Origin of the sequence: Sphingomicrobium clamense, from assembly GCF_019264355.1 — a bacterium.
Lineage (GTDB): Bacteria > Pseudomonadota > Alphaproteobacteria > Sphingomonadales > Sphingomonadaceae > Sphingomicrobium > Sphingomicrobium clamense.
Map to the genome: position 1 here is coordinate 2,109,792 of NZ_JAHVAH010000001.1, position 90,198 is coordinate 2,199,989.

The following is a 90,198-nucleotide window of genomic DNA, read 5'->3' on the forward strand; positions in this document are numbered from 1 at the left end:
GATTTCGAGTTGCAGCTCGACGACGACAATAATCCGAACGGCGAGCCTCTGACGTGGGATGTCCTCGAACCGGAGGTGCGCACGGCAGTCGACCTTCTGCGAGTGAAGGAAATCAACGGTACTGCCGGCGACATCCTCGATTACGAGCAGGAGAGAGCCGAGGGCCTCACTGTCATTGCCGTGGGCGGAGACAAGTTGAGCCGCGGGCTCACGTTGGAAGGTCTTACGACAAGCTACTTCCTTCGAGCCTCGCGAATGTATGACACGCTGATGCAGATGGGCCGGTGGTTCGGCTATCGAAAGGGATACGAAGACGTCTGCAGATTGTACATGACCGCAGACCTGCGGGAGTGGTTCGAAAACATTACCGTTGCGGCAGACGAGCTTCGCGAGGAGTTCGATCACATGGCGGCTGTAGGAGGCACTCCCAGAAACTACGGTCTCCGCGTGCGTTCGCACCCGGCGCTGATGGTGACCTCTCGGGTCAAGATGCGCTCCGGGACACCCATGAAACTGAGCTTTGCCGGGACGATGTCGGAGACGGTTGTCTTCAGCAGCAGGCCCGAGGTCATCGAAGCCAATCTGCAGGCTGCCGAACGACTTGTCGAAGCGCTGGGAGACGCCGAGACCGATCCGGTCAGGGAACGACCGGAGGGGCGCACACAGACATGGCGCAACGGTCATTACTGGAGCGGTGTCGATGCGCGACATATCAAGGCGTTCCTTGCCAGCTATGCCACTCACCCGGATTCAGTGAAGGCCAACAGCCACTATCTCCGGCAGTTCATCGAGAAACAGAACGAGAAGGGGGATCTCGTCAGCTGGAATGTCGCACTCTTGTCAGGGAAAGGAGGCGAGAAGACCATTGGCGGATGTCGCATCAACATGGTGGAGCGCAATCCACTCGTACGAAACTTGAAAATACCCGCCCAGATCAAGGCCGAAAAGTACGTCATTGGCAGGGTCGTTTCCCCCCGTGACGAGGCAATAGATCTGGGCAAGGACGAATATACGACGGCAGTTGAAAGAACGCAGGAGGCATGGCGAAAGGACCCGGGTACGGGACGCAAGAGTCTGACCCTCCCTGACGAGCCCAGCGGACCGGCAATACGAGATGTCAGACCCCAGTCGACGGGTCTCCTCATTCTCTATCCGCTGTCGCCCGACAACGCCGTGATCGAGAAGAAGGAAAACCCAGTGATGGCGATGGCGCTGAGCTTCCCCACCTCTGAAAACGCGATCGAAATCGATTACGTCGTCAACAACGTCTTCGCGATGTCCGACGAGGATCTATGACCCCGGAAGAACTGGAAGAAATCTGGATAGCCCTCGAACATGAGGGCAGAACAGAAGCGGGCTGGCACGTTCGCAAGCTTCGACTCAATTCGACGCATCAGCTCATGGCCGGTAGGCGAGCCCCTTCCGGAACGGTGGGGGTGCTGTACGAAGTAGCTTCGTCAGCAGTGCCAGGAGGGACGGCGTGGCCGGACGGAAAGGGCTTCAACACATCCATTGAGACGATCTCGCCCGGACGCGGTGGCAAAATTCGCATCGCGCTGGAACTGACAAATCCGCAATATCGCGATCTGTTTGGTGCCCTCTGTCTCGACATCGTCAGTGTGATTACGGAGGCGAGCGACGTCTCTACAGGCGTTAGCGCTTTCGTCAGGCGCCTTCAGGCGTGGCAACGCTTCATGCAGCTTCATTCGTCGGGTGGGCTGTCACAGGAACAACTGCGAGGGATTTTCTCTGAGATATCATTTCTCGAGACCACGCTCCTTCCTGCCCTGGGACCGGGAGCTGCCGTGGAATGCTGGCAAGGCAGAGGTGGCCTGCAAGACTTTCTAAGGGAAAATGTCGCCTGTGAGGTCAAGAGCAGCACATCCGCCCATGATCCGACGGTGATGATCTCGCGCCTGGACCAACTGGATGAGCGACCTTTCGACCACCTGTTCCTCGCTTTCGTCCCACTCCGAAACGACCAGCGCAATGGGATCAGCCTGCCTGACCTCGTAAACCGAGTACGGGAGAAACTGGCCAGTGATGTCACCGCGCGATCTCGGCTAGACGAGCAGCTGACCGCGTCAGGCTACCACGATGCTCAGGCGACCCGATATGAGACGCCAAAGTTCATTTGCGGCGATACCAAACTATATCGTGTCGCGGACGATTTCCCGCGGCTTAGCGAAGCAATCGTTGCGCCAGGAATCACATCAGCAAAGTACGGGCTGAGGTTGTCGGCCTGCGAGGAATACGAAATCAGCAACGACGAGTTTTTGGGCCTTTTTACGGGGTGCGGTGAAAATGGAAATGCGTGAGATTCAGCAGTTTCGGGGCAGGCTGCTAGCGGACATAAACCAGGAACAGTCCGAGGCTGGGATACCTGAGTTTTCGGAGAATGTTTTTACGGAACTGGCAACGGAGTGGCTCTCCGAGACGGGCCTGACAGAGAATCCGGAAGTCTGTCATTTCGAGCGCAGCATTGGAAACCGCATTGCGAGGGTGAACGGTTTCGCCGTCAGTGACGACGAAGCGACGCTCGACCTTTTCACGACTTGCTTCAACGGTCAGGGGGACACGGCCAGTTTTGCTCCCGAGGACTTCAGGAAGGCTGCGAGACAAGCGCTTGCCTTTTTCAGGTCCGTCTCCGCAGAGATGGTCGCATCGCTCGAACCGTCCAGCGCCGAATACGGAATGGCTCGCCGAATTGCGGATCTTGCAGCTGGCCTTCATCGAGTTCGCATTTTTGTTCTTTCCGATGGCGTTTGCTCGCTGAAAGCCATCGATGAAGAGGAAACGGATCGACCCAAAGTTCTGTATGAACTGATCGATATCGAGAGGATGCACCGATTGGTGCAGTCCGGTCTGCCGCGGGACGAAATTTTCGTGGATTTTCGGGAATTCGATGGCGACGGCCTGCGCTGTCTGCATGCGCCGGAGATCAGCGAAGATTATGATGCATATCTCGCTCTCGTCCCCGGCGAAATTCTTTTCCATTTATACGACCGGTATGGACCACGGCTTCTCGAAAAGAATGTGCGGTCGTTTCTTTCCGCGCGCGGGAAGGTCAATCGAGGCATTCGTGACACCTTGAGGAAGGAGCCCGATCGATTCCTTGCTTACAATAACGGGATCGTCGCCACCGTTGACGAAATCGAAATCGTACACAATCGGGAGGCAGGATCACGACATGTCGTGTCCGTGCGCGGTCTGCAGATCGTTAACGGGGGGCAAACAACCGCCTCGCTTCACCGTGCGCGCCGTGACGACAAGGTCGATCTGTCTTCCGTTTACGTCCCAGCGAAGATTTCACTCATCGACCCCGGCAAGATTGACGAGGTTGTCCCCAAAATCTCGCTCTATGCAAACTCGCAAAACAACATTCAGATGGCAGACTTCTCAGCCAACGACCCATACCACGTGGAACTATCCAAACTATCTTCCAATGTTTGGTGTCCCGGGGAGCAGGGTCGATGGTTCTACGAACGGACGCGGGGCGAATACGAAGTTGAAAAGTCGAGAACTGCGCGTACCCCGGCACAGGTTCGAAAGTTCAACGAGAGAACGCCTCGAAGCCGGAAATTCGACAAGGTCGAGCTGGCCAAATTCATTCTGTCGTGGGAGCAGCGGCCCGACAAAGTCAGCCTCGGCGGACAGAAGTGCTTTTCCTGGTTCATGCAGGATCTGAAGGACACGCACTCGAAAAACTGGTTGCCCGACGAGGAATATTTCAAGCGGACCATCGCCAAGGCGCTCTTGTACAAGGAGGCGATGAGCGTCGTGCGCAAGGAGAAGTTCCCTGCGTATCGAGCTCAGGTCGTCACCTACGTCGTTGCCTATCTGTCTCATCGAACAGGGCGCCAGGTAGACCTCGACATGATCTGGCAAAAACAGAAACTTTCGGAAGACCTGGTCGAGCTTCTTCGCGATCTCGCTTACGTGGTCCGTGACACAATCGTGGAAAGTGCGGGTGATCGGAACGTCACCGAATGGTGCAAGAAAGCGGAATGCTGGACAGCGGTGAGAGCGTGTGGCTTCAAGCTTCCCGACCAGCTCCCTGGCGAAGTTCGGGGGACCCAAGCGGGTGGAGGAGGAAAGACGCCATCCAGCAATCTTTCTCCTGCCGACCTGAATGCGATGGAACGCTGCCAAGCCGTTTCCGCTCAAGACTGGATCGAGATCAGTCGGTGGGGCAATTCTACCGGGAAGCTCAAGGACTGGCAGTCTGGGATTGCTGCAACCCTTGGCGGATATGCAGCGCGCGACTGGACAAAGCCTCCATCAGTCAAACAGGCGCATCGGGGCGTGGAAATCATTCGTCTTGCCGAGGACGAAGGTGGCCCCCTTTCGGGGGAATGAACGAGTTCAGGCGCTAAGCGGCTCGGTTTTCGGGTTTCGCTCACCTGCCCCTACGGCACGCTGAGCGTTTTCGTTTCGGCGCAATACGGCATGGACGACTGCCGCAATCTGCCGCGCCAGATACGGTGGTACTGCGTTGCCTACCTGAACATATTGCTGCGTCCGATTGCCCAGGAAAAGATAGTCGTCCGGGAAGGTCTGAATCCTGGCCGCTTCCCTGACTGTCAGGCTACGGCACTGGGTTGGGTCGGGATGAATGAAGTAGTGGCCGTCCTTGGATATGTGACTTGTGATTGTTGTGGCGGCCTCGCCCGCCAGCTGGACTCGAAACCGATCTGCAAATTTGCCTGACGACCAACTTCGGTGGTCGGGTGCGAGCATGTCCGGGAAATCCGACGCCTTGGGACTGCGTCCCACCTGCTCACCGAATACCGACACGAAGAGATAGCGAGCCAGATCGCTATCCATGTGTCCTCGGGTCTCGTGGTGCGCCAATGCTTCGAGTTCGCTGCATTCGAGCCAGTTTCGAAGAGGGTCGTTCGATACGCCGTAGTCTGCGGGCAAGGACTTGGAGCTACGCTGTAATTGGTCGACGCCGTCTTTGGCGATCGCCGAAAATCTTTCGTGCAGTCGTTCGCTTTCACTGCCGAAGTCGTGCTCTGCGAGCGATAGAGCAGCCCCTCTGATGATATGGGCCCACGCGGCAGGTCCGTCATCGCGCTGCGGGCTGATCCCGCTGCGCAGCTTCGGCATGTCGGCAACCACGCTTTCGACAGTCGACGTCGTGGTCACCGTACGCTCGATCTCGACCCCCTCCGCACGGGCCGCAAGGTCCGAACGAATGCCAACGATGATCACTCGGTGGCGACGCTGGGGCACACCGAAATCCTCGGCCCGGACGATAAAGTCGGACGCCTGCGAGACGGTGCGTAATGCGATACCTTTTCCGTCCGAAACGAGGGCACGTAGTTCGTATGCGTGTTCGTCCCCTCCCCCAAGTGATGAAAGGTCGTCCATCAACATCTCGAAGACGCGCTCGCTTTTTACGATCGAGGACAGCATGCCCTTCACATTTTCCATCACGAATACCGCCGGCCGGAGCCGGTCGAGTACCCGGATATATTCCCGGAAGAGGAAGTGCCGATCGTCGTTCTCCGGTCGATAGCCTTTCGTCCCCCGGGATCTTGCCCGCCCGACGAGCGAGTAGGCCTGACAGGGCGGTCCACCGATCAGAATGGTGTCGTCATAGTTGCCGCGGATCAGTTCAATGGTATTTTCGATCGCGTCAGTCGCAGGCTCCGTTCCCAGTTCCAGCCTTCGCGCTTCGCGCTCGGCCAGCTTCCAAGCTGCCCCGTCAATCTGCGACCAGTCGGGCTCGCTAGATCGCCCTGCGTGGAATTCGACATATTCCCTTGGAAGATGGCCGTTGCGCTTCCGGTAGTCGCGAAGAAAGGCACGAAGTCTGAGCGTTTCATGCGCTGACTTTTCCTTCTCCACGCTCAACTCGATCGAGAAAGGGTACCGCCCGCATTCTTCAAGCGATGCGAACCCCTCACCCAGCCCGCCTGGCCCTGCGAAAAGATCGATTATGCCGTATGTCGCAGCCAAGATTGCCGTCCCGCGTTGGTCTTTGGGATTTCACCCATACCAGGTCACGCGAGCTAATCCAGGAGCAAATGGCCGACATTGTCGACAAGGAAAAGCGCTCGCTCATGATGGCGGGCATCGGTGGCAAGGATACGAAGCCCGAGATCAAGCTCCGCAAGGGACTTTGGGCGCTGGGCTTCCGCTATCGCAAGAATGTGAAGACCCTTCCGGGTACTCCTGATCTCGTGCTGAGGAAGTACAACGCGGCGATATTCGTTCACGGCTGTTTCTGGCACCGCCATGCTGGTTGTCGCCTCACTACTACGCCGGCCACGCGAACGGATTTCTGGCGAGAGAAATTCGATCAAAATGTGGAAAGAGACAATCGGGTACGGGCGAGGCTGCATGCTGATGGCTGGCGAAATGGCGTCGTCTGGGAATGCGCTCTCAAGAAAGCTTCGGATGCCGAAACAACAATTGCCAAGGTTGCCACGTGGCTGAACAGCGAGGACCAATCTTTCGAAATCGGCCTCTAATCATGCTCATCGCTTCGCTCAATAGCGCCGGGAATGCTTCCGCAGGTTGTTGAGAGATCTCTCCCTGCTCCGCTTGTCTTCCGGACTTAGTTCGCGCTTAAGAGCCTCTTGTTCGACCAAATCGATAAATGAAAGGCGGTCCTTGTTTTCTTCGTAATGCTCGCGAACTGCCTGATCATACTTTTCGGAGAGGCAGATGCCCCGCGAGGGCCTTCTGGGCGATCCGCAAGTTCACCGCCTCAATGATGCTCACGGCGATATCGCCGTCGGTAGTCCGGATCCGCGTTTCTCTTTCGCAAACGTCGATGATGTCTCGTCGCAGCTGCAAAGGCATCAGCGCGCGCACCTTTTTAGATGGCCTTCCTCCCGGGTTTCCCGACTTGCCTTTTGGGAATCGATGCTCCTTCGGCGGCTTGCAATAACCGACCTCGTAATCCGACTTCTTGGTCATGCCGCGTCTCCCCAGCCGGAGTGGCCAGCGGCGAAACGGCGTTCGGCAACCTGCTCATGGCTGTCATCCGTGCCGCCAAGAACCGCGTTCTTTCCTGTCAGAGTCTGCCAGCGTCTGATGATGACATCGCAATAGACAGGGTCGATCTCGACCAGGCGAGCCACCCTGCCCGTCTTCTCCGCGGCCACGAGCGTTGTGCCCGAGCCACCGAACGTATCGAGCACGAGCTGACCACGATGACTGACATCCCGGATCGCGTCGGCCACCAACGCGACCGGCTTGACTGTCGGATGCGAAGCCAGCTCGTCCATTCGTCCCGCCCTGAAGGTGTTCACACCGGCGTAGGACCAGACGTTCGTGCGGTAGCGCCCCTTGTCGCCCAGACCGAAGTTATTGGTGTGGGGCGCCTTGCCGACCTTCCATGCGAGAACCATTTCGTGCTGCGAGCGATAGAAGGTCCCCATCCCTCCGTTCGTCTTTGACCAGACACAGATGTTCTTGAGCTCGGTGAAAGCCGCATGCCCGGCACCAAGCGCTTCGCGGAGATGCCGCCAGTCCATGCAGGTGAAGATGATCGCACCATCCGAGCAGGCGGAAGCAAGGTTCTCGAAGCTGACGCGCAGGAATTCCTCGAATTGTGATGAGGTCATCTCGCCACTGGCTTCGGCAAACTCGCGATGCTTCTGCTTGCCCATCCCGCAAACATGGCCGGTAATCGGAACGTTGTAGGGTGGATCAGTGAAGACCATCGCCGCCCGATCTCCGCCCATCAGCCGGCCGATGACTTCGGGATCCTTGGCATCCCCGCACACGAGCATGTGACGGCCGAGCTTCCATGTATCGCCGAGGCGGGAAACGACATCCTTGTCTGCCGGAAGCTCGGGACAGTCGTCGCTTGCATCCACGGTTTCGGTCGAGGCCGCGTCCGCTTCGCAAAGAATTGCGTCGATCTCGGGTAGATCGAATCCCGTCAGGTCCATTTCGAAATCGAGCTCCTGAAGCTCTCCGAGCTCGAGCGCGAGGATTTCCATGTCCCAGCCAGCCTTCAGCGCGAGTTTGTTGTCGGCAAGCATGTAGGCCCGGCGGTCAGCCTCGGACATGCCGTGGAGATAGAGGCAAGGGACATCGCCAATGCACAGAAGGCGGGCTGCCTCCACCCGACCATGGCCGGCAACGATCACGTCGTCATCGCCGAGCAGGACCGGATTGGTGAACCCGAACCTCTCTATCGATCTGGCGATCTGGGAAATTTGCGACTTCGAATGTGTCCGCGCATTGCGCCTTGCAGGTTTGATAGTCGAAACCGACCGCATCTGCACTTCGAGATTACTCTGTAACATCCAAACAAAACCTTTCCGCCTCCTCGCTGGAGGTCGTCACTAGTTTTGCCCGGTTGAGGTCTGTATTTCACCAATAAACAAAAGAGTCAATAAAAAAATCTCGGATCTTGAGAAAGCTAAAGTAGTAGTTGGGATATATCGCCAGAGTATTAGTTGCATTTCGACTTTATACTTTAGCCAGTCTTGACATCATCGAAGACGCCACCCGCAAGCCGCTCTTCAAGTTTATCGCCCACACACTCAGCCAGCCAACCGGATGGTGGGCGGGTCAGGGAAGGGCCGAAACTCCGGCCAATCGCGCTCCCAACCTACCCAATGGACCGCACGATCCTAGAGTATTCCCACGCCTTTCTTAGCAAACGCCTTTGAGTTGCCGGAGTCGTGAAACTGCGATAGCCAAGAGTGGCGGAAGGGGAGAGTAAGTTATGCTTAGCGTTTTGATTGCATCGCTGGCGTGGGGTCAATTAGACATTGATGCGAAACGCCTTTTGAAAGATGCGCGCGAATTGGAGAGCTTGTGTGGCACCATGGGTTACGAAACTGAGGGCCTCACCGATGAAAGGGCCTTCAACGTCATCAAAGCCGAACTGATGTTGCATCCGGTGAGGAGTGAAAAGGGCTTTAGAAAAATTCTCACGACAAATTCGCCCTACGAAGTGAAGCGATTGATGGAGAAATTGGCGACACTCAGAGAGGCTACGAGACTCAACCCCGACCTCGAAGAAGAAAACGAGGACAAGGCGGCGCGGCTTCTGCTCGATGGCGCCATGAAAGCGTACGACATATGTGGCGAAGCCTCAAATGACCCGCTTTTAGGAAAGTACTTTGTTGTAGATACGGGAAAGGTGAAATCGCGCGATTCGGAAGAGGCGCGATTGTGGAGGGAGTTTCGGTCGGCCACGGCCAATTGGACATATGATGATTAATTACTCATATGCTCAAGTAAGTGACGCTAATTGATGCCAAAAAGCTTGTTGAGAATTTAGCGCCTATAACGTCAGGTATATTTTCGATGCTATGGTGGCATGGTTAGACCGTTCGAAGACAAAAAAGACCTCGTCAGGCTCCGACCGTCGGGAACTTCCAGAATATCATGGACCAAGTCTGTTCGACGGCCGTCGCCATCTCGCGCCGGTAGTTTAATGGTCTTGTCAGGAGAAGCCGCTTAGTAGCATGCGTCCGGGTTACTATTGCAAAAAGCGTCGATCCGGGCCGCGCCTTCCTCGATCATCTCGCGGTCCGACTTTGAAGGACGACGATTGCGGATTTCGCTTTCGATCATCGCTGTCTCGCAGGCGTCACTCGGCCTACCAGGCGCGCCGTAACACTGTGAGAGGAATTTCTCCTCCGCGCTTAGTTCTACCTCCGGAGTGAGCGCATACAGAGTGCCTGCTATAAGCAACAGGACGGCTACGGCACCGCTGAAATACCACTGTATCTTCAATACACTTTTGTTCGGGTTCATAAACGCGACCTACTCTTTTGGGCAGTGGACGCAATTTGGCAGCGACGCGACAATGACTAAAGGGAAAACTGAATGGTCGAGCTTGAACCAAGTGAACGGGAATCCCTGCTGACCTTCATCGGGTACGGTAATCCAGCCGCTCGCCTGCGCTTCGTTGGTGCGGAGGAAGGGCTTGGCGGGGCCATGTCACCCGGGGAGCAAGCCGCCAACCTGCGTGCACGGTGCCAGTGGCCAGAGATTTACGACATGAGGGAGGCCCATCTCACCTTGGTAGAAAGGGGTGAGCCGATCGACATCTCGCGGCCAAGGCCCGGGTCGACAGGCGTGTGGCGCTTCATGTCGCGCATTGCCTTGGCTGCGGAGGGTAGCGACGGGTTCAACGATGATGACTTGGTGACCCATTATGTTCGCAACAAGCTGGGCCGCCGAGAGGGGTCAACCTTGCTGACCGAGCTCAGCCCCGTTCCCGCGAAAAAGTCCAGTCGGCCTACTGCCATCAAGTCGATCTCAGAAGAAGAATGGAGTGACTTGATGGAACGGCGACGCCAGCGCCAGCTCTCGATTTTGCGCGCGCAAGAGGCCGTCACGATCTGTTTCGGGCTCGGGAAGCGCGAGCAGTTTGCGCGGCAGCTGGAGATTGACTGGCACGGTATATCAGACCGGGTATTTTCTAGCCGGGACGGAATGACATTCTTGCTGCCGTTCTTTGGCAACGGCCAGCTGTCCAAAGCTGACCTGAAGTCGTTTGTTTGCAGTCAACCGTTTCGTGCCGCCGCAAAAAAGGCTGGCTTGAACTAACCCTAATTGCACTGCCCGGAACTAGCCCCTGTCAAAGTCGTGAGGTCTGATTGCCGAACTGGGGTCGAATAGAATCTTGCATAAAGAATGCATTCCTGTTTCCGAGCTCGAAGTTCCCTGTTCCAACCTTGGAAATTCCCTGTCTTTTGGGAACGCTGATGATCCCCGAATGAGCGGCATGCCCGAAAACCCCGTCTTTTCTCGACATGCCACGCAGCGATATCGCGACCGCGTTCCAAGAAAACAGCGATTATCAGGGAACTGGACCCGGAGACCGGTTAGCCCTGCACTCGCTGGGTCACCATTTAAAAAGCCGGTCCTTCGGGGCCGGCTTTTTTATTGGTGACCGGCGTTAAGAAATCAGTCCGAGGGACTGATTTTAGCCGCGGGGACCGAATCAGATCGTGGTTGTCGGCGCTACTTCGGCTCGACGATCAGATACTGCACCGTGGTCTCGCCTACATTCACCACCTCGTGCCAGGGCGTGCCGTTGCTCGCATAGCTGCTACCGGTCGCCAGTTCGACCTCGCGCGTGCCGCGGTCGTCGGTGATGCGCATCGTACCGCCCGACAGCGCATAGCCGAAATGTCTGGGATGCGTGTGCTTCTCGTGTCCCACACCGGGCGGAAAGGTGCAGCGCAGCACGCGCTGCGCCTCGTCCTCGTGGATCGCCTCGCACACTTTCTCGCCTTGCCAGCCCGCCTCGAGCGGTCCCGGAAGGTCCGCGACGACCGGGTGCACCAGCGCCCACAGGAAAAGCATCAGTGGGCGGCCAGGATCGCGATCGGGCAGGCGCGCAGCATGACGCTCGTCAACCCGCCGAACAGGCGCTCGACGATGCGGTTGTGGCTGTAGGCGCCCATGACGAGCAGTCCGGCCCCCATCTTGTCCGCATGATCGATCAGCGCGGTCGACACCTTGCCGTCAATCTCTGCGATGCGGCTGTAATTGGCGTGGATGTCGTTGCGCGAGAGATATTCGAGCACGCGGGTGACGGGGTAAAGACCGGGCTCGACTTCCTCGCCGCCCTCGGTGACGCGCACCACTTCGACTTCGCTCGCCAGCTTGAGCATGCCGATCCCCGCGCGGACCGCATTGGCTGCCTCGAAGCTGCCGTCCCAGGCAATGATCGCCTTGCCCTTGGGGTCGAACCGTTCCTGCCGGTCACCGCGCACGAAGATCGGCGTGCGCGAGCTGTGCAGCAGGTCGCCGAGCAGCCGTTCGGGCTTGAGATGACCTTTGTTGCTGGAGTGGCCCACGCGCCCGGTGACGATCAGGTCGGCAAGCGCGGCGCCCGAGGTCAGGCTGCCCGCCACAGAGCCGGTCAGGCGAACATAATCCCAGCTGACATCCTCGTTCGACAGTTCGTGGCGCACACGCTCTTCGAGCGCATCCTCGGCAGCGCGAAGATTCTTGAGGCCCTGTCCGTCGACATCGATACCGCCAAAGCTCTCGAAAACCGCCACGGCCCGTTCGGGCGTCACGTGCAGCACATCGAGATGCGCATCCGCAGCGCGCGCGATCGCCAGCGCATTTTCGACGCGAACATCGACGCGTTCGTCGTCCTGGACGTGGAGGAGGATGGTTTTCACTTGCGACTACCCTTTCAAACGCTCGGCATGCCAGCGGACATGGTCGGCCATGAAGCTGGAGATGAAATAATAGCTGTGGTCGTAGCCTGACTGCCGCCGGAGCGTAAGGGGCTGTCCCGCCTTGGCGCACGCGGCCTCGAGCGAAGCAGGCTTGAGTTGCTCGTCATAGAAGGGGTCGTCGGTGCCGATATCGACCAGCATCTCGGGACAGGTTGCTCCGTCCTCGAGCAAGGCGACGGTGTCATGCTTGCGCCAAGTCTTCTCGTCGCTCCCCAGATAGGTGCCCAGCGCCTTGCGGCCCCACGGCACCTCGCTCGGGTTGGCGATCGGCGCGAAGGCCGAAACCGAACGGAAGCGGTCGGGCTGGCGCAGCGCGAGCGTCAGCGCACCGTGACCGCCCATCGAATGGCCGGAGATGCCTTGCGCATGCAGGTCGATCGGGAAATGCGCCGAGACGAGCTGGCACAATTCGTCGGAGACGTAGCTCCACATATTGTAGTGCGGTGTCCAGGGCGCTTGCGTCGCATCGACATAGAAGCCCGCGCCTTGTCCGAGGTCGTAGCCGTCATCGTCCGCGACGTCGTCGCCGCGCGGGCTGCTGTCGGGTGCGACGAAGATGACGCCATGCTCCGCGCAGGCGGCGCGGTACTCGCCTTTTTCGGTGACGTTGGCGTGGGTGCAGGTCAGACCCGAGAGATACCAGAGCACGGGCAGGAGCTGGCCTTCGCCATGCTCGGGGACGAAGACCGAAAAGGTCATCGGCGTGCCCGTCGCGCGGCTGTCGTGGCGATACACACCCTGCGTCCCGCCATGCGCCTTCCAGCAATCGACCCGTTCGATGGCCATGGCTACTCCTTGGGCACCCGATAGAGGCCGCACAGCTTGTTGCCCGCGGGGTCGCGAAGATAAGCGAGGTAGAGCTTTCCGAACGGGTTTTCACGGATGCCCGGCGGGTCCTCGATCGCGGTGCCGCCCGCGCCGACGCCTGCCTCGTGCCAGGCATCGACCATTTCGGGACTGTCGCAGGCGAAGCCGATGGTCATGCCGTTGCCGCAGCTTGCGGGCTCGCCATTGATCGGTTTGGTGATCATCAGCACGCTTCCCTTGTGAAGCCAGCTGCCGCGGCCCTTGGGATCGGTAATGCCGGGCTTGCCGCCGATCGCCTGCATGATCGCATCGTAGAAGAATTTCGATTTTTCGAGGTCGTCCGCGCCGACCATTACGTGACTGAACATAAAGTCTCCTAGTAAACCACGACCGAACGGATCGACTTGCCCTCGTGCATGAGGTCGAAGCCCTTGTTGATTTCGTCGAGCGAGAGGATGTGAGTGATCATGGGATCGATCTGGATCTTGCCGTCGAGATACCATTTCACGATTTCGGGCACATCGGTGCGGCCCTTGGCGCCGCCGAACGCGGTGCCCTTCCACACGCGCCCCGTGACCAGCTGGAACGGCCGCGTCGCAATCTCCGCGCCCGCCGGCGCGACGCCGATGATGACGCTCTCGCCCCAGCCCTTGTGACAGCATTCGAGCGCCTGGCGCATGACGTCGACATTGCCCGTCGCATCGAAGCTGTAGTCGGCGCCACCGTCGGTCAGCTTGTAGAGGTGGTGCAGCACGTCATCGACCTCGCCCGGATTGACGAAATCGGTCATGCCGAACTTGCGGCCCCATTCTTCCTTGTCATTGTTGATGTCGACGCCGACAATCTGCTTGGCGCCCGCCATCTTCGCGCCCTGGATGACGTTGAGGCCGATCCCGCCAAGACCGAATACGACGACCCGCGCGCCTTTTTCGACCTTGGCCGTGTTGAGCACCGCGCCGATCCCCGTCGTGACGCCGCAGCCGACATAGCAAGCCTTGTCGAACGGCGCCTTGGGATCGATCTTTGCCACCGCGATCTCCGGCAACACCGTGAAGTTCGAAAAGGTCGAGCAGCCCATATAATGGTAGATCGTCTCGCCCTTGTACGAGAAGCGGCTGGTCCCGTCGGGCATGACCCCCTTGCCCTGCGTCGCGCGCAGGCGCTCGCACAAATTCGTCTTGCCGCTGGTGCACATCTTACAGGTCCCGCATTCGGGGATGTAGAGCGGGATGACATGATCGTCGGGCTTCACCAGGCTCACGCCAGGCCCGACCTCACGCACGATCCCCGCGCCCTCATGGCCGAGGATGCTCGGGAAGATGCCTTCGCTGTCGAACCCGTCGAGCGTGTAGGCGTCGGTGTGGCAGATACCGGTCGCCATGATCTCGACCAGCACCTCGCCTTCCTTCGGCCCCTCGAGGTCGACCTCGACGATTTCAAGCAGCTGTTTTTCGCCGAACGCAACGGCGGCGCGGGTCTTCATGGGTCGGGTCTCCTACATCAAATGTCCGACGACGTTGGTGACGTTATGCGCGATCAGCGGGATCAGGATACTTCCCGTACGCACGCGGATATACATGAGCAATGCGCCAAGGATGGCGACATAGGCGAAGATGACCGGATCGAAGCTCAGCGCGCCGCCGCTCACGAAGAAACTATGCCCGACGGTAAAGAGCAAGGTGGCGAGGATCGCCGCCCAGCCGAACCGGGCCGGGTCGGCTTTTCGACGCTTGGGCACCACCGCCATCGTCAGCAAAAACAGGAGCAGCCCGCGGAAAAAGAGTTCCTCGTCGAGCCCCGGCAGGGTGGCCTGATAGGCCAGCGCCTCGGCGCTATCCTTGGGCCCGTCCGCGGCAAGCAACTGCAGCACGACCATCAGCGCGACCATCGCGCCGGTCGCGATCAGCGACGGGATCAGCGACCCTTCGCGCCGTATGAGCGTGAGGCCCGCATCGGCCCATTTCGCCCCGGCCACCTTGACCGCCACGGCCAGCATAACGAGCGATGCGACAATCGCCGCCAGCTTGCCGCCCCAATTGAAATCGCGCCCTTCGTTGAGTGCGGCAAACGCTTCGAGCGTCGGCGCCTTCATCACCACGATCGTGTAGACCGTGTAGGCAAGGATCGCGCCGACCAGCCAGCCGACGCGGACGTCGACCCGCCGCGCCGCCGCGATGGCAATCAAGACGACGAGAACGGGTGCCCACCAAAGGCCCTGCATGATCAAGACATCGGTCATGTCGTTCCCCTTTGTCCGCGCACGATCAGGCTGTGACTGGCTTGTCCGACTTTTGCGTGGCGAGGCTCACCAGCCAGATCGCCAGCCATGCCGCGATAAAGCCGGGCACGATCTCGTAGATTACGCCGATGTCGAGCGCGATCCAGCCGATCACGACCGCCGCGCCGGTCACCAGCCCCGCGACGGCGCCCGCGCCGGTCATGCGCTGCCACGTGAGTGACAGGATAATCAGCGGCCCGAACGCCGCGCCGAAGCCTGCCCAGGCATTGGCGACGAGGCCCAGCACCTGGCTGTCCGGATCGGAGGCGATCGCGATCGCTGCCAGCGCCACCAGTGCGACGCACAGCCGCCCGACATTGACGCTCTCGCGCTCGCTCGCTTCCTTGCGGAAGAAGAGCTTGTAAAAGTCTTCGGTCAGCGACGAACTCGCGACCAGCAGCTGCGACGAAATGGTCGACATGATCGCCGCCAGCAGCGCCGCTAGCAGGAAGCCGGTGATAAGCGGGTGGAAGAGCAGATTGGCGAGCACGATGAAGATCGTCTCGGGGTCCTCGACCACGATACCGTTGCGCTCGGCAAAGGCGCGGCCGGCAATGCCGATCCCGATCGAGCCGAGCAGCGCCACGCCCATCCAGGTCATGCCGATATTGCGCGCCGTCTTCACCTTGGCGACCGTGTCGACCGCCATGAAGCGCACGATGATGTGCGGCTGCCCGAAATAGCCGAGCCCCCACGCCATCAGGCTGATGAAGCCGATCAATGTCAGCCCGTTGGTCATGTCGAGAAAGCCTTCGACCGGTACGTCGGCAAGCGATCCGCCGCCCTCGCCGCCCGGGCCGAACATGACGACCAGTGGCATGACGACGAGCGCCGTCACCATGATCAGACCCTGCACGAAGTCCGTCAGGCTGACCGCGAGGAAGCCGCCGACCATCGTGTAGGCCAAAACCACCAGCGCGGTTATCCAGATGCCGGTCATATAGTCGCTCATGCCGAGCCCAGGCAGCAGGCCCGAGAATGCCGTCTCGAACAGCTTGCCGCCCCCGACCAATCCGGCGGCCGTATAGACCGCGAAGAAAATGACGATGATCAGCGCGCTGACGACACGCAGCGCCGTGGCTTTGCCCGGAAAGCGGTTGGCGAGATACTCGGGAATGGTCAGCGCGTTACCGAGTCTTTCGGTCTGTTCGCGCAGCCGCGGCGCCACCACGATCCAGTTGACCAGCGCGCCGAGGAAAAGCCCGGTCCCGATCCACGCCTCGACCAGACCCGCGGCATAGAGCGCGCCGGGCAGCCCCAAGAGCAGCCAGCCCGACATGTCAGAAGCGCCCGCGCTGAGTGCTGCTACGCTCGGCGGCAGATTGCGGCCCGCGAGCAGGTAGCCCTCGCTCGTGTCGGTCGATCGCCTCCAGGCCCAAAGGCCGATGCCGATCATCAGGATGAAGTAAAGGGCGAGCGAGATGAGAATGCCTGTTTCCATGCGCGCGCACGCTATGGATCAACGGAGCCCGCGTAAACCGATAGTTGCCGCAACTGTGTTACTATTGCGATACAGTGGCGACATGCTATGGTCGCAATCATGAAGATCACACGCAGAATGATGGTCGGAGGCACCGTCGGTGCCGCGGCTGCAGCCTATGGCGGGCTCGTCGCCTGGCAGAACCGCAATATCCCCAGCACCAACAAGGGGATGGCGCTCGTCGCCGATCCCGACGAGATCCTCGACCTGCCCGAGGGCTTTTCCTACCGCGTGGTCGCGCGCACCGGCTCGACCATGTCCGACGGCCTGCTCCGCCCCGGCCGCCCCGACGGGATGGCCTGTTTTGCCTTCTCGGGTCGCGACAATGCGGTGATCCTGACGTCGAACCACGAGATTCCGACCTGGGACGGGATCAGCGCATTCGGCAAAGACGATGCGCTGCGCTCAAAGTTCACTGGCAAATATTACGATACCCGCCCCGACACCGGCATGCCCTATCATGGCGGTGTCACCATCACCCACTACAACCTCGACACGGGCGAAGTGGAACGCGATTTTCTCGCGCTGGCGGGCACCAAGATCAATTGCGCGGGCGGCGCGACGCCTTGGGGCAGCTGGCTGAGCTGCGAAGAGACGACCGATGTCGGCAACGCACCGCACGGATTCGTGTTCGAGGTGCCTGCGCTAATCGACGGCCCGGTCGAGCCCGTGCCGCTGAAAGCCATGGGCCGCTTCCGCCACGAGGCGTGCGCCGTCGATCCGGCGAGCGGCATCGTCTACATGACCGAAGATGGCGGCGAGGACTGCTTCTATCGCTTTATCCCCAACGTGCCGGGCAGGCTGGCAGAAGGCGGCACCCTCCAGGCGCTCATGATCGAGGGCAAGCCTAGCGTCGACACCAGCAACAATGACGAGCCGACCCTCATTGAGGGCAAGGAATATGCGGCCGGCTGGATCACGCTCGACGATGTCGAGGCGCCCGACGCCGACCTCGCCCAGCGCGCGATTGCGGCAGGCGCGGCGATGTTCAAGCGCGGCGAAGGCATGGCCTACGGACACAAGCCCGGCGGCGCGCAGGGCGAAATCTTCTTCAATTGCACGTCGGGCGGGAAAGCGGGCGTCGGGCAGGTGTTCCGCTACACGCCGGGCGCGAGCAACGACGAAGGCACGCTCACCCTCTTCTTCGAAAGCCCGGGCGCAGGGACGATGGAATATTGCGACAATCTCGCCGTCGCGCCGTGGGGCGACCTGATCGTCTGCGAAGACGGCATTGGCGACCAGTATCTGCGCGGCATCACCCCCGACGGCCGCATCTACGACCTCGCCCGCAACGCCCACGAAGACAGCAGCGAATTTTGCGGCGCCTGCTTCAGCCCCGACGGCAAGACCATGTTCGTCAACATCCAGGAACCGGGCATCACGCTGGCGATCACCGGACCGTGGGAGACGTTGCGGGTCGCCTAGCCACGACGCTTGCGCCTCGCCCTCGCTTCCGCCATCGTTCCGGCCATGGAAAAGGGACAGATGCTGGACGGACGTCACGCCGTCATCACCGGTGGGGGGAGCGGCATCGGCGCCGCCTGTGCCCGCCACCTCCACGCCGCCGGCTGCAAGGTCAGCCTGTTGGGTCGCCGGATCGAACCGCTCGAGGCGGTCGCCGCCGACACGGACGGCCAGGCGATCAGCTGCGACATTACCGACCGCGACGCGATCGAGGCGGCCTATGCCAAGGCGCGCGAGGCGAACGGGCCGATCGACTATCTGATCGTCAATGCAGGGATCGCCGACTCTAGCCCGTTCCACAAGATGAAGCGCGAGGACTGGCATCGCATCATGTCGGTCAACCTCACCGGCGCGTTCGACTGCGCGCAGGCCGCGATCGGCGACCTGTTGTCGGGCGAGGATCGCCGCCTCATCTTCATCGCTTCGGTCGCTTCGCTGCGCGGCATTCCCTACGCGGCGCATTACGGCGCGTCGAAGCACGGCCTGCTCGGCCTCAGCCGCTCGTTGGCGCGCGAATATGCGCAGGCGTCGTTGACCGTGAACGCCATCTGCCCCGGCTATGTCGACACGCCGATGACCGACCAGTCGGTCGCGAGAATCCAGGAAAAAACCGGGCGGAGCGAGGATGAAGGCCGCGCCGCGATCGAGCAGATGAACGCCCACGGCCGCCTCGTCTCGCCCGACGGGATCGCGACGCAGGTGATGACCCTGTGCCTGCCGATCAGCCGCGACATCAACGGCGCGGCGCTGACCATCGACGGCGGCACGGACGCGTGAGCCTCCACCCGCCCCACTTCAAGCCCGACCATTTTCGCTGGGCCTACGACGGGGATACGGGCGTGGCGACCATCACGCTCGACCGGCCGGAGAAGAAGAACCCGCTGACCTTCGACAGCTATGCGGAGCTGCGCGACACTTTCCGCGACCTCGTCGTCACGCCGGACGTCCGCGCCATTGTCATCACTGGGTCGGGCGGCAATTTCTGTTCGGGCGGCGATGTGTTCGAGATTATCGAGCCGCTGACCAAGATGGCGATGCCCGAACTGCTCGCCTTTACCCGCATGACCGGCGATCTCGTCCGGGCCATGCGCGCCTGTCCGCAGCCGATCGTGGCGGCGGTCGAAGGTGTCGCTGCGGGCGCGGGCGCGATCCTCGCCATGGCGAGCGACCTGCGCGTCGCAGCGCCCGATGCCAAGACCGCCTTCCTCTTCACCCGCGTCGGGTTGGCAGGCGCGGACATGGGCGCTTGCGCCGTTTTGCCACGTTTGATCGGCCACGGACGCGCCGCCGACCTGCTCTACACTGGGCGCTCGATGGGCGCCGAGGAAGGGCGCGACTGGGGCTTCTACCAGCGCCTTTCCGACGATCCGCTCGCCGAAGCGACCGAGCTCGCCACCGACATCGCTACCGGGCCGGCCTTCGCGCACGCCATGACCAAGCGGCAGCTCGACATGGAGTTCGCCGTTCCCATCGACACCGCGCTCGAGATGGAGGCACAGGCGCAGGCGATCTGCATGCAGACCAACGACTTCACCCGCGCCTTCGAGGCCTTCGCCAACAAGCGCAAGCCGGAGTTCAAGGGTGACTGACTGGACCGACTGGCCCTTCTTCGATGATGAGCATCGCGCGCTCGAGGGCGAAGTGCGCGACTGGGCGCAGAAGAATCTCAGCCACGCGCATGGCAGCGACGTCGACGCCGAATGCCGCACCATTGTCGTGATGCTCGGCCGCGCGGGTTTTCTCGAACATACCGTCGCGCATAATGGCGACCTGCCCGACGTCCGCCGTCTCGCGATCATCCGCGCCGCGCTCGCCTACCAGGCGGGCCTGGCGGACTTCAGCTTTGCGATGCAGGGCCTCGGTTCGGGCGCGATCAGCCTGTTCGGAGGCGACGAGATCAAGAAGATCTGGCTGCCCCGCGTCGGCAAGGGCGAGGCCATCGCCGCCTTCGCGCTGACCGAACCCGACACGGGCAGCGATGTCGCCGCCATCTCCACGACCGGAACCCGCGACACTGACGGCTATGTCATCAACGGCGCGAAAAGCTTCATTTCCAACGGCACGATCGCAGACGTCGTCACCCTCTTCGCCCGCACGGGTTCGCCCGAGGACGGCGCGCGCGGCCTTTCGGCCTTCGTCCTTCCCGTTTCCACCCCCGGCCTGACCGTCAGCCGCCGCATCAACACAATCGCCCCGCATCCGCTCGCCGAGCTCAGCCTCGAGAACGTCCGGGTCTCGGACGGCTGCCGGCTCGGTGAGGAAGGCGACGGCTTCAAGATCGCGATGCAGACTTTGAACCTCTTCCGGGTAACCGTCGGAGCAGCCGCGCTGGGTTTCGCCCGCCGCGCGCTCGACGAGGCCCTTGCCTTCTCACGCGAGCGCAATCTCGGCGGCGCGCCGCTCGCCGATCATCCCGTCACGCAGGCACGGCTTGCCGACATGGCGACTTCGCTCGATGCCAGTGCGCTCCTCATCGCCCGGGCCGCCTACGAGCAGGATATGCGGCCCGGCGAGGATCATCGCCGAGAGGCCGCGATGGCCAAGCTCCACGCCACCGAGGAAGCGCAGTCGATCATCGATGCAGCCGTCCAGCTCCACGGCGGTCGCGGCGTGGAAGTCGGCTCGAAGGTCGAGGAACTTTACCGCGAAATTCGTGCCCTACGCATTTACGAGGGCGCGAGCGAAGTGCAGCGCCAGGTGATCGGCAAGACGCTGGTCAAGGAGGGGCGATGAGCCGCGAGATTCTCCAGCCGCCCGGATGGCCGCGACCCAAGGGTTACGCCAACGGCATCGCCGCGACGGGTCGCCTGGTCTTTACGGCGGGTGTCGTCGGCTGGAACGAGCGCGAGGAGTTCGAGGCCGGAACGCTCACCGGCCAGTTCGAGCAGGTGCTTCATAACATTGTCGCCATTCTCGCCGAGGCCGACGCGAAGCCCGAGCACCTTGCCCGCATGACCGCCTACGTCACCGATCGCGACGAGTATCTGCGTGAGGCGCGCGACATTGGCGCGGCTTGGAAGCGGGTGCTGGGTCCCGTCTATCCGACGATGGCGCTGGTAGAGGTCAGCAGGCTGGTCGAGGACAAGGCGAAGATCGAGATCGAGGCGACCGCGGTCGTACCTGAGTAGGAGGGGGCTCCATGACCCGCGACGATTTTGTCGAACGACACCTGCCGCCGGAAAGCGAGCAGCCCGAATTCCTGTTTACCCTGCCCGAGCTGCAATATCCCGAACGCCTGAATGCTGCCGAAGAGCTACTCAGGGGCGGCGCGGCTGATGCCGTTGCGGTCGTCAACGACATGGGCAGCTGGACTTACGCAGAGATCGACAATTTCTCCGGACGCATCGCCCGCTACCTGGTCGAGACATGCTGCATCGTGCCCGGCGAGCGCGTGCTGCTGCGCGGCCCCAATTGCTACACGCTGTTCGCTTGCTGGCTCGGTGTGCTCAAGGCGGGCGGGATCGTGGTGGCCACGATGCCCATCCTGCGCGCCGGCGAGATCGCGACCATCATCGACAAGGCCGAGATTGCGCATGCGTTGGTCGACAGCCGCTTCATCGGCGACTTCCGCGATGCCGAGGAGCAGACGCGTCACCTCTGTAGCGTCACCACCTATGACGGCGACCACGGGCAGGGAAATCTCGAAAACCGCACCGCCGACCTCGAACCTGCGCGGCCCGCCGACACGGGCCGCGACGATCCCGCGCTAATTGCCTTCACCAGCGGCACCACCGGCATTCCCAAGGGCTGCGTCCACTATCATCGCGACATCCTCGCCCCGTGCGACACGTTTGCGAAGCATCTGCTCGCTCCCGCACCCGGCCAGGTCTGGGCGACCAGCGCGCCGCTTGCCTTCACTTTCGGGTTGGGCATGACGCTGATGTTCCCCTTCCGCTTCGGCGCGACTGCCGCGACCTTCGAGAAGCCCGGCCCCGACCCACTGATGGACGCGATCACCGCCCATGGCGTGACGCACGTCGCGACTGCACCCACCGCATACAAGGCGCTGCTCTCGCACCCCAAGCTCGACGAGGCATTGAAGACGCTCGATACCTGCGTGAGCGCGGGCGAGCATCTGCCTGAGGCGACGTGGCACGCTTGGCACGAGCGTACCGGTCTCGCGCTTGTCGACGGGATCGGCTCGACCGAGCTCATGCACATTTTCATCTCGGCAAGCGGGGACGACATCAAGGCGGGCAGCACCGGCAAGGCAGTGCCGGGCTACGAGGCCACCGTGCTCGACGAGAACGACCGGCCGATGGAGAAAGGCGAAGGCCGCCTCGCCATCAAGGGTCCGACCGGCTGCCGCTATCTCTCCGACCCGCGCCAGGCCGACTATGTCGTCGACGGTTGGAACGTCACCGGCGACACCTACGTCAAGGATGTCGAGGGCTATTTCTGGTACCGCGCCCGGTCCGACGACATGATCATCTCGAGCGGCTACAATATCGGCGCGCCCGAAGTCGAAAATGCGCTCCTGGCGCACGACGCCGTCGCCGAATGCGCGGTCATCGGCGTGCCGTGCGAGGAGCGCGGGCAGAAGGTAAAGGCCTTCATTGTCCCCGCCCCGGGCCACGAACCTTCGGACTCACTGATCGATGAACTCAAAGGTTTCGTGAAAGAAAAGATTGCGCCCTACAAATATCCGCGGGAGATCGAATTTCGCGAAAGTCTGCCGAAAACCGCGACCGGAAAATTGCGCCGCATTGAACTGCGCTCCGGATCCGGATCCGGTCCGTCAGCAGTCTAACCAAGCGCCCGCAGGTCGGAAAAGGCGACCAGGCGGTCATTGTGCGCCGGTGTTGGCGCGGCCTTTCCGAAGGGCCCGATCGTCTCCCTATAATAGGCTTCGAATTGCCCATAATGGGGCCCGGCCTCCGCCGCGAGGGCCTGACGTGAGAGAATGGTAATGCGGCCGCGACCGCAGGTGATCGCTCCCTTCGCGCGGAGCTTTGCGAGGGCATTGGTCACTGTCGGTCGATAAGCATTGCAGAGCTGGGCCAACAGCTCGTGCGTGATTTGCAATTCATCGCCTACGGTCCGGTCGTGACACATTAGCAGCCAACGCGCGACCTGCCCGACAATGTCGGCCTCGCGGGCAGCGACGACGGTCGAATAAACCTGCATCATGGAGGCGTACATCCAATGATTCAGGATCGACCGGCATTCCTCGCAATCGCCTATAACCCCACGAAAGTCGTCGATCGCGATACGACGCGCCCGCACCTTATCGACCTGTGCCATCGCGGCGCCGGAGCAGGCGGAGACGCCGAGCAGGCCGGCAAACGGAAAGATGCTCTCGGGGCCGCCAATCCCCATGTCGACGAGATTGCCGCTCGGGCTACGGATCGCATGCGAGACCACGCCCTCTTCGATCGCGAAGACGAAATTTCCCTTGAGATCGTCGGCCGGCAGATACTCTCCCATGGAGAAAACAATTTCACTTCCGACATTCTCTAGCGCGCGTCGGGCGCGCTCGGGCATACTTGCCAGCAACCTGTTCATCACAACGCCACCTCACTGGAACAGCAGAACGACTCGGCCCGATTAATTTCCCATAGAACTTAATGTAAAGCAACATACACATGAGACAGTTGAGTATTCTGGAATACAATCCGAAGTCAATCGCCATACATGTTGGAGTCCAGTGTAATACAGACAAAGGTTAGCTACCGTACATATTTGAATTTATTTGTCTTTTTCACGTTTGATAAGTTGCGCTTCACCGTTTCGGTGGAATAGCTCCCTCACTATCATAGTATAGGAGAGTGCAATGACCCAGGTGAGCAACGAAGCATCCTTTCGTGTGAAGTCTACTGGACCTGTAAAGGCGTCATCCTTCTCTCATCGGCCGCGATCGTCGGGATCAACTTGATGACGGTGTCGCAAGCCCATGCGCAGGCCTTGCCGCCCGCCGACGACAGAACCATCGTATCGGTCTGCAGCCGCGTGTCGCTGCCACCCTCGACGATTACCGGGGTTCTCGATGATGTCGTCATCGGAATCTATGACCCCATCGAGACGACCGTGAACGATACGTTGGCCGAGTTGACGCTGTTTGACGCCGTCCTTGGTGCGGCGCTTCCGACACCGCTTAACGTCGACGTGACCGGGTTGCTGACGACCGCTGCATCGGGCAGCGACATCACCTTGGAGGTGCTCGCCAATGATGGCACGCTCGTTGGGCCCAGCGACCAGTGCGACGCCGAAGCGACCAGCTTCGTCCTTGCCGACGACGCCGGACTTTCGCTGGGCGGAAATCGCATCACGGGACTTGGCGAAAGCGGCCGCGAGGCGCTGGCCGGAGAGATCGATTCGATCGCGCTCGGCAACGATGCGTCGACCGATGCCAGCGCCGTCGCCTCGATCGCAATCGGAACTGGCGCCACCGTCGGCGCGGGCGCCGATGGCTCGGTCGCGCTCGGCGAAGGGACCAGTGTCACCGCAGCCAACAGCGTCGCGCTCGGCGCCGACAGCGTCGCCAGTCGCGGCGCGGTCGCGGGCACGTCGGTCGGCGAAGTCTCGGTCGGGAGTCCGGGCAACGAGCGGCAGATCACCAATGTCGCTGACGGAACGCAGGCGACCGATGCCGTCAATCTCGGCCAGCTTCAGGCCGTTGCCGACATGGCGGTCCAGTATGACGATGCGACGATGACGACTGTGACGCTGGAAGGCGCCGGCCGCACAACGATCACCAATGTTGCCGATGGCGCGGTGACCGCCACGTCGAGCGACGCCGTCAACGGATCGCAGCTCTTCGCCACCAATCAGCAGGTCGGCGCCAATACGACGGCGATCACCAACCTGTCGGTCCAGGTCGCGAATGGGGGCACCGGACCGGTTCAGTATAGCGATCCGGGAACGCCGACGACGCCCAATGGCGGCACGCCGACCAACGACGTCACGCTGGTCGGTGCGGCTCCGGGGCCGGTCGCGGTCCACAATGTCGCTGCCGGTGACGTCAGCATGGGCTCGACCGATGCCGTCAACGGCGGGCAGCTTTACGACGTGCAGACGACTGCCGACCAGGCGCTCGCGCTCGGCCAGAATAGCGTTCAATATACTGACGCGACGCAGACGGCTGTCGATCTGGGCGACGGGACCACACCGGTCTCGGTGACCAATGTCGCCGACGGATCGATCACTGCAGGTTCCACCGATGCCATCAATGGCGGGCAGCTTTATGGCCTGTCCTTCACGACGGTAAATGCTGTTTCCTACGACGATGATGGCATGGGCAACCGGACCAACACGGTCACGCTCCAGGGCGGAGACCCGAATGCGCCGGTGACGATTACCGGGCTGGCCGATGGCGTTGCGGCCACCGATGCGGTCAACCGCCGCCAGCTCGACGCGGTCGCGGCGGGAGCAAACAGCTATACCGACATGGTGCTCAACGACTTGGCGTTCGATCTGGGCGAGGATATCCGCAATGCCTCGCGTGACGCGCGTGCCGGGACGGCCGGCGCGCTGGCCGCAGCGGCGCTTCCGCAATCGATGATCGAGGGTCGACCGATGCTGTCGGGTGGCTTCGGTTTCTATCGGGGCCGCGTCGGGTTCGCGATCGGCGGGTCCTACCGCGCCGCGAACGGGCGCTCGATCTACAAGCTCGGGGTCACCTATGACTCGAGCGAAAGCGTGGGCGCAAATGTCGGAGCCGGTTTCCAGTTCTGACGAACGATCACGCGGAAATGGGACGCCTTCTCACCGGGCGTCCCATTTCTTATTCGAATTCGACGATGACTTCGTCGACCTGGAGGCTAGCGCCTTCTTCGACGGGGATGGCCTTGACGGTTGCAGCCTTCTCGGCACGCAGGATATTCTCCATCTTCATCGCCTCGACCACGGCAAGCGGCTGGCCGGCCTCGACCTTGTCGCCCTCGCCAACCTGCAGCTTGGTCAGCAGCCCCGGCATAGGCGCCATCAGATATTTTGAGAGATCGGGCGCGACCTTCTCGGGCATATGCCCCATCAGGTCGGCGACTTCGCGACGTAGCATGCGTGCCTCGTGCACGCGTCCGCGCGTGGTCAGCTTGAACCCGCGGCCGTTGGTCTTGACCTGAACGATGCGACGCCGGTCGTCGCACTCGGCGACCAGCAGCGACTGGCCGGGAAAATAGTCGGCGACCACGTCGATCTCTTCATCGCCGATCCCGACGACAGTGCCGCCGTCATAGGGATCGACCGTGACATCGTGCCGCTCGCCATCGAGGTAGACGGCTTGCTCCATTGACGGGAATGCCGGTTCGCCCAACTGCCCATCGATCAGCGCCATGCGCGTTTCCTGCGTCATCGCCACCACGGCGGCCAGTGCGACAAGATCGGTCCGCAACACATCATCGGTCGGCGCACCCTCGAACCCTTCCGGATACTCCTCGGCGATAAAGCCGGTCGTGAGCTCGCCCGAACGGAAACGCTCGTGCTGAAGCAGTGCCGAGAGGAAGTCGACATTGTCCGACAGGCCTTCGATCTCGAACGCGTCGAGCGCCTCGACCGCCAGGTCGATCGCTTCCTCACGGCTGTCGCCATGGGTGATCAGCTTGGCGATCATCGGGTCGTAGAACATCGACACTTCGCCGCCCTCGGCGACGCCGTCATCGACCCGCACCACGCCATCCTCGTCGCGCTGCTCCAGCGGCGGGGAGTAGGTGGTCAGGCGCCCCGTCGAAGGCAGGAAACCGCGATAGGGATCCTCGGCATAGACGCGCGCTTCGATTGCCCAGCCGTCATGGGCAATGTCGTCCTGCTTGAATGGCAGCTTCTCGCCATAAGCGACGCGGATCATCTGCTCGACCAGGTCGACACCGGTGATTTCTTCGGTAACCGGGTGTTCGACCTGCAGGCGAGTATTCATCTCGAGGAAGTAGAAGCTGTCGCCGGTCTTGTCCTTGCCGGACACGATCAGCTCCACCGTCCCGGCCGAGTGATAGTCGACCGCGCGTGCCAGCGCGACGGCCTGTTCGCCCATCTTCTTGCGCATTTCGGGCGTGACGAAGGGCGAAGGCGCTTCCTCGATCACCTTCTGGTGGCGGCGCTGGATCGAGCATTCGCGCTCGCCCAGATAGACAATGTTGCCGTGCTTGTCGCCGAGCACCTGAATCTCGATGTGGCGCGGCTCTTCGATGAACTTCTCGATAAAGACACGGTCGTCACCGAACGAGTTGAGCCCCTCGCGCTTGGTCGCCTCGAAGCCTTCGCGCACGTCCTTCTCGCTATAGGCAAGCCGCATGCCCTTACCGCCGCCGCCGGCCGACGCCTTCATCATGACGGGGTAGCCGATATCGTTTGCGATTTTCACCGCCTCGTCCGTATCTGCGATCTCGCCGAGATAGCCGGGCACCACGTTGACGCCTGCTTCCTTGGCCAGCTTCTTGGATTCGATCTTGTCGCCCATCGCCGCGATCGCGGGCGCGGGCGGGCCGATGAAGGCGATACCGGCCTTGTCGAGCGCTTCGACGAAGGACGCGCGTTCGGACAGGAAGCCGTAACCCGGATGCACCGCCTCGGCGCCCGTTTCCTTGCACGCGGCGATGATCTTGTCGGCGACGAGGTAGCTCTCCGCCGCTGCCGCAGGCCCGATGTTGATCGCTTCGTCCGCCATCTGGACGTGCGGCGCCTTGGCATCGGCATCCGAATAGACCGCGACCGTCGCGATCCCCATTTTCTTCGCGCTGCGCATGACGCGGCAGGCGATTTCCCCGCGATTGGCGATCAGGATCTTCTTGAACATGCAAACTCCGCAAAAACATGGGGCGGCACAGGCCTCAAGCGCCTATGCCGCCCCATACGACTTTCATCAAGTCGCCGGACTATTCGTTCCGGTCGATATGGCCGAGGCCCCCCGTCCAGTCGGTCTGCGCGTCGGCATAGCGCTTGCGCATCTTGGCGAGTTCCTCCTCGCTTCCGACCAGCTTGACGAGTTCGGCGTCGATCTTCTCTGCCATGGGATTTTCAGCCCAGCTCATCATGTCGGGTCCGCCTGGCATATGGTTGATGACGATCATCTCCCAGCGCCCGGTGTTCATGTGGTAATATTTGGGCGGGACCATGCCGGCCGCCTTGTAGGCAGGGATGAGATAATTCTCCTGCCACTCCTCGACCCATTCCCGCTCGTCGGGGTTATAGTTGACATAGCTCACATAATACCAATCGAGCGGCGCTCGCTCGATCGTGGCATCCTGAGCCGAGACAGGAGACGCGCACGCAACAGCACTCATCGCCGCGAGCGCGGCGAAGCCAATGATTTTCATTGTTGTTCTCCCCTATTGAAGGACTCGGGAACTAGCAGAAAACTCCGGATAAGTGGAGTCTGGTTAACACAGGTTATTCCGTACGCTCCTCGCGAAGGTTTTCCGCAATCAAATGCTGCGAAAATGTCGGAAGAGCATCAAAATCATACCAGGGGATCAAACGAGCTTGGCAACTCTCAATCTCTAGAGAGCCATCATCGTAACGCTCTATGTCGAGCGCGGCGGTTCCGCCCTCTTCAAGATTGATGGCAAGTCGTGGACTGACGACCGGCTGCACCCCGTAATATGGGGCGCCCTGCCAACCTTCGCGCACGAGCGCGCTCCGGGCGGATCGACTCCTTTCCTTCGCGACAATGACAGGCCGGAGACTCTTTTCGATCCGCATGGTGATGCCGAGATCGACCATCCCGGCGCCGCCTGCACGTACATGAAGTGTCCATTTCCTATCTCCCATGCGAGAGATCTCGCAATTGGCAGGTCCTTCCGACACGTCCTCGCCGTCTCGGCTGACCCACAAGATATGCTGGCTCCCCCGAGCCACCGGTCGATAGTTTTTCGCAAGCGCTCGGAAAAATGGCCAGTTCGCCCGCATAGCCCAGTCGCCCCATGCGTTGTAACTGGGAGAAATGATCGTGACCGCGGAGACCTTGCGTTCCGCTACCACCGACACGTACTCGTCGCGAGCCTTGCTTCCGAGCGCATGGATGATCGACCCGTAGGGCGTCGGCGTGCGCTCATTTCCAGTGATGATATTCATCTGGGACGTGTAAGTGGACAGGAGCGATGGCCCACTACTGCGGTCGATATCAAGACGGCGCATAATTCGAGCGAACGCGTCCATCTCCTCGGCAATCTGCCGCTCGACATGAAATCCGAGGGCGTCCACGAATGGCTCATCGGCCCTGTTCTCGATCAGCTTTTGTGTCACTCGTGACTGGACCGCCACGACCGCACCCATCAGCGCGATCGTCCCGATCACCGATGCCGATAGGAGAACGTCTTTGTATCGCTTGAGGGCGCGGAAGATCTGCGGCCCAAAAACGATGAATGGCGATGCCCAAGCGACCATGACGATACTGTAGAAATACGATGGATAAACGTGGCCCCCGAGTTGGGGCAGGAGCGCCATTCCCAAGGAAGCTGTGGCCACAAAAAGATAAGACGATAAACGGGCAGGTGCGCCACGGCCTCGAAGACGTCGCACCACGGCGACTAGGATGCCGATGAGCAAAATGAGAAGTGACAGCCTCTGAAACGCGGTCATCGGCGAGATAAGGTGCCAGAGATCAGACGCGCTCAATAATCGATCTTCTCTGCCCCACTGACCGAAGTACCAGATCTGCTCGGAAGGCACCGAGACGAAATTATAACGGAGCCAGGCCAGGGGTTCACCGCGAGTGACAATTAGCAGACTAAGGGTCGCCGTCAGAAACGCCGTGCCTAATATCGAAAAGAGCGTGACCGCCATGCGGCGCCAATCTCGCAGATGGCAAAGTACGGCAGCGCCAAGCAGCGCCAGCAGGACTGGAATGCCGGAATCGTTCGACCACAGTAGGCCGAAGCCAGCGACCAAGCCCATCGCCGCTCCCGACTTTGATGCGCTCCCCAACAGGCTTTGACGCAACGCAGGAAGAACGACTGGAAGCATCAGAAGTGGTAGCGCCCACCGTAAAGGACGAAGCGAGACTCCTGGATCAATCAGCTGCTCCGCGCCAAAGAGATGAAGCAGGATCAGTGCCGCCGCGACCAAGGCCCATCGCAGGACAGCGCCCGGCCACCGTGCGAGCCGAGTAAGCCCCCAAATCGAGATGAGATGACCGGCAGCGATGACGGCTCCCGCTGCCACTGTGGAAGCCCAGACATTAGAGCCCAGCACCACAAAAAATGGGACCAGCACCAAGAGCGATGTCACGCCAAGATATGAGTGAAAATCGTGGCCCAGCTGGGCGCCACTCGAAAAATTCTGCAACGCAAACCACGTCTGCATCGCACCATCGAGCGAGGCCAATGGATGTGCGTAGCGCAGGACAAGCGAGTCGATGACGATCATGGCGACCGCAAAAACCAGCGTCGCGCCCATCATCGTCCGCGCGACCACCTGCGTAGGAATATCGATCCCGAAGAATCTCAAGTGAATTCGAGCACGCAATACGTGCTCACTCCGCCGCCTCGTCCTTGGGCGGCTTGTTGTGGCCGAGCAGGCGCAGTACCTCTTCCGCGGCATCGGCGAGGTTGGTGCCTGGACCGAAGATGGCCTGCACGCCCGCCTGGCGCAGATAGTCGTAATCCTGCGGCGGGATGACGCCGCCGGCAACGACCTTAATATCGCTGCGCCCCATCGACTTGAGATGACCGATCAGCTCGGGGATCAGCGTCTTGTGCCCTGCGGCGAGACTCGACGCGCCGACCACGTCGACGTCCTCCTCGACCGCCATTTCCGCCGCTTCGAGCGGGGTCTGGAAGAGCGGGCCGGCGACGATATCGAAGCCGAGATCGCCGAAGGCGGAGCTCACCAGATTGGCCCCGCGATCGTGTCCGTCCTGCCCCATCTTGGCGACGAACATCTTGGGCGCGCGGCCCATGCGGCTGGCGACGGACTTGGTGCCTTCGACGACCGACAACCATTCATCATCGTCGCGCTGGCCATAGATGCCCGAGACCGGTTGCGGCCGCGTATCGTAGCGTCCGAACGCTTTTTCCAGCGCGTAGCTGATCTCGCCCAGCGTCGCGCGCGCCCGCGCCGCGCGCACCGACAGGCGCAGGAGGTTCTCGTTGCCGCGCGCGCCCTCTTCGAGCGCGGCCAGCGCAGCCTGCACTTCGTCCTCGTCACGCTCGGCCTTGACCCGCTCGATCCGCTCGATCTGGCTGCGGCGTACCTTGGCATTGTCGATCTCGAGAATCTCGATTTCGGGCTCGTCCTTCAGCCGATAACGATTGACGCCGACGATGACCGTCTCGCCCGTGTCGACCTTGGCCGCGCGCTCGGCAGCGGCTTCCTCGATCCGCGCCTTGGGCAGCCCCTCGGCCACCGCCTTGGTCATGCCGCCATGCTCCTCGACCTCGCCGATCAGCTTGCGCGCGCGCTCGACCAGTTCGTTGGTGAGGTTCTCGATATAATAGCTTCCGCCCAGCGGGTCGGCGACCGCGGTGATCCCGCTTTCCTCGGCCAGGATCAGCTGCGTGTTGCGCGCGATCCGCGCCGAGAAATCGGTCGGCAACGCAATCGCCTCGTCGAAACTGTTGGTATGCAGGCTCTGCGCCCCGCCCAGCGTGGCGGCCATTGCCTCGATCGTGGTTCGGATCACGTTGTTGTATGGGTCCTGCTCGGTCAGCGACACGCCCGACGTCTGGCAATGCGTGCGCAATAGCTTGGACTTTTCCGACCTCGCGCCCAGATCCGTCATGATCTGCGCCCACAAGGTCCGCGCGGCGCGCAGCTTCGCGATCTCCATGAAGAAATTCATGCCGATGCCGAAGAAGAAGCTGAGGCGCGGCGCGAAACTGTCGAGGTCCATGCCCGCATCCATCGCGGTGCGCGCATATTCGAGCCCGTCGGCGAGCGTGTAGGCGAGCTCCTGCACCGCCGTCGCCCCCGCCTCGTGCATGTGATAGCCCGAAATGGAGATCGAGTTGAACCGCGGCATCTCTTCCGCCGTATAGCCGATGATGTCGCTGACAATCCGCATGCTCGGCGCGGGCGGATAAATATAGGTGTTGCGGACCGCGAACTCCTTGAGGATGTCGTTCTGGATCGTGCCCGAGAGCTGGGCGTGGTCGACCCCCTGCTCCTCGCCCGCGACGATATAGAAGGCCATCACCGGCAGCACCGCGCCGTTCATCGTCATCGACACGCTCATCTGGTCGAGCGGAATGCCGTCGAACAGCAGCTTCATGTCCTCGACCGTGTCGATCGCGACGCCCGCCTTGCCGACATCGCCCTCGACGCGCGGATGGTCGCTGTCATAGCCGCGATGGGTGGCGAGATCGAAGGCCACCGACAGGCCCTTCTGCCCCGCCTCGAGATTGCGCCGATAGAAAGCGTTCGATTCCTCGGCGGTCGAGAAGCCCGCATATTGCCGGATCGTCCAGGGACGCCCCGCATACATCGTCGCATAAGGGCCGCGCGTATAGGGCGGCAGGCCGGGATAGCCGGGGTCGATCCCCTCGGCATCCTCGGGCCCGTAGACGTTCTGCAGGGTAATCCCTTCGGGCGTCGTGACCTTCAGGTCCTTCCCCCGCGCTTCCTTCTCGGCCTTGGTTTCCCAGTCGCTGCGTGTCGGCTTGTCAGTCATGGCGGCGCTGTTAGCGCGGCAGCACCGCCATGCCAATCGTCAGTCGACCCGGGTGAAGCCGACTCCCGAATAGGTTACGCTCGTGACCCGCCCGTCTTCGGCGCGCTCGAACGCCATCGACTCGGGTTCGGGATCGGTCGCCAGCGTCGCGCAGAACAGGTCGACTTTCGCCGGCCTTGTCTCGATCGCCATCCCGTTGAGCCGCGCAGTGAGCGCGCCTTCGCCGATGCTCACCACCATGGTGCCGGCCGCCGGGTGCGTGTAGCGCCCGCTATAGGCCGACAAGGCTTCGACGCTCGGCTGCCAGGCCCAACCGCCCCAGCGCTCGTCGTCCCAGACGCCGTCATAATATTCCTGGCGACGCTCCTTCAGCGTCTGCACCCGCTCGGCATAGGCCTTCTTGAACGCGTCGATGGTCGGAAGCTCCGCCTCTCCATCGGCATAGACGGTCAAGAATGTTTCCATCATCTGCTCGGACAGGCCGCCCGTCATCGCGTCGCTGTTGAACATGATGGCAAAGCCGACGCCCTCCTCGGGCAGCACGAGCATCTGGCTCCGCATTCCGGTGTAGCCGCCGCCATGGCCGAGCACCGTCATCCCGAATGCCTCGCACCGTCGCCAGCCGAATGCGTAGCCCGTGCACGTCATCGGACCGCCGCTCATCTCGATCGGCACTTGCGACGCCTGCGCCTTGTCGATCACGTCCTGCGGAATCGCGCTGGCATCGCCGGCGTTGGCCAGCAGCCAGCGCGCCATGTCGTCGGCGGAGATGACCAGCCCCCCCGCCGCATGCATGATCGCATCGGTCTTGGGCGCGAACGTTTTCGGGCCGTCGATGCGCACTTCATGGCTGTGGCTGACCTCGGGAAAGTCGCTCGTGCGTGCGCTCGTATGGGTCATGCCGAGCGGATCGAAGACGACGTCGTCGATCCAGGCGCGCCACGACTTGCCGGTCTTCGCCTCGAGCGCGGCGGCGTAGAGAAGATAGCCGAGATTGTCGTAGCGAAACGCCTCGCCATTGGCCTCGCCCGCTGCGTTGACGATCGCCGGATAGTCCTTGATCGGGACGAGGTCGGTATAGGCGGTGCGGATGTTGAGCGCCGGCGCGCGAAACCCCAGCTGGTGCGTCAACGCATCGCGCATGGTCAGCGCATCGAAGTCGATCCCCTCGACCTTCATCTCCGGAAACAGCTCGCCGATCGTCGTGTCGAGCGGCATCACCCCCATCTCGTCCAGCCGGACCGCCATCAGCCCGACGAACGCCTTGGTCATCGAGGCGATGTAGAATGGCGTCTCGCCATCCGCTGCCACGCCACCCTCGGCACGCGTGCTCCCGATCACGTCGACGATCGGCGCCTCGCCCCGCTTGACCATGACCAGTGCCCGACCCGGATATTCACCCAGCGCGTCGACCGCATGCAGCCGTTCCTCGACCGCCTGCACCGCTCGCGCAAATCGTTCGTTCTGCTGGGCCGCTGCAGGCGTTGCTGCCGCTAACATCGCCATTGCTCCCATCATCATACGCATGCTCGTCCTCCATCATGTCGGAGCGGCCTAGCGGCCCCATCGCTTGATGGATTGAACGCAGGTAACGCTCAGGAAGACAGCAGCCGCCTGAGACGACCCGGCGCCATGCCCGAAAGGGTCTTCGCAGTGCGCGTCAGGTGCGCCTGGTCGGCAAAACCCGCCCCGGCCGCAGCGGCCACGGGTGTCTCGCCGTCCTCGATCAGCAAGCGCACCGCCCGCCCGGCCTTGCAGTGCAGGCGATAGCGACTGGGGCTGATCCCCAGATGCCGCTGGAAGGCTCGCGAGAGCTGCACGCGATGAATGCCATGCTGGCGCGCCACTTCCCCGACCTCGGCGAGCGGGTCGTCGGCAAAATGCTCGGCGACATGGCGTAGCCATAGCGGCGTGCGGCGCAGCGGCTCCCGCTCGACTCCCATCGCCCCGACAAGGTCGCTCACCGCCTCCTCCGCCGCGATGCAGCCATCGAACATCAACTGCATCGTGCGCCCGATCTCGGCCTCGCTGCGCGTGAACGGCATGAAGTCCAGTCCAGGATCGACATCGTTGCGGTAATTGATCGACAGGATCAGCGCGCCGTCGCGCCCGAAGCGACAGGCATGGCGCGCGCCCGCCGGCTTGTATCCATGGACGCAGCCCGTCGGCTCCCCGTCGCCGCCATCCGCCTGCTCCTCGAACCCGCCAGTAAGCATGAAGGTCAGCTGCGCGCGGCGATGCTCGTGTCGCGGGTGCTGGACGCCGGCGGCATAATAGACGAGCCCCGCCTCATAGGCGTCGGTCCGCTCAACGACGCGCCAGCGCGATCCGTCGGGGGCGGTGTGTAGCGGCTCCATTCCGACTGTATCACATGAATAATACGCCTTGCGCAAGAGCGACGCTTGCTCCGCTTTCGCTTTTCGCCCATCACTCGCGGCCATGGGCGGGGTGCGTACACGATTGGTAGTCTATCTCAGCGGGTTCGACCCGCGTGGGGCGCGCCACTATCACCAACTCTATCGGCGGGAAGCCGAAAAGCAGGCCGCGGTCACGGGTCAGCAGACCGACGTCGGCGCGCGCGAGCGCATCGGCGAGCATCTTGTCGGCTGGCAAATCCGCTCGGGCGAAACGACGACCGACTATCGCTATTTCGAATGGGACGACATCGTTCGCGACCATTGGCCGCGCCGCCCGCTCGCCATTGGCTGGACCACCTTGCGTTCCGGCTTCCAGATGCTTGGCGTCGGGGCATTCAAACGCACGTTTCAGTGGAGTTGGCCGGCAGGCGTGACCGCCATGCTGCCCTTCGCAGCGCTCATCCACCTCCTTGCCATCGCGCTCGCCATCATCGTCGCAGGCTATGCCATTGGCGGGACGACCGGTCTGCTGGCCGGAACAGCCCTGGCGGTCGCCTTGCTGTCCCTGGGGGCCTGGCTCGAGCGCAAGTTCAACATCGCCTGGATCAGCCGGGTCGTGAACTTCCACTTCGTCGACGGCGCCGGCAAGGCGCCCGATCTGGCGGAGCGATTGCACGACCTCGCCGATGACGTCGATCCGACCGGCTATGACGAAGTCCTGATCGTCGGACACAGCTATGGCACCTCGCTCGCCATCAGCTTTGTCGCGCGCTTGCTCGAGCGGCATCCGACGCAACGCCTTTCGCTCCTGACCTTGGGCCAGACGACACCATGGCTGACCTTTCACCCGAAGGCCGACGCCATGCGCGCGGACATCGCGGCCGTGGCGACCAGCGAGCGTGTCGACTGGATCGATGTCTCCGCGCCCCCCGACGGCGCCTGTTTCGCGCTGGTCGACCCCTATACCGTCGTCGGCGACCGCGATGCCGACCGCGCCAACCCAAAGCTGCTCAATGCCAAGTTCCACGAGAGCATGGCCGGTACCGCCTTCGCCAAATCGACCCGCGACTGGATGCAGCTCCACTTCCAATATCTCATGGCGACCGCGCACCGAGCCGAATACGACTATTTCGCGATCACCGCCGGCGACCGGGCCCTCGCCGACCGCTTCGCCCATCGCCCGTCGGTACGCGACTTTACCCGGCTACGCGCCAAGTCCATGAAAGCGGTTCGATGACCGCATTCGTCCCGCCCAAGCCGCCCACCAACCCGAAGAAGCTCAACCCGCTCGTGCGCTTTTTCAAAAGCTTCAACTGTTCGATCCGGCCGCTCTACGAGCGCAGCTACAAGATGAAGATGGGCGACGTCCGGCTGCCCGGGCGCACGATGTATTTCGTCAACCAGCCCGAACTGGTCAACGAGATCCTCCAGGCCGATGTCGACCGCTTCCCCAAGTCCGACCTCATGTCGACCATGCTCGAGCTCATCCTCGGCCAGTCGATCTTCAATTCCAACGGCGACCTCTGGCGACAGCAGCGTCGCATGATGGACCCCGCCTTCGACATCACGCGGATCAAGAGTATCTTCCCGCTGATGCGCGAGGCCGCCGACGCCATGGCGCAGCGTTTCGACGAGGGCGCTGCAGGACCCGACACCGCAATCGACCTCGAAATGACGCACGTCACAGCCGACGTCATCTTCCGCACCATCTACTCGCAGCCGTTCAGCCGCGAGGATGCCGAAGCGATCTTCGAGAATTTCGAGCATTTCCAGCAGCTCGCCTGGCTCCACGGGGTCTGGTCGCTCGCGGGCGTCCCGCACTGGCTGTCGGTCGGCAAATGGCGCGCGAAGAAATATGCCGCGCGCATCCGCGAGCTGCTCCACCGCCCCGTGCGGCAGCGCCTCGCCGCGATCCAGCAGGGCGAGGAGATCCCCGAGGGCGACCTCCTAACCAGCTTCATCCGTGCGCGCGACCCCGAGACCGGCAAGGTCTTCACCGAAGAGGAACTGGTCGACCAGATCGGAATCATGTTCCTCGCCGGCCACGAAACCAGCGCGTCGGCGCTCGCCTGGGCGCTCTATCTGATCGCCAACGTGCCCGAAGTGCAGGAGCGGATGCAGGCCGAGGCCGACGCCGTCTTCGCCGACGGCCCCATCGAATTCGCCAAGATGAAGCGGCTGGGTTTCACCCGCGACGTGTTCCGCGAGGCGCTGCGCCTCTATCCGCCCGTCACCTTCGTTCCGCGCGACGCTGCGCAGCCCGAGCATATGCGCAAAAAGGATATCCTTCCCGGCGCCATCCTGTTCGTGTCGCCCTGGTTGATGCACCGCCATGTCGATCACTGGGACGATCCCGACGTCTTCGATCCCGGCCGGTACAAGCGGAAGGAAACGAAGGAGAGCGAACGCAAGGCCTACCTTCCCTTCTCGAAGGGCCCGCGCGTCTGCCTCGGCGCGGCGTTCGCGCTCCAGGAAGCGGTCATCATCCTCGCGACGATCATGCGCGACTGGACGGTCAACCCGGTGGAAGGCCATGTGCCCAAACCCATTTCGCGCCTCACGCTGAGGAGCGAGAACGGGATCCGCTTGCAGATGGAGCGCCGGCGCTAGCGCCCGGTCAGCGCGTCTCTCAGGCCCAGGTCGAGCAACAGGTCGGAGCCGATCGCGAACATCGCCAGCGCGCCGACCATGTTGAGCGCGACCAGCGTCTTGAACTTTGCCTCGCCCGCCTCTTCGCGGGTCATCCTAGTCTTGTAGAGCGGGATGATCCCGTCGCGCATCGCCACCACGACGCGCTTGACCAGCAGCCCCGCCACGATCAGCGCGACGATCCCGGTGAACAGGTCTACGGCAGCATCGTTCATCAGTGCGCCTGCTTCGGACTTTCCATGATTTCGGTCAGCACGCCTTCCATGTCCTTGGGGTGGAGGAAGAAGATCGGCGTGCCATGCGCCCCCGTGCGCGTGGGCCCGAGAATGCGCTTGCCGATCCCCTCGAACCAGGCCCGCGCCTCTTCGATGTCGGGCACTTCGAAGCAGAGATGATGCTGCCCGCCGAGCGGGTTCTTCTCGAGAAACTTGTGAATCGGCGAATTGTCACCCAGCGGCTCGATCAGCTCGATCTGCGAATTGGGTGTGTCGACGAAGCAGACCTTGACCCCCTGCGCCGGCAGGTCGAACGGCTCCATCGTCACGCTTGCGCCCATCGTCGACTCATAATGTTTGATCGACGCCTCGATCGACGTCGTCGCGACCCCGACATGGTTGAGCCTACCCAGCTTCATTTTTTCGCTCCTATCACTTCAGCCATGGTGCACTCCTAGAGCGGAATATTGTCGTGCTTCTTCCACGGGTTTTCGAGGCTCTTGTTGCGCAGCTTGCGTAGCCCCTGCGCAACCCGCTTCCTCGTCGAGTGCGGCATGATCACGTCGTCGATGAAGCCCTTCGACGCCGCCACGAACGGGTTGGCGAAGCGCTCTTCATATTCGGCCGTCTTCTCTGCAATCTTGTCGGGATCGTCGCGATCCTTGCGGAAGATGATTTCGACCGCGCCCTTGGCGCCCATCACCGCGATTTCCGCGCTCGGCCAGGCATAGTTCAAATCGCCGCGCAGATGCTTCGACGCCATCACGTCATACGCCCCGCCATAAGCTTTGCGCGTGATCACCGTGATCTTGGGCACCGTCGCCTCGGCATAGGCGAACAGCAATTTGGCGCCATGCTTGATGATGCCGTGATGCTCCTGACCCACACCCGGCAGGAAGCCCGGCACGTCGACGAAGGTCAGGATCGGGATTTCGAATGCATCGCAGAAGCGCACGAACCGCGCGGCCTTCTTCGACGAATTGATGTCGAGCACGCCCGCCAGCACCATCGGCTGGTTTGCGACCACGCCCACCGTGCGCCCCTCGATGCGGCAGAAGCCGACGATGATGTTGGCGGCATGATTGGGCTGGATCTCGAAGAAACGACCCTCGTCGGCCGTTTTCCGAATGACTTCGTGCATGTCGTAGGGCTGGTTGGCACTCGCCGGGATGACGCTGTCGAGACTGTCTTCGATCCGGTCCCACGGATCCTCGGTCGGAACCTCGGGCACCTCGTCCTGATTGCTCGACGGCAGATAGGAGAAGAATTCGCGCGTCGCGAGCAGCGCGTCGATGTCATTCTCGAACGCCGCGTCGGCCACACCCGACTTGGTCGTGTGCGTCTTCGCCCCGCCCAGCTCTTCCTGCGTCACTTCCTCGTTGGTCACCGTCTTTACGACTTCAGGGCCGGTGACAAACATGTAGCTCGTATCCTCGACCATGAAGATAAAGTCGGTCATGGCGGGCGAGTAGACCGCCCCGCCCGCACACGGGCCCATAATGACCGACAGCTGCGGGACGACGCCCGAGGCGAGCACGTTGCGCTGGAATACCTCGGCATAACCCGCGAGGCTGGCGACGCCTTCTTGGATGCGCGCACCGCCCGAATCGTTGAGCCCGATGACCGGTGCGCCGACCTTCATCGCCGCGTCCATGATCTTGCAGATCTTTTCCGCATGCCGCTCCGACAGCGACCCGCCGAACACGGTGAAGTCCTGCGCGAAGACGTAGGTCAGCCGCCCGTTGATCGTCCCCGACCCGGTCACGACCCCGTCGCCCGGGATGTGATGCTCGTCCATGCCGAAATCGATCGCGTTATGTTCGACGAACATGTCGACTTCTTCGAAGCTGCCGGGATCGAGCAGCACTTCCAACCGCTCGCGCGCGGTCAGGCGCCCCTTGGCATGCTGCGCGTCGATCCGCTTCTGCCCGCCCCCCAGGCGCGCGCGCTCGCGGCGGTCTTCAAGTTCTTCGATGGTCGTACCCAAAACACCTCTCCTGTTGGCAGCGCGCGTGGCACAGGAAGGCGGGAGGCGTCAATTCTCCGCGAGCGGCGGGGTCGGGTTGGGTCGCTCCTGCGCTGCACCCGGATAACGCGCCTCGAACAGGGTCGTTGCCTCGGGATTGCCCACGTTTGTCACGTCCGCATCGCCGCACGCCTCGCGCAGTTTCTTGGCCGCGTCCCACTCTTCGTTGAACGGGTTGGGCGCGCCCCAGCTGAATTGCTCGCCGACCTTGCCGCGGGTGCGCGTCGTCGTGCGATCGACCAGCACCAGCTCGCCGTCGCGCACGTCGACTCCGGTCTCCGCATGGAAAAAGGCCAGCCGCCTGATGCCGTTGGGCTCTCCGACCCAAAGGCACCCATTTTCGAGAAAGATGCGCCCCTGTCCGAGCGCTTCGAGCTGGAACACGGTGCGCTGCGGTTCGACCGGCATGAAGCGGACATATTCGGACGCCGCAAGGCTCATCGCGCTGATCTGGAGCGGATGGACGAAGGTCAGCCCGACATAAGGCGGGATGTCCCAGCCCTGCTCGGCGACCAGCGCGTCGAAATCCGCTTCGGTCACCGCCAGGTCGAACATCGCGCTTCCGCCACCGGTGCCCCAGCCTGCGAGGACGCCGTCCTGTTCGAGCATGTCGGCCAGCGGCGTGATCTCGGCGCGGAGCGAGCGGTCGTTGCCGACCCACAGGTCGGTCGCCTCGCGGGTGATCCGCTCATAGGGCCGCTCGTGCTCGGCGGCGAGCAAGGGCGCCGGATCGGTAGGCTCGGCCTCGAGGATCGTCGGCCAGTCCGCATCGGGCTCGGCTTCGGGCTTCTCGCCCAGCGGCGAACAGGCGGCGAGCATCAGGACTGGCAAAACAAGACGCATTCGATCTCCCTCTCGATGTCCCGAACGCGCCTCGCCTTTAAAAAGATGCGATAAGGTCAGCCCTGCCCGCGCTCTTCCTCTTCGTCGGCGCGATATTCGAACAGGTCGCCCGGCTGGCAATCGAGCTCGCGGCATAGCGCCTCCATCGTGCGGTACCGCACGCCGTGCACCTTGCCGTTCTTGAGCAGCGAGAGGTTGGTATTCGACATGCCGATCCGCTCGGCCAGTTCCTTCAGGCTCATCTTCTTCTTGGCCATCATGACGTCGATATTGGTGACGATCGCCATCAGAGCACTCCCTCGCTATCCTCGCGATATTCCTTGCCGCGCTTGAAAGCATCCGCCGCGACGAAGGCGAGGATCGCAAGGATGAGCGCGCTGATCGGCGGGCTATATTCCATCCAGATATTGTTGACGCCGTCGACATCCCAGCTGAGCGACGGATGCAGGATCATCCCGTCGACCGGATCGATCAGCGACAGGAACCAGGTCTGAACGATCACCGCACCCGCGACGCTTAATACGCAAATTGCCGATAGCGCGAGGCCGATATTCTTCAGCGCCGCGACGTTCGCATCTTCGAACATCTGGCCTTCGCCAATCCGCTTCAGCAAGTCGCGCAGCTGGAAGAACACGCGCGCCAGCAGCAACAGGAATGCAATTTTCAAAACGAGCTGGAAGCCCGCCAGGATGGGCTGGTCCATCACACGGACCTGGCCGTGGTTGGCGTCCCAAAAGCCGCCTTCAAACGGCCGAACGATGATGTTGGTGCTCGAAGCGGCGTAGACCGCCTGCCCAAAACTGCCGTCGAAGAGCTTCAGTCCCGCACGCAAGAGCAGGATGCCGATACCCACGATCCAGAGCCAGCCGAAGAAGGTCAGCAGGCCGCGCAAGAATTTCACACTCACGATGATTCTCTCCCCAATTTCGCAATCAGGGAGCTTTTGACCGATCTTTTCGATTCGCGCAAGCTTTTTTATGTTTTACGTAAAATTGTTGCCGTTACTCATCCAGATCGAGGCTTCGCTGGTAAGTCTCCAGCTCGTCACCGGCGAGTTTCACCACGTGGATCACGTTGGTGCTCCCCGACTGGCCGAACGGCACACCCGCCATCAGCACGACGCGCGACCCTGCTTCGGCGAGGTCGTGGCGCAGGATCATGCGCCTGGCCTTGCCGACCATCTCCTCGAAACTCGACACGTCGCGCGTGTGTACCGCGTGCGCGCCCCACAACAGGCCGAGCCGCCGCGCCACACCGAGGCTCGCGGTCATCACCAGCATCGGAACCAGCGGCCGTTCGCGCGAGATGCGCCGCGCGGTCGATCCCGAGCTGGTGTAGCAGGCCATCGCCTTCGCGCTGATCGTGTCGGCGATCCCGCGCGCCGATTGCGAGATCGCGTCCGCGGTCGTTGCCTCGGGGAGCGTTTCGGTAAAGTGGACGCGGTCGCCGTAGCGCTCATCCTCTTCGACCGCACGCCCGATCCGGTCCATCATCTTGACCGCTTTTTCAGGGAACTGGCCCGCCGCGCTTTCCGCCGACAGCATGACCGCATCCGCGCCGTCATAGATGGCATCGGCCACATCGTTCACTTCCGCACGCGTAGGCGTGGGCGACGTAATCATCGATTCCAGCATCTGCGTGGCGACGACGACGGGCTTGCCCGCCTTGCGCGCGGTGGCGATGATCTTGTTCTGGACCGGCGGCACCTTCTCGGGCGGAAGCTCGACGCCGAGGTCGCCGCGCGCCACCATCACGCCGTCGGCGAGCGCGAGAATGTCGTCGAGCGCGTCGACCGCACGCGGCTTCTCGATCTTGGCCATCACGCCCGCGCGGCCCTTCACGATGTCCTGCACTTCGGCCACGTCTTCTGGGCGCTGGACGAAAGAGAGCGCGACCCAGTCGGCCCCCATCTCCAGCGCGAAGTCGAGATCCTTGCGATCCTTGTCGGTGAGCGCCGGGATCGGGATCAGCACGTCGGGCACGTTGACGCCCTTGCGGTCGGAAATCTTGCCGCCGACCTCGACCTCGGTGACGATCCTGTCCTCGCTCACCTCGGTCGCGCGCAGCCGCAGCTTGCCGTCGTCGACCAGCAACAGCGATCCCGCCTCGATCGCTTCGAACAATTCGGCGTGCGGCAGCTGGACGCGGCTTGTATCGCCCTCCGCCTCGTCGCGGTCGAGCGTGAACGTCTGCCCGTCCTCGAGCATCGCCTTGCCGCCCGCAAACTTGCCGACGCGCAGCTTGGGACCCTGCAGGTCGACGACGATGGTGGTCGGGCGTCCCAGCTTCTGCTCGAGCCCGCGAATATGGTCGAACAGCGCCGCCTTTTCCTTGCGCTCGCCGTGGCTCATGTTGATCCGGAAGGCATCGACCCCGGCCCTCGAGAGCGTCTCGATCATCTCGGGCGTGTCGCTCGCCGGGCCAAGCGTGGCGAGGATGCGGACCTTGCGGTCTCTGGGTTTCAGCTTGTCGCTCATCGTCGTTTCTTTCTGTCGCGCCTCCGCCATAGCGGGCTGGTTTTTCCGCGCAACCGCTAGCGACACGTGTTTACGTATGCATGACGCCTTGAGCGGCGCGCCGCCCTCGCCTAGGACCGCTGCGAAACCAACCACTTTAGATTCGGAGAACCATCCATGGCCGACGGCGCCATCGCAGCCGACCAGCTTCGCCTGCTTATCGAACGCATCGAACGTCTCGAAGAAGAGAAAAAGGGCATCGCGGACGACATCAAGGACGTCTACGCCGAGGCCAAGGCCAACGGTTATGACACCAAGACCATGCGCAAGATCGTCGCGCTGCGGAAGATGGAGAGCCACGAGCTCCAGGAAATGGACGCGCTGATCGAGACTTACCGCGCCGCGCTGGGAATGGCGTAAGGATCACTCGAAACGGGAGAGACGGTCATGAAGCAGTTCGAAGTGCGGATGGACGATCTCTCCCGATCGAGACTGATCGAACGAGCGCTTCCCGCGCTCGAAGACGGCGCCATCCGGCTCGCCGTCGAACGCTTCGCCTTCACCGCGAACAACATGACCTATGCCGTCGCCGGCGACATGCTCGGCTACTGGCAATTCTTCCCCGCGAGCGAGGACGGTTGGGGGCAGATCCCCGTCTGGGCGACCGCAAAGGTTGTCGAGAGCGCGTGCGATGACGTCGCGGTCGGCGAGCGCTTCTACGGCTATTTCCCGCCCGCCGAGATCGCCAATCTCGTGCCGGGCAAGGTCAGCGAGCGAAGCCTCGTCGACACGGCGCCGCACCGCCAAGCGCTACCACAGCTCTACAACCATTATCGTCGCCTCCCAGCCGAGCCCGACGCGGCGCGTGACAACGTCCAGATCCTCCTCGCCCCGCTCCACATGACATCCTTTTGTCTGTGGGACGTGCTCAAGGAGCGCGACTGGCACAGCGCGGACCGCATCCTCATCTCGAGCGCTTCGTCGAAGACTTCGCTCGGCCTCGCGTACGGCCTCCACCAAGACGACGCCGCGCCCAAAACGGTCGGCCTCACGTCGCCCGGAAATGTCGACTTCGTCCAAGGGACCGGACTCTACGACGAGGTCCTCGCCTATGACGACGTCGACAAACTCGACGAGGCGAAGAGCGTGCTCGTCGACATGGCCGGCATGCCCTTGCTGGTCGCCGCCCTGTTCGCGCGGCTCGGCGACCGTCTCGTCTATCGCTACAACGTCGGCGCGACCCACGCGCCCGGGGCGGACACCGCTTTGTCCGGTGGCGGCTCGGGGCAGAGCGACGCGAAGGAAATGTTCTTCGCCCCGCGCTACATCCTCGAACGCGTCAAGCTATGGGGCCCGGCCGAATATGACCGCCGCTCGGGCGACTTCGTCGCCAAAGCCGCCAAGGCCACCGCAGGCTGGATGACCATTGAAGAACGCGCCGGCCTTCCCACGTTGCAGGACGTCTACGCCCGCTTCCACGACGGCAGCTGGCCCCCCGACCAAGGTTTGGTGATCGTCCCCTGATCGCCGCCACAACAGGAGCTTCCCATGATCGTCACCACCACCCCGTCCGTCGACGGCCACCAAGTCCAGGACTATCTCGGCATCGTCACCGGCGAAGTCATCGTCGGCGCCAACATGTTCCGCGACATCTTCGCCTCGATCCGCGACCTCGTGGGCGGGCGCGCGGGTGCCTATGAGGAAGTGCTCGAACGCGCGCGCCGCGAAGCGATTCTCGAAATGGTCGACAAGTGCCGCCGCCTCGGCGGTGACGCGGTCGTCGGCTGCGATCTCGACTATGAAGTGCTCGGCAAGGCCGGCTCGATGCTGATGGTCTCGATCTCGGGCACCGCGGTGAAGCTGCGCTAAGCCATTGAACTTGCCGCTCCTCCCCCTATAGGGTCGGGCCAAAGCAAACCAAGAGGACCCCGATGGCCGGTCATAGTAAATTCGCCAACATCAAACACCGCAAAGGCGCGCAGGACAAGAAGCGCTCGGCGCTCTTCTCCAAGCTCAGCCGCGAGATCACCGTCGCGGCCAAGATGGGCCTGCCCGATCCGGACATGAACCCGCGCCTGCGCCTGGCGGTCAACACCGCGCTAAAGCAGTCGATGCCCAAGGACAATATCAAGAAGGCGATCGACAAGGCCTCGGCCTCCGAAGGCGAAGATTACGAAGAAATCCGCTACGAGGGCTATGGCCCCAACGGCGTTGCGCTAATCATCGAAACGCTCAGCGACAACCGCAACCGCACCGCGACCAGCGTGCGCACCATCCTCTCGAAGAATGGCGGCAACTTGGGCTCGTCGGGCGCGGTCGCGCACAGTTTCGACCGCCTCGGGCTGATCGAATATAAGGCAGAGGGGCTCGACGAGGAAAAGGTCCTCGAAGCTGCGATGGAAGCGGGCGCGGACGACATACAGTCGGATGCCGACACGCACACCATCTGGACCGAGGCCGACCAGCTCCACGAAGTCGCCACCGCGCTCGAAAAGTCGCTCGGCGAACCCGACACGGCCAAACTCGCCTGGCGCCCCCAGATTGAGCAGGAAGTCGAAGGCAAGGACGCCGACACGCTCGTCAAGCTGATCGATGCGCTTGAAGATGATGACGACGTTCAGACCGTGTGGGGCAACTACACCTTCTCCGACGCCGAATTGGAGCGGCTCGGCCAGGCCGAGTAGCCATGCGCATTCTCGGCCTCGATCCCGGGCTCGGCACGACCGGCTGGGGCCTGATCGAGGCCGAAGGCAACCGCCTGAAGCATCTCGCCAACGGACAGCTCAAGACTGATGCGAAGGAAGCGCTCCCCAGGCGCCTTTCGCACCTCGCCTCCATGATCGATGCACTGGTCGCCGATCACGAGCCCGCCGCGGCCGCCGCCGAAGAAATTTTCGTCAACAAGAACCCGCAGTCGACGCTCAAGCTCGCGCAGGCACGCGGTGCGATCCTGCTGTCGGTCGCTCGCCACGGCATCGACGTCGGCGAATATGCACCGCGGCTGGTCAAGAAGGCAGTGGTCGGCACCGGCACCGCCGACAAGAAGCAAGTGCATGCCATGGTCTCGCGCCTGCTGCCGGGGGTGAAGATCGCCGGCCCCGACGCCTCCGACGCGCTCGCCGTCGCCATCACTCACGCCCACCACATGGCCAGCTCGCGCTTGCGCTAATCTCACTTCCGGCTAACCTGCCTCCCATGATTGCGCGCCTTACCGGAAAGCTTCTCGAAACCACCGCCGACACCTGCGTCCTTGACGTTCAGGGGGTTGGCTATCTCGTCCATATTTCGGGCAAGGCGATCCAGATGCTCGGGCCGGTCGGCGGCCACGTCGCGCTGATGACCGAACTTCAGGTACGCGAAGATGCTATGACGCTTTACGGCTTTGCCAATGCGGCCGAACGCGACGCTTTCCGCGCGCTCACTGGCGTGCAGGGCGTCGGCGGCCGCGTCGCGCTCGCCATCCTCACCGTCATGAGCCCCGACGAACTCGCCGCCGCCGTTTCGACCGGCGACCAGGCGCGCGTCGCGCAGGCCAACGGCGTCGGGCCCAAACTTGCCAGCCGTATCGTCAACGAATTGGCCGGCAAACTCGGTGACCCCGCCGTGGCCGCTGCCGGTGGTGCCAACGCGCCCAAGGGCAGCCTCGCCGCCGACGCGGTCGCCGCGCTGACCGGCCTCGGCTTCAAGCCCGCGCCCGCGCAAAAGGCCGTCGCCGAAGCCCAGCGCGAGCTGGAGGACGATGCCAGCCTCGACGCCCTCGTCCGTGCAGCACTCAAGAAGGTCGGAAAATGAGCCGCAAGAAACGCCCCGTCCCGCCCAAGCCGCAGCATCCGCGCCACTGGATGGACTTCGTACGCTGGGGCATCGCGGTCGAAGTGCTCGTGTTGGCCAGCCTTACCGTCTACCTCTCGCTCCAGAATCCCGATCCCTTCACCGCGAGCGATCTCATGGCGCTGTTGATCATGCTGCTGTGGGTCATCGCGCCCGGCATGATCGCCTATTACGCCGCGCGCCCCCGCAAAAACCTCGTCCCGCGACTGACCTGGGGTCTCACGGGGTTCATCGGCAATGCCTGGATGATCTGGGCGCTGCTCGACGTGGCCGAGGGCGAGGGCGGATCGACCGCTGTGCTCGGGCTCGTCGTGCTGCCCTTCTACGTCTTGCTCGCAATGCTGCTCGCGCAGGTCGTGCCGGTCATCCTCAACATGATTCGCCGTCACAAACTTTAAGCGATTTTCCTACTGCAGCACGCGGGCGAACCCGCTAGTCTGACCGCACGGCCGCACTCGGGCGTCGCCGCGTGGGAGTTTCATCTGATGATCGCCTTGCTGACATTTCTTGCCGCAACGGCATCGCCACCGCCCGTCGACCGCACCATGGACTTGCCCATGGAGCGGCCCGAATCAGCGTCTGCGCTTGGCCATTTCGGAACGGTGACCGTCCACGCACGCATCGGCGCGAATGGCGAATTGGATGATCTCGTCATCGCCAGCCCTAGCGGCTCGGACCTGCTCGATGCAGATGCGATTGCGATGCTGTCTAACAAGACGATCCGTGGCAGTGCGGAGGGCAACCTCGTCGCCATCGCGATCGGTTATTTGCCGTTCAACCCCGACAATATCCCGAGCTATACCTGTCGGCAGGCGGGACTCGCCCTGGGCTGGTGGCAGTCGCTTTCTAGCGAGAACGAAGCGACCAACAGCAGCATCTACCACATGCTCAGCGGCCTCCTGCTACTTGCTACCATGGACAAGGGCAGCAGCGCCGACGTCGCCGCGCGCTATAAGGCGTTCCGCGCCAATTTCGGCACCGCGCTCGAACGCTGTGCCGACCGGCCGGACGACAGTTTCCTCGCAACGGCGGTAAAATCCGACTGATGGCCACCGATCCCGACCGCCTTTCGACGCCCGAGCGCCGTAGCGAAGATGCCGACGCCGCGCTGCGTCCCAAGACACTGGGCGAGTTTATCGGTCAGAAGGGCGCGCGCGAAAACTTGCGCGTCTTCATCGACGCCGCCAAGGGGCGCGAGGAAGCACTCGACCATGTCCTTCTGTTCGGCCCACCGGGGCTCGGCAAGACCACGCTCGCCGGCATTGTCGCGCGTGAAATGGGCGTCGGCTTTCGCGCCACGTCCGGCCCGGTCATCGCCAAGTCGGGCGACCTTGCCGCGCTGCTGACGAATCTCGAGGAAGGCGACGTCCTCTTCATCGACGAGATTCACCGGTTGAACCCCGCGGTCGAGGAAGTCCTCTATCCCGCGATGGAAGACCGCGCACTCGACATCATGATTGGCGAGGGGCCGTCTGCCCGCTCGGTCCGGATCGACCTGCCCCAGTTCACGCTGGTCGGCGCGACCACGCGCCAGGGGCTGCTCACCACCCCGCTGCGCGACCGCTTCGGCATTCCCGTGCGGCTCAATTTCTATACAGAGGACGAGCTGCTCCAGGTCGTCACCCGCGCCGCTGCCCTGCTCGACGCGCCGGTCGCCGAGGATGGCGCCCGCGAGATCGCCCGCCGCAGCCGCGGGACGCCGCGCATCGCCGGGCGCCTGCTGCGCCGCGTCCGCGACTTCGCCCAATCCGACGGCGAGGCGAGCATCGACCGCAAATGCGCCGACAAGGCGCTCAAGCGGCTCGAAATCGACGAACTCGGCCTCGACGCGATGGACCGCCGCTACCTCACCATGATCGCCGACCATTTCGGTGGTGGCCCGGTGGGCATCGAAACCCTCGCCGCTGGCCTCTCCGAACCGCGCGACACAATCGAGGACGTGATCGAACCCTATCTCATTCAGCTTGGCCTCATCGCGCGCACGGCAAGAGGGCGCGTGCTGGGCGGCAAGGGTTGGAAACATCTCGGCCTCACCCCGCCCAGGCAAGCACAGGACGGATTGTTCGACGGGGAAAAGTGATGCGTAAGGCGATTTTTGGATTGCTGGCAGCGGTGGCGGCCACGCCCGCTTCTGCGCAGACCGCGCCCCCCGCACCCGATTACTCCAATCCCGACCACTGGATCTGCCTGCCCGGTCGCGCCGACCTGTGCGGACGCGGGATCGAGATCACGCCGCTCACCCCCGACGGCTGGGGTCGGACCGGCATCACCCGTCCCGCCGCCGCACCGCCGATTGACTGCTTTTACGTCTATCCGACCATCAGCAGCGATCCCGGCATGAATGCCGACCTCACGCCCTCCTCGCGTGAGGAATATTACGTCACCCAATACCAGTTCACGCGCTTTCCCGAGGTCTGCCGCCCCTTCGTTCCCGTCTATCGCCAGATGACCATGTCCTCGATCGCCATTGCCGCGACCGGCGGCGACGTGCTGCCCGCTGGCATGCTCGCCTATGGCGATGTCGCCGACGCGTTCGACTATTATCTCGAACATCATAACCAGGGCCGCCCCTTCGTGCTCGTCGGGCACAGCCAGGGCGCGATCATGCTCGACGAGCTGATCGCCAACAAGCTCGACCAGAGCCCCGCGCGCGACCGGCTGGTGCGCGCCTATCTCGCCGGTTGGAATATCGGCCGCGCACCGGGCAGCGACCGTCCCGCGCGCTATTCCAACATTTCGCTGTGCCGGACCGAGGACGACATTGGATGCGTGGTGACCTGGTCGACCTATGCCGAGGGGCGCATTCCTCCCGCCGGCGCGCAGTTCGGCCGCGCGCCCGAGGGCATGGCCAATAGCTGCGTTCATCCCGGCGACCCGGGCGCCAAGGGCTGGGCGCCGCTCGACGGCTTTTTCTATGCCCGCTCCAGCTACCCCACGCCGGGCGGCCCTGTGCGCTGGTCGTCGGCCGGCGCGCCCCCCAGCGCCTACATTTCGGGACAGGACTTCCTGCTCGCGCGTTGCCGCGAGGACGGCAATGCCGCCTGGCTCGAGGTGCGCCTGCCCCGCGGCCCCGGCGACAAGCGCACCTCGCGCATCGGCGGCGAAGTCGGCCAGTTCGGCATCTTCCTCCCGGGCTGGGGCAAGCATCTCTACGACATCTCGATCGCCCACGGCTCGATCGTCTCCGACCTCGCGCGGCTGGGCAGTCGAGCGGATATTTCTTTCGGCTCGTCGTCGGACTGACGTCCCCTCTTCCCCCGCGATTCGCACGCCGCTAGGACGGCAGACGATGAGCGACAGCAAATTGCGGGCAGCGCGCGGGCGCTTCGAGGGGCGGGAACATTTCTTCCCGGTCACGGTCTATTTCGAAGACACCGACCTTTCCCAAATCGTCTATCATGCCAACTACTTGCGCTATTTCGAGCGCGCCCGCTCCGACATGCTGCGCGCCTGCGGGATCGACCAGCGCGCGGCAATCGACGCGGGCGAAGGCGCCTATGCGGTGACCCATATGGACATACACTGGAAGGCACCTGCCAAGCTCGACGACGAACTCACCGTGATCTCGACCGTCGAAAATGTCCGCGCCGCCAGCTGTTTCATTCATCAGCGAGTCATGAGAGGCGACGAATTATTGGCGCACGCGGAAGTCACCGCGGCGCTGTTGACGCCAGAGGGTCGGCCGCGCCGCCAGCCGCCCGAATGGATCGAGAAATTCAAGGCGGTGAGCGAAGGGGTATGATGCCGGAAGTGACCACAACGGGCGACTTGATGAGCCCGCTCCATCTGTTCCTGCAGGCCGATCTCGTGGTGAAGCTCGTCATGGTCGGGCTGCTCCTCGCCTCGGTCTGGACTTGGGGCATCATCTTCACCCACAGCGCGCGGCTGCGCAGCGTGGGCAAGCGCACCCGCGAATTCATCGACGACTTCTGGCGCGCCGACGACATCGCCGCCTTCCTCGAGCGGCGCGGCGGCGACAAGCTGCCCCCTGCGCTGATCGTGCGCGCCGGGCTCGACGAATATCGTCGCCCGCGCGCCACCGGCTACGACAAGGCAGGCCTGCGCGAACGCATCTCCATCTCGACCGACGCCGCCATCGCCGGCTCGCTCGACCGCCTGTCCGACCGGCTCAACATCCTCGCCACCGTGGGCAGCGTCGCGCCCTTCGTCGGCCTGTTCGGCACAGTGTGGGGTATCATGCGCAGCTTCACCGCCATCGCGGGCGCCAACAACACCTCGCTCGCGGTCGTCGCGCCGGGCATTGCCGAAGCGCTGTTCGCCACCGCCATCGGCCTGTTCGCCGCGATCCCCGCCGTCATCGCCTATAACCGCCTTACCCACCGCCTCGATCTTTACGAAGCCCAGCTCGGCCGCTTCGCCGACCGCTTCCAGGCGAGCCTCGCGCGCGAGATGGAGAAGGGCTGATGGGCATGGGCGCCGCCGCTCACAGCCATCTCCAGCGTGGCCGCCGAAAGCGCCGCGCGCCGATGAGCGAGATCAACGTCACCCCACTGGTCGACGTGATGCTCGTCCTGCTCATCATTTTCATGGTCACCGCCCCGCTGCTCGTCGCAGGGGTCGCAGTCGACCTGCCCGAGAGCCGCGCCGAGACGCTCGACCAGAATATGGAACCGGTGCAGCTGTCCATCGACGCCGCCGGCAACGTCTCGATCGGCGATGAGCCGGTCGCTCTGTCGGATCTCCCCGCGCGGCTCGAGGAGATCGCGGCGCAGCCTGCCCCGCCCGAGGGCCGCCGCATCTACCTGCGCGCCGACCGCAGCCTCGACTATGGCGCGGTGATGGGCGTGATGGGCGAGCTCAACCGTGCGGGCCTCAACCGCGTTGCCCTGGTCAGCGTCGGAGAGGGCCAACGGTGAACCTCGCCGCCTCCGAATGGCGCGGCACGTCAGCGTCCGTCGCCTTCCACGTGGCGCTGGTCGCGGCGCTCTCGCTGAGCCTTGCCAGCCACGCACTGCCGCCCGAGCCGCCCGCCATCGCCGTCGAATTTGTCGACGATGTCGGGCTGGAATCGGTGGCCGCGGTTCAAGAGAGCGCGCTCGCCACGCAGGCGACGACCACCGAGCCGGAGATCGCGCCCGAGCCCGAGCCCGATCTTGCGCCGCCTCCCCCGGACGCCACGCCGAACCCGCCCGCGGCGTCCGAGGCCACCGAGCCTGCACCTCCGCGCACCGAGCGTCCGACGCCACGCCGCAATCCGCGCCCGACCGGCCGCCTCGACGATCTCGAGATTGACGGGCGCGACCGCGGCAACACCTCGCGCCAGGCCGGCGCCGAGAGCGGAGAGGCCGCGGCGCCCGTCATCGACGCCGCCGCCATGGCCTCGATCCAGCAGGCGATCCGCCGCCAGGTTCAGCCTTGCGCCGACCTCCAGCAGAATCCGGGTCCCGGCGCCAACCAGATCCGCGTCACGCTCAACCTCAAGCTCGCGCGTGACGGCCGCCTGATCAGCCGCCCGCGCGTCGTGCGCACCGCCGGCGTCACGCCCGACAACGCGCGCTACGAAGACCGCGTGCGCGACCTCGCCATCGCCACCTATGTCGGCTGCGCCCCCTTGCGCGGCCTGCCGCCCGAGCTTTACCAGACCGCAGCCGGCGGCTGGTCGAACATCAACATGACCTATCGCTTGCCTTAAGAGGAGCGCCCACCATGCCCAAGATCATTGCTTTCCTCTTCGCCATCCTTGCGCTGCCCGCCGCGGCGATCGCGCAGGATCCGCCGCCGCTCGAGGTCGACGTTATCGGCGGTCGCGACGGCCCCACCCCCGTCGCCGTCCCCGCCATGCCGACCCAGCGCGTCGCGCAGACCAGCGCGGGCAACACGCTCGCGCTTGGCCGCAACGTTGCCGACGTCATCGCCTCCGATTTGCGCCGCACGGGCGCGGTTACCCCGCTCGGCCCCGTGGGTATTCGCGGTCTCGATTTCGGCGAAGTGCGCGCGCCTGCCTATGACGAATGGCGCGATCTCGGCGCCTCGGCGCTCGTTTCGGGCAGCGTCGATGTCGACGGATCGGGCCGCCTCGTCGTCGCCTGCTATTTGTTCGACACGATCACCCGCCGCGAACTGATTCGCCAGGGGTTTGCCGTACAGCCCGACGATTGGCGCCGCGCCGCGCACAAGTGCGCCGACGTCATCTACACCCGCCTGACCGGCGAGGGCGCCTATCTCGACACGCGCATCGTCTATGTCGCGGAAACCGGGCCCAAGAACGCCCGCATCAAGCGCATCGCGATCATGGACAGCGACGGCTCCAACCATCGCTACCTCACCGAAGGCGCCGAAACCGTCCTCACCCCGCGCTTCTCGCCCGACGGCAGCCAGCTCGTTTACATGAGCTACAAGGGCCGTCGCCCGCGGGTCTACAAGCTCGACCTCGCCTCGGGACGCAGCGAGTTGCTGGTGCCCGGCACCGCCTTCACCTTCGCCCCGCGTTATTCACCCGACGGCCGCAACATCGTTTTCTCGATGGGCACGTTCGGCAATAGCGACATCTACGTCGTCCCGGCCTCGGGAGGCACGCCGCGCCGCCTGACCGATGCGCCGGGGGTCGACACCTCGCCCAGCTTCTCGCCCGACGGGCGCCGCATCGTGTTCGAGAGCGATCGCTCCGGCTCGCAGCAGCTCTACGTCATGAACGCGGACGGCTCGGGCCAGCGCCGCATCAGCTTCGGCGGCGGGCAATTCGCCTCGCCCGTCTGGAGCCCGCGCGGCGACCTCATCGCCTTCACCCGGATCGGTGGCGGCCAGTTCCGCATCGGCGTCATGTCGCCCTCGGGCCAGGGCATGCGCCTGCTTACTTCGGCCTGGCAGGACGAGGGGCCCAGCTGGGCGCCCAATGGCCAGTTCGTCATGTTCCATCGCACGTCGCAAGGTAGCGGCGATGCCACGCTTTACGCGGTCCCCGTTGCGGGCGGACGACCGCAGCGTATGCCGACCCCGCTGGGTGGATCCGATCCCAGCTGGTCGCCGTTACAGAACTAACCCCCGCCTGATTTTGCCAAGGAGAATGAATATGCGTCGTCACAACATCGCCCTCATCGGCGTCGCTGCCATCGCCATTGCCGGCTGTTCCAAGAAGGACGAGGCGGTCGAGAGCGCACCTGCCGCGCCCACGTACGAAGAAGTCGACACCACCACCGACGTGAACGACGATATCGACTTGGTGGAGCTGCCCGGTGCGCAGGCCGACCTGATCGCCGCTGCGGGCTCGGACACGGTCTATTTCGCGACCGACGAGCATCTGCTCGACGATGCCGCCAAGGCTACGCTCGCCGCGCAGGCGCGCTGGTTGCTTTCCAACCGCTCGGTCAATGCCTCGATCGAAGGTCATGCCGACGAACGCGGCACGCGCGAATATAACCTCGCGCTGGGCGAACGCCGCGCCAATGCCGCGCGCGATTATTTGGTGTCGCAGGGTGTGCCGATGACTCGCCTGACTACGGTTAGCTGGGGCAAGGAACGCCCTGTCGCCATCGGCTCGAACGAAACCGCCTGGGCGCAAAACCGTCGCGCCGTCACGGTCGTCGTTCAGTAATCATTGCTGGGGGCGTCTTCGGGCGCCCCCACTTCTCCGTACTGCTAGGCGGCGTAACGCTGCCCGCCATTCATGTGCAGCCATGCGCGCGCCTGGCGCTGGGCTTCGGCGATTTCGCGCGCCGTCATTTCCATCGAGATTTCCGCGCGGCAATCCTTGCTCCGCTCGTCCCCGTTGAGCGCGGCAAGGTTGAACCATTTATGCGCTTCGATCAGGTCGACCGTACAACCGCGACGTCCGGTCGAATAGCTGACGCCGAGATCGAACAAGGCTTCGATGTCCCCACCCGCCGCATCGGCAAGCTTGGACTGAAGCAGGAACTCCGCGCTTTTCTGACTGATCGCCATGAAACTTCCCCTGTCTGTTGCTGGAGACAGGTTTGTCGGCGCTTCCCTATGAAAAGGTTAACGCGCTGGTGACCATGTTTGAAACTGTGTCCTATTCGACACGCATATTGTCGATCAATCGCACTTTTCCGAGGAAAACGGCGGCGATCAGACGCGCACCATTCTGGTGCATGTCGAGCGGTTCGAGGCTGTCCGGATCGACATAAGCGACGTAGTCGACCTTTCCGAACCCGGCATTGGCAAGCCGATTTTCGACTTGGGCCAGCGCCTCGGCAGGCGTGGTCCCGGCCGCAATGGCCGCGCCCGCTTGCTTGAGTGCATCGGGCAAGGTCGCAGCGGCTTGTCGCTCTTCCTCGCTCAACAATGCATTGCGCGAGGATAGCGCCAGCCCGTCTTCGGCGCGGACCGTGGGATGGCCCACCACGTCGACACCCAGCCCCAGGTCTGCGTTCATCCGCCGGATCACCGCCAGCTGCTGCCAGTCCTTCTCGCCGAACACCGCGACGTCTGGCGCAATGCCGGTGAACAGCTTGGCGACCACCGTCGCGACCCCGTCAAAGTGGCCCGGGCGGTGCGCGCCTTCCCACGGCTCCGACACGCCCGCGACCGAGATCGTTGTCGCGTAGCCTTGCGGATAGAAATCGTCGCTGGTCGGAAGCCATAACAGGTCCGCCCCCGCCGCCTCCAGCTTCGCCGCATCGCTTTCGACCTGCCGCGGATAACGGTCGAGATCGCCCTTGTCGTTGAATTGGAGCGGATTGACGAAGATCGACACGACCACCTTGTCGGCAACCTCCTTCGCGCGCGCCACCAGCGCCAGATGCCCGTCATGCAGCGCGCCCATGGTCGGCACCATCGCGATCCGTTGCCCGCCCTCACGCAGGGCCGAGAGCGCTTTTTCCAAGCCATCATAGCCATTTATGGTTTGCACGGGGGTGGGGCCTCCGATAGGATTCTGGGTAGCAAAAGGTTTCTAGGGGGAATTTTGGCCATGGGCCAACCGCATTTCGTCGTCTTCGCCAATGAAAAGGGTGGCACGGGAAAGTCCACGACCGCCGTCCACACTGCCGTCGCGCTCGCCGCGACCGGCCACAAGGTCGCCGCACTCGACCTCGACCATCGCCAGCGCACCCTCACCCGCTATCTCGAAAATCGCGATGCGACGATTGCCCGGCTCGGCAAGGATTTGCCACAGGCCACCTATCGGGTCGTCGATGCACAGACGGTCGATGCGCTCCACGATGCGATCCGCGAAACCGCGCCCGGTATGGACGTCGTCATCATCGACACGCCCGGCCGCGACGACGAGGTCGCCAAGGCCGCGATCCTGATGGCCGACACGCTCGTCACGCCGATGAACGACAGCTTCGTCGATCTCGACCTCATCGGCCAGGTTGACCCCGACACCTTCAAGGTCACCCGCCCCAGCTTCTATTCCGAGCTGATCTGGCAGTCGCGCCAGATGCGCGCCAAACAGACCGGCAAGAGCGTCGACTGGGTCGTGCTGCGCAACCGCCTCCAGCATATCGACAGCCACAACCTGCGCCGCGTCGGCGCCGCGCTCGACGAGCTCGCCCGCCGTGTTGGTTTCCGCGTCATCCCGGGTTTGGGCGAACGCGTCATCTACCGCGAGCTCTTCCCCAAGGGCCTCACCCTCCTCGACTTCGAGCAGTTGGGCGAGGTCGGGCTCGGCCACATCGCAGCGAGGCAGGAGCTGCGCGAAATGGTCGCCGGGCTCGGGCTTCCGGGCAGCGAGCGCAACGCCAATGACGAAGGCCCCATTGCCGCGGCGGGCTGATCCACGTTAGGGCCTTCGCCCATGAGTCACAGCTTTCATCCCACCATCCTGCGCCAGTACGACATTCGCGGCGTCGTCGACGACACGCTGCACGAGGCTGACGCCCGCGCGCTCGGCCGCGCCTTCGCCACCATGGCCACCGCCAAGGGCGCGACGAAGATCGCCGTCGGCCGCGACGGTCGCCTCCACAGCGAGCGCCTCGAAGACGCCATCGTAGACGGCCTCACCGCCGGCGGGCTCGACGTCGTCAAGGTCGGCATGGGTCCCTCGCCCATGCTCTATTTCGCCGCCGCCACGCTCGGCGTCGATGGCGGGATTCAGGTTACCGGCAGCCACAACCCGTCCGACTATAACGGTTTCAAAATGTCGCTGGGCGGCCACTCGATCCACGGCGACGCCATCCAGGAGCTCGGCGCGATCGCGCTTTCGGGCGACTGGAGCGAAGGCACCGGCTCGGTCGAGCAGGTCGACATCCAGCAACGCTACGCCGACCGCCTCGTCGAGGATTTCCAGGGCGGCGAATATAAGATCGGCTGGGACGCGGGCAACGGCGCCGCCGGCCCCGTCCTCGAAATGCTGGTCGAGCGCCTGCCGGGCGAACATCACGTCATGCTCGCCGAGGTCGACGGCACCTTCCCGCATCACCATCCCGACCCCACGGTCGAGAAAAACCTCGCCCATCTCAAGGAGCTCGTGCGCGAGAACGACCTCGATTTCGGCATCGCCTTCGACGGCGACGGCGACCGCATCGGCGCAGTCGATGGCGAGGGCCGCGTGATCTGGGGCGACCAGATCCTCATGCTGCTCGCCGAGTCCGTGCTTGCCGACCATCCCGGCGCGACCATCATCGCCGACGTCAAGGCAAGCCGCACCTTCTTCGAGCGCGTTGCCGAGCTGGGCGGCGAGCCGCTCATGTGGAAAACCGGCCACAGCCTCATCAAGTCGAAGATGAAGGAAACCGGCGCCCCGCTCGCGGGCGAGATGAGCGGCCATATCTTTTTCCAGCACCGCTGGTACGGCTTCGACGATGCGCTCTACGCCGCCGTCCGCCTGATCGAAGCCATCGCCGCGTCCGGCAAGTCGCTCACCGAGCTCCACGACGCCATGCCCCACGCCGTCTCGACGCCGGAAATGCGCTTTCCCGTCGGCGACAAGGACAAGTTCGAGGTCGTCACCGCATTGCTCAACAATCTGCGCGCCTCGGGCGCCGACGTCGACGAGACCGACGGCGCGCGCGTCAGCTCGCCCGACGGCTGGTGGCTCCTGCGCGCGTCCAACACGCAGGACGTCCTTGCCGCCCGCGCCGAAGCCAGCGACCAGGCCGGCCTCGACCGCCTCGTCGCGCAAATCGATAGCGAACTGGGAAAACTTGGCGTCAGCCGCGCCTAGGCGTCGGCATCCTCGGACGCCGCTTCGTCATTTTTGGCCTTGAGGCAATCAGGCAGCGTCGGACGGTCCGCCAGTTTGCGCGCCGCCACCGTCTGTCCCGGCCCCGGCGGCACGCGCGCGACGATGCACGGCTCGCCCTCGAGCCGGATCAGCCCCAGATAGCTCGCCGCCGCCATCGGATCGGTCGGGTCCGCAATGTCCAGCCGCACGATCAGCATGCGCGGCTCCTCGGGCGTCGGCCCGCGCCATTCGACCACCGGTCCGATCGAATTGAACTGCCCGCCCGCAACCAGCCGCGTCAGGTCGATCTCGGCGCTCTGATCGCCCGCCGTCGCGATCGTCAGCGTATCGCGCGCATCCGCCGTTCGCACCGTCAGCTCGTAGCCGCCCTGCCCCGGACAGGTCCGCTCCAGCCCGCCGCCCTCGCGGTCCTGCGCGGTGATCTCGCATTCGTCGAGATGGGTGTAGACGCTGCCGATCTCGGGCACCGGCGCTTCGTCGACGACGACCTCCTCGACCGGCACATCGCCTTCGGTCTCGACCGTCTCCGGCTCCACCTCGCGCCCGCACGCCGACAGCATCAGCGCGGATGCGCCCATCAACAATGCCCTCGTCATCTAGTCGTCCTCGTCTTCTCGTCCTACCAGATGCAACGCACGGGCCTTGATCTGGTTCGTCATGCACCAATGCTGCAGCGCATCCTCGCGCCCGTGGGTGATCCACACTTCCTTAGGCGCGACTTCCTTGATCGTCGTCGTCAATTCGTCCCAGTCGGCATGGTCCGACATGATCAGCGGAAATTCGACATTGCGTTGCCGCGCGCGCTGCCGGATACGCATCCAGCCCGACGCCATCGCGGTCAGCGGGTCGGGTAGCCGCCGGCTCCAGCGGTCGTTGAGCGCGCCCGGCGGGCACACCACCACCTTGCCGCGCAATTCGTCCTTCGGCACGCCCGTCGCCAGCCGCAGTTCGCCAAGGTCGACGCCCAATTCCTGGTAGAGATTGCACAGCCGTTCCTGCGCGCCATGGATATAGATCGGCGCGTCATGCCCGCGCAGCCGCATCTCCTTGATCACCCGCTGCGCCTTGCCCAGCGCATAGGCGCCGACCAGCACGCACCGCTCGGGCTCGGCATTGAGGCGCGCCAGCAACCGGTCGATCTCCGCCCCCGTATCGGGATGACGAAAGACGGGTAGCCCGAAGGTCGCCTCGGTGATGAAGATATCGCAAGGCGTTACCACGAACGGCTCGCAGGTCGGGTCCGGGCGGCGCTTGTAGTCGCCCGACACCACTACCCGCTCGCCCTGGTAATCGAGCACAATCTGCGCCGATCCGAGCACGTGGCCCGCGGGCACAAAGCTGACGTCCACCTCGCCCACGCGCACCGTCTCGCCATAGGCGACCGGCTGCTCGTTCTGCTCGCCATAGCGCACGCCCATGATGGCCAGCGTTTCGGGCGTCGCCCACACTGCCTCATGCCCGCCGCGCGCGTGATCGGCGTGCCCGTGCGTGACCAAAGCCTTGGCTTTGGGCTGCATCGGATCGACCCACGCGTCGGCGGGTTTGACGTAGATGCCTTCAGGAAAAGGCTCGATCCATGAACCCAAGCGACCCATACCTGCATTATAGTGGGTGAGACCCTGCGCGGGTTCCCGCGCGACAGAAAGGAATTACACTATGGGAAGCCTCTGGAGCCTCGCCACCGTCATCGGCGTCATCGTCCTCGGCGTCATCTTCGTCTTCGTCATTCGCAAGAATAAGGAAAGCGACATCCCGATGGAGCGCACCGAGCGCGCCACCGAGGAACTGCGCGAGGAAATTCACGAAGAGCATCAACGCAAGCATCCGGACGAGTAGGATCGCTGCCCGCCAAGCTCCCTGAAGTTGTCGAAGACTGGTTCGCGCAGCGTGACTGGCGCGTGCGCGATCACCAGCTGGCCATGCTCGACGCCGCGCGCGCGGGCGACCACACCCTGCTCGTCGCCGCGACCGGCGCGGGTAAGACGCTCGCAGGCTTTCTCCCCTCGATCGTCGACCTGATCGAGGCCCCGACCGACGGGCTGCACACGCTCTACATCTCGCCGCTCAAGGCGCTCGCGGTCGACGTCCAGCGCAACCTCCTCACCCCGATCGAGGAGATGGACCTTCCGATCCGCGTTGAGACGCGCTCGGGCGACACGCCGTCGAACCGAAAGCAGCGACAGCGCACGCGCCCGCCGCAAATGTTGCTGACCACGCCCGAGAGCCTCTCGCTCCTGCTCTCCTATCCGGAGGCGGAGGAGCTGTTCGGCGGGCTGAAGACGATCATCGTCGACGAGGTCCACGCTTTCGCCAAGGAAAAGCGCGGCGACCTGTTGAGCCTCGCCATCGCGCGGCTGCAGAAACTGGCCCCCGCCATGCGCCGCGTCGGCCTGTCGGCGACCATCGCCGATCCCGACGCCTATCGCAGCTGGCTCGCCCCCGATGCCGACATCGATGCCGTGCGGCTGGTCACCGGCGAACCGGGTGCGCGGCCCGAACTGTCCATCTTCATGCCCGAGGACGAGCGCATTCCCTGGGGCGGTCATTCGGGGCGCTACGCCGCTGGGCCGGTGATGGATCTGATCGAGGAACACCAGACCTCGATCATCTTCTGCAACACGCGCTCGCTGTGCGAGCTCATCTTCCAAGACCTCTGGTCGAACAACGAAAAGCAGCTTCCAATAGGCGTCCATCACGGCAGCCTCGCGATCGAGGCGCGGCGCAAGGCCGAGGCGGCGATGGCCGACGGGCGGCTGCGCGCATTGGTCGCGACCGCCTCGCTCGACATGGGGCTCGACTGGGGCAATGTCGATCTCGTCGCGCAGATGGGCGCTCCCAAGGGCTCCAGCCGCTTCCTCCAGCGGATCGGCCGCGCTAACCATCGGCTCGACGAGGCCTCGAAGGGCATGATCGTGCCCGGCAACCGCTTCGAATATCTCGAGGCTCGCGCCTGTCTCGACGCGATCGAGGATGGCGAGCTCGACCCCGAACAGTTCCGCCCCGGCGCGCTCGACGTTTTGGCCCAGCACGTCATGGGGCTCGCCTGCGCAGGCCCGTTCCATGAGGACGAGCTGTTGGCCGAAATCCAGTCCGCCGCGCCCTATGCGGGACTCACACCCGACACGTTCCGAAGTGTGCTCGAATTCAACTCGACCGGTGGCTACGCGCTCAAGGCCTATGACAAGTATAAGCGGCTGACCGAGGGCGAGCCCGGCGTCTGGCGGCTGACCAAGCCCAAGCTCGCGGTCCAGCACCGGCTCAATGCGGGCGTCATCGTCGACAATCCGATGATGGAACTGCGCTTCAAGAATGGCCGTCGGCTCGGCAAGGTCGAGGAAAGCTTCGGCTCGACGCTCGCGCCCGGCGACGCTTTCTTCTTCTCGGGGATCAGCCTCGAGGTCGAAAGCTTCAAGGACAGCGACATCATCGTGCGCGCATCGAAACAGTCGGGGCGCATCGTCTCCTATGGCGGGCAGCGGATGAGCATGTCGACGCATCTTGCGGCGCGCGTGCGCGGCTTCCTCGCCGATCGTTCGCGCTGGGACCGCTTTCCCGACGACGTGAAGGAATGGCTGTTCGTGCAGGGCGAACGCTCGATCCTGCCCGAGCCCGACCAGCTGCTGGTCGAGACCTTCCCGCGCGAGGGGCGCCACTACATGTGCATCTATTCGTTCGAGGGCTGGAACGCGCACCAGTCGCTTGGCATGCTGCTCACCAAGCGCATGGAAAAGGCCAACCTCAAACCCTTGTCATGGGTCGCCAACGACTATGCGCTCGCCGTCTCTTCGCTCGAACCGGTCATCGACCCCGCCCCGCTCTTTTCGGCCGACATCCTCGAAGGCGAATTCAAGCAGTGGGTCGAGGACAGCCACCTCCTCAAGCGCGCTTTTCGCGAGGTGGCGGTCATCGGCGGACTGGTCGAGCGACAGCATCCCGGCAAGCGCAAGACCGGGCGGCAGGTCAGCTTCTCGACCGACCTCATCTACGACGTCCTGCGCAAATATGAGCCCGACCATCTCTTGCTCCGCGCGGCGTGGGAGGATGCCAAGGCGCGCATGACCGAGCTTGGCCGACTTGCCCGTCTCGTCGACCGCGCGCAGGACACGATGGTCCATGTCGCCGCCGACCGCGTCACCCCGCTCGCGGTGCCCATGATGGTCGTCATCGGCCGCGAACAGGCACCCGGCGGCGCGGTGGACGAGGAAATCCTCAAGCAGGCCGAGGCGGATCTCGCCGCCGATGCGATGCGGCTCGACGACTAGTTCACGACAGGTGCAGCCTTTCGCGCTATGGAGGGCGGATTATGCGTATTCTGATCCTTCCCCTCCTCGCCTGCAGCCTCTCGGGCTGTCTCGTGTCCAAGGTCGCCGAAACCGCGGTCGATGTCGCCACCATCCCGGTCAAGGTGGCCGGCGAGGCGGTCGATGCCGTCACCGTCAGCCAGGCCGAGGCCGACCAGAAGCGCGGCAAGGAGTTGCGCAAGGCCGAGGAACGTCATGCCAAGGCGATGCGCGAATGGTCCGACGAATGCGCCAAACTCGAAGCGCGCGGCCGTGAGTGTCCGCCGCGCCCGGTCTTCGTCGTCCCCGATTGATGCGCTACTTCCTGGACACCGAATATAATGGCTTCGGCGGCGCTTTGATGAGCCTCGCGCTCGTGCCCGAAGACGATGCCCAGGAAGAATTCTATACCGTCCTCACCCCGCCCGCGCGGATCGAGCCATGGGTCGAACGTCACGTCGTCCCCTATCTCAATACCGTGCCCGAGCATCTCAAGGACGCGCCGGTCGACCGCGACAGCGCCGCGCACCATCTCGCCCATTATCTCGCCGCAGATCCCGAGCCCGAGATCTGCGCCGACTGGCCCGAGGACCTGTCGCAATTCTCGATGCTGCTGGTGACGGGGCCGGGTGTCATGGTCACCGTGCCGCCCTTCACGCTGCGCCTGCTGACCCTGCCCGGCTTTTCGCCTGCCAAGAATAGCGATGTGCCGCACAATGCGCTCCACGATGCCCGCGCGCTGCGCGACCATGTCATAAATCACTTGGCGTGACTCGCATCGCCTGTCTAAGGCTGGGAAATGGTTCCCCTTTCGTTCGCAGACCGTAACTTTGTCGCCCTTCCTTCGGGCGCGCTTTGGTGGCAGGCGCAATCCGCCCTGCTGGTCGCGGACTTACACCTTGAAAAGGCCAGCTTTTTCGCCCGTTTCGGCCAGATGCTCCCGCCCCATGACAGCCACGAGACCCTGACCCGCGTCGAACACGACATTCAGCAAACCGACGCTCAGTCCGTCTACTGCCTCGGCGACAGTTTCCACGACAAGTTCGGCTGCGACCGCCTGCCCCAAAACGCCCGCGACCTCCTCACCCGCCTGACCGAAACGGTCGATTGGGCCTGGATCACCGGCAACCACGATGCGGGCTTCATCGACCATTGCGGCGGCAGCATCGCCGACGAGGTCGAACTGGACGGCGTGATCCTGCGTCACGAGGCCGAGCTTGGCGAGCCCCGTCCCGAAATGAGCGGCCACTACCACCCCAAGCTGCGCGTGAAGGCACGCGGGCGGCGGGTGTCGCGGCGCTGTTTCGTCGCCAGCGCGACCAAGCTGATCCTGCCGGCCTACGGCGCGTTGACGGGCGGGCTCGACGCCGCGCATCCCGAAATCGTGAAGAAGGTCGGCCAGTCCGCCGAGGCCTTGGTACCGGTCAGCGACCGGCTCTTGCGTTTCCCGATCGCCGCCTAGACCAGCCGCGCCGCGAGCAGGCCGCGCGCGGACGAGCCGATGAAGAAGCCATTCGCAAGATCAGCGCGGGTCACGTCGCCCTCGACTGCCTTGCCTTCATCGATCATCCCCTGACGGAAGACACCTGGCATCAGCCCTGCGCTGCGCGGCGGGGTGACCAGCGTGCCATCTCGCTCGACGAAAACCGACGAGCGGCTCCCTTCGGTAATCGTCCCGTCGGCGCGTTCGAAGACAACTTCGTGCGCCTCGCTCGTCTTCCGAGGATCGTCATAGAATGCGCGGTCGGTCGTCTTGTAGTCGAGACGGAAGTCGCCCGGCTCAACCTCCATCGGCACGACCTCCACCGATACCGGTTCGGTCGGCGGATCACCAAGGGGCCGCACCTCGATCGCCATCGCGCCGGTCCGCGACGCGAGCAGTCGGACCAGCGACACGTCGGGCTTGCCGAACGTCGCCGCCTGCAGCTCGTTGCGGGCATCGTGACGGTCGTAGGCAAAGCCGAGAGCGGCCGCCGCTTCCTTCATGCGCAGCAAGTGCGCCTCGAGGGCGATGATCCCCTCTTCCGGATCGTAACGCATGGTTTCGATAAGATCGAATTCGCTCGCCGCGTCTTCCACGAACTTCCCCTTGAGACGGCACTCGGCCCACTCATGGCGCGGCACCGAATCGACGACAAGCCCCGATCCGAGTCCAAGCCGCGCCTGTGACGAGCCCGCCACACGTTCGAGCGTACGGATCATGACATTGAAGGCCGCATCGCCATTCGGCGACATCCAGCCCATCGAGCCAGTATAGGCGCCGCGCGGCTCCGGCTCGAGCTCACGCAGTGCCTTGATCGCCGCAATCTTGGGCGCGCCCGTCACCGACCCGCACGGGAACAATTTCTCGATCGCATCGACCGCCGTCATGCCGGGCGCCAGTTCGGCCTCGATCTCGGACACCATCTGGTGGACCGTCGGGTAGGTTTCGACCGCAAAGAGCTTCGGCACCCGCACCGTCCCGGGCACTGCGACCCGCGCCATGTCATTGCGCAGCAGGTCGACGATCATCAGATTTTCCGCCCGTTGCTTTTCGTCGGCGGCAAGCTCCTTAGCCAACTTCCGGTCGATCTCTGGGCTTTCCCCGCGCGGCGCGGTCCCCTTCATTGGTTTTGCAGAGAGACAACCATTTTCGACCTTAAAAAATTGTTCAGGCGAAACAGAAATTAGTTCGTAGCTTTCCGTCGCAAGCACACCGCCCCAACCGCCGGTTCCGTGCGATCGCAATGCGCGGTAAAGCCCCAGCGCGCTGCCGCCCACCGCAACATCGTTCTGAAAGGTGAGGTTGGCCTGGTAATAGTCGCCCGCAAACAGCGCCTCGCGCACCCGTTCGACCGCCGCCACATATTTTGCTTCGGCTATCCTTGGGACTGGCGAGGCGACACGACCCTCACGGTCCGAGAGCAAGTCCTCGATGTCTGCCTTCGAAAGCCTCTGCGGCGCGTCGAACAGACCGAACCACAAGAGCGGCCTATCCCCTTGGCGCGCCGATGCCTCAAGCGCCGGGTCGAGCGCATGACCGGCTTCGTAGCCAAGATATCCGGCGGCATAGTTGCCCTCGGCAAGCGCCGTGCGCAGCCGCTCGAGCGCGGGCCGCACCTGCCCCAATCGCTCGGCGACCACCACTTCGCGCGGGCTTTCGAACAGCAGCGCGCCAGCCTCGCTGTCGGGCCGTGCATCGTCGAATAGGCAGAAGGGCGCGTCCATTCTCCATCGCCTAGGCCCGCCATTCGTCGAGGTCCAGCTTGCCAGCGCCCCGCGACAATGCTTCCTTCGCGCCGACCAAATCACAGGGGACACCGCACATGATCTTTCGCTCCGCTCTCGCCACCCTCCTGATCGGCACCGCCTCTCCCGCGCTCGCGCAGGACGTGATGGACAAGCCCAGCACGCTCACCGCCAGCGGCATGCCCGATATCCCGGCCGAAATTTACGACGATGCGCGCGGCTATCTCGAGGGGCGCAGCGCGGGGTTCCGTGGTTGGGACCCCAAGGACGGATCGATGCTGATCAGCACCCGTTTCGGCAATGTCAGCCAGATTCACCGCGTCACCATGCCGCTCGGCATGCGCCAGCAGATTACGTTCGAGAGCGAGCCGGTCGGCGCAAGCCTTAGCCCGGACGGCGAAACCATGATCGTCTCCAAGGATGCGGGCGGCAGCGAATTCAACCAGCTCTATCTCTACGACAATGCCCGCCTCACCCTCCTCACCGACGGCGAAAGCCGCAACGGCATGGGCCCCTGGATGGAGGATAGCAGCGCCTTCGCCTTCGGATCGACCAAGCGCAACGGCCGCGAAAGCGACATCTACTTGATGAACCCCGCGAATCCGTCCTCGGCGCGCATGATCTTCGAGGCCCCGACCGTCGGCTATTATGCCGCCGCCTTCTCGCCCGACGGCAGCAAGCTGGTCATCGGCCATTACACCTCGGTCCAGAAGAATGACTATTACCTGCTCGACCTGGCGTCGGGCGAGGTTGCCCCGATCGGCGATCCCTCTCGCGTCATTTCGCAGATGGGCGCGGGATTCGACAATGACGGCAATCTCTGGGTTACCTCCGACGAAGGATCCGACTTCAAGCGGCTCGGCATGCTCGACCTCGCCACCGGCGCCTTCACCACAGTCGGCGATTTCGGCGACTGGGACGTGTCGGGCTTCGTCATCTCCGATGACGGCAGCATGATGGCGATCGAGACCAGCGAGGCCGGCCTCTCCAAGCTCTACCTTCGCGACATGGCGAGCGGCACGATCCGCCCGGTCACGACGCTTCCGCCCGGCGTCGTCGGCGGGTTCGATTTCTCGCCCGACAACACGCTTGGCATGACGCTGACGTCCAACAAGGGCACCGACGCCTACGCGCTCGACACCGACACGCTCGAGCTGACCCGCTGGACGAAGAGCGAGAGCGGCGGCATCGACCTCGACCGCAATGCCGATCCCGAGATCGTTAGCATCGAGAGCTTCGACGGCGAGCGCGTCACCGGACTGCTCTATCGCCCCGACCCATCGAAATTTCCGGGACCGCGCCCACTGATCATCGACATTCACGGCGGCCCCGAAGGACAGACCGCAGCGACCTCGCGCGGCACCGACAATTATTACGTCAACGAACTCGGCTACGCCCGCTTCTACCCCAACGTGCGCGGCTCGACCGGCTTCGGTAAGCGCTTCGTCAGCCTCGATAACGGCCCGTTCCTGCGCGAAAACAGTGTCAAGGATATCGGCGCCTTCCTCGACCATTTCGCGAGCGACGCAGCGATCGATTCCGACCGGATCGGCGTGACCGGGGGCAGCTATGGCGGCTACATGTGCTACGCCACCGCCATCCATTATCCCGACAAGGTCAACGGCGCGGTTTGCAACGTCGCCATCTCCTCCTTCGTCACCTTCCTCGAGAATACGCAGGATTATCGCCGTGACCTGCGCCGCGCCGAATATGGCGACGAGCGCGATCCGGAGCAGCGCGCCAAGCTGGTCGAAATCTCGCCCATGACCCGCATCACCGAGATCAGCGACCCGCTGTTCGTCATCCAGGGCGCCAACGACCCGCGCGTTCCCAAGTCGGAGGCCGACCAACTGGTCGCCAAGGTGCGCGAGGCGGGCCAGGACGTCTGGTATCTCGTCGGCGAAAATGAAGGCCACGGCTTCGCCAAGAAGGACAATCGCGATTATCAGATCGCTGCCGAAATCCTGTTCTGGAGCCAGGTCATGGGAGAGAATAACTAATGCTCAGCGCCGTCATCGCGGCCAGTATTGCCGCACAGCCCACGCCCGTTCCCGAAATCGCGCCCGACGTGAAGGCGCGGATCGACCGCATCCTTGCCGAGACTCCGCTGGTCGACGGGCATAACGACCTGCCGATCGCGACGCGCTTCCGCCGCGAGGGCGATGTCGCCAACCTCCAGAGCGATAGCGAACCGCTCCATACCGACATGGACCGGCTTAAGGCGGGCGGTGTCGGGGCGCAGCTCTGGTCGGTCTATATCCCCGCCAGCATCACCGGCGACGAGGCGGTGCGCTACACGATCGAACAGATCGACATTACCGACCGGCTGATCGCGGCCTATCCCGATACGCTCGCCTGGGCAGACACTGCGGACGAGATCGAAGCGATCCATGCCAGCGGCCGCATCGCCTCCTTCGCGGGGATCGAGGGCGGGCACCAGATTGGCGGCAATCTCGCCGCACTCCGCCAGTTCCGCAAGCTCGGTGCGATCTACATGACGCTCACCCATTCGGCGACCACCGGCTGGGCCGACAGCGCCACCGATGCGCCCAAGCATGACGGCCTGTCCGACTTTGGCGTCGAAGTCATCAAGGAGATGAACCGCATCGGCATGCTGGTCGATTTGAGCCACGTCACCGAAGCGGCCATGCACGACGCGCTCGATGCCTCGCGCGCGCCGGTCATCTTCTCGCACAGCAGCGCGCGCGGCGTCGGCGGCCACCCGCGCAACGTGCCCGACAGCGTGCTCGAACGCCTTTCCGACAATGGCGGGGTGGTTATGGTCACCTTCGTTCCCAGCTTCATCAGCGACGAGAATTGGGATTGGTTCGCCAATCGCAGCGCCTATCGCGCGCGTCACGAAGCCAAGCATCCGGGTGAGACCCCCGAGGAGCTCGCCGCGGCGCTGGAACGCTGGGAAGAGCGCAATCCGATGCCGCGCGTAACCGTTTCAATGGTAGCCAACCATGTCGATCATATCGCCAGGGTCGCCGGCTACGATCATGTCGGCATCGGCGGCGATTTCGACGGGATCAGCTCGACCGTCGACGGGCTCGACAGCGTCGACGATTATCCCAACCTGTTCGCCGAACTGATCGCGCGCGGCTGGTCGGACGAGAATCTCGCCAAGCTCGCGGGTGGCAATTTCCTGCGTGCCTTGCGCGGTGCCGAAGCAGCGGCTGCAGCGATGGCCGATGTCCCGCCCTCGCTCGACAAGCCCGACATGGAAGACTAAACGCCCGCCACCATGTCCGACACTCCGCCCCTCAGGCTGGCGATCATCCCGGTGACGCCGCTCCAGCAGAATTGCTCGCTCATCGTTTGCGCGAAGACCAACAAGGCTGCGCTGGTCGATCCTGGCGGCGACCTCGACAAGCTCAAGGCCGCGATCGAACAGACCGGAGTGGAGATGGAGAAAATCCTGATCACCCACGGACATATCGACCATTGCGGTTCGGCAAAGGTGCTGGCCGAGGAGCTGGGGCTGAAGATCGAGGGGCCACAGGAGGAAGATCGCTTCTGGATCTCGCGGCTCGAGGAGGACGGTGCGCGCTACGGGGTCCCCGGTGTCCCGTTCGAACCTGACCGCTGGCTCGAGGATGGCGATACGGTGACAGTGGGCGAGGTGACGATGAATGTCGCCCACTGCCCCGGCCACACGCCCGGCCACATCATTTTCCATAGCCCCGAGTCGAAGCTCGCGATCGTCGGCGATGTCCTGTTCAAGGGGTCGATCGGGCGCACGGATTTTCCGCGCGGCAACCACCAGGACCTGCTCGATTCGATCACGCAGAAGCTCTGGCCGATGGGCGATGACACCGCCTTCGTCCCGGGCCATGGTCCGATGAGCACGTTCGGGGCGGAACGCGCCTCCAACCCCTTCGTGGGAGACGCCGCTCTGCAAGGGGGCTAGAAGCCTTGCAACCCATGGGAAATCCGCTATAGAGCGCCCCGTCTAGCGATGATCCGGCGCCGCCGCGGGGTTTCCCCGACGAGCTGGTCGCGGATGATCGCTCATTTTTTTGGTTTATTGTAAGAAGGTGCCGTCATGGCCGTCCCTAAGAGAAAAACCACGCCCTCCAAGAAGGGCATGCGCCGCAGCCATCACGCGCTGAAGCCGGATGCATTCCAGGAATGCCCGAACTGCGGTGAACTCAAGCGCCCGCACAATATGTGCGATGCTTGCGGCCACTATAACGGTCGCCTGATCATCGAACCCGACGCCTAAGTCGCTGGCGAGCTAAGGGAATAGCGCGTGGTCGCGAACCCGAGCATCGCCATCGACGCCATGGGTGGAGATGACGGCCCCGCGACGATGGTCGCCGGGGCCGCGCTTGCGCTCGACCGCGATCCCAGCCTGAAATTCCTGCTCTACGGCGACGAAACACAGGTCACTGCGGAGCTTGACGCGCATCCGCGCCTCAAGGCGGCGGCAACCCTGTGCCACGCCGAAGACGCCATCGCCGGCACCGAAAAGCCGAGCCAGGCGATTCGCCGCGCCAAGACCACGTCGATGGGCATGGCGATCGGCGCGGTGAAAGACGATCGCGCCCACGCGGCGCTGTCGGCAGGCAATACCGGCGCGCTGATGGCGATGAGCAAGCTGGCGCTGCGCACGATGAGCGGGATCGATCGCCCGGCGCTTGCGGCGCTGCTCCCGACGCTTGGCGACAACGACGTGGTCATGCTCGACCTGGGCGCCAATACCGAATGCGACGCGCAAAACCTCGTGCAGTTCGCGGTGATGGGGTCGGCCTATGCCCGCACCGTCCTCGAACTCGACAAGCCCCGCGTCAAAATTCTCAACATCGGCACCGAGGAATTGAAGGGCACCGACGAGCTCAAGGAAGCTGCCGGCATGCTGCGCGAGGCCGATTACCTGCCGATGCAGTTCGGCGGGTTCACCGAGGGTGACAAGCTGGCGCGCGGCGATGTCGACGTGGTGGTGTGCGACGGCTTTTCGGGCAACATCGCGCTTAAGACCGCCGAGGGCACCGCGCGTTTCGTCACCGACCTGTTGCGCCGCGCATTCACCAGTTCGCTACGCTCGAAGGCGGGCTTCGCCTTGTCGCGCCCTGCGCTGCACCTCCTCAAGGTGCATCTCGACCCCAACAACCATAATGGCGCGGTCTTCCTCGGCCTCAACGGCTTGGTCGTGAAGAGCCATGGCAGTGCCAATGCCAAGGGCGTTGCCAATGCGATCCGCGTAGCCGCCTCGATGGTGCGCAACGACATCACGCAGCGGATCACCGAAGATCTCGACAATTTCCGCGCCCACGCCTTCTCGGACGAGACGGCAGAGTGACGCTTCGTTCGGTCATCAAAGGGTCGGGATCGGCCCTGCCCAAGCGTTGCGTCAGCAACGACGAACTCGCGCAGAAGGTCGACACGTCCGACGATTGGATTGTCGAGCGCACGGGCATTCGCCAGCGCTACCTCGCCGGCGAAGGCGAGACGACCTCGACGCTTGCCACCGAAGCTTCGCTGAAGGCGCTCGAGGCCGCAGGCATCGCGGCAAGCGACATCGACCTGATCGTCCTTGCGACCTGCACGCCCGACCAGACCTTCCCGGCCACCGCGACCACGGTCCAGGCCAATCTTGGTATCGACGACTGCATCGCCTTCGACGTCGCCGCGGTCTGCACCGGCTTCCTCTACGCCCTGAGCGTCGCCGACTCGATGCTGCGCGGCGGCAATGCCAAGCGCGCGCTGGTGATCGGCGCAGAAACGATGAGCCGCATCCTCGACTGGGAAGATCGCGCGACCTGCGTGCTGTTCGGCGACGGCGCAGGCGCGATCGTCCTCGAAGCGGAAGAAGGCGAAGCCGGTCTCCTCGACACGCGCCTCCATGCGCAGGGGAAGCATAACGATCTTCTCTATGTCGATGGCGGCCCCTCCAGCACCCAAACGGTGGGGACGATCAAGATGCGCGGGCGCGAAGTCTTCCGCCACGCCGTGGTCAATCTGGCGGGCGTCCTGAAGGAAACGCTCGAAGGCGCGGGCCTCACGCCCGAGGACGTCGATTGGGTCGTCCCGCACCAGGCCAACCAGCGCATCCTCGACGCCACCGCGAAGAAACTCGGCCTCCCCGACGAGATGGTCGTCATCACGGTCCACAAGCACGCCAACACCTCCGCAGCGTCGGTGCCGCTCGCCTTTGACGAGGCGGTGCGCGACGGGCGGATCCAGCGCGGGCAGGTCATCGTCATGGAAGCGATGGGCGGCGGACTGACTTGGGGCGCGGCCGTACTTCGCTATTGAATTCACTCGAAAAATTGGTCAACAATGTCGCCAAGCGGTCGTCCTGACCGTTCGAGAGATTTCAGGTCTGCGGGCTCCAGGGGGGGTGTGCCGACCGCTAAATAGGGGGTGGAGAACCTTATGGCCGATGCAGGAATTGCCCGCACGACCCATGATAGCGACGAGGCAGGAACGATGACCCGCGCGGACCTTGCCGACGTCGTGCACCGCAAGTTGGGCCTCAGCCGCGCCGAATCGGCGAACCTGGTCGAACGCGTCCTGTTCCACATGTGCCACTCGCTCTCCGAGGGCGAGAATGTGAAGATTTCCGGCTTCGGCAGCTTCATCCTGCGCGACAAGGGCGAGCGGATCGGCCGCAACCCGAAGACGGGCGTCGAAGTGCCGATTGCACCGCGTCGCGTGATGACCTTCCGCGCCAGCCAGATCATGCGCGACAAGATCGCCTGATGGCGAAAGACCCCGGCGCCTTCCTGACCATCGGTGAGGTCTCCGAGAAGCTCGGGGTCGCCCAGCACATCCTAAGATATTGGGAAACCAAGTTTTACCAGCTCCGCCCGCTGCAGCGTGCAGGTAACCGACGATATTACCGACCCGACGACGTCGCGCTCGCCGCGACGATCAACCGCCTCCTCAACGAAGAAGGCTATACGGTGAAGGGCGCGGTCAAAGCGCTCAAGGACGGCACGGTCGAACCGGCCGCTCCAGCCGAAACGCCTGCGCCGGCAATCGACGTGGCCGCGCTCAAGTCGATCCGCGACCGCCTCGCCGCGGCGATTTCTTAAAGGTCGCGCGGGCGCACGAAGCGCAGAAGTTCGCCGTTTCCGGCACCGATATCGTCCCAGCTCATAAAACGCAGTTCGACTAGCGCGCCGGTCGGATATTTGCGCTGCAACATATGCCAGTCTTCGCTCCCGTCAGGACGGGTCAAGGTGGCGGCAACCATGTGCGTCACGGGGTTGTGCCCGGCGACGAGCAGACGCTCCACCAAGCACCTTCGTGCGAGGTCCACGACCGTGCCCTGACTCGCGCCATAGAGGCTCTCGACCCACTCGATCTCCGGCAGGTCGCAATGCGCACCGACACGGTCCAACGTCTCGGCCACCCGCCGCGCCGGACTGGCCAGCACACGGTCGATGGCGGGCTGCTTGGCAAGAAATTTTCCCATCGCCTCCGCCGCCTTGCGCCCGCGCGCATTGAGCGGTCGATCGAAGTCGCGGCCATAATCGGCGTGCCAGTCCGATTTGGCGTGGCGTAGAAGAAGGAGATCGGGAATCGCGTCAGCCCCCCGCTTCCGCCAATCGCTCCATCTGCGCAATCATGACGTGACTCATGACGCGCGCACCGAACATGAGCGCCGCTTCGTCGGCGACAAATCCGGGGGAGTGGGGCATGGCCGGCGTTGCCGACCCCGGTCCGGTCATGCCGAGGAAGAAGAATGCGCCGGGCACCACCCGTTGAAAGTGGCCGAAATCCTCGCTGAAGCTCGGGATCAGCGTTTCGAATTCGGCGACCGCATCAGCGGACAGGATCGATCGCGCATCGGCCAGGGCGAGCGCCGTCAGGTCGGGATCGTTGACCACGCCGGGCACATTGGCGGGGTCATACTCGATTGCGATTCGTGTCCCGGGATAGCGGTCTCGCATCGCCTCGGCGGCCTCCTTAAGCCTCGCCTCGGCATCGGCGGACACATGGTCCACCGCGCGCGTCAGGAAACTGCCCACCACGACCTCGCTTTGCGAATTCACCTCCAGGTTCGCACCGGGGACGGAGGCGAAGTCGCTATCGAGCGGCTGGGACGAAAAGGGGCTCTCGAGCGTATTGAGCCCGACCACGGCGTCGCGCATCGCCTCGCCCGCCAGCGACGCCTTTTCACCCTCGATCCGGATCACGATGCGATCGCGCGCGGGCATCATCACGCCTTTCGCCGCGCCGATCGTTCCGGTCGGCATCGGTGCACTGTGCAGGCCATAGATTGCGTCCGGCATCCGCTCTGCGAACACATTGTCCGCAAGCATGTCGCGGGCGCCCTGCGTTGATTCCTCGGCGGGCTGGAAGATGAATGTCACCGAGCCGGGCAACTGCTCGCGATGGATTGCGAAGGCCTGCGCCATCGACATCGCGATCGCCATATGCATGTCGTGTCCGCATATGTGGCGGACCCCTTCGTTGACCGACGCGAACGCGACTGGGTCGGGCGACGGATCGCGGACCGCATCCATGTCCGCCCGATACGCCATGAGCGGGCCTACGGTCGCGCCTGGCAACGTCGCAACCAGACCGTGTCCGCCAACGCCAGTGCGAACGTCGTAGCCATAGCCTCGTAAGGCGTCTGCCAGGACAGCGGCGGTGCGTTCTTCCTCGCCCGAAATTTCAGGGTGACGATGAAGGTCGCGCCGCAGCGCGATGATCTCGTCCTCGTGGGATTCGATCGTAGCGTTCAGTACGCTTCGGAGGTCGGGCTCGCCTTGCGCCGGAGCTGCGATGGCGGTCACGGCCAGCGCCAGAGCAACCCATCGAGATTTCACAGCCATGGCGTACCTCCCGTTCTGTTCCGTAGTGGACGGGCTCAATCGCGGTCGATCAAGTCATTTTCTTCGAACGACGAAGAGGGCTGCTTCGCACTTGGCGGTCCGCTCTCGATCCGCGCGACCGCCTGGTCGAGCGGAAGGCGGTGGACTGCCACGCCCTCGGGAAAGGCGGTCAGCAGCCGTGACGGCATGGCTGCGGAGAGGAGCACGAAGCGCCCATGATCGCCCTGGCGGCGGATCAGCCGACCGAAGCCCTGCGCCAGCTTGGCGCGCACGACTTCGTCGTCATAGTGACGACCGCCAGCCGCCAGCCGACGCGCCGCGTGAAGGACGGTCGGGCGCGGCCATGGCACACGCTCCATCACCACCAGCCGCAGCGATTGCCCCGGCACGTCGACTCCGTCGCGCAGCGCGTCCGTGCCAAGCAGGCTCGCTTTGGGCTCGTCGCGAAACATGTCGACCAGCGTGCCCGTGTCGATCGGATCGACATGCTGCGCGTAAAGGCGAAGCCCCGCGCGCGCCAATCGGTCAGCGATACGGGCGTGGACAGCCCGCAGCCGCTTGATAGCGGTGAAAAGACCCAGCGTCCCGCCGCCTGCCGCTTCGATCAGCCGCGCGTAAGCACCCGCCAGCGCGGGGATATCGCCTTGTCGGATGTCGGTGACCACCAGCACTTCGGTGTTGGCGGCATAATCGAAGGGGCTTTTGGCCTCGAACAGGTCGGCGGGCTTTTCCATGTGCAGCGCGCCGGTTCGCGCCTCCGCCCGGTCCCAGCCTTCGGCGCCCTTGAGCGTTGCCGAGGTCACGACGACCCCATGCGAAGGCTCGAGCACCGCCTTAGCCAGTGGCCGCGTCGGGTCAAGCCAGTGGCGACGGATGCCGATATCATATTCGCGTGCCTCGATGCGATTGATCGCGAGCCAGTCGACAAAGTCCGGATCGCTCGGACCGCCGATCCGACCCAGCATTGCCATCCAAGCAGCGAGCGTCTCGCGTCGCCAACCGAGCGACAGGATCGAGCCTTCGACGCGCGCCCGTGCCTGCGCATCGAGCCAGTCGGGCGCTTCTTCGAGCACTGCCTCCAGCCTGCGAGACAGCGTAGCGAGCGGCTTGGCGATCGCCTCCAGCGCATCGAGCGCGTTCCCCGCCGCCGACACCAGCGCGCCATCGACTTCGGCCAGTTCGGTCTCGATGCCGTATCCGGCATCTTCGGCCTTGGCCCGCGCGTACGTCATCGAGCGCACTTCGGCGAACAGCTTTTCGAGCGGCCCCCATGGATCGCCCTCCCCAATCCGCCCGAGCCAACCGTCGCTGTTGAGCGATTTGGCAGCCTCGACCGCATCGGCAAGCGCGCGGCCGCCTTCCTCGTCGTAGGATGCGACGTCCATCAGGCGGGCCTCGAGCCCGCGCCGCCTCCCGCGCGACTTGCCCTCAGGCCCGACGATCCAGCGGCGCAGCTCGATCGCCTCGCGCCCGGTCAGCGCTGCGGCAAAGGTCGAGTCCGCGGCGTCGAACAAGTGATGGCCCTCGTCGAACACGATCCGCGTCGGCGCGCCGGGCTTGGCGCGCGCAGCATTGACCATGACTAACGCGTGGTTGGCGATGACCAGGTCGGCCTCGCGCCCCGCCCGCTCGGCGCGTTCGATGAAGCAGCGGCGATAATGGGCACAACCGGCATAGACGCATTCCCCGCGCCGGTCGGTAAGCGCAGTCGCGCCTGCACGCCGGAACAGGCTCGGGAGCCAGCCGGGAAGGTCGCCCCCGACCATGTCGCCATCCTTGGTATAGGCCGCCCAGCGCGCCACGAGCTGGGCGAGGATTGCGGCCCGGCCCGCAAAACCGCCCTGCATCGCGTCTTCGAGATTGAGCAGGCAGAGGTAATTCTCGCGGCCCTTGCGCACGACGATCCGTCGCTTGCGTTCTTGGGGATCGGGGAAAAGCCGTTCGCTTTCCGCATCAAGCTGTCGTTGGAGCGCCTTGGTATAGGTCGAGATCCAGACCGTCCCGCCCGCTTCCTCCGCCCAGAGCGAGGCGGGAGCGAGATAGGCGAGCGTCTTGCCAATTCCCGTTCCGGCGTCGGCGAGCAACAGGTTTGGGCGCCCGGGCGCCTCGCGCGGATCGAAGACGCCGGCCGCCTCCGCCGCCATCTGCTGCTGCCCTTCGCGCGGTTCGGCGCCCTGACCGGTCAGCGCGTCGAGCCGCCGCTTGGCAGCAGCGGGATCGACCTTGATCGTGCGCGGGAAGCTTGGCTCGGCACCTTCCTCCCACTCGGGCAGGCGCGAAAAGAGCGAGCGTTCGGCCCGTTCGGGCATCGCCAGTCGCTCGAGCACCAGGTTCGCCCAGGGCCAACCGTGGCGCTGCAAGGTGCTCGCGACCATCCACGCGCCTTCGCGCTCGGGCCAGGCCGGGTCGTCGATCCGGTCGAGCAGCGCGCCGGCAATCTCGGGCAGCAGGGCTGCGGCTTCCATGTCGTTGGTGGGCGTTGCCAGCCCCAATGTCTTGGCGAAGCCCTTCACCGTGGGCACGGCAAAGCGCGCAGGATGGACGAAGGCAAACAGTTCGAGCAGATCGAGCCCCGACAGCTCGGGGTAGCCGAGCCGCCCGCCGATCAGCGGCCCGTTGAGAAAGATGTGGGGCGTCTCCGCAGCGCGCGCGACCGCTTCGCCGCGGCCGACGGTCCCCACGCCGCCGCCGGGCATGGATCGCCAGACGCCGCCGTGCGTGGCGTGCAAAGCAGGAAGGGGAAGCGGACTGGCCACTTCCCCTTTTCACCATATCGGAACGAAAGGGCAACGCCCTCGCGCGACTATTCTTCGTGAACGGTCGTCGTGGCTGCCTTTTCACTGGAGTGTTGGATGATATCCGACAGCCCTGCCCTTGCACTGGCACCGGTGCGCAGTTAGCAGGCGCAGCATGAGCATCGATCCCGACATTCGCGCAGCGGCGCAGACGAGCAAGGCGTGGCCCTATGAAGAGGCGCGGCGGCTGATCAAACGCTGGCCCGACGGAAAGCCCGAAGGCGCGCCGATGGTCTTCGAGACCGGCTACGGCCCCTCGGGACTGCCGCATATCGGGACCTTCAACGAAGTGCTGCGCACGACCATGGTCCGCCGCGCCTATGAAGAGCTGACCGACGGCGCGCCGACCAAACTCATCGCGTTCAGCGACGACATGGACGGACTGCGCAAGGTGCCGGACAATGTGCCCAATCGGGAAATGCTGGCCGAGCATCTCGGCAAGCCGCTGTCGCGCATCCCCAATCCGTTCGAAAGCGATCATGACAGCTTCGCAGCGCATAACAATGCGATGCTTCGTCGTTTCCTCGACGATTATGGCTTCGACTACGAATTCGCCTCGGCGTCCGACAAATATAATAGCGGCGCGTTCGACGATGCGCTTCGCAATGTCATGCGCCACAACAAGGACATTCTCGACATCATGCTGCCGACGCTGCGCGACGAGCGCCGTGCCACCTATTCGCCGATCCTGCCGGTCTCCCCGACCACGGGCCGCGTGCTCCAGGTGCCGGTCGAGGTGCTCGATGCCGACGCAGGCATGATCGCCTTCGAGGACGAGGACGGTACGCGCGTCGAACAGTCCGCGCTGGGCGGTCAGGCCAAGTGCCAGTGGAAGGTCGACTGGGCCATGCGCTGGGTCGCACTCGGCGTCGACTATGAGATGTATGGCAAGGACCTGACCGATAGCGGTGTCCAGTCCGGGCGCATTGCCAAGGTGCTCGGCGGGCGCAAGCCCGAAGGCATGATCTACGAGATGTTCCTCGACGCGAATGGCGAGAAGATTTCCAAGTCGAAGGGCAACGGCCTCTCGATCGAGGAATGGCTCACCTATGGCAGCCAGGAAAGCCTCGCCTTCTACATCTATCGCGAACCGAGGAAGGCGAAAAACCTGCACCTCGGGCTGGTGCCGCGCGCGGTCGATGAATATTGGCAGTTTCGCGGCAATTATCCGGACCAGCCGCCCGAGAAGAAGCTCGGCAACCCGGTCCATCACGTCCATGGCGGCGACGTGCCGTCGACCACCCTTCCAGTGACGTTCGGCCTGCTTCTCAACCTCGTCTCGCTACCTGGCGTCCAGGATAAGGATCTGGCGTGGAAGTTCGTGCAGCGACAGGCGCCCGGCGCGTCTCCCGAAAGCGACCCCGAACTCGACGAACTGATCGGCCTTGCCGTCAATTACGCGCGCGATTTCGTGGTTCCTGGCCTCAAGCGCCGCGCGCCTGCCGAGCATGAGCGCGAGGCGCTGCGCGATCTCGACGAGGAACTAGCGAAGATTGCCGAGGACACCGCTGCCGAAGACATTCAGACGATCGTCTTCGAGGTCGGCAAGCGTCACCCGTTCGACAATCTCCGCCTCTGGTTCAAGACGCTTTACGAAACGCTGCTAGGGTCCGAGCAGGGCCCGCGCATGGGCAGCTTCATCGCGCTCTACGGCGTCGAGAATACGCGAAAACTGATCGCCGAAGCGCTCGACATGGCAGCCTAGGCCACGCTAGCCTGTCTCTTCATTGGAGGGAGGGGCGCGGTGACCAAGACCACAAAGCGCAGCGTCGACCAACTGGCGATCGACCTGCTCGGCAAGTCCATCGAAAGCGTCAACGATTTCGAGCGACGTGTGCTCGACCTTGTTCATTATCGCAAGCTAGTCAGCCGCGATCCCAACACGCTCGCCGATGACGAAGAGAGTTTCGGCGACCGAATGGCCGACAAGGTCGCTTCCATCGGAGGCAGTTGGGGGTTCATCTTTTTCTTCGCCTTCGTGCTCGCAGCGTGGATGACGCTGAATAGCGGTGTCCCCGAGGCGCTCGGCATCCGCTTCGACCCCTATCCCTTCATCTTCCTCAATCTTTGCCTATCGACACTGGCGGCAGTCCAAGCGCCGATCATCATGATGAGCCAGAATCGCTCGGGCGAGCGCGACCGCATCGCTGCCCGGCTCGATTACGAGGTCAACCTGCGCAACGAACTCGAGATCATGCGACTGCACGAAAAGCTCGACGCGTTGGCCGAACAGGTCGCGGCGTCGAAGCGCTAGTCTGTCGGTTCGCTCTGCACCGGATCGGTCGGTTGCTTGCCGCCGGTCGGACCCGCGTTCGGGGCCTGCTCGCCCTTTTCCTTCTGCCCGATCGCATTGGCGGCATCGCCCTTCTGGCTATCGGGGCTATTGGTGGCGTCTTGCGGCCCGGTCGAGGCGATCGAAGGACCACCTGTTTTTCCCTGGGCCTTGTTGGCGTTGACGTCTGCCATGAGAGTTCTCCTACTTTCGCAGGAATAACGGGCAGATCGCATGCGCCGTTCCGTCGCTCGCCGACAGGAAAAGGGCGCCCGCCTCATCGAAGAGGCGAGCGCCCTACATTTCCTATCCGGACGTCTTCCTACCAGAAGAAGTCGTGGATCACGTCCACCACGCGGCCGTCGTAAATGTCGACCAGCAGGGCGTCGTCATAATAGCGGACCCAGCGATAGGGGCCGTAGACCGGCGGCAGGCGATAGCGCCAGGGATCGTTGATCCAGTAGCGGTCGCGATAGAATGCCGACCGGAGATAGTTGCCGATATTGTGCCGGCGATAGCCCCAGCCGAACGGATCATAATAGATTCCGAGGCGGAAGATCGACCGGTTGTAGTCGCGATAGCGACGCCAGTCGTAGCGGCGATCCGCCCGCCAGCGCTTGCGTTCCCACCGACGATGGTCGCGGCGATAGTCACGGCGTCCGTCGCGATAGCCGTCGCGGCGACCGTCACGGTAGCCGTCACGGCGCGCGTCACGATAACGATCGCGCCGTCCGTCACGATAATCGCGGCGGGCGTCACGGCGACCGTCGCGATAGCTGTCGCGCCTCACGTCACGGATACGATCCTCGATCCGGTCGCGGCGGCGGTCGGCACGGCGATCGTCCCGACGGTCGGCCCGGCGGTCCGCGCGGCGGTCCTCACGACGTTCGGCGCGCCGGTCGGCACGACGATCCTGCCGGCGCTCCTGACGCTCCCACCGATCCTTCGACCGATCGACGATTTCCCGACGAAGTTCTTCATTATTGCGACGCTGGTCGCGGGCACGCTCGCGAATTCGCTCGACCTGGCTGCGGCCACGCCCGACCTGGCGCTCGCCGCCGCTTGAACGCTGCACGCGGTCGGCACGATTGTTGCGCCGCTCGCTGCGAGCATTGTCGCGGTTTCCACGACGCTCCGACCTTGCGCCGTCGCGATTGCCACGACGCTCGGACCGCGCATTGTCCCGGTTACCGCGTCGCTCCGCGCGCGCCTTGTCGCGCTTTGCGCGGCGCTCGCTTCGGCTCTGTCGGTCTCGATCCTGATCCGCGCGCACCTCAAGGCGCTCGCGTTCGATATTCAAATTCTCGGCCTGGGCGGGTCCGGCGCTGACCAGCATCGCCATTGCAAGGCTCGACAATAGAAGGGGCCTATTCATGCTGCCCGTCTCCCTATTACATACGCATACTTGACTGAGTCGCACCCTGCGCACCGCTGCATGACCCTATCCTGAACCTTCCCGTCAGCCTCTTGCAATGCGCACCGGCGCTGCCATGCTCGCGACATGGCAACCATCGACACCAGCGAAGGCCGGATCGGCTATCTAGAACAGTCGCCTGCGGCACCGAACGACCTGCCGATCCTCTTCCTCCACGGGGTGGGGTCGGACAAACGCGTCTGGCAGCCCCAACTGGATCATTTCGGAAAAGCCCGTCGCGCCATCGCGGCAGACTACCCCGGATACGGGAACAGCGCGTTCAAGCTTGGCGCGGGGCATGACGACTATGCCAAGGCCATGGTCGCGCTGCTTGACGCGCTCGAGATCAAGCGCGCGCATATATGCGGACTCTCGCTGGGCGGCGTCGTAGCGATCGCGATGGCCTCGCTGGCCCCGCGCCGCTGCGCGAGCCTGCACATCGCCGACAGTTTCGCGCTGCATCCCGAAGGGGAGGCGATCCATGACCGCTCGCTCGCCGCGGCACGCGAGCTCGGCATGCGCGGGCTTGCCGAAGCGCGGGTCGACGCGCTGATCGCACCCGGGGCGCCGGAGGGGCTGCGCGAGGAGGTCATCGACACGATGGCGTCGATCGATCCTGATGCCTACGTCCATGGCGCGAAAGCCGTCTGGCTCGCCGACCAGCGCCGCCGCGTCGAATCGATCGCCATCCCGACGCTCATCACCTGTGGGAGCGAGGACAAGATCACGCCGCCGATCCTTTCGATCAAACTGGTCGAGTCGATTCCCGGCGCGCGGCTGGAGATCATCCAGGGCGCCGGCCATCTCGCAAATGCCGAACGGCCGGACGATTTTAACCGTGTTTCGGATGAATTCCTGTCCAATCTGAACGAAAAGCCATAGCCTTACCGGCGCTTTAACCAAGCTCTTTAGCGGGGCCTTCTTCTTGTCCTGCGAAAAGTCGGGGCATGATCAAGCACGCCCCCATTTCGCTTGCCCTGAAGCTGTCGAGCGCCGCCGCGCTCCTTCTCGCCCCGTCCGCCGCGCTTGCGGAGGACGATGCGGGAAAGAATGGCGCGCAGTTCCAGCTGGCAGAACGCACCTTTTCGAGCGCCAAGTCGGACGCCATCCTTGGCCAGGGTTCGGCGCTGGCGGCCCTGCTGGGCAAGCAGGGTGTCGCGGTGCGCGAAGCGCCGGCCCGGCTTCCTGCCCCGGCGAGCTATGCGGCCTATGATCGCCCCACTCCTTATGTCCAGCGCGCAGCGATCGACCGCCGTGCGCACCCGAGCCGCCCCGACCTGTTCGGTACGGTCGCGCTCGAAGTCGGCAAGACGCCGTTCGACCAGCGCTGGGCCGCCGTCGAGCGTCGACCGGTTTATGGCGCCGCTGCCCGATATGCTCGCGGCCTGCGCGGCATGAACGAGGCGACGATCCTCGATCGCGTGAACCGCTACGTAAACGGTCGCGTCGCCTTCACCGAGGACCGCGCCCAGTTCGGTCGAGCGGACCGCTGGCTCTCGGCCGGCGAAACCTTCTCTCGCGGTCGCGGCGACTGCGAAGATTATGCCATCGCCAAGATGCAGATGCTGCGCGCTGCGGGCTTTGCCAGCGACGATCTCTATCTCGTCGTTCTCAAAGATCTCGTTCGCCGTGCGGACCATGCTGTGCTCGCCGTGCGCTCTGGTGGCCGCTTCCAAGTGCTCGACAATGGAACCGACCGCATCGTCGATGCAGCGGACATTGCCGACTATCGCCCGATCTTGACCTATTCGGCGGGCAAGGCATGGACTCACGGCTATCAGCGCTATGACCGCCCGGACTTCCCGCCGGTCAATATCGCCAGCTACATGCCGGCATTGCAGGATGGACAGCGCGTCGCGCTCGCCGACATCATGCCGGTCCGCCCCGCGGCCAATCGCTAATCGGAACCGCGCCTAGCGCTCGGTGAGCGCTTCGCGGCTCGCCTTGGTGATCGGCTTCATCAGGTAGGCGATGATCGACTTCTTGCCCGTGATGATCTGCGTATCGGTCATCATGCCCGGCGTGATCGGGAGCGGGTTGGCTTCGGTGCCGAGATAGGCGCGGTCGGTCTCCACAATCACATTGAAGTAAGCTTCACGCTCGACTTCGTCGTAGAGGCTGTCTGCGGACACCTCCACCACTTCGCCATCGAGCCCGCCATAGGTCGAAAAATCGTACGCCGTCACAGTGACGAGCGCCTTGTCGCCCACTTTCACGAAGGCGATATCCTTGGGATTGACCCGCGTCTCGACCAGCAATTTGTCGCCAACGGGGACGACTTCCATCACCTTCTCGCCCGCCTGGACGAAGCCGCCAATGGTGGTCGCCTGCACGTCATTGACGATGCCTGCGACCGGCGAGCGCAGTTCGGTGCGCGCTACACGGCCCTCGGCGCCGCGCAGGCTTTCCTCGTTGACCGCGATCCGCTCGGCGACGCGGCTGCGCTCGTCGAGCGCTTCCTGTCGGAACGTCGCCTGCGCTTCTGACGCCTGCGCATTGGCTTCCGCAACCGCCGACTGTGCGCGCCCGCGCTGCTCGCGCGCTTGCGCGATGCGGCCGCGAATATCGACGACGTCGGCGCGCGCGTCATTGATCTCGGTGATCGGCACGATGCCCGGGCCGGTCGCCTCGAGGCGTGCCAGCTTGTCTTCGGCCAGCGCAAGGGACTGGGTCAGCGTGTTGATGGTCGCCTGCGCTTCATTGGCATCGCGTTGCGACTGGGCGGCTTGCGCGCGCAGTGCCGCCACGCGGCTATTAAGGGCTTGGCGACGGGCTGCTGAGAGTGCCGTCTCGTCGGCACAGCCGGCACCTTCGCACTCGATCGAGCTGCCTCCACCCTCGGCGCGAAGCCGCGCTTCACGTGCCGTGAGCGAGCGCGTCTCGGCCGCAATCTGTCCGAGTTCGGACGCCGACTGCGTGTCGTCGAGCCGTGCGAGCAATTCGCCTGCCTCGACCCGCTGGCCCGAACGCACCATCAATTCCTCGATGATGGCCGGTTCCGAGGCCTGGATCAGCTGGACCTTGCTCGACGGAATGACCTCGCCCGGGCCACGCGTGACTTCGTCGACCTGCGCCAACGAGGCCCAGACGATAAAGATGACGAACAAGGTCGTCAGCATGGCGATCAGACGCTGGGGGCCGCTCCAACGCAGGAAGCGTTCGCGTGGTTTTTCGACGATCGAGGACATCATGTTCATGGGGCTTACTCCCGTCCCGGAAGCGGCGCGACGGGACGCGTGAGCCGGAGGCTCCCATGTCCCGCCGCGACCGCCGGGGACGACCCCACGCACACCGTTGCGACAGCCAGGCCTTGGGTGAGACTGCCTGTATGTGCTGCCACTGGCATGCGCGAGGACGACTGGTTGATCATGAAGCGCTCCCGGACTGGGCGGCGCCTTTGAGCTTGGTGAGGATCTCGTCGCGCGGTCCGTCGGCGACGATGCGCCCCTTGTCGATCACGAGCAGGCGGTCGACGAGCGACAACATGCCGTGACGATGGGTCGATACGAGCAGCGTCTGTTCGGTACGCAGCGCGGTCTTGAGATGATCGATGAAATATTTCTCGGTCTGCGTATCCATCGACCCTGTTGGCTCGTCGAGGAACAGCAATTTGCAGTCGCTGACCAGCGCACGCGCCAGCACGAGCAGCGAGCGCTGCCCGCCCGACAGACGGCTGCCGCGTTCGCCGACATCAAGATCGAAACCTGCCGAGCCTTGCGAGAGGAAGATATCCGCACCCGACCGCTGCACCGCATCGATCAACTGTTCGTCGGTCGCGCGGGCCGCGCCGAGCGTCAGGTTGTCGCGCACCGTGCCGGAGAAGAGGTCCGCGTCCTGTCCGACGAAGCGGAAGGCATCGCGTAGCTGGTGCGGGTGGTACTGAAGACTGTCGAGACCGTCGACCGTGATCGAACCCTCGGTCGGGGGATAAAGGCCGCAGACCAGCCGCCCGAAGGTCGACTTGCCCGAGGCGACCCGGCCGATGATGCCGATCCGCTCGCCCTGCGAAATTTCCAGCTTGAGATCAGAAAGGCTGTCGGTTGCGGCATGGGGGTAGCGGAAGCTCGCCCCGTGCATGGCGATCCGGCCTTCGCGGATTTCGGGCACGACCGAGCGACGCACCTGCGTGCGTTCGTCGGGCGCTTCCATCATGTTCTGGAGGCTGTCGAGCGTCGCCATGGCCTGCTTTGCACGCGTCATCAGGAAGGCAAACTGCCCCATTGGGGCCATCGCACGCCCGCCAATCATCACGATCGCGATGATCGCGCCCATCGTGATCTCGCCGGCGTTGAAGAGATAGAAGCCGCCGATGATCAGGCCGACGCTCATCGCCTGCTGCGCGACGGTCGCGAGATTGACAGCGATGGCGGTCAGGCGGCGCATCCGTTCGCTGGTATTGGCCGACATGCTCGCGAAACGGCGCCAGCGGCCGAGCATCTGCCCTTCCGCGCGCGCAGCCTTGAGCGTCTCGGTGCCTGAGATGCTTTCGACCAGCACGCTATGCTGGAGGCTGCTGTCCGCCTGCGCATCGATCGCGGTCCGACCCATCGCCTTCTGCAACGAGAAGCCCGCAATCAGCATGAGCGAAATGCCCACGATCGGCACGAACACCAACGGCCCCGCCAGCAACGCGATGAAGGCCAAGAAGATTGCCATGAAAGCGATGTCCACCATCAACACGACGCTGGTGGACGCGAAGAAGTCACGAACCTGTTCGTACTCCGACACGCGGCGCGCGAAGGCACCGGTCGACCCCTGGCGCTCGGCCATGGGCAGGTTCATCACCTTTTCGAATAGTTTCTGGCTGTAGCGCGCATCGAGCTTTCGCCCGATATCGTCGACCAGCCCGGCGCGCGCGACGCGGAGCAGATAGTCGAAGATCAATGCGACCCCGACACCGACCGCGAGGACCCACAGGCTAGCCTCGGCCTGGTTGGGAATAACGCGGTCGTAGACGTTCATGGTGAACAGGGGCACCGCCAGCGCGAGCAGGTTGATGACCAGCGCGGCAATGATGACCGGGCGGAATTCGCGCCGTGCCTTCCACGCCTCGGACCAGAACCAGTGGGTGCGCTTGGCCGTGTCCCAGGGCCGTTCGCCCTCGCGCTCTTGCGCGGGGTCGGCTTCGACGATGACCGCCTGGCCGGTATATTTCTCGGCGAGGTCCGATCGCTCGACCCAGACCGGCTCGGCAAGACCCGGCGCATGGACCAGCGCCTGGCTGCCGTTCAATTCGAGAAGCACGGCCGCGCGGCCGCCTTCGAGATCGAGGATTGCCGGGAGATCGCGCTCGCGCCACCGCTTGATCGACCGCGTTGTCGGCTCGCCCCGCATGCCGACCTGCTCGAGCGCGGGTTCGACCTGGTGGAACGGCAGCAACCCATCCGCGTCGAGTGCCAGCCCAGCCCGCAGGAGGACCGGCGATGAAGGCCGGTCTTCCCTACGAGCGATATAGGCTAAGCAATCAAGGACGGGGTCGACGGTATTCGCGGCCTCATTTTCGAGCCAGTCGACTCCCAACTTCTTTCCCCAATCTTACATATCCCCGTCAGTGTCGACGACCACGACTTCGTCGTCGGTCACGATCACCGCATCGGGCGCCTCATAATATTCATACTCGACCGTGCCGGGTGCCGGCGGGCCCATCGTATGGGGCGGAAGGCTATCCTCATTGAGGCGAACATTCCAGCTTGTCGGCTCGACGTCATATTCGTCGCGCTCCTGCACATAGCCCTGGGTCGCCATTTCCAGACCCATCGCTTCGATGAGCTGGTTGACCGAGGCGAGCACGCGATACTGCGCGTACAGCTGTGCGAGACGCGCTGTCTCGAGTTGCGCCTGCACGTTGTAGCGCGTGTTCTGTGCATCGAGCACGTCGAGCAGCGAGCGACGACCGACATTGAACTGCTCACGATACGACAGCAGCAGGTCGTCGGTCACGCGGCTCTGCGCGCCGAGTTCGTTGACCAGGTTCGACTGGCGGTTAAGGCGGCTCCACGCGCTGCGGACATCTTCTTCCGCTTCGCGAGTGCGCTGGTACATGCGCGCCTGCACTTCGCTGGCTCGGGCCTTCTGCTCTTCGACGTTCCAGCTATTGGCCATGCCGTCGAACAGCGTCCAGCGCATGACGATGCGACCCAGATAGTCGGTCGTCTTGCCTTCGAAGCCGTCAATGTCTTCGCCGTAGCGGGCGCGACCTTCGAGGTTGATGCGCGGACCCATTTCGCCCTTGGCCTGGCGAACCAGTTCCTCGGCGGCTTCGAGGTCAGCCACGGCTTCCTCGACGAACGGGTTGTTCCGGCGCGCGAGATGCTCGGCCATGGCGAGCGATTCCGGCAGCGCGGCCGAAAGGTCGGGCGGCATGCTGACATCACCGATCGGCATGCCGGTCAGGCGCTGGAAGGTAATCGCGGCGGTATCGAGATCTTCCTGCGCCTCGATGACACGCGACTGCGCAGCCGACAGCCGTTCTTCGGCCTGCTGCTGGTCTGCAATCGAGATCGAGCCCTGCTCGACGCCTTGGCGAAGATCGTTCGTCAGGCGCGAGTGGAAGGCCGCATTGTCCTGCGCGATCGCGACGAGGCGCTGCTGCAGGATATAGTCAATATAGGCACGGCTCGTATTGAGCGCGATAAACTCGCTACGCTCTTCGATCCGCGCTGCCGCGGCGTCGGTACGCGCCGCCTGGTAACGGATCTGCGCTTCGCGTGCGCCGCTGTCCCAGATCAGCTGGTCGACGGTCAGTGCCGCCTCGAGCGGGTATAGCGTCTCATCGGCGATACCGATCGCGCGACGCGTCGGGTTGCGCAGTTCGCGGATCCCGGCAGAAGTCTCGACCGAGATGCGCGGATACCAAGCGCCCTGCGCCTGCGCGCGTTCGGCCCGGGTCGCTTCGCGATTGTAGATCGCCTGCGTGATTTCAGGATTGTTCTGCAAGGCCGCCTGGATAGCCGTCTTGAGATCGGTGGCGTCTGCCGGCGTTGCTGCCAACGCGACAAGCGCAGCCCCCGCCATCATTTTCGTCCAACGCTTGATCATGATGATTGCCCCTTTTTGTCTGGTCCCCATAATAGGGCGGGAGGGCGGTCCCCGGCAAGCCGGAAAACCGCCCTTTTTACTGCCTTAGCCGTTCACCGCCGGCGCCGCGTCCTGAAGGAGCATGGCGTCGGAGACGAGAGCGTCCGCATTGGCGGGCGCAAACCCGCTGGTGAAGTCGGCGGTAACCGCTTCCTTGGCGACGACCATCAGGCCGACAGCACCATCGGAAGCGACAACGTCGCCTTCGCTAACCGCGTCGAGCAGGGCGTCCACGACCCCCTCGTCGCTTTCGACAAGCGCTTCCTTGGCGACCACCGCCAGATCCACGCTGTTCGTTTCGGCCGCCATCGCTGCGAGTGCTTCGGCACCCGGCAGGGCGATGTCGCCCGCATCCACGATCGCGATCTTCTCGGCCACCGCGATATTCGCAGTGTCAGCCTGGAGGCTCACCGGCGCTTCGACGGCCGGCTCGACCATATCGAGCGAGACGTCGACCGCTTCGCGCATCATCGCCAGCGTCGAAACGCCACCGATCATGTCGCCGTCCAGCGAGAGCTCTGCTCCGCCCCAACCTTGGACGAGAGAGGCTCCACCATCGGACGTGCCGAAGCCCATGTCGAAGCCGTGCGCCGAGATCGGCAGGGCACCGATGGTCATGGCCTTCGAGATACCCATGTCGGCATGACCGAACTTGGCCGCCATCACGGCACCGAAGCCGAACGCCATCGCCGAGCTCATCATCAGCGACTGCGCCTGCAGGTCCGCCATGAAGAAATCGTCGTTGGCGGCGTCGAGCATCGGGCTGTTCAGCGCGATCTTCTCGACAGCGTTGGTTGCTATGCCGTCGTCGGGGTGCAACGTGATCGTGATGTCTCCATCGACCGTATCACCGTCCGCATCGTTAACGCGAACATCAACATTGAATTGGACATTTGAGCCATCAACGACGGTTTCATATCCAAACCCGCCAAGCGAAAACGCTTCACCCAGAGCCGTGCCCCCTCCAGGCAACAGGTCGCCCGAAGCATTCTCAACGGTGAATGCATTGAAAGGAGCGCCACCAACCGATTCGAAGTTAACGGTCCAAAGCTCATCAAGGCCCGTTACTACGATGTTAGTACCCACCTGATAGACAGACACTAAATTGGTTACATCGTTACCATTCTGGTCCGTGACGACGACGGAGCTCGCATCGAGCGCGACCGGAATGCCTGAAAGAACATCCTTATCTCCAGCGTCGGAGTCGTAGAATGCCTCAATCAGAACACTTGAGGTCGCTCCCGAATTTGTCTTGATGTCGACAATTGTGAACTTACCGTCCGTAACATCGAAATGCTCGTCGAACGTGTAGCCATCAACCGTCTTAAAATCCGAGTTTGGGTCGGCCGCGACATCGATTACCCAGTCGACGCGAATGTCTTCGTTCGGATCGACCCACTGGTTGCCCGCGCCAACATTGTCAACGAGGTTGCCGGACGCGACATTGAGCGTGGAACCCGGAGCGGTGATGAGCACGTCACGTGAGTCGTCGTCCACACCAAAGTCAATGGGATTGCCTTGCGCATCCGTTTTGCCGCTTACGCCGAGCCAGTCATACTTGCTTGGGCTGCTAATACCGAGATCATTGAACTGCGAGCCAGACCCATCGTCGATGGTCCGATCGAAATCGATCGAATAGCTGGCGTCCGCGCCCTGGCCCGTGCCTTCGTCCAGAGTCATGGTGAAGACGACAAGGTTGGCATTGTCCGAACCATTAGTCTGCGTGGTCGCGATCAGTGTGTCGGTGCCGAAACCGTACAAGTAGATCGTCTCACCACCCGAGGTAAGCACAGAATTGTCGGTCCCGCGGAGGATGTTGTCTGCAGCATTGTTGATGAATACTGCGTCACCGACCTCGTCGGTACCGACGAACGCCTCGCCTATCATGTTATCGTCGGCGTCATTAAGTGCACCGATAAAGGTGCCATCACCGTCATTCTCGATCGACGGTGCGTCTTCCGGATCGAAAGCCGACGGACTGTCGTCGGCAAAGGTGATGTTGGCCGACAGGTCGATCGTTTCGCTGTCGACGTCGTCGTCGCCATCGGTCAGCGTCGCGGTCAGACCAATCGTGTTGGCCGTCGGCGACACCGTCTC

General features: G+C 63.6%; 88 protein-coding genes (1 of these 88 cut by a window edge). 50 read left to right on the plus strand and 38 right to left on the minus strand.

The window, feature by feature from the left end; translation table 11 throughout:
• The 3 genes in view from KTQ36_RS10790 to KTQ36_RS10800 are tightly spaced (each overlapping or abutting the next) and all read left to right on the plus strand, a layout consistent with a single transcriptional unit that may run on beyond the window.
• On the plus strand, window positions 1–1,296 hold the final stretch of the coding sequence (locus tag KTQ36_RS10790; RefSeq protein ID WP_218633657.1) for a Z1 domain-containing protein. 1,533 nt of this gene lie to the left of the window's left edge; only the last 1,296 of its 2,829 coding nucleotides appear in the window; its start codon lies beyond the left edge, outside the window; its stop codon occupies window positions 1,294–1,296.
• Window positions 1,293–2,318, plus strand: a complete 1,026-nt coding sequence (locus KTQ36_RS10795; protein ID WP_218633658.1) for a PD-(D/E)XK motif protein — start codon at window positions 1,293–1,295, stop codon at window positions 2,316–2,318. Before KTQ36_RS10790 ends, KTQ36_RS10795 begins: the two co-directional genes overlap by 4 nt.
• Complete coding sequence (locus KTQ36_RS10800; RefSeq protein ID WP_218633659.1) at window positions 2,311–4,359, plus strand: AIPR family protein; 2,049 nt, start codon at window positions 2,311–2,313, stop codon at window positions 4,357–4,359. The genes KTQ36_RS10795 and KTQ36_RS10800 overlap by 8 nt, the downstream gene beginning before the upstream one ends.
• Before the next feature lie 6 nt (window positions 4,360–4,365).
• On the opposite strand, the gene KTQ36_RS10805 is transcribed toward KTQ36_RS10800, so the two are convergent.
• Window positions 4,366–5,856, minus strand: a complete 1,491-nt coding sequence (locus KTQ36_RS10805) for a DNA cytosine methyltransferase (RefSeq protein WP_345777709.1) — start codon at window positions 5,854–5,856, stop codon at window positions 4,366–4,368.
• Window positions 5,857–6,035: 179 nt separating this feature from the next.
• Between KTQ36_RS10805 and KTQ36_RS10810 the strand changes: the two genes are divergently transcribed.
• Window positions 6,036–6,482, plus strand: a complete 447-nt coding sequence (locus KTQ36_RS10810) for a very short patch repair endonuclease (RefSeq protein WP_218633661.1) — start codon at window positions 6,036–6,038, stop codon at window positions 6,480–6,482.
• 175 nt (window positions 6,483–6,657) lie between these two features.
• Here KTQ36_RS10810 and KTQ36_RS10815 read toward each other — a convergent pair whose 3' ends face one another.
• On the minus strand, window positions 6,658–6,933 hold the full coding sequence (locus KTQ36_RS10815; protein ID WP_218633662.1) for a DUF5681 domain-containing protein: 276 nt from the start codon (window positions 6,931–6,933) through the stop codon (window positions 6,658–6,660).
• Window positions 6,930–8,273, minus strand: a complete 1,344-nt coding sequence (locus KTQ36_RS10820) for a site-specific DNA-methyltransferase (RefSeq protein ID WP_218633663.1) — start codon at window positions 8,271–8,273, stop codon at window positions 6,930–6,932. Before KTQ36_RS10820 ends, KTQ36_RS10815 begins: the two co-directional genes overlap by 4 nt.
• 425 nt (window positions 8,274–8,698) lie before the next feature.
• Between KTQ36_RS10820 and KTQ36_RS10825 the strand changes: the two genes are divergently transcribed.
• Window positions 8,699–9,199, plus strand: a complete 501-nt coding sequence (locus KTQ36_RS10825) for a hypothetical protein (RefSeq protein ID WP_218633664.1) — start codon at window positions 8,699–8,701, stop codon at window positions 9,197–9,199.
• A 611-nt stretch (window positions 9,200–9,810) separates the two neighbouring features.
• Window positions 9,811–10,536 carry a hypothetical protein gene (locus KTQ36_RS10830; protein WP_218633665.1) on the plus strand — a complete coding sequence of 242 codons (726 nt, stop codon included), beginning with the start codon at window positions 9,811–9,813 and terminating at the stop codon, window positions 10,534–10,536.
• Window positions 10,537–10,953: 417 nt separating this feature from the next.
• Here the strand turns inward: KTQ36_RS10830 and KTQ36_RS10835 are convergent, their stop codons facing one another.
• Genes KTQ36_RS10835 through putP form a run of 7 tightly spaced genes read right to left on the minus strand, consistent with a single transcriptional unit; the run spans window position 10,954 to window position 16,714 of the window.
• Window positions 10,954–11,298, minus strand: coding sequence for a cupin domain-containing protein (locus KTQ36_RS10835; RefSeq protein WP_218633666.1), 345 nt, complete (start codon window positions 11,296–11,298; stop codon window positions 10,954–10,956).
• The gene (locus tag KTQ36_RS10840; RefSeq protein ID WP_218633667.1) at window positions 11,298–12,128 is read right to left on the minus strand and encodes a universal stress protein; all 831 of its coding nucleotides are present in this window, start codon (window positions 12,126–12,128) and stop codon (window positions 11,298–11,300) included. The genes KTQ36_RS10835 and KTQ36_RS10840 overlap by 1 nt, the downstream gene beginning before the upstream one ends.
• A 6-nt stretch (window positions 12,129–12,134) precedes the next feature.
• Window positions 12,135–12,974 carry an S-formylglutathione hydrolase gene (fghA, locus tag KTQ36_RS10845; protein WP_218633668.1) on the minus strand — a complete coding sequence of 280 codons (840 nt, stop codon included), beginning with the start codon at window positions 12,972–12,974 and terminating at the stop codon, window positions 12,135–12,137.
• A 2-nt stretch (window positions 12,975–12,976) separates the two neighbouring features.
• Complete coding sequence (locus KTQ36_RS10850) at window positions 12,977–13,363, minus strand: VOC family protein (protein WP_218633669.1); 387 nt, start codon at window positions 13,361–13,363, stop codon at window positions 12,977–12,979.
• Between the two features lie 8 nt (window positions 13,364–13,371).
• Window positions 13,372–14,478 (minus strand): S-(hydroxymethyl)glutathione dehydrogenase/class III alcohol dehydrogenase, encoded by a 1,107-nt coding sequence (locus tag KTQ36_RS10855; protein ID WP_218633670.1) that lies wholly within the window; start codon window positions 14,476–14,478, stop codon window positions 13,372–13,374.
• Window positions 14,479–14,490: 12 nt separating this feature from the next.
• On the minus strand, window positions 14,491–15,234 hold the full coding sequence (locus tag KTQ36_RS10860) for a CPBP family intramembrane glutamic endopeptidase (protein ID WP_218633671.1): 744 nt from the start codon (window positions 15,232–15,234) through the stop codon (window positions 14,491–14,493).
• A gap of 25 nt (window positions 15,235–15,259) precedes the next feature.
• Entirely contained in the window at window positions 15,260–16,714 is a 1,455-nt protein-coding gene (gene putP, locus KTQ36_RS10865; RefSeq protein WP_218633672.1) for a sodium/proline symporter PutP, read from the minus strand.
• A gap of 99 nt (window positions 16,715–16,813) precedes the next feature.
• Between putP and KTQ36_RS10870 the strand changes: the two genes are divergently transcribed.
• The 6 genes from KTQ36_RS10870 to KTQ36_RS10895 are packed head-to-tail and all read left to right on the plus strand — an operon-like array spanning window position 16,814 to window position 22,967.
• Window positions 16,814–18,178 carry an alkaline phosphatase PhoX gene (locus KTQ36_RS10870; protein WP_218633673.1) on the plus strand — a complete coding sequence of 455 codons (1,365 nt, stop codon included), beginning with the start codon at window positions 16,814–16,816 and terminating at the stop codon, window positions 18,176–18,178.
• A gap of 9 nt (window positions 18,179–18,187) precedes the next feature.
• Window positions 18,188–18,994: an SDR family NAD(P)-dependent oxidoreductase gene (locus tag KTQ36_RS10875; protein ID WP_218633674.1), complete on the plus strand. Its 807-nt coding sequence runs from the start codon at window positions 18,188–18,190 to the stop codon at window positions 18,992–18,994.
• Complete coding sequence (locus KTQ36_RS10880) at window positions 18,991–19,806, plus strand: enoyl-CoA hydratase family protein (RefSeq protein ID WP_218633675.1); 816 nt, start codon at window positions 18,991–18,993, stop codon at window positions 19,804–19,806. Before KTQ36_RS10875 ends, KTQ36_RS10880 begins: the two co-directional genes overlap by 4 nt.
• The gene (locus KTQ36_RS10885) at window positions 19,799–20,950 is read left to right on the plus strand and encodes an acyl-CoA dehydrogenase family protein (protein ID WP_218633676.1); all 1,152 of its coding nucleotides are present in this window, start codon (window positions 19,799–19,801) and stop codon (window positions 20,948–20,950) included. Before KTQ36_RS10880 ends, KTQ36_RS10885 begins: the two co-directional genes overlap by 8 nt.
• The gene (locus KTQ36_RS10890) at window positions 20,947–21,345 is read left to right on the plus strand and encodes a RidA family protein (protein ID WP_218633677.1); all 399 of its coding nucleotides are present in this window, start codon (window positions 20,947–20,949) and stop codon (window positions 21,343–21,345) included. The genes KTQ36_RS10885 and KTQ36_RS10890 overlap by 4 nt, the downstream gene beginning before the upstream one ends.
• An 11-nt stretch (window positions 21,346–21,356) precedes the next feature.
• On the plus strand, window positions 21,357–22,967 hold the full coding sequence (locus KTQ36_RS10895; protein WP_218633678.1) for an AMP-binding protein: 1,611 nt from the start codon (window positions 21,357–21,359) through the stop codon (window positions 22,965–22,967).
• On the opposite strand, the gene KTQ36_RS10900 is transcribed toward KTQ36_RS10895, so the two are convergent.
• A complete protein-coding gene (locus KTQ36_RS10900) occupies window positions 22,964–23,644 on the minus strand; it encodes a Crp/Fnr family transcriptional regulator (protein WP_218633679.1) in 681 nt (226 codons plus the stop codon). The genes KTQ36_RS10895 and KTQ36_RS10900 overlap by 4 nt on opposite strands.
• Window positions 23,645–24,091: 447 nt before the next feature.
• Here KTQ36_RS10900 and KTQ36_RS10905 point away from each other — a divergent pair, with 447 nt between their 5' ends.
• Window positions 24,092–25,891: a YadA-like family protein gene (locus tag KTQ36_RS10905; protein WP_218633680.1), complete on the plus strand. Its 1,800-nt coding sequence runs from the start codon at window positions 24,092–24,094 to the stop codon at window positions 25,889–25,891.
• 49 nt (window positions 25,892–25,940) lie between these two features.
• Here KTQ36_RS10905 and KTQ36_RS10910 read toward each other — a convergent pair whose 3' ends face one another.
• From KTQ36_RS10910 to KTQ36_RS10935, 6 genes are all read right to left on the minus strand, one after another.
• Window positions 25,941–27,947, minus strand: a complete 2,007-nt coding sequence (locus KTQ36_RS10910) for an acetyl-CoA carboxylase biotin carboxylase subunit (protein ID WP_218633681.1) — start codon at window positions 27,945–27,947, stop codon at window positions 25,941–25,943.
• A 79-nt stretch (window positions 27,948–28,026) separates the two neighbouring features.
• Window positions 28,027–28,467 (minus strand): hypothetical protein, encoded by a 441-nt coding sequence (locus tag KTQ36_RS10915; RefSeq protein ID WP_218633682.1) that lies wholly within the window; start codon window positions 28,465–28,467, stop codon window positions 28,027–28,029.
• A 73-nt stretch (window positions 28,468–28,540) separates the two neighbouring features.
• Window positions 28,541–30,616: a hypothetical protein gene (locus KTQ36_RS10920; RefSeq protein ID WP_218633683.1), complete on the minus strand. Its 2,076-nt coding sequence runs from the start codon at window positions 30,614–30,616 to the stop codon at window positions 28,541–28,543.
• 7 nt (window positions 30,617–30,623) lie between these two features.
• Entirely contained in the window at window positions 30,624–32,759 is a 2,136-nt protein-coding gene (gene scpA, locus KTQ36_RS10925; protein ID WP_218633684.1) for a methylmalonyl-CoA mutase, read from the minus strand.
• A 39-nt stretch (window positions 32,760–32,798) separates the two neighbouring features.
• On the minus strand, window positions 32,799–34,286 hold the full coding sequence (locus KTQ36_RS10930; protein ID WP_218633685.1) for a serine hydrolase: 1,488 nt from the start codon (window positions 34,284–34,286) through the stop codon (window positions 32,799–32,801).
• Window positions 34,287–34,354: 68 nt separating this feature from the next.
• A complete protein-coding gene (locus KTQ36_RS10935) occupies window positions 34,355–35,116 on the minus strand; it encodes an AraC family transcriptional regulator (protein ID WP_218633686.1) in 762 nt (253 codons plus the stop codon).
• 91 nt (window positions 35,117–35,207) lie between these two features.
• Here KTQ36_RS10935 and KTQ36_RS10940 point away from each other — a divergent pair, with 91 nt between their 5' ends.
• Together KTQ36_RS10940 and KTQ36_RS10945 are read left to right on the plus strand one after the other, a co-directional pair.
• Window positions 35,208–36,353: a hypothetical protein gene (locus tag KTQ36_RS10940; RefSeq protein WP_218633687.1), complete on the plus strand. Its 1,146-nt coding sequence runs from the start codon at window positions 35,208–35,210 to the stop codon at window positions 36,351–36,353.
• Window positions 36,350–37,726 carry a cytochrome P450 gene (locus KTQ36_RS10945; RefSeq protein WP_218633688.1) on the plus strand — a complete coding sequence of 459 codons (1,377 nt, stop codon included), beginning with the start codon at window positions 36,350–36,352 and terminating at the stop codon, window positions 37,724–37,726. The genes KTQ36_RS10940 and KTQ36_RS10945 overlap by 4 nt, the downstream gene beginning before the upstream one ends.
• Here the strand turns inward: KTQ36_RS10945 and KTQ36_RS10950 are convergent.
• The 7 genes from KTQ36_RS10950 to pyk all read right to left on the minus strand — a co-directional run bounded on the left by KTQ36_RS10950 (window position 37,723) and on the right by pyk (window position 43,326).
• Complete coding sequence (locus tag KTQ36_RS10950) at window positions 37,723–37,980, minus strand: hypothetical protein (RefSeq protein ID WP_218633689.1); 258 nt, start codon at window positions 37,978–37,980, stop codon at window positions 37,723–37,725. The two genes, KTQ36_RS10945 and KTQ36_RS10950, sit on opposite strands and share 4 nt — an antisense overlap.
• Window positions 37,980–38,399: a methylmalonyl-CoA epimerase gene (mce, locus tag KTQ36_RS10955; protein WP_218633690.1), complete on the minus strand. Its 420-nt coding sequence runs from the start codon at window positions 38,397–38,399 to the stop codon at window positions 37,980–37,982. Before mce ends, KTQ36_RS10950 begins: the two co-directional genes overlap by 1 nt.
• 35 nt (window positions 38,400–38,434) lie before the next feature.
• A complete protein-coding gene (locus KTQ36_RS10960) occupies window positions 38,435–39,967 on the minus strand; it encodes an acyl-CoA carboxylase subunit beta (protein ID WP_218633691.1) in 1,533 nt (510 codons plus the stop codon).
• A gap of 48 nt (window positions 39,968–40,015) precedes the next feature.
• Window positions 40,016–40,849, minus strand: coding sequence for a hypothetical protein (locus KTQ36_RS10965; protein WP_218633692.1), 834 nt, complete (start codon window positions 40,847–40,849; stop codon window positions 40,016–40,018).
• Between the two features lie 56 nt (window positions 40,850–40,905).
• Window positions 40,906–41,136: a helix-turn-helix domain-containing protein gene (locus KTQ36_RS10970; protein ID WP_218633693.1), complete on the minus strand. Its 231-nt coding sequence runs from the start codon at window positions 41,134–41,136 to the stop codon at window positions 40,906–40,908.
• On the minus strand, window positions 41,136–41,756 hold the full coding sequence (locus KTQ36_RS10975; RefSeq protein WP_218633694.1) for a DUF2975 domain-containing protein: 621 nt from the start codon (window positions 41,754–41,756) through the stop codon (window positions 41,136–41,138). The genes KTQ36_RS10970 and KTQ36_RS10975 overlap by 1 nt, the downstream gene beginning before the upstream one ends.
• A 94-nt stretch (window positions 41,757–41,850) precedes the next feature.
• Window positions 41,851–43,326, minus strand: a complete 1,476-nt coding sequence (gene pyk, locus KTQ36_RS10980; protein ID WP_218633695.1) for a pyruvate kinase — start codon at window positions 43,324–43,326, stop codon at window positions 41,851–41,853.
• Between the two features lie 156 nt (window positions 43,327–43,482).
• Here pyk and KTQ36_RS10985 point away from each other — a divergent pair, with 156 nt between their 5' ends.
• The 16 genes from KTQ36_RS10985 (at window position 43,483) to pal (ending at window position 54,688) form a co-directional block, all read left to right on the plus strand.
• Window positions 43,483–43,725, plus strand: a complete 243-nt coding sequence (locus tag KTQ36_RS10985) for a DUF2312 domain-containing protein (RefSeq protein WP_218633696.1) — start codon at window positions 43,483–43,485, stop codon at window positions 43,723–43,725.
• Window positions 43,726–43,752: 27 nt separating this feature from the next.
• On the plus strand, window positions 43,753–44,829 hold the full coding sequence (locus KTQ36_RS10990) for a DUF2855 family protein (RefSeq protein WP_218633697.1): 1,077 nt from the start codon (window positions 43,753–43,755) through the stop codon (window positions 44,827–44,829).
• A gap of 24 nt (window positions 44,830–44,853) precedes the next feature.
• On the plus strand, window positions 44,854–45,174 hold the full coding sequence (locus KTQ36_RS10995) for a YbjQ family protein (protein WP_218633698.1): 321 nt from the start codon (window positions 44,854–44,856) through the stop codon (window positions 45,172–45,174).
• Window positions 45,175–45,236: 62 nt separating this feature from the next.
• Window positions 45,237–45,989 carry a YebC/PmpR family DNA-binding transcriptional regulator gene (locus KTQ36_RS11000; RefSeq protein ID WP_218633699.1) on the plus strand — a complete coding sequence of 251 codons (753 nt, stop codon included), beginning with the start codon at window positions 45,237–45,239 and terminating at the stop codon, window positions 45,987–45,989.
• A 2-nt stretch (window positions 45,990–45,991) separates the two neighbouring features.
• Complete coding sequence (ruvC, locus tag KTQ36_RS11005; protein ID WP_218633700.1) at window positions 45,992–46,474, plus strand: crossover junction endodeoxyribonuclease RuvC; 483 nt, start codon at window positions 45,992–45,994, stop codon at window positions 46,472–46,474.
• A 26-nt stretch (window positions 46,475–46,500) separates the two neighbouring features.
• On the plus strand, window positions 46,501–47,097 hold the full coding sequence (gene ruvA, locus KTQ36_RS11010; protein ID WP_218633701.1) for a Holliday junction branch migration protein RuvA: 597 nt from the start codon (window positions 46,501–46,503) through the stop codon (window positions 47,095–47,097).
• The gene (locus KTQ36_RS11015) at window positions 47,094–47,534 is read left to right on the plus strand and encodes a hypothetical protein (RefSeq protein WP_218633702.1); all 441 of its coding nucleotides are present in this window, start codon (window positions 47,094–47,096) and stop codon (window positions 47,532–47,534) included. The genes ruvA and KTQ36_RS11015 overlap by 4 nt, the downstream gene beginning before the upstream one ends.
• Window positions 47,535–47,621: 87 nt before the next feature.
• Window positions 47,622–48,182 carry an energy transducer TonB gene (locus tag KTQ36_RS11020; protein WP_218633703.1) on the plus strand — a complete coding sequence of 187 codons (561 nt, stop codon included), beginning with the start codon at window positions 47,622–47,624 and terminating at the stop codon, window positions 48,180–48,182.
• Complete coding sequence (gene ruvB / locus KTQ36_RS11025; RefSeq protein ID WP_218633704.1) at window positions 48,182–49,216, plus strand: Holliday junction branch migration DNA helicase RuvB; 1,035 nt, start codon at window positions 48,182–48,184, stop codon at window positions 49,214–49,216. Before KTQ36_RS11020 ends, ruvB begins: the two co-directional genes overlap by 1 nt.
• Window positions 49,216–50,379 (plus strand): DUF3089 domain-containing protein, encoded by a 1,164-nt coding sequence (locus tag KTQ36_RS11030; RefSeq protein ID WP_218633705.1) that lies wholly within the window; start codon window positions 49,216–49,218, stop codon window positions 50,377–50,379. Before ruvB ends, KTQ36_RS11030 begins: the two co-directional genes overlap by 1 nt.
• A 46-nt stretch (window positions 50,380–50,425) precedes the next feature.
• Window positions 50,426–50,878 carry a YbgC/FadM family acyl-CoA thioesterase gene (locus KTQ36_RS11035; RefSeq protein WP_218633706.1) on the plus strand — a complete coding sequence of 151 codons (453 nt, stop codon included), beginning with the start codon at window positions 50,426–50,428 and terminating at the stop codon, window positions 50,876–50,878.
• A 29-nt stretch (window positions 50,879–50,907) separates the two neighbouring features.
• A complete protein-coding gene (gene tolQ, locus KTQ36_RS11040) occupies window positions 50,908–51,561 on the plus strand; it encodes a protein TolQ (RefSeq protein ID WP_218633707.1) in 654 nt (217 codons plus the stop codon).
• On the plus strand, window positions 51,561–52,013 hold the full coding sequence (locus KTQ36_RS11045; protein ID WP_218633708.1) for an ExbD/TolR family protein: 453 nt from the start codon (window positions 51,561–51,563) through the stop codon (window positions 52,011–52,013). Before tolQ ends, KTQ36_RS11045 begins: the two co-directional genes overlap by 1 nt.
• Window positions 52,010–52,789 carry a hypothetical protein gene (locus tag KTQ36_RS11050; protein WP_218633709.1) on the plus strand — a complete coding sequence of 260 codons (780 nt, stop codon included), beginning with the start codon at window positions 52,010–52,012 and terminating at the stop codon, window positions 52,787–52,789. Before KTQ36_RS11045 ends, KTQ36_RS11050 begins: the two co-directional genes overlap by 4 nt.
• 14 nt (window positions 52,790–52,803) lie before the next feature.
• The gene (gene tolB, locus KTQ36_RS11055) at window positions 52,804–54,135 is read left to right on the plus strand and encodes a Tol-Pal system beta propeller repeat protein TolB (protein ID WP_218633710.1); all 1,332 of its coding nucleotides are present in this window, start codon (window positions 52,804–52,806) and stop codon (window positions 54,133–54,135) included.
• A gap of 31 nt (window positions 54,136–54,166) precedes the next feature.
• A complete protein-coding gene (gene pal, locus KTQ36_RS11060; protein ID WP_218633711.1) occupies window positions 54,167–54,688 on the plus strand; it encodes a peptidoglycan-associated lipoprotein Pal in 522 nt (173 codons plus the stop codon).
• Window positions 54,689–54,732: 44 nt separating this feature from the next.
• On the opposite strand, the gene KTQ36_RS11065 is transcribed toward pal, so the two are convergent.
• Both KTQ36_RS11065 and panC read right to left on the minus strand, forming a co-directional pair.
• Window positions 54,733–55,035, minus strand: coding sequence for an SEL1-like repeat protein (locus tag KTQ36_RS11065; RefSeq protein ID WP_218633712.1), 303 nt, complete (start codon window positions 55,033–55,035; stop codon window positions 54,733–54,735).
• Window positions 55,036–55,126: 91 nt separating this feature from the next.
• Entirely contained in the window at window positions 55,127–55,966 is an 840-nt protein-coding gene (panC, locus tag KTQ36_RS11070) for a pantoate--beta-alanine ligase (protein ID WP_218633713.1), read from the minus strand.
• 60 nt (window positions 55,967–56,026) lie between these two features.
• Here panC and KTQ36_RS11075 point away from each other — a divergent pair, with 60 nt between their 5' ends.
• Window positions 56,027–56,833, plus strand: a complete 807-nt coding sequence (locus KTQ36_RS11075) for a division plane positioning ATPase MipZ (protein ID WP_218633714.1) — start codon at window positions 56,027–56,029, stop codon at window positions 56,831–56,833.
• Window positions 56,834–56,854: 21 nt separating this feature from the next.
• On the plus strand, window positions 56,855–58,222 hold the full coding sequence (gene pgmG, locus KTQ36_RS11080; RefSeq protein WP_218633715.1) for a phosphoglucomutase/phosphomannomutase PgmG: 1,368 nt from the start codon (window positions 56,855–56,857) through the stop codon (window positions 58,220–58,222).
• On the opposite strand, the gene KTQ36_RS11085 is transcribed toward pgmG, so the two are convergent.
• Together KTQ36_RS11085 and KTQ36_RS11090 are read right to left on the minus strand one after the other, a co-directional pair.
• Window positions 58,219–58,839 (minus strand): hypothetical protein, encoded by a 621-nt coding sequence (locus KTQ36_RS11085; protein ID WP_218633716.1) that lies wholly within the window; start codon window positions 58,837–58,839, stop codon window positions 58,219–58,221. The genes pgmG and KTQ36_RS11085 overlap by 4 nt on opposite strands.
• Entirely contained in the window at window positions 58,840–59,829 is a 990-nt protein-coding gene (locus tag KTQ36_RS11090) for a ligase-associated DNA damage response exonuclease (protein ID WP_255554578.1), read from the minus strand.
• 70 nt (window positions 59,830–59,899) lie between these two features.
• Between KTQ36_RS11090 and KTQ36_RS11095 the strand changes: the two genes are divergently transcribed.
• From KTQ36_RS11095 to pdeM, 5 genes are read left to right on the plus strand one after another with little or no spacing between them, the layout of a single operon-like run.
• Entirely contained in the window at window positions 59,900–60,079 is a 180-nt protein-coding gene (locus KTQ36_RS11095; RefSeq protein ID WP_218633718.1) for a hypothetical protein, read from the plus strand.
• Window positions 60,080–60,084: 5 nt separating this feature from the next.
• Window positions 60,085–62,505 (plus strand): ligase-associated DNA damage response DEXH box helicase, encoded by a 2,421-nt coding sequence (locus KTQ36_RS11100; RefSeq protein WP_218633922.1) that lies wholly within the window; start codon window positions 60,085–60,087, stop codon window positions 62,503–62,505.
• A gap of 41 nt (window positions 62,506–62,546) precedes the next feature.
• Entirely contained in the window at window positions 62,547–62,837 is a 291-nt protein-coding gene (locus KTQ36_RS11105) for a hypothetical protein (RefSeq protein WP_218633719.1), read from the plus strand.
• Window positions 62,837–63,295, plus strand: a complete 459-nt coding sequence (locus KTQ36_RS11110; RefSeq protein ID WP_218633720.1) for a hypothetical protein — start codon at window positions 62,837–62,839, stop codon at window positions 63,293–63,295. The genes KTQ36_RS11105 and KTQ36_RS11110 overlap by 1 nt, the downstream gene beginning before the upstream one ends.
• Window positions 63,296–63,322: 27 nt before the next feature.
• Window positions 63,323–63,985, plus strand: a complete 663-nt coding sequence (pdeM, locus tag KTQ36_RS11115) for a ligase-associated DNA damage response endonuclease PdeM (protein ID WP_218633721.1) — start codon at window positions 63,323–63,325, stop codon at window positions 63,983–63,985.
• On the opposite strand, the gene pabB is transcribed toward pdeM, so the two are convergent.
• Complete coding sequence (pabB, locus tag KTQ36_RS11120) at window positions 63,982–65,730, minus strand: aminodeoxychorismate synthase component I (protein WP_218633722.1); 1,749 nt, start codon at window positions 65,728–65,730, stop codon at window positions 63,982–63,984. The genes pdeM and pabB overlap by 4 nt on opposite strands.
• 98 nt (window positions 65,731–65,828) lie before the next feature.
• On the opposite strand from pabB, the gene KTQ36_RS11125 reads away from it, so the two are divergent.
• The 8 genes from KTQ36_RS11125 (at window position 65,829) to KTQ36_RS11160 (ending at window position 72,794) form a co-directional block, all read left to right on the plus strand.
• On the plus strand, window positions 65,829–67,751 hold the full coding sequence (locus tag KTQ36_RS11125; protein ID WP_218633723.1) for a S9 family peptidase: 1,923 nt from the start codon (window positions 65,829–65,831) through the stop codon (window positions 67,749–67,751).
• Complete coding sequence (locus KTQ36_RS11130) at window positions 67,751–68,986, plus strand: dipeptidase (RefSeq protein WP_218633724.1); 1,236 nt, start codon at window positions 67,751–67,753, stop codon at window positions 68,984–68,986. Before KTQ36_RS11125 ends, KTQ36_RS11130 begins: the two co-directional genes overlap by 1 nt.
• Before the next feature lie 12 nt (window positions 68,987–68,998).
• A complete protein-coding gene (locus KTQ36_RS11135) occupies window positions 68,999–69,664 on the plus strand; it encodes an MBL fold metallo-hydrolase (RefSeq protein WP_218633725.1) in 666 nt (221 codons plus the stop codon).
• 135 nt (window positions 69,665–69,799) lie between these two features.
• Complete coding sequence (rpmF, locus tag KTQ36_RS11140; RefSeq protein WP_218633726.1) at window positions 69,800–69,979, plus strand: 50S ribosomal protein L32; 180 nt, start codon at window positions 69,800–69,802, stop codon at window positions 69,977–69,979.
• 27 nt (window positions 69,980–70,006) lie between these two features.
• On the plus strand, window positions 70,007–71,056 hold the full coding sequence (gene plsX, locus KTQ36_RS11145) for a phosphate acyltransferase PlsX (RefSeq protein WP_218633727.1): 1,050 nt from the start codon (window positions 70,007–70,009) through the stop codon (window positions 71,054–71,056).
• A complete protein-coding gene (locus KTQ36_RS11150) occupies window positions 71,053–72,012 on the plus strand; it encodes a beta-ketoacyl-ACP synthase III (RefSeq protein ID WP_218633728.1) in 960 nt (319 codons plus the stop codon). Before plsX ends, KTQ36_RS11150 begins: the two co-directional genes overlap by 4 nt.
• A 120-nt stretch (window positions 72,013–72,132) precedes the next feature.
• The gene (locus KTQ36_RS11155; protein ID WP_218633729.1) at window positions 72,133–72,459 is read left to right on the plus strand and encodes an integration host factor subunit alpha; all 327 of its coding nucleotides are present in this window, start codon (window positions 72,133–72,135) and stop codon (window positions 72,457–72,459) included.
• The gene (locus KTQ36_RS11160) at window positions 72,459–72,794 is read left to right on the plus strand and encodes a MerR family transcriptional regulator (RefSeq protein WP_218633730.1); all 336 of its coding nucleotides are present in this window, start codon (window positions 72,459–72,461) and stop codon (window positions 72,792–72,794) included. The genes KTQ36_RS11155 and KTQ36_RS11160 overlap by 1 nt, the downstream gene beginning before the upstream one ends.
• Here the strand turns inward: KTQ36_RS11160 and KTQ36_RS11165 are convergent.
• The 3 genes from KTQ36_RS11165 to KTQ36_RS11175 are packed head-to-tail and all read right to left on the minus strand — an operon-like array spanning window position 72,791 to window position 77,239.
• Window positions 72,791–73,327, minus strand: coding sequence for a SixA phosphatase family protein (locus tag KTQ36_RS11165; protein WP_218633731.1), 537 nt, complete (start codon window positions 73,325–73,327; stop codon window positions 72,791–72,793). The genes KTQ36_RS11160 and KTQ36_RS11165 overlap by 4 nt on opposite strands.
• Entirely contained in the window at window positions 73,290–74,543 is a 1,254-nt protein-coding gene (locus KTQ36_RS11170; protein WP_218633732.1) for a M20 metallopeptidase family protein, read from the minus strand. The genes KTQ36_RS11165 and KTQ36_RS11170 overlap by 38 nt, the downstream gene beginning before the upstream one ends.
• Before the next feature lie 35 nt (window positions 74,544–74,578).
• Window positions 74,579–77,239, minus strand: coding sequence for an ATP-dependent DNA helicase (locus KTQ36_RS11175; RefSeq protein ID WP_218633923.1), 2,661 nt, complete (start codon window positions 77,237–77,239; stop codon window positions 74,579–74,581).
• Window positions 77,240–77,453: 214 nt separating this feature from the next.
• Here KTQ36_RS11175 and KTQ36_RS11180 point away from each other — a divergent pair, with 214 nt between their 5' ends.
• Entirely contained in the window at window positions 77,454–79,043 is a 1,590-nt protein-coding gene (locus KTQ36_RS11180) for a lysine--tRNA ligase (RefSeq protein ID WP_218633733.1), read from the plus strand.
• 39 nt (window positions 79,044–79,082) lie between these two features.
• A complete protein-coding gene (locus KTQ36_RS11185) occupies window positions 79,083–79,592 on the plus strand; it encodes a DUF1003 domain-containing protein (protein ID WP_218633734.1) in 510 nt (169 codons plus the stop codon).
• Here the strand turns inward: KTQ36_RS11185 and KTQ36_RS11190 are convergent.
• Window positions 79,589–79,804 carry a hypothetical protein gene (locus KTQ36_RS11190; RefSeq protein ID WP_218633735.1) on the minus strand — a complete coding sequence of 72 codons (216 nt, stop codon included), beginning with the start codon at window positions 79,802–79,804 and terminating at the stop codon, window positions 79,589–79,591. The genes KTQ36_RS11185 and KTQ36_RS11190 overlap by 4 nt on opposite strands.
• Before the next feature lie 128 nt (window positions 79,805–79,932).
• The gene (locus KTQ36_RS11195) at window positions 79,933–80,985 is read right to left on the minus strand and encodes an RcnB family protein (RefSeq protein WP_255554588.1); all 1,053 of its coding nucleotides are present in this window, start codon (window positions 80,983–80,985) and stop codon (window positions 79,933–79,935) included.
• A gap of 126 nt (window positions 80,986–81,111) precedes the next feature.
• Here KTQ36_RS11195 and KTQ36_RS11200 point away from each other — a divergent pair, with 126 nt between their 5' ends.
• A complete protein-coding gene (locus KTQ36_RS11200) occupies window positions 81,112–81,906 on the plus strand; it encodes an alpha/beta fold hydrolase (RefSeq protein WP_218633736.1) in 795 nt (264 codons plus the stop codon).
• Window positions 81,907–81,971: 65 nt separating this feature from the next.
• Window positions 81,972–82,925, plus strand: a complete 954-nt coding sequence (locus KTQ36_RS11205) for a transglutaminase-like cysteine peptidase (RefSeq protein ID WP_218633737.1) — start codon at window positions 81,972–81,974, stop codon at window positions 82,923–82,925.
• Between the two features lie 12 nt (window positions 82,926–82,937).
• Here the strand turns inward: KTQ36_RS11205 and KTQ36_RS11210 are convergent, their stop codons facing one another.
• The 4 genes from KTQ36_RS11210 to KTQ36_RS11225 form a co-directional block, all read right to left on the minus strand.
• Window positions 82,938–84,221, minus strand: coding sequence for an HlyD family type I secretion periplasmic adaptor subunit (locus KTQ36_RS11210; protein ID WP_255554590.1), 1,284 nt, complete (start codon window positions 84,219–84,221; stop codon window positions 82,938–82,940).
• 169 nt (window positions 84,222–84,390) lie between these two features.
• A complete protein-coding gene (locus KTQ36_RS11215; RefSeq protein WP_218633738.1) occupies window positions 84,391–86,544 on the minus strand; it encodes a type I secretion system permease/ATPase in 2,154 nt (717 codons plus the stop codon).
• Between the two features lie 15 nt (window positions 86,545–86,559).
• On the minus strand, window positions 86,560–88,062 hold the full coding sequence (locus KTQ36_RS11220; protein WP_218633739.1) for a TolC family outer membrane protein: 1,503 nt from the start codon (window positions 88,060–88,062) through the stop codon (window positions 86,560–86,562).
• A gap of 84 nt (window positions 88,063–88,146) precedes the next feature.
• The coding region (locus KTQ36_RS11225) for an autotransporter outer membrane beta-barrel domain-containing protein (RefSeq protein WP_218633740.1) at window positions 88,147–90,198 on the minus strand (2,052 nt) is incomplete at its 5' end.

What these genes read in the sequence shown, in the direction of transcription:
- KTQ36_RS10795 (WP_218633658.1), top strand. Translation starts at nt 1,293, where the DNA reads ATGACCCCGGAAGAACTGGAAGAAATCTGGATAGCCCTCGAACATGAG.
- KTQ36_RS10800 (WP_218633659.1), top strand. Translation starts at nt 2,311, where the DNA reads ATGCGTGAGATTCAGCAGTTTCGGGGCAGGCTGCTAGCGGACATAAAC.
- KTQ36_RS10810 (WP_218633661.1), top strand. Translation starts at nt 6,036, where the DNA reads ATGGCCGACATTGTCGACAAGGAAAAGCGCTCGCTCATGATGGCGGGC.
- KTQ36_RS10815 (WP_218633662.1), bottom strand. Translation starts at nt 6,933, where the DNA reads ATGACCAAGAAGTCGGATTACGAGGTCGGTTATTGCAAGCCGCCGAAG.
- KTQ36_RS10820 (WP_218633663.1), bottom strand. Translation starts at nt 8,273, where the DNA reads ATGTTACAGAGTAATCTCGAAGTGCAGATGCGGTCGGTTTCGACTATC.
- KTQ36_RS10825 (WP_218633664.1), top strand. Translation starts at nt 8,699, where the DNA reads ATGCTTAGCGTTTTGATTGCATCGCTGGCGTGGGGTCAATTAGACATT.
- KTQ36_RS10830 (WP_218633665.1), top strand. Translation starts at nt 9,811, where the DNA reads ATGGTCGAGCTTGAACCAAGTGAACGGGAATCCCTGCTGACCTTCATC.
- KTQ36_RS10835 (WP_218633666.1), bottom strand. Translation starts at nt 11,298, where the DNA reads ATGCTTTTCCTGTGGGCGCTGGTGCACCCGGTCGTCGCGGACCTTCCG.
- fghA (WP_218633668.1), bottom strand. Translation starts at nt 12,974, where the DNA reads ATGGCCATCGAACGGGTCGATTGCTGGAAGGCGCATGGCGGGACGCAG.
- KTQ36_RS10850 (WP_218633669.1), bottom strand. Translation starts at nt 13,363, where the DNA reads ATGTTCAGTCACGTAATGGTCGGCGCGGACGACCTCGAAAAATCGAAA.
- KTQ36_RS10855 (WP_218633670.1), bottom strand. Translation starts at nt 14,478, where the DNA reads ATGAAGACCCGCGCCGCCGTTGCGTTCGGCGAAAAACAGCTGCTTGAA.
- KTQ36_RS10860 (WP_218633671.1), bottom strand. Translation starts at nt 15,234, where the DNA reads ATGACCGATGTCTTGATCATGCAGGGCCTTTGGTGGGCACCCGTTCTC.
- putP (WP_218633672.1), bottom strand. Translation starts at nt 16,714, where the DNA reads ATGGAAACAGGCATTCTCATCTCGCTCGCCCTTTACTTCATCCTGATG.
- KTQ36_RS10870 (WP_218633673.1), top strand. Translation starts at nt 16,814, where the DNA reads ATGAAGATCACACGCAGAATGATGGTCGGAGGCACCGTCGGTGCCGCG.
- KTQ36_RS10890 (WP_218633677.1), top strand. Translation starts at nt 20,947, where the DNA reads ATGAGCCGCGAGATTCTCCAGCCGCCCGGATGGCCGCGACCCAAGGGT.
- KTQ36_RS10895 (WP_218633678.1), top strand. Translation starts at nt 21,357, where the DNA reads ATGACCCGCGACGATTTTGTCGAACGACACCTGCCGCCGGAAAGCGAG.
- KTQ36_RS10900 (WP_218633679.1), bottom strand. Translation starts at nt 23,644, where the DNA reads ATGGGAGAGTATCTGCCGGCCGACGATCTCAAGGGAAATTTCGTCTTC.
- KTQ36_RS10905 (WP_218633680.1), top strand. Translation starts at nt 24,092, where the DNA reads ATGACGGTGTCGCAAGCCCATGCGCAGGCCTTGCCGCCCGCCGACGAC.
- KTQ36_RS10910 (WP_218633681.1), bottom strand. Translation starts at nt 27,947, where the DNA reads ATGTTCAAGAAGATCCTGATCGCCAATCGCGGGGAAATCGCCTGCCGC.
- KTQ36_RS10915 (WP_218633682.1), bottom strand. Translation starts at nt 28,467, where the DNA reads ATGAAAATCATTGGCTTCGCCGCGCTCGCGGCGATGAGTGCTGTTGCG.
- scpA (WP_218633684.1), bottom strand. Translation starts at nt 32,759, where the DNA reads ATGACTGACAAGCCGACACGCAGCGACTGGGAAACCAAGGCCGAGAAG.
- KTQ36_RS10930 (WP_218633685.1), bottom strand. Translation starts at nt 34,286, where the DNA reads ATGCGTATGATGATGGGAGCAATGGCGATGTTAGCGGCAGCAACGCCT.
- KTQ36_RS10935 (WP_218633686.1), bottom strand. Translation starts at nt 35,116, where the DNA reads ATGGAGCCGCTACACACCGCCCCCGACGGATCGCGCTGGCGCGTCGTT.
- KTQ36_RS10945 (WP_218633688.1), top strand. Translation starts at nt 36,350, where the DNA reads ATGACCGCATTCGTCCCGCCCAAGCCGCCCACCAACCCGAAGAAGCTC.
- KTQ36_RS10950 (WP_218633689.1), bottom strand. Translation starts at nt 37,980, where the DNA reads ATGAACGATGCTGCCGTAGACCTGTTCACCGGGATCGTCGCGCTGATC.
- mce (WP_218633690.1), bottom strand. Translation starts at nt 38,399, where the DNA reads ATGAAGCTGGGTAGGCTCAACCATGTCGGGGTCGCGACGACGTCGATC.
- KTQ36_RS10965 (WP_218633692.1), bottom strand. Translation starts at nt 40,849, where the DNA reads ATGCGTCTTGTTTTGCCAGTCCTGATGCTCGCCGCCTGTTCGCCGCTG.
- KTQ36_RS10970 (WP_218633693.1), bottom strand. Translation starts at nt 41,136, where the DNA reads ATGGCGATCGTCACCAATATCGACGTCATGATGGCCAAGAAGAAGATG.
- pyk (WP_218633695.1), bottom strand. Translation starts at nt 43,326, where the DNA reads ATGAGCGACAAGCTGAAACCCAGAGACCGCAAGGTCCGCATCCTCGCC.
- KTQ36_RS10985 (WP_218633696.1), top strand. Translation starts at nt 43,483, where the DNA reads ATGGCCGACGGCGCCATCGCAGCCGACCAGCTTCGCCTGCTTATCGAA.
- KTQ36_RS10990 (WP_218633697.1), top strand. Translation starts at nt 43,753, where the DNA reads ATGAAGCAGTTCGAAGTGCGGATGGACGATCTCTCCCGATCGAGACTG.
- KTQ36_RS10995 (WP_218633698.1), top strand. Translation starts at nt 44,854, where the DNA reads ATGATCGTCACCACCACCCCGTCCGTCGACGGCCACCAAGTCCAGGAC.
- KTQ36_RS11000 (WP_218633699.1), top strand. Translation starts at nt 45,237, where the DNA reads ATGGCCGGTCATAGTAAATTCGCCAACATCAAACACCGCAAAGGCGCG.
- ruvC (WP_218633700.1), top strand. Translation starts at nt 45,992, where the DNA reads ATGCGCATTCTCGGCCTCGATCCCGGGCTCGGCACGACCGGCTGGGGC.
- ruvA (WP_218633701.1), top strand. Translation starts at nt 46,501, where the DNA reads ATGATTGCGCGCCTTACCGGAAAGCTTCTCGAAACCACCGCCGACACC.
- KTQ36_RS11015 (WP_218633702.1), top strand. Translation starts at nt 47,094, where the DNA reads ATGAGCCGCAAGAAACGCCCCGTCCCGCCCAAGCCGCAGCATCCGCGC.
- KTQ36_RS11020 (WP_218633703.1), top strand. Translation starts at nt 47,622, where the DNA reads ATGATCGCCTTGCTGACATTTCTTGCCGCAACGGCATCGCCACCGCCC.
- ruvB (WP_218633704.1), top strand. Translation starts at nt 48,182, where the DNA reads ATGGCCACCGATCCCGACCGCCTTTCGACGCCCGAGCGCCGTAGCGAA.
- KTQ36_RS11030 (WP_218633705.1), top strand. Translation starts at nt 49,216, where the DNA reads ATGCGTAAGGCGATTTTTGGATTGCTGGCAGCGGTGGCGGCCACGCCC.
- KTQ36_RS11035 (WP_218633706.1), top strand. Translation starts at nt 50,426, where the DNA reads ATGAGCGACAGCAAATTGCGGGCAGCGCGCGGGCGCTTCGAGGGGCGG.
- tolQ (WP_218633707.1), top strand. Translation starts at nt 50,908, where the DNA reads ATGAGCCCGCTCCATCTGTTCCTGCAGGCCGATCTCGTGGTGAAGCTC.
- KTQ36_RS11045 (WP_218633708.1), top strand. Translation starts at nt 51,561, where the DNA reads ATGGGCATGGGCGCCGCCGCTCACAGCCATCTCCAGCGTGGCCGCCGA.
- tolB (WP_218633710.1), top strand. Translation starts at nt 52,804, where the DNA reads ATGCCCAAGATCATTGCTTTCCTCTTCGCCATCCTTGCGCTGCCCGCC.
- pal (WP_218633711.1), top strand. Translation starts at nt 54,167, where the DNA reads ATGCGTCGTCACAACATCGCCCTCATCGGCGTCGCTGCCATCGCCATT.
- KTQ36_RS11065 (WP_218633712.1), bottom strand. Translation starts at nt 55,035, where the DNA reads ATGGCGATCAGTCAGAAAAGCGCGGAGTTCCTGCTTCAGTCCAAGCTT.
- KTQ36_RS11075 (WP_218633714.1), top strand. Translation starts at nt 56,027, where the DNA reads ATGGGCCAACCGCATTTCGTCGTCTTCGCCAATGAAAAGGGTGGCACG.
- pgmG (WP_218633715.1), top strand. Translation starts at nt 56,855, where the DNA reads ATGAGTCACAGCTTTCATCCCACCATCCTGCGCCAGTACGACATTCGC.
- KTQ36_RS11085 (WP_218633716.1), bottom strand. Translation starts at nt 58,839, where the DNA reads ATGACGAGGGCATTGTTGATGGGCGCATCCGCGCTGATGCTGTCGGCG.
- KTQ36_RS11095 (WP_218633718.1), top strand. Translation starts at nt 59,900, where the DNA reads ATGGGAAGCCTCTGGAGCCTCGCCACCGTCATCGGCGTCATCGTCCTC.
- KTQ36_RS11105 (WP_218633719.1), top strand. Translation starts at nt 62,547, where the DNA reads ATGCGTATTCTGATCCTTCCCCTCCTCGCCTGCAGCCTCTCGGGCTGT.
- KTQ36_RS11110 (WP_218633720.1), top strand. Translation starts at nt 62,837, where the DNA reads ATGCGCTACTTCCTGGACACCGAATATAATGGCTTCGGCGGCGCTTTG.
- pdeM (WP_218633721.1), top strand. Translation starts at nt 63,323, where the DNA reads ATGGTTCCCCTTTCGTTCGCAGACCGTAACTTTGTCGCCCTTCCTTCG.
- pabB (WP_218633722.1), bottom strand. Translation starts at nt 65,730, where the DNA reads ATGGACGCGCCCTTCTGCCTATTCGACGATGCACGGCCCGACAGCGAG.
- KTQ36_RS11125 (WP_218633723.1), top strand. Translation starts at nt 65,829, where the DNA reads ATGATCTTTCGCTCCGCTCTCGCCACCCTCCTGATCGGCACCGCCTCT.
- KTQ36_RS11130 (WP_218633724.1), top strand. Translation starts at nt 67,751, where the DNA reads ATGCTCAGCGCCGTCATCGCGGCCAGTATTGCCGCACAGCCCACGCCC.
- KTQ36_RS11135 (WP_218633725.1), top strand. Translation starts at nt 68,999, where the DNA reads ATGTCCGACACTCCGCCCCTCAGGCTGGCGATCATCCCGGTGACGCCG.
- rpmF (WP_218633726.1), top strand. Translation starts at nt 69,800, where the DNA reads ATGGCCGTCCCTAAGAGAAAAACCACGCCCTCCAAGAAGGGCATGCGC.
- KTQ36_RS11155 (WP_218633729.1), top strand. Translation starts at nt 72,133, where the DNA reads ATGGCCGATGCAGGAATTGCCCGCACGACCCATGATAGCGACGAGGCA.
- KTQ36_RS11160 (WP_218633730.1), top strand. Translation starts at nt 72,459, where the DNA reads ATGGCGAAAGACCCCGGCGCCTTCCTGACCATCGGTGAGGTCTCCGAG.
- KTQ36_RS11170 (WP_218633732.1), bottom strand. Translation starts at nt 74,543, where the DNA reads ATGGCTGTGAAATCTCGATGGGTTGCTCTGGCGCTGGCCGTGACCGCC.
- KTQ36_RS11175 (WP_218633923.1), bottom strand. Translation starts at nt 77,239, where the DNA reads ATGCCCGGCGGCGGCGTGGGGACCGTCGGCCGCGGCGAAGCGGTCGCG.
- KTQ36_RS11180 (WP_218633733.1), top strand. Translation starts at nt 77,454, where the DNA reads ATGAGCATCGATCCCGACATTCGCGCAGCGGCGCAGACGAGCAAGGCG.
- KTQ36_RS11190 (WP_218633735.1), bottom strand. Translation starts at nt 79,804, where the DNA reads ATGGCAGACGTCAACGCCAACAAGGCCCAGGGAAAAACAGGTGGTCCT.
- KTQ36_RS11195 (WP_255554588.1), bottom strand. Translation starts at nt 80,985, where the DNA reads ATGAATAGGCCCCTTCTATTGTCGAGCCTTGCAATGGCGATGCTGGTC.
- KTQ36_RS11200 (WP_218633736.1), top strand. Translation starts at nt 81,112, where the DNA reads ATGGCAACCATCGACACCAGCGAAGGCCGGATCGGCTATCTAGAACAG.
- KTQ36_RS11205 (WP_218633737.1), top strand. Translation starts at nt 81,972, where the DNA reads ATGATCAAGCACGCCCCCATTTCGCTTGCCCTGAAGCTGTCGAGCGCC.
- KTQ36_RS11210 (WP_255554590.1), bottom strand. Translation starts at nt 84,221, where the DNA reads ATGAACATGATGTCCTCGATCGTCGAAAAACCACGCGAACGCTTCCTG.
- KTQ36_RS11220 (WP_218633739.1), bottom strand. Translation starts at nt 88,062, where the DNA reads ATGATCAAGCGTTGGACGAAAATGATGGCGGGGGCTGCGCTTGTCGCG.